Source organism: Ruegeria sp. D7, from assembly GCF_056534355.1.
Window position 1 is genome coordinate 57,672 of record NZ_JBQFPG010000001.1, and the last position, 111,278, is coordinate 168,949.

Annotated in this window: 112 protein-coding genes and 4 tRNA genes (2 of these 116 cut by a window edge); 68 read left to right on the forward strand and 48 right to left on the reverse strand. The window is 56.2% G+C overall.

Annotated features, from left to right (window positions below):
* Window positions 1-616 carry the 3' portion of an exonuclease/endonuclease/phosphatase family protein gene (locus ACRZ9U_RS00245; protein WP_170405326.1) on the forward strand. Its footprint begins 212 nt before the window's first position, so only the last 616 of its 828 coding nucleotides appear in the window; its start codon lies off the left edge, out of view; the stop codon is at window positions 614-616.
* Between the two features lie 64 nt (window positions 617-680).
* Window positions 681-770 (forward strand) — tRNA-Ser (locus tag ACRZ9U_RS00250).
* Window positions 771-877: 107 nt separating this feature from the next.
* Here the strand turns inward: ACRZ9U_RS00250 and ACRZ9U_RS00255 are convergent.
* Entirely contained in the window at window positions 878-1,756 is an 879-nt protein-coding gene (locus ACRZ9U_RS00255) for a LysR family transcriptional regulator (protein WP_170405329.1), read from the reverse strand.
* 96 nt (window positions 1,757-1,852) lie between these two features.
* Here ACRZ9U_RS00255 and ACRZ9U_RS00260 point away from each other — a divergent pair, with 96 nt between their 5' ends.
* Complete coding sequence (locus ACRZ9U_RS00260; protein WP_170405331.1) at window positions 1,853-3,160, forward strand: aminotransferase class I/II-fold pyridoxal phosphate-dependent enzyme; 1,308 nt, start codon at window positions 1,853-1,855, stop codon at window positions 3,158-3,160.
* Window positions 3,161-3,217: 57 nt separating this feature from the next.
* Here the strand turns inward: ACRZ9U_RS00260 and ACRZ9U_RS00265 are convergent, their stop codons facing one another.
* Entirely contained in the window at window positions 3,218-3,889 is a 672-nt protein-coding gene (locus ACRZ9U_RS00265) for a GntR family transcriptional regulator (protein ID WP_170405336.1), read from the reverse strand.
* Window positions 3,890-4,017: 128 nt separating this feature from the next.
* Between ACRZ9U_RS00265 and ACRZ9U_RS00270 the strand changes: the two genes are divergently transcribed.
* From ACRZ9U_RS00270 to ACRZ9U_RS00290, 5 genes are all read left to right on the forward strand, one after another.
* Window positions 4,018-4,962, forward strand: coding sequence for a class II glutamine amidotransferase domain-containing protein (locus ACRZ9U_RS00270; protein ID WP_170405338.1), 945 nt, complete (start codon window positions 4,018-4,020; stop codon window positions 4,960-4,962).
* Complete coding sequence (locus ACRZ9U_RS00275; protein ID WP_170405341.1) at window positions 4,959-5,672, forward strand: GltB/FmdC/FwdC-like GXGXG domain-containing protein; 714 nt, start codon at window positions 4,959-4,961, stop codon at window positions 5,670-5,672. Before ACRZ9U_RS00270 ends, ACRZ9U_RS00275 begins: the two co-directional genes overlap by 4 nt.
* A complete protein-coding gene (locus ACRZ9U_RS00280; RefSeq protein WP_170393281.1) occupies window positions 5,657-7,081 on the forward strand; it encodes an FMN-binding glutamate synthase family protein in 1,425 nt (474 codons plus the stop codon). Before ACRZ9U_RS00275 ends, ACRZ9U_RS00280 begins: the two co-directional genes overlap by 16 nt.
* Complete coding sequence (locus tag ACRZ9U_RS00285) at window positions 7,078-7,776, forward strand: type 1 glutamine amidotransferase (protein ID WP_480901212.1); 699 nt, start codon at window positions 7,078-7,080, stop codon at window positions 7,774-7,776. Before ACRZ9U_RS00280 ends, ACRZ9U_RS00285 begins: the two co-directional genes overlap by 4 nt.
* Window positions 7,777-7,865: 89 nt before the next feature.
* A complete protein-coding gene (locus ACRZ9U_RS00290) occupies window positions 7,866-8,216 on the forward strand; it encodes a hypothetical protein (protein WP_170405345.1) in 351 nt (116 codons plus the stop codon).
* Here the strand turns inward: ACRZ9U_RS00290 and ACRZ9U_RS00295 are convergent.
* Window positions 8,213-9,352, reverse strand: a complete 1,140-nt coding sequence (locus tag ACRZ9U_RS00295) for an FAD-dependent oxidoreductase (protein ID WP_480901213.1) — start codon at window positions 9,350-9,352, stop codon at window positions 8,213-8,215. The two genes, ACRZ9U_RS00290 and ACRZ9U_RS00295, sit on opposite strands and share 4 nt — an antisense overlap.
* 92 nt (window positions 9,353-9,444) lie before the next feature.
* Here ACRZ9U_RS00295 and ACRZ9U_RS00300 point away from each other — a divergent pair, with 92 nt between their 5' ends.
* From ACRZ9U_RS00300 to ACRZ9U_RS00360, 13 genes are all read left to right on the forward strand, one after another.
* Entirely contained in the window at window positions 9,445-10,737 is a 1,293-nt protein-coding gene (locus tag ACRZ9U_RS00300; protein WP_170405351.1) for a glutamine synthetase family protein, read from the forward strand.
* Window positions 10,737-11,003: a EutN/CcmL family microcompartment protein gene (locus tag ACRZ9U_RS00305; RefSeq protein WP_170393276.1), complete on the forward strand. Its 267-nt coding sequence runs from the start codon at window positions 10,737-10,739 to the stop codon at window positions 11,001-11,003. The genes ACRZ9U_RS00300 and ACRZ9U_RS00305 overlap by 1 nt, the downstream gene beginning before the upstream one ends.
* Window positions 11,004-11,046: 43 nt before the next feature.
* On the forward strand, window positions 11,047-11,355 hold the full coding sequence (locus tag ACRZ9U_RS00310) for a BMC domain-containing protein (protein WP_170393275.1): 309 nt from the start codon (window positions 11,047-11,049) through the stop codon (window positions 11,353-11,355).
* A gap of 23 nt (window positions 11,356-11,378) precedes the next feature.
* On the forward strand, window positions 11,379-12,563 hold the full coding sequence (locus ACRZ9U_RS00315; RefSeq protein WP_170405354.1) for a hypothetical protein: 1,185 nt from the start codon (window positions 11,379-11,381) through the stop codon (window positions 12,561-12,563).
* Window positions 12,563-13,942, forward strand: coding sequence for an aldehyde dehydrogenase family protein (locus ACRZ9U_RS00320; RefSeq protein ID WP_170393273.1), 1,380 nt, complete (start codon window positions 12,563-12,565; stop codon window positions 13,940-13,942). The genes ACRZ9U_RS00315 and ACRZ9U_RS00320 overlap by 1 nt, the downstream gene beginning before the upstream one ends.
* On the forward strand, window positions 13,939-14,562 hold the full coding sequence (locus tag ACRZ9U_RS00325) for a BMC domain-containing protein (protein ID WP_170393272.1): 624 nt from the start codon (window positions 13,939-13,941) through the stop codon (window positions 14,560-14,562). Before ACRZ9U_RS00320 ends, ACRZ9U_RS00325 begins: the two co-directional genes overlap by 4 nt.
* On the forward strand, window positions 14,562-15,743 hold the full coding sequence (locus tag ACRZ9U_RS00330; protein ID WP_170405357.1) for a malate dehydrogenase: 1,182 nt from the start codon (window positions 14,562-14,564) through the stop codon (window positions 15,741-15,743). Before ACRZ9U_RS00325 ends, ACRZ9U_RS00330 begins: the two co-directional genes overlap by 1 nt.
* Window positions 15,740-16,150 carry a Rid family hydrolase gene (locus ACRZ9U_RS00335; RefSeq protein ID WP_480885993.1) on the forward strand — a complete coding sequence of 137 codons (411 nt, stop codon included), beginning with the start codon at window positions 15,740-15,742 and terminating at the stop codon, window positions 16,148-16,150. The genes ACRZ9U_RS00330 and ACRZ9U_RS00335 overlap by 4 nt, the downstream gene beginning before the upstream one ends.
* A 96-nt stretch (window positions 16,151-16,246) precedes the next feature.
* The gene (locus ACRZ9U_RS00340) at window positions 16,247-17,527 is read left to right on the forward strand and encodes an ABC transporter substrate-binding protein (RefSeq protein ID WP_170393270.1); all 1,281 of its coding nucleotides are present in this window, start codon (window positions 16,247-16,249) and stop codon (window positions 17,525-17,527) included.
* A 65-nt stretch (window positions 17,528-17,592) separates the two neighbouring features.
* Complete coding sequence (locus ACRZ9U_RS00345; RefSeq protein WP_170405360.1) at window positions 17,593-18,444, forward strand: branched-chain amino acid ABC transporter permease; 852 nt, start codon at window positions 17,593-17,595, stop codon at window positions 18,442-18,444.
* A gap of 2 nt (window positions 18,445-18,446) precedes the next feature.
* A complete protein-coding gene (locus ACRZ9U_RS00350) occupies window positions 18,447-19,394 on the forward strand; it encodes a branched-chain amino acid ABC transporter permease (RefSeq protein ID WP_170405363.1) in 948 nt (315 codons plus the stop codon).
* The gene (locus ACRZ9U_RS00355; protein ID WP_480901214.1) at window positions 19,391-20,122 is read left to right on the forward strand and encodes an ABC transporter ATP-binding protein; all 732 of its coding nucleotides are present in this window, start codon (window positions 19,391-19,393) and stop codon (window positions 20,120-20,122) included. Before ACRZ9U_RS00350 ends, ACRZ9U_RS00355 begins: the two co-directional genes overlap by 4 nt.
* Window positions 20,122-20,829 (forward strand): ABC transporter ATP-binding protein, encoded by a 708-nt coding sequence (locus ACRZ9U_RS00360; RefSeq protein ID WP_480901215.1) that lies wholly within the window; start codon window positions 20,122-20,124, stop codon window positions 20,827-20,829. Before ACRZ9U_RS00355 ends, ACRZ9U_RS00360 begins: the two co-directional genes overlap by 1 nt.
* A 7-nt stretch (window positions 20,830-20,836) precedes the next feature.
* On the opposite strand, the gene ACRZ9U_RS00365 is transcribed toward ACRZ9U_RS00360, so the two are convergent.
* From ACRZ9U_RS00365 to ACRZ9U_RS00385, 5 genes are all read right to left on the reverse strand, one after another.
* Complete coding sequence (locus tag ACRZ9U_RS00365; protein WP_480759915.1) at window positions 20,837-21,589, reverse strand: outer membrane protein; 753 nt, start codon at window positions 21,587-21,589, stop codon at window positions 20,837-20,839.
* Window positions 21,590-21,671: 82 nt separating this feature from the next.
* Window positions 21,672-22,916 carry a DUF3179 domain-containing (seleno)protein gene (locus tag ACRZ9U_RS00370; RefSeq protein WP_170405365.1) on the reverse strand — a complete coding sequence of 415 codons (1,245 nt, stop codon included), beginning with the start codon at window positions 22,914-22,916 and terminating at the stop codon, window positions 21,672-21,674.
* 45 nt (window positions 22,917-22,961) lie between these two features.
* Window positions 22,962-24,629, reverse strand: coding sequence for a sulfatase-like hydrolase/transferase (locus ACRZ9U_RS00375; RefSeq protein ID WP_170405368.1), 1,668 nt, complete (start codon window positions 24,627-24,629; stop codon window positions 22,962-22,964).
* A 99-nt stretch (window positions 24,630-24,728) separates the two neighbouring features.
* Complete coding sequence (locus ACRZ9U_RS00380; protein WP_170405371.1) at window positions 24,729-26,369, reverse strand: sulfatase-like hydrolase/transferase; 1,641 nt, start codon at window positions 26,367-26,369, stop codon at window positions 24,729-24,731.
* Window positions 26,366-26,644: a hypothetical protein gene (locus ACRZ9U_RS00385; RefSeq protein ID WP_480901216.1), complete on the reverse strand. Its 279-nt coding sequence runs from the start codon at window positions 26,642-26,644 to the stop codon at window positions 26,366-26,368. Before ACRZ9U_RS00385 ends, ACRZ9U_RS00380 begins: the two co-directional genes overlap by 4 nt.
* A 239-nt stretch (window positions 26,645-26,883) precedes the next feature.
* Between ACRZ9U_RS00385 and ACRZ9U_RS00390 the strand changes: the two genes are divergently transcribed.
* Window positions 26,884-28,101, forward strand: coding sequence for a tetratricopeptide repeat protein (locus ACRZ9U_RS00390; RefSeq protein ID WP_480885989.1), 1,218 nt, complete (start codon window positions 26,884-26,886; stop codon window positions 28,099-28,101).
* 11 nt (window positions 28,102-28,112) lie between these two features.
* Here ACRZ9U_RS00390 and ACRZ9U_RS00395 read toward each other — a convergent pair whose 3' ends face one another.
* From ACRZ9U_RS00395 to guaA, 10 genes are all read right to left on the reverse strand, one after another.
* Window positions 28,113-28,727 carry a TetR/AcrR family transcriptional regulator gene (locus ACRZ9U_RS00395; RefSeq protein WP_170393260.1) on the reverse strand — a complete coding sequence of 205 codons (615 nt, stop codon included), beginning with the start codon at window positions 28,725-28,727 and terminating at the stop codon, window positions 28,113-28,115.
* 83 nt (window positions 28,728-28,810) lie between these two features.
* Window positions 28,811-29,680, reverse strand: a complete 870-nt coding sequence (ppk2, locus tag ACRZ9U_RS00400; RefSeq protein WP_170393259.1) for a polyphosphate kinase 2 — start codon at window positions 29,678-29,680, stop codon at window positions 28,811-28,813.
* A gap of 48 nt (window positions 29,681-29,728) precedes the next feature.
* Window positions 29,729-30,682 (reverse strand): alpha/beta fold hydrolase, encoded by a 954-nt coding sequence (locus ACRZ9U_RS00405; protein WP_170405381.1) that lies wholly within the window; start codon window positions 30,680-30,682, stop codon window positions 29,729-29,731.
* Window positions 30,672-31,589 carry a homoserine O-acetyltransferase MetA gene (metA, locus tag ACRZ9U_RS00410; RefSeq protein WP_170393257.1) on the reverse strand — a complete coding sequence of 306 codons (918 nt, stop codon included), beginning with the start codon at window positions 31,587-31,589 and terminating at the stop codon, window positions 30,672-30,674. The genes ACRZ9U_RS00405 and metA overlap by 11 nt, the downstream gene beginning before the upstream one ends.
* A 38-nt stretch (window positions 31,590-31,627) precedes the next feature.
* The gene (locus ACRZ9U_RS00415) at window positions 31,628-32,500 is read right to left on the reverse strand and encodes an ATPase (RefSeq protein ID WP_170405384.1); all 873 of its coding nucleotides are present in this window, start codon (window positions 32,498-32,500) and stop codon (window positions 31,628-31,630) included.
* 49 nt (window positions 32,501-32,549) lie between these two features.
* A complete protein-coding gene (locus ACRZ9U_RS00420) occupies window positions 32,550-33,446 on the reverse strand; it encodes a DMT family transporter (protein ID WP_170405387.1) in 897 nt (298 codons plus the stop codon).
* 97 nt (window positions 33,447-33,543) lie between these two features.
* The gene (locus ACRZ9U_RS00425; protein WP_170393255.1) at window positions 33,544-34,770 is read right to left on the reverse strand and encodes an OmpP1/FadL family transporter; all 1,227 of its coding nucleotides are present in this window, start codon (window positions 34,768-34,770) and stop codon (window positions 33,544-33,546) included.
* Window positions 34,771-34,907: 137 nt separating this feature from the next.
* Complete coding sequence (locus tag ACRZ9U_RS00430; RefSeq protein ID WP_170405390.1) at window positions 34,908-35,795, reverse strand: DMT family transporter; 888 nt, start codon at window positions 35,793-35,795, stop codon at window positions 34,908-34,910.
* A 187-nt stretch (window positions 35,796-35,982) separates the two neighbouring features.
* Complete coding sequence (locus ACRZ9U_RS00435; RefSeq protein WP_170393253.1) at window positions 35,983-36,573, reverse strand: acyltransferase; 591 nt, start codon at window positions 36,571-36,573, stop codon at window positions 35,983-35,985.
* Window positions 36,574-36,630: 57 nt separating this feature from the next.
* Window positions 36,631-38,190 carry a glutamine-hydrolyzing GMP synthase gene (gene guaA / locus ACRZ9U_RS00440; protein ID WP_170393252.1) on the reverse strand — a complete coding sequence of 520 codons (1,560 nt, stop codon included), beginning with the start codon at window positions 38,188-38,190 and terminating at the stop codon, window positions 36,631-36,633.
* A 70-nt stretch (window positions 38,191-38,260) separates the two neighbouring features.
* On the opposite strand from guaA, the gene ACRZ9U_RS00445 reads away from it, so the two are divergent.
* Together ACRZ9U_RS00445 and ACRZ9U_RS00450 are read left to right on the forward strand one after the other, a co-directional pair.
* Window positions 38,261-38,701: a GNAT family N-acetyltransferase gene (locus ACRZ9U_RS00445; protein ID WP_170405393.1), complete on the forward strand. Its 441-nt coding sequence runs from the start codon at window positions 38,261-38,263 to the stop codon at window positions 38,699-38,701.
* Between the two features lie 134 nt (window positions 38,702-38,835).
* Window positions 38,836-40,380: a trimethylamine methyltransferase family protein gene (locus tag ACRZ9U_RS00450; RefSeq protein ID WP_170735167.1), complete on the forward strand. Its 1,545-nt coding sequence runs from the start codon at window positions 38,836-38,838 to the stop codon at window positions 40,378-40,380.
* Here ACRZ9U_RS00450 and ACRZ9U_RS00455 read toward each other — a convergent pair whose 3' ends face one another.
* Window positions 40,381-40,680 carry a DUF6477 family protein gene (locus ACRZ9U_RS00455; protein WP_170405399.1) on the reverse strand — a complete coding sequence of 100 codons (300 nt, stop codon included), beginning with the start codon at window positions 40,678-40,680 and terminating at the stop codon, window positions 40,381-40,383. It abuts the gene before it with no gap.
* Between the two features lie 241 nt (window positions 40,681-40,921).
* Here ACRZ9U_RS00455 and ACRZ9U_RS00460 point away from each other — a divergent pair, with 241 nt between their 5' ends.
* Both ACRZ9U_RS00460 and ACRZ9U_RS00465 read left to right on the forward strand, forming a co-directional pair.
* A complete protein-coding gene (locus ACRZ9U_RS00460; protein ID WP_170405402.1) occupies window positions 40,922-42,019 on the forward strand; it encodes a DUF6456 domain-containing protein in 1,098 nt (365 codons plus the stop codon).
* A 60-nt stretch (window positions 42,020-42,079) separates the two neighbouring features.
* Window positions 42,080-43,003 (forward strand): hydrogen peroxide-inducible genes activator, encoded by a 924-nt coding sequence (locus tag ACRZ9U_RS00465; protein WP_480901218.1) that lies wholly within the window; start codon window positions 42,080-42,082, stop codon window positions 43,001-43,003.
* Window positions 43,004-43,054: 51 nt separating this feature from the next.
* Here the strand turns inward: ACRZ9U_RS00465 and ACRZ9U_RS00470 are convergent, their stop codons facing one another.
* Window positions 43,055-43,603, reverse strand: a complete 549-nt coding sequence (locus ACRZ9U_RS00470) for a peroxiredoxin (RefSeq protein WP_170405407.1) — start codon at window positions 43,601-43,603, stop codon at window positions 43,055-43,057.
* 262 nt (window positions 43,604-43,865) lie between these two features.
* Here ACRZ9U_RS00470 and lipA point away from each other — a divergent pair, with 262 nt between their 5' ends.
* Window positions 43,866-44,816: a lipoyl synthase gene (gene lipA, locus ACRZ9U_RS00475; protein WP_170405410.1), complete on the forward strand. Its 951-nt coding sequence runs from the start codon at window positions 43,866-43,868 to the stop codon at window positions 44,814-44,816.
* On the forward strand, window positions 44,813-45,958 hold the full coding sequence (locus ACRZ9U_RS00480; protein WP_170405413.1) for an amidohydrolase: 1,146 nt from the start codon (window positions 44,813-44,815) through the stop codon (window positions 45,956-45,958). The genes lipA and ACRZ9U_RS00480 overlap by 4 nt, the downstream gene beginning before the upstream one ends.
* A 162-nt stretch (window positions 45,959-46,120) precedes the next feature.
* On the opposite strand, the gene hpt is transcribed toward ACRZ9U_RS00480, so the two are convergent.
* The gene (gene hpt, locus ACRZ9U_RS00485; protein WP_010439696.1) at window positions 46,121-46,669 is read right to left on the reverse strand and encodes a hypoxanthine phosphoribosyltransferase; all 549 of its coding nucleotides are present in this window, start codon (window positions 46,667-46,669) and stop codon (window positions 46,121-46,123) included.
* Window positions 46,670-46,741: 72 nt separating this feature from the next.
* Here hpt and ACRZ9U_RS00490 point away from each other — a divergent pair, with 72 nt between their 5' ends.
* Together ACRZ9U_RS00490 and ACRZ9U_RS00495 are read left to right on the forward strand one after the other, a co-directional pair.
* Window positions 46,742-47,185, forward strand: a complete 444-nt coding sequence (locus tag ACRZ9U_RS00490) for a type II toxin-antitoxin system RatA family toxin (RefSeq protein WP_170405416.1) — start codon at window positions 46,742-46,744, stop codon at window positions 47,183-47,185.
* A 38-nt stretch (window positions 47,186-47,223) separates the two neighbouring features.
* Entirely contained in the window at window positions 47,224-48,519 is a 1,296-nt protein-coding gene (locus ACRZ9U_RS00495) for an MmgE/PrpD family protein (protein ID WP_170405421.1), read from the forward strand.
* Here the strand turns inward: ACRZ9U_RS00495 and pyrC are convergent.
* Complete coding sequence (gene pyrC, locus ACRZ9U_RS00500; protein WP_170405424.1) at window positions 48,516-49,553, reverse strand: dihydroorotase; 1,038 nt, start codon at window positions 49,551-49,553, stop codon at window positions 48,516-48,518. The genes ACRZ9U_RS00495 and pyrC overlap by 4 nt on opposite strands.
* A 146-nt stretch (window positions 49,554-49,699) precedes the next feature.
* Between pyrC and ACRZ9U_RS00505 the strand changes: the two genes are divergently transcribed.
* The gene (locus ACRZ9U_RS00505; protein WP_170405427.1) at window positions 49,700-50,608 is read left to right on the forward strand and encodes an AAA family ATPase; all 909 of its coding nucleotides are present in this window, start codon (window positions 49,700-49,702) and stop codon (window positions 50,606-50,608) included.
* A 34-nt stretch (window positions 50,609-50,642) separates the two neighbouring features.
* Entirely contained in the window at window positions 50,643-51,899 is a 1,257-nt protein-coding gene (locus ACRZ9U_RS00510) for a vWA domain-containing protein (RefSeq protein ID WP_480901219.1), read from the forward strand.
* Window positions 51,900-51,902: 3 nt separating this feature from the next.
* Here the strand turns inward: ACRZ9U_RS00510 and ACRZ9U_RS00515 are convergent, their stop codons facing one another.
* Window positions 51,903-52,403 (reverse strand): hypothetical protein, encoded by a 501-nt coding sequence (locus ACRZ9U_RS00515; protein WP_170393237.1) that lies wholly within the window; start codon window positions 52,401-52,403, stop codon window positions 51,903-51,905.
* Between the two features lie 206 nt (window positions 52,404-52,609).
* On the opposite strand from ACRZ9U_RS00515, the gene ACRZ9U_RS00520 reads away from it, so the two are divergent.
* The 5 genes from ACRZ9U_RS00520 (at window position 52,610) to ACRZ9U_RS00540 (ending at window position 58,516) form a co-directional block, all read left to right on the forward strand.
* Complete coding sequence (locus ACRZ9U_RS00520) at window positions 52,610-53,578, forward strand: XdhC family protein (RefSeq protein WP_170405431.1); 969 nt, start codon at window positions 52,610-52,612, stop codon at window positions 53,576-53,578.
* Window positions 53,575-54,576: a molybdopterin-binding protein gene (locus ACRZ9U_RS00525; RefSeq protein ID WP_170405434.1), complete on the forward strand. Its 1,002-nt coding sequence runs from the start codon at window positions 53,575-53,577 to the stop codon at window positions 54,574-54,576. Before ACRZ9U_RS00520 ends, ACRZ9U_RS00525 begins: the two co-directional genes overlap by 4 nt.
* Window positions 54,577-54,731: 155 nt before the next feature.
* Window positions 54,732-55,217, forward strand: coding sequence for a (2Fe-2S)-binding protein (locus ACRZ9U_RS00530; protein ID WP_170393234.1), 486 nt, complete (start codon window positions 54,732-54,734; stop codon window positions 55,215-55,217).
* A 51-nt stretch (window positions 55,218-55,268) separates the two neighbouring features.
* Window positions 55,269-57,629 (forward strand): xanthine dehydrogenase family protein molybdopterin-binding subunit, encoded by a 2,361-nt coding sequence (locus tag ACRZ9U_RS00535; RefSeq protein WP_170405437.1) that lies wholly within the window; start codon window positions 55,269-55,271, stop codon window positions 57,627-57,629.
* Between the two features lie 95 nt (window positions 57,630-57,724).
* On the forward strand, window positions 57,725-58,516 hold the full coding sequence (locus ACRZ9U_RS00540; protein ID WP_170405440.1) for an FAD binding domain-containing protein: 792 nt from the start codon (window positions 57,725-57,727) through the stop codon (window positions 58,514-58,516).
* 47 nt (window positions 58,517-58,563) lie between these two features.
* On the opposite strand, the gene ACRZ9U_RS00545 is transcribed toward ACRZ9U_RS00540, so the two are convergent.
* Complete coding sequence (locus ACRZ9U_RS00545; protein ID WP_170405443.1) at window positions 58,564-59,463, reverse strand: MurR/RpiR family transcriptional regulator; 900 nt, start codon at window positions 59,461-59,463, stop codon at window positions 58,564-58,566.
* A gap of 88 nt (window positions 59,464-59,551) precedes the next feature.
* On the opposite strand from ACRZ9U_RS00545, the gene ACRZ9U_RS00550 reads away from it, so the two are divergent.
* Window positions 59,552-60,325 carry a beta-keto acid cleavage family enzyme gene (locus ACRZ9U_RS00550; RefSeq protein WP_170405446.1) on the forward strand — a complete coding sequence of 258 codons (774 nt, stop codon included), beginning with the start codon at window positions 59,552-59,554 and terminating at the stop codon, window positions 60,323-60,325.
* Complete coding sequence (locus ACRZ9U_RS00555; protein ID WP_170405449.1) at window positions 60,322-61,638, forward strand: aspartate aminotransferase family protein; 1,317 nt, start codon at window positions 60,322-60,324, stop codon at window positions 61,636-61,638. Before ACRZ9U_RS00550 ends, ACRZ9U_RS00555 begins: the two co-directional genes overlap by 4 nt.
* Before the next feature lie 74 nt (window positions 61,639-61,712).
* Here the strand turns inward: ACRZ9U_RS00555 and infC are convergent, their stop codons facing one another.
* The 6 genes from infC to ACRZ9U_RS00585 form a co-directional block, all read right to left on the reverse strand.
* Window positions 61,713-62,303 (reverse strand): translation initiation factor IF-3, encoded by a 591-nt coding sequence (infC, locus tag ACRZ9U_RS00560; protein ID WP_310793657.1) that lies wholly within the window; start codon window positions 62,301-62,303, stop codon window positions 61,713-61,715.
* Between the two features lie 116 nt (window positions 62,304-62,419).
* Entirely contained in the window at window positions 62,420-63,253 is an 834-nt protein-coding gene (locus ACRZ9U_RS00565; RefSeq protein ID WP_170405452.1) for a ferredoxin--NADP reductase, read from the reverse strand.
* A 105-nt stretch (window positions 63,254-63,358) separates the two neighbouring features.
* Window positions 63,359-63,766 (reverse strand): DUF934 domain-containing protein, encoded by a 408-nt coding sequence (locus ACRZ9U_RS00570; RefSeq protein WP_170393227.1) that lies wholly within the window; start codon window positions 63,764-63,766, stop codon window positions 63,359-63,361.
* Entirely contained in the window at window positions 63,763-64,524 is a 762-nt protein-coding gene (locus tag ACRZ9U_RS00575; protein WP_170405454.1) for a phosphoadenylyl-sulfate reductase, read from the reverse strand. Before ACRZ9U_RS00575 ends, ACRZ9U_RS00570 begins: the two co-directional genes overlap by 4 nt.
* Window positions 64,514-66,178: a nitrite/sulfite reductase gene (locus tag ACRZ9U_RS00580; RefSeq protein ID WP_170405457.1), complete on the reverse strand. Its 1,665-nt coding sequence runs from the start codon at window positions 66,176-66,178 to the stop codon at window positions 64,514-64,516. Before ACRZ9U_RS00580 ends, ACRZ9U_RS00575 begins: the two co-directional genes overlap by 11 nt.
* Before the next feature lie 65 nt (window positions 66,179-66,243).
* The gene (locus ACRZ9U_RS00585; protein WP_170393224.1) at window positions 66,244-66,558 is read right to left on the reverse strand and encodes a DUF2849 domain-containing protein; all 315 of its coding nucleotides are present in this window, start codon (window positions 66,556-66,558) and stop codon (window positions 66,244-66,246) included.
* A gap of 245 nt (window positions 66,559-66,803) precedes the next feature.
* Between ACRZ9U_RS00585 and ACRZ9U_RS00590 the strand changes: the two genes are divergently transcribed.
* Entirely contained in the window at window positions 66,804-67,277 is a 474-nt protein-coding gene (locus tag ACRZ9U_RS00590; RefSeq protein WP_010439761.1) for an Lrp/AsnC family transcriptional regulator, read from the forward strand.
* 106 nt (window positions 67,278-67,383) lie between these two features.
* Here ACRZ9U_RS00590 and ACRZ9U_RS00595 read toward each other — a convergent pair whose 3' ends face one another.
* Window positions 67,384-68,565, reverse strand: a complete 1,182-nt coding sequence (locus ACRZ9U_RS00595) for a cytochrome P450 (protein WP_170406423.1) — start codon at window positions 68,563-68,565, stop codon at window positions 67,384-67,386.
* 46 nt (window positions 68,566-68,611) lie between these two features.
* Here ACRZ9U_RS00595 and ACRZ9U_RS00600 point away from each other — a divergent pair, with 46 nt between their 5' ends.
* The 7 genes from ACRZ9U_RS00600 to ACRZ9U_RS00630 all read left to right on the forward strand — a co-directional run bounded on the left by ACRZ9U_RS00600 (window position 68,612) and on the right by ACRZ9U_RS00630 (window position 76,040).
* Entirely contained in the window at window positions 68,612-70,345 is a 1,734-nt protein-coding gene (locus ACRZ9U_RS00600) for an ATP-binding protein (protein ID WP_170405460.1), read from the forward strand.
* Window positions 70,342-71,571 (forward strand): sigma-54-dependent transcriptional regulator, encoded by a 1,230-nt coding sequence (locus ACRZ9U_RS00605; RefSeq protein WP_170405463.1) that lies wholly within the window; start codon window positions 70,342-70,344, stop codon window positions 71,569-71,571. Before ACRZ9U_RS00600 ends, ACRZ9U_RS00605 begins: the two co-directional genes overlap by 4 nt.
* 318 nt (window positions 71,572-71,889) lie before the next feature.
* The gene (locus tag ACRZ9U_RS00610) at window positions 71,890-72,891 is read left to right on the forward strand and encodes a DctP family TRAP transporter solute-binding subunit (protein WP_480438504.1); all 1,002 of its coding nucleotides are present in this window, start codon (window positions 71,890-71,892) and stop codon (window positions 72,889-72,891) included.
* A 116-nt stretch (window positions 72,892-73,007) separates the two neighbouring features.
* Window positions 73,008-73,685 carry a TRAP transporter small permease gene (locus ACRZ9U_RS00615; protein WP_170393219.1) on the forward strand — a complete coding sequence of 226 codons (678 nt, stop codon included), beginning with the start codon at window positions 73,008-73,010 and terminating at the stop codon, window positions 73,683-73,685.
* Window positions 73,685-75,061, forward strand: coding sequence for a TRAP transporter large permease (locus ACRZ9U_RS00620; protein WP_170405466.1), 1,377 nt, complete (start codon window positions 73,685-73,687; stop codon window positions 75,059-75,061). Before ACRZ9U_RS00615 ends, ACRZ9U_RS00620 begins: the two co-directional genes overlap by 1 nt.
* Before the next feature lie 156 nt (window positions 75,062-75,217).
* Window positions 75,218-75,529: a DMT family transporter gene (locus tag ACRZ9U_RS00625; protein WP_170405469.1), complete on the forward strand. Its 312-nt coding sequence runs from the start codon at window positions 75,218-75,220 to the stop codon at window positions 75,527-75,529.
* Window positions 75,530-75,593: 64 nt separating this feature from the next.
* Window positions 75,594-76,040 carry a nucleoside deaminase gene (locus ACRZ9U_RS00630; RefSeq protein ID WP_170405472.1) on the forward strand — a complete coding sequence of 149 codons (447 nt, stop codon included), beginning with the start codon at window positions 75,594-75,596 and terminating at the stop codon, window positions 76,038-76,040.
* A gap of 9 nt (window positions 76,041-76,049) precedes the next feature.
* Here the strand turns inward: ACRZ9U_RS00630 and tpiA are convergent, their stop codons facing one another.
* Window positions 76,050-76,799, reverse strand: a complete 750-nt coding sequence (gene tpiA / locus ACRZ9U_RS00635; RefSeq protein ID WP_170405475.1) for a triose-phosphate isomerase — start codon at window positions 76,797-76,799, stop codon at window positions 76,050-76,052.
* Between the two features lie 120 nt (window positions 76,800-76,919).
* Here tpiA and ACRZ9U_RS00640 point away from each other — a divergent pair, with 120 nt between their 5' ends.
* Complete coding sequence (locus ACRZ9U_RS00640) at window positions 76,920-77,834, forward strand: isopenicillin N synthase family oxygenase (RefSeq protein ID WP_170405478.1); 915 nt, start codon at window positions 76,920-76,922, stop codon at window positions 77,832-77,834.
* Here ACRZ9U_RS00640 and ACRZ9U_RS00645 read toward each other — a convergent pair.
* Window positions 77,831-78,196 (reverse strand): HesB/IscA family protein, encoded by a 366-nt coding sequence (locus tag ACRZ9U_RS00645; protein WP_170405482.1) that lies wholly within the window; start codon window positions 78,194-78,196, stop codon window positions 77,831-77,833. The genes ACRZ9U_RS00640 and ACRZ9U_RS00645 overlap by 4 nt on opposite strands.
* Before the next feature lie 164 nt (window positions 78,197-78,360).
* Between ACRZ9U_RS00645 and ACRZ9U_RS00650 the strand changes: the two genes are divergently transcribed.
* Window positions 78,361-78,684 (forward strand): hypothetical protein, encoded by a 324-nt coding sequence (locus ACRZ9U_RS00650; RefSeq protein ID WP_170405485.1) that lies wholly within the window; start codon window positions 78,361-78,363, stop codon window positions 78,682-78,684.
* A 304-nt stretch (window positions 78,685-78,988) separates the two neighbouring features.
* On the opposite strand, the gene ACRZ9U_RS00655 is transcribed toward ACRZ9U_RS00650, so the two are convergent.
* The 3 genes from ACRZ9U_RS00655 to ACRZ9U_RS00665 form a co-directional block, all read right to left on the reverse strand.
* Window positions 78,989-79,351 carry an SUF system Fe-S cluster assembly protein gene (locus tag ACRZ9U_RS00655; RefSeq protein WP_170393211.1) on the reverse strand — a complete coding sequence of 121 codons (363 nt, stop codon included), beginning with the start codon at window positions 79,349-79,351 and terminating at the stop codon, window positions 78,989-78,991.
* Window positions 79,352-79,446: 95 nt separating this feature from the next.
* On the reverse strand, window positions 79,447-79,725 hold the full coding sequence (locus ACRZ9U_RS00660; RefSeq protein ID WP_170405488.1) for an NfeD family protein: 279 nt from the start codon (window positions 79,723-79,725) through the stop codon (window positions 79,447-79,449).
* Window positions 79,725-80,615: an SPFH domain-containing protein gene (locus tag ACRZ9U_RS00665; RefSeq protein ID WP_170393209.1), complete on the reverse strand. Its 891-nt coding sequence runs from the start codon at window positions 80,613-80,615 to the stop codon at window positions 79,725-79,727. The genes ACRZ9U_RS00660 and ACRZ9U_RS00665 overlap by 1 nt, the downstream gene beginning before the upstream one ends.
* 175 nt (window positions 80,616-80,790) lie before the next feature.
* Here ACRZ9U_RS00665 and ACRZ9U_RS00670 point away from each other — a divergent pair, with 175 nt between their 5' ends.
* The 4 genes from ACRZ9U_RS00670 to lon all read left to right on the forward strand — a co-directional run bounded on the left by ACRZ9U_RS00670 (window position 80,791) and on the right by lon (window position 86,041).
* Window positions 80,791-81,702, forward strand: a complete 912-nt coding sequence (locus ACRZ9U_RS00670) for a nucleoside hydrolase (protein ID WP_170405491.1) — start codon at window positions 80,791-80,793, stop codon at window positions 81,700-81,702.
* Between the two features lie 63 nt (window positions 81,703-81,765).
* Window positions 81,766-82,896 carry a tRNA guanosine(34) transglycosylase Tgt gene (gene tgt / locus ACRZ9U_RS00675; protein WP_480901284.1) on the forward strand — a complete coding sequence of 377 codons (1,131 nt, stop codon included), beginning with the start codon at window positions 81,766-81,768 and terminating at the stop codon, window positions 82,894-82,896.
* A 92-nt stretch (window positions 82,897-82,988) separates the two neighbouring features.
* Window positions 82,989-83,399 carry a DUF6636 domain-containing protein gene (locus ACRZ9U_RS00680; protein ID WP_170405494.1) on the forward strand — a complete coding sequence of 137 codons (411 nt, stop codon included), beginning with the start codon at window positions 82,989-82,991 and terminating at the stop codon, window positions 83,397-83,399.
* A 233-nt stretch (window positions 83,400-83,632) separates the two neighbouring features.
* On the forward strand, window positions 83,633-86,041 hold the full coding sequence (lon, locus tag ACRZ9U_RS00685) for an endopeptidase La (RefSeq protein WP_480901223.1): 2,409 nt from the start codon (window positions 83,633-83,635) through the stop codon (window positions 86,039-86,041).
* 51 nt (window positions 86,042-86,092) lie between these two features.
* Here the strand turns inward: lon and ACRZ9U_RS00690 are convergent, their stop codons facing one another.
* Complete coding sequence (locus tag ACRZ9U_RS00690) at window positions 86,093-87,679, reverse strand: APC family permease (protein ID WP_170405500.1); 1,587 nt, start codon at window positions 87,677-87,679, stop codon at window positions 86,093-86,095.
* Window positions 87,680-87,927: 248 nt separating this feature from the next.
* On the opposite strand from ACRZ9U_RS00690, the gene ACRZ9U_RS00695 reads away from it, so the two are divergent.
* Complete coding sequence (locus ACRZ9U_RS00695; protein ID WP_170405503.1) at window positions 87,928-88,155, forward strand: hypothetical protein; 228 nt, start codon at window positions 87,928-87,930, stop codon at window positions 88,153-88,155.
* A gap of 75 nt (window positions 88,156-88,230) precedes the next feature.
* Here ACRZ9U_RS00695 and ACRZ9U_RS00700 read toward each other — a convergent pair.
* Window positions 88,231-88,305: transfer RNA gene (locus ACRZ9U_RS00700), tRNA-Val, on the reverse strand.
* A gap of 213 nt (window positions 88,306-88,518) precedes the next feature.
* Here ACRZ9U_RS00700 and ACRZ9U_RS00705 point away from each other — a divergent pair.
* From ACRZ9U_RS00705 to uvrA, 4 genes are all read left to right on the forward strand, one after another.
* Window positions 88,519-88,595: transfer RNA gene (locus ACRZ9U_RS00705), tRNA-Asp, on the forward strand.
* 52 nt (window positions 88,596-88,647) lie between these two features.
* Window positions 88,648-88,724: transfer RNA gene (locus tag ACRZ9U_RS00710), tRNA-Asp, on the forward strand.
* A gap of 102 nt (window positions 88,725-88,826) precedes the next feature.
* Complete coding sequence (locus tag ACRZ9U_RS00715) at window positions 88,827-89,393, forward strand: methyltransferase domain-containing protein (protein ID WP_170393203.1); 567 nt, start codon at window positions 88,827-88,829, stop codon at window positions 89,391-89,393.
* A 105-nt stretch (window positions 89,394-89,498) separates the two neighbouring features.
* Window positions 89,499-92,357, forward strand: coding sequence for an excinuclease ABC subunit UvrA (gene uvrA / locus ACRZ9U_RS00720; protein WP_170405506.1), 2,859 nt, complete (start codon window positions 89,499-89,501; stop codon window positions 92,355-92,357).
* A gap of 74 nt (window positions 92,358-92,431) precedes the next feature.
* Here uvrA and mmsB read toward each other — a convergent pair whose 3' ends face one another.
* Genes mmsB through ACRZ9U_RS00735 form a run of 3 tightly spaced genes read right to left on the reverse strand, consistent with a single transcriptional unit; the run spans window position 92,432 to window position 95,499 of the window.
* On the reverse strand, window positions 92,432-93,304 hold the full coding sequence (mmsB, locus tag ACRZ9U_RS00725; RefSeq protein ID WP_170405509.1) for a 3-hydroxyisobutyrate dehydrogenase: 873 nt from the start codon (window positions 93,302-93,304) through the stop codon (window positions 92,432-92,434).
* A 3-nt stretch (window positions 93,305-93,307) separates the two neighbouring features.
* The gene (locus ACRZ9U_RS00730; protein ID WP_170405512.1) at window positions 93,308-94,348 is read right to left on the reverse strand and encodes an enoyl-CoA hydratase/isomerase family protein; all 1,041 of its coding nucleotides are present in this window, start codon (window positions 94,346-94,348) and stop codon (window positions 93,308-93,310) included.
* Between the two features lie 8 nt (window positions 94,349-94,356).
* On the reverse strand, window positions 94,357-95,499 hold the full coding sequence (locus ACRZ9U_RS00735; RefSeq protein ID WP_170405515.1) for an acyl-CoA dehydrogenase family protein: 1,143 nt from the start codon (window positions 95,497-95,499) through the stop codon (window positions 94,357-94,359).
* A 159-nt stretch (window positions 95,500-95,658) separates the two neighbouring features.
* On the opposite strand from ACRZ9U_RS00735, the gene ACRZ9U_RS00740 reads away from it, so the two are divergent.
* Window positions 95,659-96,519: a hypothetical protein gene (locus tag ACRZ9U_RS00740; protein ID WP_480590514.1), complete on the forward strand. Its 861-nt coding sequence runs from the start codon at window positions 95,659-95,661 to the stop codon at window positions 96,517-96,519.
* 2 nt (window positions 96,520-96,521) lie between these two features.
* Here ACRZ9U_RS00740 and ACRZ9U_RS00745 read toward each other — a convergent pair whose 3' ends face one another.
* A complete protein-coding gene (locus ACRZ9U_RS00745) occupies window positions 96,522-97,637 on the reverse strand; it encodes a carboxylate-amine ligase (RefSeq protein WP_170393197.1) in 1,116 nt (371 codons plus the stop codon).
* A gap of 135 nt (window positions 97,638-97,772) precedes the next feature.
* Between ACRZ9U_RS00745 and ACRZ9U_RS00750 the strand changes: the two genes are divergently transcribed.
* Together ACRZ9U_RS00750 and ACRZ9U_RS00755 are read left to right on the forward strand one after the other, a co-directional pair.
* The gene (locus ACRZ9U_RS00750; RefSeq protein ID WP_170405521.1) at window positions 97,773-98,624 is read left to right on the forward strand and encodes a class I SAM-dependent methyltransferase; all 852 of its coding nucleotides are present in this window, start codon (window positions 97,773-97,775) and stop codon (window positions 98,622-98,624) included.
* Between the two features lie 71 nt (window positions 98,625-98,695).
* A complete protein-coding gene (locus tag ACRZ9U_RS00755; protein ID WP_170393195.1) occupies window positions 98,696-99,172 on the forward strand; it encodes a fasciclin domain-containing protein in 477 nt (158 codons plus the stop codon).
* 78 nt (window positions 99,173-99,250) lie between these two features.
* Here the strand turns inward: ACRZ9U_RS00755 and ACRZ9U_RS00760 are convergent, their stop codons facing one another.
* Window positions 99,251-99,850 carry a L,D-transpeptidase gene (locus tag ACRZ9U_RS00760; protein ID WP_170393194.1) on the reverse strand — a complete coding sequence of 200 codons (600 nt, stop codon included), beginning with the start codon at window positions 99,848-99,850 and terminating at the stop codon, window positions 99,251-99,253.
* 188 nt (window positions 99,851-100,038) lie between these two features.
* Window positions 100,039-101,538 carry a CoA-acylating methylmalonate-semialdehyde dehydrogenase gene (locus ACRZ9U_RS00765; protein ID WP_170405524.1) on the reverse strand — a complete coding sequence of 500 codons (1,500 nt, stop codon included), beginning with the start codon at window positions 101,536-101,538 and terminating at the stop codon, window positions 100,039-100,041.
* A gap of 104 nt (window positions 101,539-101,642) precedes the next feature.
* Between ACRZ9U_RS00765 and ACRZ9U_RS00770 the strand changes: the two genes are divergently transcribed.
* The 3 genes from ACRZ9U_RS00770 (at window position 101,643) to coaD (ending at window position 103,618) form a co-directional block, all read left to right on the forward strand.
* Window positions 101,643-102,545, forward strand: a complete 903-nt coding sequence (locus tag ACRZ9U_RS00770) for a LysR family transcriptional regulator (protein ID WP_170405527.1) — start codon at window positions 101,643-101,645, stop codon at window positions 102,543-102,545.
* A gap of 61 nt (window positions 102,546-102,606) precedes the next feature.
* Window positions 102,607-103,044, forward strand: a complete 438-nt coding sequence (locus ACRZ9U_RS00775; protein WP_170405529.1) for a CBS domain-containing protein — start codon at window positions 102,607-102,609, stop codon at window positions 103,042-103,044.
* 82 nt (window positions 103,045-103,126) lie between these two features.
* Window positions 103,127-103,618 (forward strand): pantetheine-phosphate adenylyltransferase, encoded by a 492-nt coding sequence (gene coaD / locus ACRZ9U_RS00780; protein ID WP_170393190.1) that lies wholly within the window; start codon window positions 103,127-103,129, stop codon window positions 103,616-103,618.
* On the opposite strand, the gene gap (ACRZ9U_RS00785) is transcribed toward coaD, so the two are convergent.
* The 3 genes from gap (ACRZ9U_RS00785) to gap (ACRZ9U_RS00795) all read right to left on the reverse strand — a co-directional run bounded on the left by gap (ACRZ9U_RS00785) (window position 103,610) and on the right by gap (ACRZ9U_RS00795) (window position 105,914).
* On the reverse strand, window positions 103,610-104,614 hold the full coding sequence (gap, locus tag ACRZ9U_RS00785) for a type I glyceraldehyde-3-phosphate dehydrogenase (protein WP_170393189.1): 1,005 nt from the start codon (window positions 104,612-104,614) through the stop codon (window positions 103,610-103,612). The two genes, coaD and gap (ACRZ9U_RS00785), sit on opposite strands and share 9 nt — an antisense overlap.
* A gap of 81 nt (window positions 104,615-104,695) precedes the next feature.
* Complete coding sequence (locus ACRZ9U_RS00790) at window positions 104,696-104,839, reverse strand: hypothetical protein (protein WP_010439846.1); 144 nt, start codon at window positions 104,837-104,839, stop codon at window positions 104,696-104,698.
* A gap of 73 nt (window positions 104,840-104,912) precedes the next feature.
* Entirely contained in the window at window positions 104,913-105,914 is a 1,002-nt protein-coding gene (gap, locus tag ACRZ9U_RS00795; protein ID WP_170393188.1) for a type I glyceraldehyde-3-phosphate dehydrogenase, read from the reverse strand.
* 182 nt (window positions 105,915-106,096) lie between these two features.
* Here gap (ACRZ9U_RS00795) and ACRZ9U_RS00800 point away from each other — a divergent pair, with 182 nt between their 5' ends.
* Window positions 106,097-107,068 (forward strand): DUF808 domain-containing protein, encoded by a 972-nt coding sequence (locus tag ACRZ9U_RS00800; RefSeq protein WP_170405532.1) that lies wholly within the window; start codon window positions 106,097-106,099, stop codon window positions 107,066-107,068.
* Between the two features lie 87 nt (window positions 107,069-107,155).
* A complete protein-coding gene (locus tag ACRZ9U_RS00805) occupies window positions 107,156-107,956 on the forward strand; it encodes a thioesterase family protein (protein ID WP_170405535.1) in 801 nt (266 codons plus the stop codon).
* Window positions 107,957-108,006: 50 nt separating this feature from the next.
* Here ACRZ9U_RS00805 and tkt read toward each other — a convergent pair whose 3' ends face one another.
* Window positions 108,007-110,028: a transketolase gene (tkt, locus tag ACRZ9U_RS00810; RefSeq protein WP_170405538.1), complete on the reverse strand. Its 2,022-nt coding sequence runs from the start codon at window positions 110,026-110,028 to the stop codon at window positions 108,007-108,009.
* A gap of 234 nt (window positions 110,029-110,262) precedes the next feature.
* Here tkt and ACRZ9U_RS00815 point away from each other — a divergent pair, with 234 nt between their 5' ends.
* Together ACRZ9U_RS00815 and ACRZ9U_RS00820 are read left to right on the forward strand one after the other, a co-directional pair.
* The gene (locus ACRZ9U_RS00815) at window positions 110,263-111,096 is read left to right on the forward strand and encodes a coiled-coil domain-containing protein (RefSeq protein ID WP_170405541.1); all 834 of its coding nucleotides are present in this window, start codon (window positions 110,263-110,265) and stop codon (window positions 111,094-111,096) included.
* Window positions 111,096-111,278, forward strand: partial view of a cell division protein ZapA gene (locus ACRZ9U_RS00820; RefSeq protein ID WP_170393183.1) — the 5' portion only. 210 nt of this gene lie beyond the right edge of the window; only the first 183 of its 393 coding nucleotides appear in the window; its start codon is at window positions 111,096-111,098; the stop codon falls past the right edge of the window. Before ACRZ9U_RS00815 ends, ACRZ9U_RS00820 begins: the two co-directional genes overlap by 1 nt.

Here is a 111,278-nt window from a genome sequence, read left to right on the forward strand (position 1 = left end):
GGGGCTGGACTATCAGGTCAAGATCCTGCCGCAGCCCAACGGCAATATCCATATCGGGTTTCTGCACAAACCGGGGGTCTCGGTGACAGGTTTGCAGCTGATCGACGGCTCGGAAGGTGACGATCCCGGCGGACGTCAGGCCCTGATCGCCGATGTCGAGGTCGGCAAATTCAAGGCCAAGCTGATCGCTGTGCATCTTAAATCCGGACGAGACCGGCCCGAGCAGCAGATACGTGACAGCCAATGCAGGATTATCGGAGACAAGATCGCCGAGATCCGCTCGACCCCCGGTCTGACACAACGCACAATCCTGCTGATGGGTGATTTCAACATGATCCCCGGTCAGGACGTCAGCAATTTCCACCATCTTGGCGGGGATGACATGATGGACTTTGTTTCGTGTTGGGATCTGCAAGACCGATTTTCGCATATTCTGGATAGGGGTCGCGCCAATTTGCTGGACGGTTTTGCCGTATCACGCACTTATTCCACCGATTATGTCCGAGGCAGCCTGCGACTGTTTCCAATGCACTGGACCATGAATATGGGGCGCGAGGCGTTCAAGGATGAGGTGTCGGATCATCTGCCATTTGTTGCCAGCTTTCGTATTTTCTGACCCGTCCATTTTTGCGAATGGGGCCTTGCGCTCGGTTCAGAAATTCGCATAAGTCACCTCTACCGGAGAGGTGGCCGAGTGGTCGAAGGCGCACGCCTGGAAAGTGTGTAGGCGGGAAACCGTCTCCAGGGTTCGAATCCCTGTCTCTCCGCCATATGCCCTATGAAATCTGAGTTGCCTTGCGGTCTATGCGAGACTGTTTTGTGCACGGCTTTCAATGTGAAGTGTCGTGCACAATGCACCGGATTGATGAGATTTGACTCAATCTGACAACAAGGCGATGACTTGATCGGTTTCGGGTCTTCGTCGCGATGCCACTGGCACTTGAACCGCTAGAGCACGCCCTGTCGGGCAGGATTGCGCGTGGGCCGTAACGAGTGCACCAGATTTCAATGGCTCTTCGAGTAAGCATAGGTGCCCCATTAGCACGCCAGCTGCGGCCTTGGCCTCTTCCACGGCAAGGCTGTAAAGCGAAAACTGCGGGCCAGTTTTGACATCTGGGACCTCACAACCTGTGCTTCGCGACCATGTGGACCAATCGCTGCTCCACGTCTGATCGTGCAACAAGGGAGTGCCTTGAAACCCGTTGTTGCCGGTTAACTGATCCAGCAGAGCAGGGGCGCAAACCGGTTGGGTTTCATCCTCGCACAGCACAATTTGGTCAGGTGCTTCGTCCAAGGTCGCGAAGAAGATCGCCAAATCGAACATCTCACGCGAAAGGCTGGGTGGTGTTTCCAGCGCCGTGACCGAAAAATTGATATGCGGAAAACACTTTCTGATCCGGCGTAATCGTTTGGGCAACCAGAGTTGGGCAACAGCAGGCAAGGCGGCGATGTGAAAATCGGCATTTGGCTTGAGGTTCCGCAAGGCCCGAGCGGCATCGCCCATCTGATCAAAGGCTGTGGTGAAGACCGCGACAAGTGATTGACCTTGGGGCGTCAGTTCAACCCCTTGCGCGTTGCGGCGAAACAGCGGCGCACCTGCCCAACCCTCCAACGCCTTTACATGCTGTGAGATCGCACCCGGAGAAACGTTCAGCTCTTCCGCCGCCGCGACAAAGCTGACGTGACGCGCCGCGGCCTCGAACGCCCTCATTGCATTCAGCGGAGGTCCCTTGGGGCGTTTGGGGGCGACACTCATTGACCTAGCCTTAGTTTTTCTACGCCAAGAAATAACAATTCTGCTTTGCGGTGTCACGCGAAAGCCGCCAAACTGCAAAAAACAGGAGGATGTCAGATGACACTTGTACAAAGAGACTGGGTGCCTGCCGCAAGCGAAACCCTGATTCAGGATATCGCGACCAAGGCCGCATCGTTGTCGTCTGGCGATTTACTGGCCCGGATCGAGAATCTGGCAGAGGAAAACCGGCGCATTCACGAAAAAGAGTGCTTCAACCTCAACCCGGCGACAAATGTCATGAACCCAAAGGCCGAGGCACTTTTGTCGTCAGGCATCGGGTCCAGACCATCGCTGGGATATCCTGGTGACAAATATGAAATGGGGTTGGAGGCGATCGAAGAGATCGAAGTCATCGCAGCAGAGTTGAGTGCCCATGTTTTCGACGCGCAATTCGCCGAGGTTCGCGTGCCTTCGGGCGCAATTGCCAACCTCTATGGTTTTATGGCGACCTGCAATCCCGGTGATGCGATAATCGCTCCGCCCGCGTCGATTGGTGGCCATGTGACTCACCATTTGGCGGGGTGTGCGGGGCTGTTTGGTCTGCGCACTATTGAGGCCCCCGTCAATGCGGATGGGTATACCGTTGATCTGGAACGCTTGAGGGGATTGGCGAAGACCGAATGCCCCAAGCTAATCACGATAGGCGGCAGTCTGAACCTGTTTGAGCATCCTGTGGCCGAAGTGCGTGCCATAGCGGATGAAATCGGCGCAAAGGTCATGTTCGACGCCGCCCACCAGTGCGGGATCATCGCCGGGCATGCGTGGTCCAACCCGCTGAAGGAGGGTGCGCATTTCATGACCATGAGTACCTACAAAAGCCTTGGCGGACCGGCCGGGGGGCTGATTGTGTCAAACGATGCGGAAATCGCCAAGGCGCTGGATACAATTGCTTTCCCCGGCATGACAGCCAACTTTGATGCAGCCAAAACGGCTGCACTTGCCGTCACCATGCTGGATTGGAAAGAGTTCGGATCAGCCTATGCAGATGAGATGATTGCGATGTCCAAAGCACTTGCTGCCGCGTTGGATGCGCAAGGTGTTCCGGTCTTCGCGGGTGGAGAGGGTTTCACCAATTCTCATCAATTCGCGGTACTGGCAGCGCCGTATGGTGGCGGTCAGACTGCCTCCAAACTGCTTCGAAAATCCGGGTTTCTGGCATGTGGCATCGGATTGCCAGTTGAGCCGGTGGAAGGCGACATGAATGGCCTACGGATCGGCACGCCCGAGCTGGTCCGGTGGGGTATGACAGCAGGAGATGCAGAGCGTCTGGCAGAACTGATCCGACGTGGCTTGAGCGGTGAATCCGTTCTATCCGAGGTATCTGGATGGCGCGCTGAGTTCGACAGGCTGCATTTCGTGATTTGAACGAGCTGCGGCCAATCAGGCAAAGGCCCAGATTGGCCGCTCGCTCAGAAACGCGGTTTAACCGTTATCTGCTTCTTTCAGACCTTCGATCTGAAGGTCGAAACCTTCCTGAATGTGGCTGGTGAAAGTCTCCAGCGCTTCGGTGACATCACCCGTCGCAATCGCGTCAACAAGGGTCAGGTGGTTTCCGAGCGATTTGGAGATATCGACGTTTTCAATCGCCGAAAACAGATGGAACGCCATTGCTTTGCCCCAAATCATATCGAACATGTCGATCAGAAATTTGTTGCCCGCCTCAACCATGAAGGCACGGTGAATGCGCCGGTTTGCGATAAAGTAGTCTCGGGTCGTCGGCTGGCTCAGATCTTCTTCGCGACGAATGAGTTCGCGCAATCGATCAAGAACCTCTGGTTCAGCGTGTACCGCAAGTATGCGCGCGGCTTGACCTTCGATGGCTGCGCGTGCCTGGTATAGTTGCCGAACCTCGGTCTGGTCCATGCGCGCCAGTCGAAATCCGCCGCTGGCGGCCACTTCCAACACGCCTTCAGTCTCCAACCGCATGAGCGCTTCGCGTACAGGCGTCCTGCTGATGTTCAACTCGGCGGCCAACTTTTCCTGCACTAGCCGATCTTCACCGGTGATCTCGCGACTCATGATGGCTTCGACCAGTTGATCATAGACCTCGTCCGCCAGGCGTCTGCGTTGTGTTTTAATTTGTTTCAGAGCCACTCGGAGCCTCTCTTTCTGTCCTTCATGAATTCTGTATTCAATAAAACAACTGCTGCCAAGGCGAATGGGGTTGCTATTGTTCGTGTACTGTATACAGTATACAGGAAAGAATGAACAGGGAGCTCTTCATGTGTGGAATTGCTGGTAGAATACTGGCCGCGCCCGGGAAGGTTGGGGCGGATCTTGTTGACCTGATGGATGCGCAGGAACATCGAGGCGCCGACAGCACTGGCTTCGCCGTTTATGGTTTGCCACGAGAAACGGGATACGTTTTACGCGGAATGGGATTCGACAAGTCTCAACAGGATGCGGATCTCTCCGCGTTTGAAACGATATTGCGTGAACACGGAAGCAGCTTTCTGTCTGACCCCCAAATCGTAACGGACCAAAGTCGTCACTATTGCTTTCGGATGGAAATTTCAGATCCAAGGAATCTTCAAGCCTGGGTCGCGGACGCGGATGAGCTGACAGACCGCATTGAAGTTCAATCCTGCGGCCGCAGTCTTGAGATCATCAAGGATATTGGCGGTGCCGAAGCCGTGGCCGAAAAGCACGGAGTTCGCGATATGATAGGAACACATGGGCTGGGGCATGCACGGCTTGCTACGGAAAGTTCGGTATTGCCTAACGCATCGCATCCGTTCTGGGCGCGCCCATTTTCGGATGTCGCGATCGTACATAACGGGCAGATCACCGATTACTTCACCTGGCGCGATAAGCTGACCCGAATGGGTTATCGGTTCTTGACTGAGAATGACAGCGAGTTGATTGCCGTCTGGGTCAGCGACCAGATGAAGGCGGGCCTGACCATGGAGCAGGCGCTAAAGAAGTCCATTACCTCTATCGATGGTGTGTTTACCTACATGATCGCAACGCCAAACGGGATTGGGTTTGCCAAAGACCGATTTGCAATGAAGCCTCTGGTCGTCGTCAACCGCAATTGCGATCTGGCGGCTGCGACCGAAGAACAAGCGGTCCGCCGGGTGATGACCGAGGAATGCGATGTGATCAACTACGACGGCCCGTCGCTGACCGGTATCTGGGGCGTCGGAAACCGGAGTTTGGCGGCATGAATGAGGTGGCTGCAAAGATGGATGAGATCGTCATCGAAGTCGGCAAGCGACATATCCGCGAGGTCAATCGTGAGATAATGGAAGCCTGCACAATGGGTCGGCCGATCCGCGTGGTAGATACGCTGTCTCGTCATAATTTGGGCGTGGGTCTGCCAGACAATGTGGATATCACTTTCGAGGGGTCGGTTGGTTATTACTGCGGCGGTCTCAATACCGGGGCGAAAATCACTATCGAACGCAACTGCGGCTGGGCCGTTGGCGAAGGTATGGCCAAAGGGCACATCACTGTCGGTGGCTATGCCGGTATGTCCTGTGGTGCTGCGATGATCGGCGGCACGATCCATGTCAAAGGCGATGCGGGGCCAAGGGTGGGCGTTGCGATGAAAGGTGGAAACATCGTCGTCGAAGGAAAGATTGGCTATCAGTCCGGCTTCATGGCGCATTCCGGTCGGATCATAGCGCTTGGCGGTGCGGGTGAATCCTGTGCTGATGCGCTTTGGGAAGGCGAAGTCTGGGTAGCTGGCGAGGTCGACAGCCTGGGTGTGGATGTCGACGTGATCGAACCGACTGCTGAAGAAGTGGCCGAGGTCGATGCGATCCTCGACCCGCTCGGGCTTGTCGACAGTTCGCGAAATTGGCGCAAAATGGTTTCGGGCCAGCGTCTTTGGTATTTTGAAAGCAGGGACGCAAGCGCATGGCTCATGATCTGAGTAAACCTTACGAATATCCGTTCGACGTTGCCTCGGAAGAGGAAATCAGGTTCCGCGATGCGGGAGCGATCGACGGCCGCCCGGCTGGCGTTCCTTCGTCGTATGACGAAGGAGGATCGACCCGCTGGACACCCGAGGCGATCTCGGAAGTTCACGCGCTGGCGCAGCTTGGGCGCTATCAAGTGCGTGGATACAACACGTTCAACAAGCAATTGCCGACCTTTGATGATCTGACATTCGTTCCTGCAACGATGACCCGCCTGCCGCTGGAAGGCTATCGCGAGAATTGCGATACGACGACCGTTCTGGGTGGAGGGCGCGGCCTTGTGGAGCGCCCGCTTGAATTGAAGATCCCGATCTACATCGCTTCAATGTCCTTTGGTGCTTTGTCGGCATCGGCCAAGGCATCGCTGGGTTATGGGGCCTCGAAAGTAGGAACCATGACTTGCACGGGTGAGGGTGGCATGCTGGAAGAGGAGCGCGAAGCCTCCCAACGCCTGCTCTATCAGATGTCACCCGCGCGGTATGGTGTGGATCTGGATCATCTGCGCCGCGCGGATGCCTTGGAACTTGTCGTGGGGCAGGGTGCGAAACCCGGAACCGGGGGTCTGCTGCTGGGCATGAAGGTCAGCCCGCGCGTCAGCCAGATGCGAACTTTGCCCGAAGGTGTGGATCAGCGATCTACGATCCGCCATCCCGATTTTCTCGGCGCTGATGATTTGGCAGTGAAGATTGAAGAATTGCGCATCGCCACCAACTATCAGGTGCCAATCTTCATCAAGATGGGTGCGACACGTCCCCGGTTTGACGTGGCAGTTGCTGCCAAAGCGGGTGCAGATGTTGTAGTAGTTGATGGTGCCGAAGGTGGCACCGGCGCGTCTCCGGAGCTATTGCTAAACCATACCGGAATCCCAACGATGAGCGCTATTCGTGCCGCGCGTGAAGCATTGGACGAATGCGGCATGACCGGCAAAGTCTCTCTGGTCGCTGCCGGTGGCATTCGGTCCGGTGTGGACGCCGCGAAGTGTCTGGCCCTCGGTGCTGACGCTGTGATGATCGGCAACGCGGCCATGGTTGCGCTAGGATGCAACAGTCCGCGCTATCTCGAAGATTACGCGGCGTTGGGAACCTCGCCGGGCGCCTGCCACCATTGCCACACTGGTCGTTGCCCGGTTGGCATTGCGACGCAGGATGAAAGTCTCGAAGCTCGTATGAACCCTAATGCAGGGGCAGAGCGCATTGCGCGCTATCTGACGGCCATGACCATGGAGATTACAGCGCTTGCGAAAGCCTGCGGAAAGTCCTCGGTACACAATCTGGAAACCGAAGACTTGCGTGCGCTTAGCTTTCAAGCGTCAGCTTTCACTGGGGTGAAAATGGCTGGAATTGACAGGGCTTTTGACTGGTGAAAATCGCAGTTCTTGAGTTGACTAGCCACCCGCTGCCATTGTTGGAGGGAATGCCGCGGACTTCACAGCAGATTCAGGAGTGGATCGCCCCACACCTACCGGAAGCCGAGTTCGTAGTAGTCGGGGTCGTTGATGGAGAACCGCTCCCGGACGAGAGCGATTTCGACGGCGCTATAGTCGGCGGATCTGAATTTGGCGTTTATGATGACACGGATTGGATGCAGCCGCTACGTGCCTTCCTGGACCGTTGTCGAGAAATCCGAAAACCAGTCTTTGGTATCTGTTTCGGACATCAGATCATGGCTGACGTCTATGGTGGTCGGGCCGAGAAAGTCGAGGTAGGCAATGTCGTTGGCGCACGGCCCTTCAACTATGGCGGAGATAGCGTGGATGCATATGTCTGGCATCAGGATCAGGTAACAAGCATTCCGGACTCGGCTCGGGTGACCGGATCAGCGGGCCACTGTCCAGTTGGTGCACTGGATTATGATTTTCCTGCCCGCTCTGTTCAGTTTCATCCCGAATACAAGGCGCATCACTTGCGCGATCTGTTCACCAGAGGTCGAGAGGTGCTTTTGTCAGCTACGGAAGCGGATGATGGGATGTCCTCGGTCAGCGCGGCAAATGTGCCCGACGATATTGCAGCGCTTCAAGCAGTAGAGCTTTTTCGCGGTACATACGTCCCTGAGCAATAAGCCTTTGAGCGAGCGGCTCTTGATCCTAATCAAGTCCAGCCAAGCCGCACTATGTATACTGTATACGCAATCGGTTGGGAGATTTGGCAATGACGGGATACAAGGATTTCTTTGAGAGGATTGCGCGGATTGTGAATGCTCCACGCGAGGGAAGTATCAGCGATCTGGAGCTATCGGATCTCGGCCTGTCCCGCACTGATTTGGCCATGTTGCGTTCTGGCGCGCCCAACGCGCGAGAGCGTATACTCTCGATGGCTAGTCAGTTTGGCCTGAGTGAAGATGATCTTAAGGCCCATCCTGAGCTTGGCCTTGAGTTGGCGGAAAAATGTGGACATTGTCGCCAAGCAAAGACCTGCCGAGATGCAATTCGATCAGGTGTTCGCCTGCCTCAGGAAAAGTGCCCGAATTCAGGGCTCTATGCGGCGCTTTCAGAAGGTTAACGCCCGCTTGGACTTTCTTTTGGGCTCAGTTTTCTTCGACCAGTGATCTTGAAACGATCAGCCGTTCCAAAATCCTTCATTCCAACACCTGCCGCAAACTCTGCAAAAACCGGCGCGTGTTTGAACAGATGTCCCGAGCAGCCTCCGGCGAACAGCACGTTTTCATGCTCGGGGTGCCAGTCGACAATAAAGTGCGTGTCAGGTGTCAGGATGATCTGGTTGAATTTGGAATCCACTATCCGCTCACCTTCAAGGCCCGGAAGACGATGACGGATGTAGCTGCGAGTGCGTCCTAGCGTTTCCTGTCGGATTAGCCTTTCGTCATTGTCCAGATCGATCTTGTCCGGGATGACGACCGCGGCTTTCACGCCTGAACCTTCGGATGAGGGTAGCCCGAATGAGCCCTGACCATGATCGATCCAGCAGGGCATCCGGCTCATATCGAACTCCTCGGACCCATCTGGCGTCGAGGTATAGAGGACATTCACACCAACCACCGTCGATATCGGCTTGATCGTCCTGGGGAACATGTCCGCCATCCAGGGGCCGGTTGAGACAATGATAAGATCAGCCTCAAGCGGCTTTCCATCCAGCATTGGGCGCTCTGATCCATCGGTGGTCACGCGACCGCGCTGTACGATCCCGCCCGCTCGACGAAACAGCTCAAGCCCGGTCAGGACGCAGCGATGCGCCATCAGCATTCCGGCTTCGGGTTCGAACAGGGCGTATTCGATGTCAGGAACGCGAAACTGCGGAAATCGCGATTCGATGTCCTGCCGCCCGAACTTGTAGTAGGGCACACGAACGCGGTCGAAGGTTTCGGCTGTGGCGTTCTCCCAGTCGCAATGACCGCCTGTTGCAAGAATCAGCGCACCGCATTCATACATCAGGTTCTGGCCGCTCTCGGCTTGCAGTTCCAGCCAGCGCAGGCGGCTTTCGCGGGCCCAACGTGTATAGAACTCATCCCGCCCGGAAATCGCACGGATGACACGGTTGTAATCCGTTGAAGATGCACGGGAATGTCCCGGTTCCCAGCGATCTATCAAAGTCACTGCCTCACCACGTCGTTGCAGTGTAAGCGCCGTCATGACGCCGACGATGCCGCCTCCGACAACGATGACCGAGTTCTTGGACATGATGCAGATTTTCCTTGTTTATCGATTGTCTTTGTGAATACTGTATACAGAATACAACAATTATAAAGCCAAAAAACAGGGAGAGCGCATCAATGAGTTCGGGATTTGATCTGCCCGAAGGCACGCACACCGTCATACTCGGTGTGGGTGACCTCAACGGCATCATGCGCGGCAAGCGCATTCCGGCCAGCCACTGGGACCACGTCTGCAAAAGCGGCAATGCGCTGTCGATTGCATTGATGGCGATCGATATGACGTGCGACGTCTGGGATACGCCTTATGTCAATTTCGACAACGGCTACCCCGATATGCACGTCTTCCCAATGACCCAGCCCGTCGCTGTGCCGTGGGAGCCAGGCGTCGCTGTTTGCTTTGGTCGGGCGGAAGGTATGGATCACAAGCCGGTTCCGATCGATCCGCGTCAGGCGTTGGTGCGTCAAGTTGAACGGGCCCGCGAAATGGGGTTCGAGGTCAATGTCGGTACTGAACTTGAATTCTATCTACTGGATCCGGAGACCGGACAGCCGCGCGATAGCGGGATCCAGGTCTACGGTCTCGGCCGTGCTGCGCGGATGGAGCACATCGTTGGGCCGATCCGCCAACAGATCAACGAGTGCGGTATTCCAATCGAGCAATCGAACCCCGAATACGCTGCGGGTCAGATTGAGGTGAATATCCGTTACGGCGAAGCGCTCGCAGCGGCAGATCGTGTCGTCTTGTTTAAGTCGCTGATCCGCCAGCTGGGCATCGCCCACGGCTATCTGGCAACCTTCATGCCAAAACCGTTCTTCGATCAGTCCGGCAACGGCTTCCACACACACTACTCTCTTTGGAAAGACGGCAAGAATGTCTTTGCCGATAACGGCAAGATAAACGATACTGGCAAATCCTTCATCGCCGGGCTGCAACAACGCATGTGCGAAACGGCAATCTGTGGCAGTGGCACCGTCAATGGTTATCGACGCCGTCAGCCTTATACTTTCTGCCCGATCAACACGAGCTGGGGTTATGACAACCGGACCGTTGGTATTCGGGTCATTGAAGGATCCGACAGCGCGGTGCGCGTAGAAAAACGTGACGCTGGTGCAGATGCCAATCCCTACCTTCTGCTGGCAGCCGAGATTGCAGCGGGGCTGGACGGGATCGAGCAGGGCCTGGCTCCCTCAGAGCCGACAACTGGCAACGGTTACGAAGAAGGGATCGGCGATCCGATCCCGACCGACTTGCCAACGGCGATCGAACTGGCGCGAGGATCCGAATGGCTTCGCGATCTCATGGGCGAAATGCTGTGGGAGTTGGTATTGCAACAGGCCGAGCGCGAGCTTGAATTCTTCAATCAACAGGTCACTCCGGTTGAGTTGGACCGTTACCTGAGGACCTTCTGATGCATTTGGGCAAGGTCGCCGGGACCGTCACAGCCACGGCCAAAGACGCAAAACTGGTCGGTACGAAACTGCTGGTGACGGATTTGGTCGATAGCAAAGGCAAGGTGATCGAACCGGCGCGGGTCGCCGTCGACACCTGCGGTGCCGGGGTGGGGGATACGGTTCTGCTGGTCAACGGCTCGGCGGCGCGTATGGCCGCCGGTCTGTCCACCGCGCCCGTCGATCTGGCGATCATCGCGATTGTGGATCGCGTGTCCACGACCTGAACCAAGAACACCAAACATCTAAATTTCTTTGGAGGAACGAAAAATGGCGAAACCAGTGGCGGGGCAAATGGCCCTGGGCATGATCGAAACGCGCGGACTGGTCGGCGCGATCGAAGCGGCAGATGCGATGGTCAAGGCGGCCAGCGTTTCGATTGTCGGCCAAACCAAGGCTGGCGGAGGCCTAGTCACCACCCTTGTGCGTGGTGAAGTCGGCGCAGTCAAAGCCGCCGCGGATGCCGGTGCGACAGCGGCAAACAAAGTGGGTGAAGTCGTATCCGTCCACGTGATCGCGCGCCCACATGATGAACTTGAGGCCATAATCGACAGCCTTGGTGCTGGCTCTGCGGCTTAATCCGTCTGTCTTGAGGAGACGCTATGTCAGCCGGTTTCGAGGAATTCACACGTGCAGCGACACGTGGCTCAACCCGGGGTGCACCTGAACATCCCAAGCTCGACCGGATATCGGTGTTGGGCGGCGGGGCTGATGCACGCCTGTTGGCCGCTCTTTGCCTTGCCGAAGGGGCTGAGGTCACCTTGTTTTCGGCCTATGGGGCCGAACTGTCGCTGTTGGCCCAGTCCCCAGGCATCTCGCTTCGCGGTGAAGGTCCGGTCGGGACCTATCAAGTCGATCGGGATGGGCCGTCGGTGCGCACAACCGCTGAGCTGGATGCAGCGGTGCGCGATGCACAGGTGATATTCCTGACCGGACCGCTTCACAAACAGCGCACTTATGCGATGGTGCTGGCCGATCACCTCAGCGACGGGCAAATCTTGGTCCTTGCGCCAGGACGATCCCTGGGGGCTGTGGAAACAGCCTGGTTGTTGCGTATCGGAGGCTGCGCGGCAGACGTCACGCTGGTCGAGGTTCAGGGTCTGCCATACTGGTTCCGTTCCGAGGGCGCAGCTTTGACGCTTTCGCAGGCGGCACCGATGGCTGCGGCAACCTTGCCGCGCGGTCGGGAAGAGGTTCTGGACACCGTGTCCGCCTATTTGTCCAACGTTCAGGCGGTCGACTCGGTTTTGTCGTGCGGCTTCAACGATCTGTCGGCCGCAGTCGAGATACCTGCACTGATCCTCGGCGGTGCCGCAATGGGGACAGGTGGTCCTGACATTCCAATGGGTGGTGTTCCGCTTGAGGATAACCAGACCTTTGCGTCTCTGATTGGTCCGGACCAGACAGAGGTCATTCAGGGGCTTGCAGACGAACGGCGACGCATTGCTGCTGCGTTTGGAGTTCGTAACCTGCCGGAGACAGGGCAGTGGATATCCACTTTTGTCGGCGCCGAACGTGGCTCGGGCGCGCGTCCGATCCCGGATCAGCAAACGTCGCGCGGTATGATGCGGGATGGCGTGTTGGGCTCGCTTGTACCTTTGGTCTCAGCGGGTGAGCTTGCGGGTATCCCGAGCCCGTTGACGCACAGCCTGATCGCGATGTCCGACCGAATTTTGGGGGCGGATGTGGCTGCCGCTGGACGGCGCCTCGAAGCCATAGGGGTTTCAGCGGGCGACGTTGATCAAGCGCGCCGTATCTTTGACACCATCGTCACCGGAGCTACTTGATGGATGCAGATCTGAAATCAATCGCCGCCGCACGGCGTGCCGCAGATAGCGCTTTCGAGGCTTATCGCGCCTTTTTGGGCACTGACCCGGCGCAGGTAGACGCAATAGTCGACGCCATGGCGCGCGCCATCGAGCCCGAGGCCGAACGGCTGGGGCAAATGGCCGTCGAGGAAACCGGATATGGGAATGTGCCGGACAAGCGCGTCAAGAACCTATTCAACGCGCTTTCAGTCGCGGATTATCTAAGAGATGTGACAACGCTGGGATTGCTTTGGCGCGATGATGCGACAAAGATCGCAGCCTTCGGTGAACCGATGGGCGTTGTGGCAGCTCTGATCCCGGTGACGAACCCCACTTCAACCATCATCTACAAAGTGCTTTCTGCGGTGAAGGCAGGCAATGCGATCGTGTGTGCGCCGCATCCGCGTGGTGTGAGTTGTGGCATCGAAACGGTGCGAATTATGGCGCGCGTGGCTGAACAAATTGGTGCGCCCAAGGGTCTAATCCAATGTCTGGATTCCGTGACAATTCAGGGCACAGCCGAGTTGATGAAACATCGCCGTACCTCGGTTGTGATGGCAACCGGTGGTCCTGCCATGGTCAAAGCGGCGTATTCCAGCGGCAAACCCACGCTCGCGGTCGGTGCGGGCAACGTGCCGTGTTACGTACACAAGTCGAAAGCACGCGATCTGGCGGAAGTCGCCGAGATGATCGTGACGTCGAAGAGCTTTGACTACGGGACCGCCTGCGTCAGTGAGCAGGCCGTCGTCGCTGATCCCGAGATCGCACGTGATTTGCGCCACGAGCTAAAATTGAAAGGTGCCTATTTCTGCACTCCGGCCGAAGCGGATCGTCTTGCCGGGGTGATCTTCAAAGGCGTGCAGACCATGGACCCTGAGAAGGTGGGGCAAAGCCCGCAGGCGCTGGCGGATGCTGCCGGTTTTTCCATCCCACCACGCACCCGGTGCCTCGTCTCGGAAGAAACTGAAGTAGGTTGGCAGCGCCCGCTGTCTGCAGAAAAGCTGAACCCCGTTCTGGCGTTCTACGCGGCGAAATCCACAGACCATGGGATCGAGTTGGCGCAATCCATCGCCAAGTTCGAAGGGTGGGGTCATTCCTCGGTCATCCATTCGGACGACCCTGAGATCGTGGCCCGTTTTGCCACCGTGCCGACGGGTCGGGTACTGGTGAATACACCGGGCATCATGGGCGGTATGGGATATTCGACTGATCTGGAACCATCCTTCATGTTGGGCACCGGCACGTGGTCAGGTTCGATCACTTCGGACAATGTGACAGCCCTGCATCTCATCAACATCAAACGGGTTGCCTACGAAAGCAGGCCCTGGCGCGACATTTACGAGGAGTATGGCGCATGAGCGAGATTACCATCCGGGCGCTGATGCAGATCGACAACCTGCAACCAAAATTCGCCGCCTATAACGGTGCGACGGTGCAAGGGTCGGTGCCCTTGTCCGGGGATACGGTTTTGATCGGAGAGTTTGCGCCGGGTAACGGAGTATTCTCGCTGATCGACCGGGCGCTCAAGGCATCTTCGGTTGAGGCGACAACACAGATGGTCGAGCGCGAGTTCGGGTTCTTTATCCTGCGGTCTCCGTCGAATGCGGAGGTGTCCGCCGCGCGCGATGCGATGCTGGCCGAGCTCGGCGCAACAATGTCTGACCGGTTGAAGCCGGCGATCAGTTCCACGCAGATTATCACCAGCGTCGAACCCTATCAGGCGCAACTGCTGAACAAATGGCGCAAGGGGGCGCTGATCGTTCCAGGGCAGACGTTGGGCATCGTCGAATGTGCCCCGGCTGCTTATATCTCGATTGCCGCGAATGAAGCGGAGAAGGCGGCAGAGATCGATATTGTCGAAGTGCGCGCCGTGGGGCGGTTTGGCCGCCTGTTTATCTCGGGGTCTGAAAACTCGGTCAAGACCGCCGTCGAGGCCGCAACCCGCGCGATAGAGGCGGTGGACGGGCAAGCCAACTGATGGCAGCGCCGCGCGTCATAGGTTCAGAGGCGGTCGAAGATGCCCGCCGTCGCGGTCGGATCGTGTTTGAAGTCCTGCCCGACGATATCGTGACGGCCTTGGCACGCGAAACTGCCGAGCGTGTTGGCATAAAGCTTGTCGACGGACCGCTGGAAAAGCCACAACCAACGCGTACAGACGCTACTATTTCAATGCAGCGGGTGTTGTATCGCCGCTCGCCAAAATGGGTTGCTCCGATGCGTGCGAAACGCAAGGCCCGAAGGCTTGGCAAACTTGCCTTGATCGGGGCAGGGGGCGTCGGGGGCAATGTGGCGCATCTGGCGGCGATGCAGGATATCGCGGATGAGATCGCGCTGATCGATATTGCGCCCGGAATGGCCGCTGCTACGGCGTTGGACCTGAACCACACGTCAGGCATCACCGGAGCGCGCGCCCGGTGCGTCGGCGGCGAGTCGTTAGATCTTGTGGCCGGGGCCGAAGTGATTGTGGTGACCGCAGGCCGTGCCCGGCGTCCGGGTATGAGCCGCGCGGATCTGATCGACGTGAATGCGCGCGTGATCCGCCAGGCCGCTGAGGCCATACGCTCCGCTGCGCCTGATGCCATCGTAATCGTGGTGACCAATCCGCTTGACGAAATGACCGTAGAAATGCTGCGCGCAACCGGGTTCCCTCGTGAAAGAGTGCTGGGCATGGCCGGTACTCTGGACAGCAGCCGGTTTCGCAACGCCCTTGCTATGGCTGCGGGAGTAGCGCCCGCTGATGTCGAAGCCTTCACGCTCGGAAGCCACGGGGACGAGATGGCGCCAATCCCAAGCCGGGCAAAAATTAAGGGCAGGGCATTGGATGTGTTTTTATCGCCTGATCAGATTGAGGCTTGCGTTCAGGACGCCGTGACCGGCGGTGGGCAGGTAGTTGCCCTGAAGAAATCCGGTTCCGCAACCATAGCACCGGCGCACGCGTCGATCGAGTTGATCGACCATATCCGGGGCGCACGCACCGGCCCGGTTCCGGTCTCGGTCATGTTGCAGGGGGAATATGGCATCGATGGGGTTGTGCTTGGTGTTCCTGCCCATCTGGGGTCTTCCGGGTTGGTCGAAGTCGAGGAGTTGCGGCTGACCGATCAAGAACAAGCAGCCTTGCAGAAAGCGGCGGATGCCATCCGATCGAGGTTAGGCCTGTGACCCACCGCATCTGGAAGTCAGGCGGGCGGTTCGAAGAAGTTGCGTCTTATTCCCGCGCAAAGCGCATCGGTCCCTTCGTTTGGGTCGCAGGGACCACAGCGATCGAACCCAGCGGGCGTATTCATGCGCCAGGAGATGTGGGCGCCCAAACAAAATACATTCTGTCCCGTATAGAAGAGGCGCTTAAGGCCGTCGGTGCCGAGATGCGCCATGTAGGCCGGGTCCGCGCCTATCTGACCGATCTGTCGCGCGCGGGTGAATTCGCGAGCGTTCACGGAGAGGTATTCAAAGATATCGATCCGGTTCTGACAGCCGTTCAAGCGGGGCTTACGCAGCCTGGATTGACGGTGGAAATAGATGTGGATGCGGTAATTCACGACGTAAACGGCGAAATCAGCGGAATCTGAACATGAGTCACCAAGAAAGGATTTGATCGAACTATCGTCTTGTGTACTGTATACAGAATACAAGAAGGGCACAATAAGACACAGGGAGCTAATGTGATGATCAAGACAGCGCTACTCAGCGGAACATGTATCGCGCTTGTGGCCTCGGCGGCCGCAGCTGAAATCAAGGTGGGCTTTATTGGATCTCTTTCCTCAGACACCGGTCTGTCGACGCTGCGTGGTGCAGAGATCGCGATTGAAGAGCTTAATGCGAATGGCGGCGTTATGGGGGAACAGATCACGCTGGTGTCTGCCGATACCGGTCAGGACCCGACTGAAGGTGTGCGGGCCTATGAATATCTGGCGGAAACCGAAGAAGTGGATTTCATCATCTCAGGCTCTATCGATGATGTTTCGCTGGGCTGGCTGCCGCGAATGCAGGAATACCGAATTCCGACGCTGGACACGTGGACGTCATATATCGGCATCATCGACATGGTGGTCGAAGATCCCGAAAGCATGGCACCATATTTCATGAACATCGCCTCAGACGAGGCGCTTGCCACGCTTTATATCAATTTCGGCGCGGATGTTCTGAAGGAAAAGATGGGTTGGGACTCCGTTGTCATTCTGGCTGAGGATACAGCGTTTGGCGAAGCGATCACCGGATTGGTGACCGAGGCGCTTGCGCCGGTTGCGGGGATCGAGGTCAAGGACATCATCACCTATGACGTCGCCACCGTAGATTTCGCGCCGATTTTCAGCCGGGCGCAGGATACAGGGGCGGATTTCATCTATCAGGTCTCATCCGTGAATTCTCAGGTGGTTTCGTCGCAATATGTGAAACTGCAGGTCCCCATGGCGATGACAGGTGTGAACGTAGCCGCATTGGGTATGGAATATTGGGAAGACACTGGCGGAGCCGGTGGCGGCATCTCGACCCTGTCACCGATCCCGTCTGTAGGGTTCAAACTTGACCCGGCAAGCCAGACCTTTGTCGACACCTATCAGGCCAAGTATGACAGCCGCCCACTGCTGCCGCATTTCAATGGGTTCAACGCCTATCACGGGCTGAAGCAGGCCATGGCTGCCGCGGAAGAGGCGGGTGGCTTCGACAATGTCGAAGGCTGGGCCGATGCGATGAAGAAGCAGGATCTGGTTCTTGAGATGGATGGTCAGCTTTGGCTGCGCTATGCCTTCTGGGGCGATGATGAGGTCGAGCCTGTGACAGGCCGCACCTATCCCCACAACATTCGCTTTGATCTTTCCGAGCCGTTTGATGATGCGGCCCCGTCGATGGTCGTTGTTCAGTGGTATGAAGACGGCACTGCCGCAGTTGTGTACCCCGAGAAATACGCGACGGGCGAATTCACGCTTCCCAGCTGGGTCAAGCCGTAACCCGGTCGCGTCGTTAGCTTGAAACGGGTGCGCGGCAGCGCGCACCCGCAGCCAAGGATCCATTTATGTTGCAGATACTGATTCAGGGGCTTTTGCTCAGCGGTCTCTACGCGCTTATAGCAATGGGGTTTACGCTGATCTTCAGCATAGGTCGCGTTCTGAATCTCGCCTATGGCGCCTATCTGATGGTCGGCGGCTACATTTACTTCTGGATATCGCAGTCACTTGGTATGCCAAAACTCATGGGCGTTGCCGTTGCCGCTGTGCTTGGTGTTTTGATGGGAGTTCTGAAGTACCGCCTGATCGTCAAAACGCTCAAAGGGGATCACGTGGCTGTCGAGATTTCGACGTTGATCCTTGCGGTCGTCATTCAGGCCGGGATCGTTTTGGTCTTTGGCGACAGCAGCAAAATCCTTTTGCCAATTGTTCCCGGGGTGATCAACGTAGCCGGCGCTTCGGTCACGTATAATATCTTGATCGCGACACTCATTAGCTGGGCCATTCTGCTGGGGCTCTATGCCTTTGTTCGGCTGACCCATACCGGGCGAGCAATGCAAGCGGTATCAATGGATGCCAAGGGCGCTGCGATTTCCGGGATCGACCCTGATCGCATCAATCTGATCACTTGGGGTATCTCTGGTGCGCTGGGAGCACTCGGTGGTGTCTTCTTCGCCAGCTACACTCAGCTATCGCCATCCATGTGGGTGGCTCCGCTAATCATTTCGGTGGCTGTGGTTATCGTTGGCGGGATAGGCTCGATCCTGGGCACTTTGGTGGTGGCGCATATTGTGGGCTTCCTCGAAGTCATCGTTGTGGCAACGCTTGCACCGGAGTTGCGAGGTGTCTTCACGATGCTGTTGATCATCGGCGTGCTGGTCACGCGACCGCAGGGCCTGTTTGGCCGCGAGGAGCTGTGACGATGGGGCTACGCTGGTTTCACTTTGCGCTCTGGGGTGGCTTGATCGCCGGAATGTTCCTGTTGCCGCAATTCGTCTCGAACGGGACGATGCGCACGATGATATTTGCCAATTATTTGGCCATCTTTGCCATCAGTTGGGACGTGCTGTCTGGCCGAACAGGGTATGTGAGCTTTGGTCATCCGTTCCTGATCGGTATCGGGGCCTATACCACGGCAATCCTGACCAAGCGCTTTGACGTCGCTGTCGAAATCTCGATCCCGATCGCCGTACTTGTTACCATGATCGCGGGCCTATTGGTGCTGCTACCAGCGCTGCGTATCCGTGGAAGTTATTTTGCGCTGGTCACGCTGGCGTTCATGGAGTTGCTCTACCAACTAGTTCAGGTCATTCGCCCGGATCTGACCGGCGGAACACGCGGCATGTCGGGTATTCAAACTCTGACGCGCGGCGCGGCGAACGGGTATTACCTGTCCACGACGCTGATGCTGGCGATCGCCGTCAGCATGTGGTTGCTGATGAAGACGCGGCTTGGAACGGCCTTGTCTGCCATCGGTATGAACGAAGAAAGCGTGCGCGGCTCGGGCCTCAGCACCACGCGTCTCAAAGCTTTTGCCTTTCTGACAAGTGCGATGATCGCGGGCCTGGGTGGTGCCTTCTACGTTCACTATCTGGGATCGCTCGCGCCGCGTGCGTTGTTTGATATTAACTTCCTGTTCACAATCATCGTTGCGGCACTTCTGGGGGGAACCTCGACCATCATTGGCCCCATGATCGGCGCGTTCTTCATGACATTCCTGTTGGAGTATCTGCGACCGGTCCTTCCTGGCGCCGAACGGTATTTCGTCTACGGAGCCATAGCGCTGCTCCTCTACATGTATCAGCCGAAAGGCATTGTTGAGCTGGTTCGGCGTGGTTTCAAAGGCCTGGGCAAGGGGCGGACGACATGAGCGTGGCGTTACAGGTTTCAGGTCTGGAAAAACGTTTCGGCGGATTAGTCGCGACGAATGATCTGTCGTTTTCTCTCAAAGAGGGCGAGTCGCTTGGATTGATCGGCCCCAACGGGGCAGGCAAGACGACCGTGTTCAGCCAGATCATGGGTGAGTTGCGGCAAAACGGCGGAACGATCGAACTGTTCGGGCAGGAGATTTCGACGCTGTCGACCCCGCAACGCATTCGGGCCGGGGTCAGCCGAACCTATCAGATCCCACGCCCGTTTGGTGATATGAGCGTTGCCGAAAATATCCGGGTTGGCCTAATGCCCGACAATATCTGGCAGATGATCGTCTCACCCCCAGATAAAGAACGTGAGCGAGAGCTTGCGCTCAGCGTCGGGTTTACAGAAGCGGATTTGAAACGAGCGCCAACAGAACTGGCCATGGGTGATCTGCGTAAACTTGAGATGGCGCGCACAATGGCAACCGCGCCCAAGGTGATGCTGCTGGATGAAGTGTTTGCGGGTCTCACCACAGGAGAGATCGCCCAAATCTCTGATCTCATTCAGTCGATGCGCAAAGATGGGATGACTTTTCTGATCGTCAGCCATGACTTGCCTGCGCTTGAGCCATTGGTCGACCGCGCGATCGCCATTGAACGGGGCACGATGATTGCCGAGGGCTCGTTCAGCGAAGTCATGAACGACAAGGCTGTTCAGGCCTCGTATCTGGGGGGCGCGTAATGTCGTATCTGGAAATCGAAAACCTGTCGGCATTCTATGGCAAGGCGCAAGCGCTGACCGACATCTCGATCACCGTCCAACCCGGTGAGATTGTCGCTGTGGTGGGTCCAAATGGGGCTGGAAAATCGACCTTGCTGGACAGCATCATGGGGCTAGTCAAAATCGAGGGCGATATCCGGCTCAGGGGGCACAGCCTTGCCGGTCGGACGCCTTCCGAAATTGTACGACATGGCGTGGGTTATGCGCCCGAACGCTTCAACCTGTTTCCCTATATGTCGGTGCGTGACAACCTAATGGTCGGTGCCTTCACGGCCCGCGAAGACATCCAGAGCAATCTGGCAATGGTACACAGCCTGTTCCCGCGTCTCGAAGAGAGGGAAGGGCAGGAGACCTCGACCCAGTCGGGCGGGGAACGTCAGATGGTCTCGTTCGGACGCGCGTTGATGACCAGCCCCGAGCTGTTGCTCGTCGACGAACCGACGATTGGTCTGGCCCCAAAAATCTGTCACGAAATCGCCGAGGTGGTGCGCAAGCTCAACAAGGAATACGGGCTGACGGTTGTAATCACCGAGCAAAACGCCAATTTCGCGCTTTCGCTGGCGAGCCGGATTTACGTGCTCGAGTCAGGACGCATGCAGACATCAGGCACCGCAGATGAGTTGCGGAAAGATAAGCGATTGCTCGAGGCTTACTTTGGCGGTTACTAAAAGCCGCTCAAAAGCGGTAAGTCGCGCCAATCATTGGACCGGATTGGTCGAACTTGAAATCGTTTCCGTCGATGTCGTGGTCGAATGAGATATAGCGGTATCCACCGCGGATCAGCCAACGATCATTAATCGCATAGTCGGCTGTCAGCAGAACCTGCCATGTCTCGCTGCCACTGCGGAAGCCGCCATAGTCTACAAACCCAGTTCCTGACCATTTGTCCGAGAACTTGACGCGTGCGCGGGCCCCGATCACGGGATCGGTCCAGCTTGAATCAACCGTTGTTCGACGGCCGGGGGCCGCGCCTGGTTGCAATTCAAAGTCGGTTTCCGTGCTGAACCACCTGAATCCACCGACAATATCCACATTCGCGGTTTGATCCTCGTAGACCCTATAGCCGACATAGCCGCTGAGAAATTGCGTGGTAAAGGATGTGTCCAAGCCTGAGCTGGCAGGGCCGGGAGTGTCGCTGCTGAAAGACAGATTGGTATAGTTATAGTCGGCCAACAGGGACCACCGGCCATTTGTGGCGGCAAACGCGGCCATGAAAGCAAAATCGAGATTGTCCAACGCATCGGAAAAACTCAGGGTGCCATCCAGTGTACCCATCGGTGTGCTGAGTGAGGTCTCAGTTTCCGGCATGAAAAGATAGATTGAGGCCTCATATGACCAGTCCGACTGTTGGGCCAAGGCCATTGGTGCCATCGAACCTGCCATTGCGAGGCCAAGCGCCAATCCTGTCCACTTTACTGTCACATCCATTTTTCCGTCTCCCGCCAAGAACCTTGAATTGAAATTCCGTTGTCGCCTCATGCCAATCTAGCCAAGCGCAATGTTCATTCTTTCATGCTGCCACGTCTTCGGATTTGCCTGCGCCGTCACCGACACGATTGATATCGGTGCTGGGAAAAAACTCGGACCAGACATGCCAGAACACGCCTGCGCGCAGGGTTTCGACCCGTTGCAGTTGGCCCTGATCAGACATTCCCCAAAAGTCACATTGGGTCACGGGGTGACCGCTGTCATTGTACCAAACGCCCAAGCTTTCAAATTTTGGATCGAGGCTGACGACGATATCCCGCCCGCCGACACGCGCGTTGACGATCCAATCGTTGTCGACAACGAAATCGTCGGTCCAGCAGGTGGCATCCTGTCCGATTGTGATCCCCCAGACATAGGTCTTGTTGGGTAATCGGTCATCCGATCGATCCATGTTGTCCATAACAGGAGCGTCCTCCTGATGCTGGCGGCCAATGCCCCAGCCGAACGTGATCTCGGTCATCATGTCCAGCAGCCGCAGCAAGGGGTTTGGGGAGGGTTTGTTCAAAAACACCTCTCCATCCGGGAAAGCCTTTTGAAATCCACGGAAAGTCATCCGATAGGTTGGCCAGGGTGTCATCTGCGCTTCGGGCCGTAGAGGGCAGGCGAGGCCGTTTGCATTTGTGTCACGATCCGCTTCGCGAAAGCCGTATATGTGCTGGATGGGCTCACCGGTGTCATTATCACGCAAGATCAGGTTGTTGCCGTGCTGGGCGAGAACCTCAAGGTTCAGTCGTTTGCCTTCGATGCTTGGCGCATAGCCCTGACCGAGATTGGCCATGGCGCAATAGGTCATCACGACGTCTTCGCCGCCCAGCCCTTTGTCGTCGCCCGCCAAATGTGGGCGCATGATTTGTGCATCAGGATGGGCGCGGGCATGGCCTTCATTTTCAATCACCATCACGGGGGCAGTCGGCCCGACATATTTGCGGGCCTCGTCGATGGGAAAATACTGCGCGTCATTTAGCTGATTTCTCAGACCTAGATGAACCCAGACATAGGGAAAGCCATAGAGAAGTAGAACAAGTAAAGCGGCAATGAGCCACAGCCAGAACGGCCCGGCTCCCAGGGCGAAATGCGCGAGCGTTGCGAGAGCAAATGCGCCCAACCCGATGGCAATCAAGCGGTATTCATTGCGGATGAAACGCACCATATTCTCGCGCTTTACCTTCAACAGCATCTGGGACACGTCGCCCAAATCACGGAAGTAGACGAACCCGATCCCAAGTGATCCGATTAAACCCAGTGCGAATAGGAGTAATCCAAGCATGTGATGATCCTAGAAACTTGAGTGAATGACGACGGCGACACCGTGCTATTGCTGCGGGGATTGGCTTTTGATCAGGAAAGCCTCGACCGCTTGTTGGGTTTCGGGGCGCAGGTTCTCGATCCCTTCATAGGGCACGCCATACGCGGGCGGCGTGTCGGGGAATTTCTCTTTGCGGGCCATGTGTCGGCCAAGGATGCGTGCGAATTCCTGCCCTCCCCAGGCGCCAACCTCGGTCGAGACTGAATATTCCTCGCGCGTGTCCCGGTAGAGATCAAAGAACTTTGCCAGAATGGCGCTTTCCCCGGCTCCCGGCAGTTTGAGCTTAAGCTGGTCCTTAACGATCGCCTCGGGTTTGTTCACCGAATAGATGATCACGTGATCTCTGCGCGCTTTGGCTTCGTCCGCAAACAATAGCGCTGCGGATTGATCGACGCCATCCACCAGGCGATCTCGCGGGATGTATTGCTCGGCCCCCGCAAAACGTGAAAGCGTTGTATAAAGGTCCGACACGTGAATGATGCTGTTCAGCAAACCATCTGCCTGAATCATCCCCGGCCAGCGAATAAAGGCATCGACCCGAACACCGCCCTCGGTCGTATCCCCTTTGCCACCAGCATATATCATCGGAGTATAGCCCGATTGCGGGGCGTATTTGGTAAAGTGGCCGTTGTCCCCCATAACGATGACGATGGTATTCTCGCTGACCCCCAACTCTGCCATGCTGGCGAACAAATCACCCAGCCATTGATCCAAAAGTTGCATCTTGTCGACATAGAGACCGCCATTCGCGCTTTCGGGACCAGAACGTCCGGCGCGGGTATTATCCAGAGGGATCATCGGCCAATATTGCAGGAAAAAGGGGGTATTGTCGCTGGCAAGACGTTCAAGCTCTGACAAGGTTTTGTCCTGAAAGGCCTGGTTCATCTCATCGTATTTGGCCGCATTCCAGCGCTCACCGGACTCCATCCGAATTTCGCGAATAGGACCGCCTGTTTCGCCTTCGATGACGGTCATCATCGCTGAGGCGTCCGGCCTGAACCAACCGTCCAGCGTGTATTTGTCATCATAATCTCTGATCGCGACCGAGACCTGCTCTTTGATTGCATCATCATTGAAAATCGTCAGCTGACCCTGCTGGTGAATGGCGTGTTGCGCATAGTCAAAGCCTTGGTTCATCGCCCAACTTTCCGCGATATCCCCCATGTGCCACTTGCCTACATGGCTGGTTGCGTAGCCAACCTGTTTCAGCACTTCGGCCAATGTCACTTCTGCCCCCGGCAGGCCAAAGCCGGCAATATCAACGGTGGTATCACCCATTCCCATGCGTACAGGCAGCCGCCCTGTCATTTGGGCGACGCGAGTAGGGGTGCAAGAGGGTTCGGTATACATCCGAACCATGCGCATCGCGTCGTCGGAGAAATCGTTGATATTCGGCGTCGAATAGCCCCGAACGGCGTTCAACTCGGGTATCCCCATGTCGCCGAATCCCAGATCATCGATCAGAACGCTGATGATGTTCGGTGGCTTACCGTTGTTGCCTTCGCGAAATGCAGCCAGGGCTTCATCCACAGCCATATCATCCTGGGCCCATTGCTCTGCGCGCTGTGCTTGCAAGATATAGAATTCGGCATCGTGTTGGATTGGGTTTTCTTGCGCGAACGTGCTGCGCGCGGCAAGACCGACGAATAAAACCAATACCCCTGAAATCTTCATTCGATATCCCCCGATCGTGTACTGGGCGGAACGCAAACACTCCTGCCGCTGATTTCACATTAAAACATTATCATATTTAAACAGGAATTTCTGTAGCCTTCACTGCTGCCAGCTGGTGAATACATCGCGAGCCAGTTCAGATTCCGGGCGCAGGTTGTCGATGCCCTCGTAGGGGATGCCGCGCCCGATTTCGGAATGTGGATGTTTCGCGATCATCTTCTGATGGCGTTTGATCATGTCCTGAAACGACGCTCCGGCCCAAAGTGAGTAACCGACCAAAGGGTGCAGTTCGCGTGGATCACGATAGATGTTGAAGGTCGGGGCCGCCGCTCCGGGTTGGCCGGGCGCGGGCAGGTGCATTTTGAATTCCTGCTTGACCACCGAGCGCAAAACCGGGCCTTCATAGACATATACATAATCGCGGCGACCGTTGCCTTCACCGTTCAGCAGCAGGGCGGTCTGATCGACACCATCGATGATGCGGTCGCGCGGGATATGATCAGTCGCGCCTGCGATCCGAGCCATTGTGGTATAGATATCAGACACATGAAAGATATCTCCGGCGGCGCTGTCAGCCTCGATTACTCCGGGCCAGCGAATGAATGCATCCGTGCGTACGCCACCTTCCAGATGTTGGGTCTTACCGCCACGATAGATCAGTTGATTGAGCCCCGAAGTTCCTTCGTAGTGGTACATCAGTCCATTGTCGGCCATCAAAACCACAATCGTGTTGTCGGCTTCTCCGGTTTCTTCGAGCTTGACCAGCAGGTCACCGATCCAGCCATCCAGTAGTTGCAGTTTGTCAGCATGAAACCCGCCGTTGCGAGAGATCGCGTTCTCGGCATAAACGAAATTCAGCGGGTAGAGCGGCCAATATTGCAGGAAAAACGGTTCTTCCTCGGCTGCGGCACGCTCCAATTGCTCAAGAGCCTGACGCTGATACCTCTCGTTCATCGCTTCATACTTGGCTTGGGTCCAGACCTCGCCCGGTGACATATCCACCTCTCGAGCGGTGCCGCCTGCTTCTGCCTCGACACCGGTCACCAGCCCGTAGGGCTTGAAACGTTCATCCAGCAGAAACTGATTGTTCTGCCCCTCGGGCACGTATCCAAGCATGTTATTCGCGCGCATCGCCTCGGGGGTCATGAGGCTCAGTTGAACTTGTTGATGCAGGGGGAAGGCGGCCCAATCGAAACCTTGGTTGTGGGGGTAGGCCTGTTCGATGTCACCTTGGTGCCACTTGCCAACATGCACGGTGTTGTAGCCAACCTCTTTTAGGATCTCGGGCAGGGTCACCTCGCTGGCTGGAAGGCCTTCGCCTACCAGAGCCACTTTGACTTCTGTCACACCGGCACGCACCGGATGTCGCCCGGTCAGCATCGCCGTTCGGGTCGGCGTGCACGAGGGTTCCGTGTACATTCGCATCAGCGACAAACCTTCGGTGGCGAACTGGTTGATGCTGGGCGTTTCGATGCCCATGACGTAGTTCATCTTGCGATCACCCATCTGACCAAAGCTGATGTCGTCGATCAGGATGTACAGGATATTGGGTGGTTTGCCCCCGTTTGCGTCGCGGATTTCGGCCAGTTTCGCGTCAATCTCAATGTCCTGGGCATCCCAGACCGCGCCGAACTGGGCACGCAGAAATTCGAACTCACCATCGTGAATAATCGGGTTCTGTTGGGCATATGCCGAACCTGCAGTGAGGATTAGCGCGGGCAAAATGTGTTTCAGGGTCATTTCAAGCCTTTCGTTTTATCCATATGCCCAGGCGTACCCGGAATGTCTGACAGCTTTGCTTCGATAGAGCTTCGCAAATCAGTAACGGTTTCCGCCAGATCCGCGAGGTACCGAGGGCGAACGCCCGTGTCGGAAAGAGGAGACTGTGCCAGCTCGGTCATCATCTCCTGATAATCGAGGCAAATCCGGTCGAACTCACTGTCTTGGGCGCGCATGTTTCGCATCAGAACGGAGGTTCCCGGGAATTGTGCGTCAAAGAAGTCTTCTTCGTCCATCCGCGTTGCCTTCGTGGAAATTGCTCGTAAAGCATGCGTTCCCTAGAATATGACTTGAACGTATAAAGCCGCATGCTACCGTAGCACCATGGGGTCAAGCCATTGTCATGAAAGGATAGTTCTTGACTGCCCAGGCGGATAACAAACAACGTGACACAGCGCCTTCTTTCTCGGATGAGGAGGTGCGAAGTGCTCTTGAGCGGGTATTGAACTCAGGTGGCTTCAAAGGATCTGCCCGAATGCGGACCTTTCTTAGCTATGTCGTGACCGAAGCGCTTGCGGGCCGCAAGGATGAGATCCGCGCCAAGACCATTGCCATGGATGTTTATGGTTACAGCGCCGACGACTTGACCAAGCGGGAAGGGGTTGTGCGCGTCGATGCGGGTCGTGTCCGGCGAAAGCTAAAAGCTTACTACGGAGGTGATGGCGCAACTGATGCGGTGGTGATTTCGCTGCCTGTCGGTAGCTATGCACCCGAATTTACGCTGGGGAGTTCGCAAGCCCAGAACCCACAGGGCATTCGGCGAAGCGCGTTGGTCATCGCGTTCTTTCTGGCTTTGATTGGCGTAGGCATCTGGGTATCAGGCTATTATTCAAAGAATGAGCCACGCAGCGCTGTGGGCCGAGGGCAAAGTGCGATTTATGACGTATCTCCCGCCCGGGTAGAAGCGATAAACCTTTGCAGTGCTGGCCGCGATGTGATGTTCCCCGTCGTTGACCTATCGCGTCTGCAACCGGCTTTGCTGATTTTTGAGACGGCGATTGAACGAGATCCACTCTTTTTCTGTGGCTATGCCGGAGCGGCACAGGTCGAGACCATGCTGGCCATTTTGTTGTTCTTTGAACCGGATGCAGAAAAGTATTTGAAGTCTGCCAATGAAAAAAGCGCCCATGCGATGGATATCGCACCTGATGAGGCTTGGGCGCTTTCGGCGCGGGCCTGGCTGGAATTTGCACTGGGCAATTACGATCGGGCATCAGCCCTGTCTCGCAGAGCCGTTGATCTGGCCCCCACCGATCCGCATGTCGCTGAATTCGATGCACTTATTTCACTCTATACTCTGAATTTCGAGCGGATCCTGGCGCAATCTGAATGGTATGAAGAGCTTGCGGAACGCAGCGGCGGGCTTGTCTTTGGCAATGTACTAGGGTCTGCGCATTTTCATACCGGAGACTATGCAGCGGCGATCCGAACTTACGAGGACACGATCGAGCGCGGAGGACCATTTGGGCCGATATCAGCGGCCTATCTGATGGCCGCGCATTGGAACAATGGCGAACAAGTCGAGGCACAGCGTCTCGCCAATGTTTACCAGAAAACTTGGCCTGGTTTTCCGCTGGAGGCCCTGAAACGCCGCGTATTCAAAGAGTCGCAACCGGTTGATGCGCTTATTGCAGGCGTGAGGGCAGCGGGAGTCCCGTTGATCGACGGCGGGACCGCCCGCGAAAGTGATTGACTGGCAGGGTCTTATTCGTCCTGTGCGACCAGACCCAAACCGCGCAGATAGATTCCAATTCCGCTCTCCAGAAGGTCTTCAGGCGGGAAGGGGGAACTTGCGCCGGTATTGCGTGCGAAAAGTTCGACAACACCATGGCTCATGGCCCAGATATGAGCGCTGAACATCGAAGCGGGCGGACGCTTCTCCGGCGGAATATGCTGCGACAGATCGCTGGCGGCCTTTTCAAGCACGTTTTTGGCCCGGTTCGCGGCCAGCGCCAGTTCCGGTGTACGATTGATTGAAATCCCGCTTTCGAACATCGCGATATAATAGCCGGGGTGCTTGCGGGCGAAGGCAAGATAGGCGCGGCCCGTGGCCTCAAACGCCGCAAGCGCCGAGGGTTGCCCTTTGTCATAGGCAAATTGCATCAGGTCGGCGAACATCTCAAACCCCTGACGGGCAGCCTCGGCGATCAGGTCCTCACGCCCTTCGAAATGGCGATAGACGGCTGCGGGAGTGACCCCAGCGGTCTTTGCGGCCTCTGACAATGTAAAACCGGTCGGTCCCTTCTGTTCGATCAGGGATAAGGCGGCCTCCATCAAGGCTTGCTTTAGGTTTCCGTGGTGATATCCGCGTTTCGTCATCCCGGCCTCAGGCGCGTTTTATTGTATATATGCAGCGGCTAGGGCCTAATCCAGCATAGGCTGAGCAGAGTGTTGCAATTAGCTTATGCATCCCAGATTTCCGGACCACCACTGATCTTTTCATCCGGCATGCCCACTACTTCCAGGTTTTTGCCTTCGTAGTCGAGTTGGCTTAGCACGGTGCGAATGGCTGCCAGCCGGGCGCGTTTCTTGTCATCTGATCGAATGATCGTCCAAGGGCAGTTTTCGGAATGGCTTCGTGTAAGGGTTTCGGTAATCGACTGGCTGTATTCATCCCATTTGTGTAGGCCTGCGATGTCGATCGGGCTGAGTTTCCACTGCTTCAAAGGGTCGGTTTCGCGGGCAAGAAAGCGGTTCAATTGTTCGGCACGCCCGACATTCAGCCAGAACTTGAAAATGTGGATGCCATCATTGCTGAACCCGGTTTCCAAGGGCAGGACCTGCCGGAAAAACCGTTCACGCTCTTCCGTCGTGCAGAAGCCAAAGACATTTTCGACAACGCCCCGATTATACCAACTGCGATCAAAAAACACGATTTCACCGGCCGATGGGAGATGAGAGATATAGCGTTGGAAATACCATTGGCTGCGTTCTGCGTCCGAGGGTTTGCTGAGCGCCACGTTCCGCGCGCCCCTCGGGTTCAAATTCTCGCGGAACCGTTTGATGGTTCCGCCTTTGCCAGCGGCGTCACGGCCCTCGAACAGGATAGCGATGCGCTGGTCATTCTCCTTGACCCATCGCTGCATCTTGACCAGCTCAATCTGCAGACCTTCCATCTGCTGATCGTATTCCTTGCCTTTAAGCTTTTTGGAGTAGGGGTAGGTCGGGTTCAGAATTTCACCCTTCTTGGCCTCTTCAATAGCCGAGCGTATGGGTTTTGGGGCGTGGTTGTGAAAATAGTTCTCGATAGTGTCCGGGTCTGATTGGGTCATGCACGCCTCGCCATAAAATCCATATCTTACTATGAATTACGGATGGACTTAACGCAAACCCGCGCGCTCGGCTGCGCGGTCGATTGCGGCGGCAACCTCTGGGGCGGCCACAACCTGCGGCATGTGTCCTATGCCGTCCAATTCGATCAGCTCAGCGCCAGGGATTTGTTCGATCAGGCGCTCGGAATGCCAGCCCAGCCCGACAGTCGTATCTGCGGTACCGTGGACAATTTCGGTTGGCACGGAGATCTCGCCATAGCGGGGTTGAAGCTCGGTGATTTCATCCAGCAGATTTGCACGCTGTTTGGCATTTGCGTGCATCGAAGACTGGCGCATGGTCAAGCCCGGCCCGAAATGCTCGGCATATCCTTCGGGGGCTTTTTGCGGTGCAAACACCTGGTCCAACGCCTTCGTAACAAACCAGTCAGGAACAAATGCGCTGACCAAAGGCAAAGCAAGGGCGTTGCCCGCTGTCGTCGCACCAATAGTGTTGAACGCGTCCAGAGGTGTTTCCCACGGGATCGCCGCCGGAGCGATCAGGACCAAAGCTGCGATGTTGTCGGGCCGGGTGACAGCCCAGGCAAGCGAAACCGAACCGCCATAGCTTTGCCCGGCGACGATCGGTTTTTCTGCGCCTAGTTTCGATGCGGCCCGTTGTAGGATTTCCGCTTGTTCGACAATGGTTTCGCCATTGGGGTTAAAGCTATCTGAGTATCCAAGACCCGGGCGGTCAAAGACCATGACGCGATAGGTCTCGGCCAGAATTGGGGCCAGCGCAAAAGTCATGTCGCGCGTATTTCCACTGGATCCGTGGATCAACACCACATCCGGCCCTTCTCCCATCACGACGGCATGAACTGCAACACCATCGACTTCGACGATCTGGCCTTCTGGCGGAAACGAAGCCTCGGCGCTGCTTTCACGCTGCGCGCTGCGCCATGCGGTCACAAGGGCGAGACCCACAAGCGCAACGCTGAGCGATATCAAAAGCTTACTGGCCAATTTTACTCATATCAAACGGGGTTGTCTGGTAAATTTCATTGATCCAGTTACCATAAAGCAGATGCGCGTGACTGCGCCACCTGTTCTGAGGGTTCTGGCTTGGATCATCGTCGGGATAGTAGTTGATAGGCACATTAATCGGCGTGTTATTTGCGATGTCCCGGTCATATTCCTGTTTAAGCGTATCGCTGTCATACTCAAAGTGATTGAAGATATAGAGCGCCCGATGCACGGGATCTTCGATCAGGCAGGGGCCGACATCATCACTGCCAAGCAGGGTGATCAGATCAGGAACCGCATCGATCTCGTATTGCCGCATCTCGGTCCAGCGGCTAACGGGTATCACGCAATCATCAGAAAAACCACGCAAAAATGGAGACGCGGGTGCAAGGTTCCGGTGCCGGAAGCAGCCAAAGGCCTTCGCATCCAGCATGTGTTTTTCAACGTCGTGGAAATGGTTGATCATCGCCATACCACCCCAGCATACGCCAAATGTGGAATGCACATTGGTCTGGGTCCACTCGAACACTTCGCGGATTTCATCCCAATAGGTGACGTCAGCGAAATCCAGATGTTCGATTGGTGCACCGGTTATGATCAGGCCGTCGAACTTCTGGTCCTTCACCTCCTGAAAAGGATGGTAGAACTCGGCCATATGCTCGGCGGCGGTATTCTTTGTCTGGTGTTCCGTCATGCGGATCAGCGATAGCTCAATCTGCAGCGGGGTCGCTCCGATCAGGCGTGCGAACTGGTTTTCGGTCTGTATCTTCTTTGGCATCAGGTTCAAAAGCCCGATCCGAAGGGGGCGAATATCCTGCCGTGCGGCCTGATCATCAGCCATGACCATGACGCCCTCATTTGTCAGGACTTCAAAGGCGGGCAGGTCGGAGGGGATTTTGATCGGCATTTGGTCACGCTGTTGAAACTGCGAAGGAAGTCTGGAACTTAGGCGGGGTTGGGGCGGGTCTCAAGGGTGCGTTCGATCAACTCATCGAAATCGCCACTATCCCGCACTTTGGCGATGTCATCGGCTGCTATTGTAACGCCCCAATTTCGGGCCATCGCTTCATAGCGTGGCTGCCGGTGCGCCAGCGCTTGCGCATAGGTCCAGCGGATGAATGCATCCGGATCAACCTCGGTGCCGGAAAACTTGTTGAGGGCGAGGTATTCGTCCCAAACCCTCTGCAGGAACTCGGCCTTATAGGACATAGGCTTTGGTGCCTTGTCGAAGCGTTTGATCAGTTCTTCAGTGTGGGCTTCATCGCCCTTGATCCAGATCATCAGGGTCTGGCGCGACAATTCAGTCAGAATGTGGTCATTTGGATTGTCAGGCTCTACCCATTCGCAGATTGACCCGCCGGTATCGCAGATAAAGTGTGGATAGCTATAAAGACGGTTGGCCCGATCTATGAAATACTTGGTATCCAACAGGGCATGGATTTCGGCCTGCCGAAACTGGTCTTGCCGCAGCTGATATTCCGAGATTTCAAGGCCGCCCAGATCGGGATTGCCCGGCTTGCCCAGATAAGTCGACACCGGGGTCAGGTTCTGAAACGTGATGTTCGACCCGATATATATTGAATCCGACAGCAAAAGCTCGCGGAGAAAGGGTACTTTCATCGCCTCAGCCTTGGCATTGTCCGCGATATGTTCGCCCATATAGCGGGTGCCGATGCGGTAATCGATTGAATAGTGGAACCAGTCCCCGGCATCTCGCAGCGTGTTTGAGACATAGGATTTTCCCAACCCGGACATACCGAAGAACAACACCTTCTTTCGCGCAGCCTGACGCCAGTCCGTTGCCGAGTTGTAGATCATAATCCGCCGTCCCTTGTTTTGCCCTAGCTAAAACGGGCCGCTGGCGGCGTCAATCGCGTCGGCGAGATCGGCTGAGGATGAGCAAGCCGATCGCCAGTACCGTAAAACCAATAAAAGCACGTGGTGGCAAAGCTTCATCGCGCACCAAAGCACCCATTAGGATTGCGATTGGCGGAATGATGAGCGTTACGAGCAGAACATTGCCGCTGCCTGCTTGTTGCAGCACCCGATAGTACAGCAAATAGGCTCCGGCTGTTGCCAGCAGGGCGTAATAGGCGATTGCCAGCCAGGTTTGCAGGGGCAGGGTGAAGGTTGGAACTCCATCGACCAACAACATAACAGGCGTCATCAGGATCGCAGATCCGGTCAACATACCTGCCGCGGCGATCTGAGGGGGAAGGGCGCTCATGTGGATGCGAGCCCAGATGGCTGCAAACGCATAAGAAAGCGTGCCAGCCAGGATCGCAACCTGACCCAGGTTGCTTGGGTTTAGGTTGCTAAACTGCCTGAGGCCAATTGTGATTGAAACGCCCAGAAACCCAAGCCCTACGCCAAGGAGGCGGGTTTTGGTCAGCCTCTCGTCGCGAAAAAACAAGGCCGCCAGAAGGACGCCGAAGATCGCGGTGGCAGCGTTCAGAATCGATGTCAGCCCAGTTTCGACATAGAGCTGCCCCCAGGCCATAAGCGAGAATGGCAGGACATTGTTCAACAGCCCCATGATCAGAAAAATACCCCAGACCTTGGGATCGCTCGGGACCGATTGGCGTTGAAAGATGATGACGATCCACAACGCCAGCGCTGCCCAAAAAACCCTGTGGAAAACTGATGTTATGACGGGAATCGTATCAAGTGCGATTCGGATCGCAAGGAATGACATTCCCCAAATGACACCAAGCAGTATCAATTCGGTCCAAGTGCGAGCTGTGAGTGTTTTCTGAGAAGTCATGGCTTGTTCTGGCATCTCTCAATCAGCATATCGACCCGGAACATGCGAAAAAGCCCCACCGAGATGGCGGGGCTTAAAATGCACATTTGCATCTGCTTTAGTTCAGCGCGTAAGTCACCTGAATACCAACGCTCCATGCGCTGTTGCCAGTGAACGTGGCACGGTTATCGGGGCCAGTACCGTTGGCAGTGGCATCCCCAATATCCGTGTAGCGTACACCACCGGAAATCTTGGCCTTTTCAAGAGAGTAAGTGCCGCCCAGACCGATACTCCAGAACCCATCGGTCGGGCCTAGGTTCGAGACCGAGTTCCCCTGAGAGCTCTCGTAACCCAGCGTTACCGCGCCAGAGAATTCTTCGCTGAACTGATAGCCGAGACCCAGTGAGTAGGTCCATGTCGCCTCTTCGTAGTCGACCAGGTTAATACCTGTCAGACCAGTATAGACCGGCGGTGCGTACACGGTTTGCGGCCAGTCAACCCAACGGATCGAACCAAACAACAGGGTTTTTGGCGCGACACCTGTTTGGAAATCGAGATTGACCGATTGAGGCGTCACAACCTCGGTCGATGAATCAGCGCTGACGCGACCCACGACGGGTATACCGGGTGGAACAATTCCAGTGATGGCATCGTTCGCTTCGGTCTGCGACAGATCATGTGTGATTTTCGAGTTATAGGTCAGAGCGACCCGTGCGGCGATATCTGGCCGTTCCCAAGCAACACCGACAACGTAACCGAAATCGATCTCGGCATCGGTTTCAACGCGGTATCCGCCGGACGCGAATGGTGTTGTGCTTGCACCAGCGATCGGAACTGAAACACTTGCTTTCAGACGCTGGGCGCGGAGACCACCGATAACACTAAAGCCACCATCCAATTTGTAGCGAAGCAAAGCCGTGATCGCATCGGTATCTGCTTTTGCGCGAAGCACGTCAGTTGTTGCTCCGGGAAGACCTGCCAGAGCCAAGACATTCTGCGACAAGGGATAATCCGAAGAATAGTCGATATCCGCGCCAAACGGCTCGTCATAAACTAGCGCGAAGTCGAGCTTTTCGGTCAAAGAAGTCTTGTATGCCAGATGCGGCGTGAAAAAGCTGTTCGAGACATTGCCCGAGTCAATCGTTTCCCCAAACGTCGGGCTGGTCGGGATTTGATCCTCCATCGATCCGCTTACGTCCGGCTTTGTATATCCAAGCCGAAACTGCACGACAGATCCCTCTTCGAACAGGATGTTAACACCTTGCCCACTTCGGTCTAGGCCGCCGGCCTGCGCCGCGGTTGCCCCAATGCACAACGCGCATGTGTGCAACAACACTCGTTTCATATATTCCTCCCTACACTGTCCAAATTGCCTGTTATACGCATCCTCATTGGGCGTATTCGGCCTCGTTACCGCTTTTTACTGTCTTAAACTTTAAAATTGGGTCAACCGGTGACGGAGCGTTATTCAGCAAAATAGCTCTATGCGGGTGTTGCTGAATTGCTACGGTTCTCGGACCAAACGTTCAGGAAAATCCCGGCAAAGATCACCACGGCCCCCAGCAGCGTCCAGTGATCCAGCGGCTCGTGATAAAGGACCATCCCGAGGATCGCGATGGTCGGAAGGCGTGCAAAATCAAACGGCACGACCACGGTCGCAGGCGCGATGGCCAGGGCATTGGTAATACAGTAGTGGGCCAATAGGCCTGCCAAGCCGACAAGCAAAAGAAGCGGCGCAGTCGTTAAGGTTGGAAGTGTGATTTGCCCATCCAGACCTGATGCAACCAGACCCAAACCGGCCTGCATCAAAGTAAGCCAGAACATAATGCATCCGATGCTGGCTGTGCGCGTTAAGGACTTGGTCGATATTGCTGTTAACGCGAAGAAAATCGCAGATGCGGCCGCAGCAATAACGCCGGGACTAAGTGTGGCGGCCCCTGGACGGGCCACAATGAGAATCCCGGCAAATCCGATCAGGGCTGCGGTCAGACGCAAAGCGGTCAACCTCTCGTGCAGCAGCAGTGGGGACAGCAGGATCACCCAGATGGGCTGAGTGAATTCGAGCGCAAAGACCTGGGCCAACGGGATCACCGTTACTGCATAGAACCACAGGTTCTGCCCGGTGAAATGCAACACGTTCCGAATACCATGCAAACCAAGACGTTTGGTGGTTACCTGATGCCATTTGCGTGAAGCCGAGAGGACGATTGCCACCACGCAGATACCAACTAGGCTGCGATAGAACATGATCTCAAAAGTGTCGTGCGTCACGCTCAGCTCGCGGCCGGCAATGGCCATCGATGTGAATGAGGCGATCGCCCCTGTCATCCACAGCGCCGCCTTACCGATCTGCATTTTATTGCTGTTCATGAGATCTCTTACATGTGCCGTGGTGCAACGGGCTGAATAGATTGCGTTTTACCCGATGAAGCAAGGCTAAATGTAAGTCTGGCCGTCTATGATCGCTTTGGGTGAGCGGCTTAGATGATGCCAGTATTCTGACGCGAACCCGCAAATAAAAGGGGTTCTTAGCCGTTCGGCGTGCTGGCACTGATACTCAGGTGGTTGGCAGAGCTTTGCTGACCGAATCGCCGTTCAACACGTATCGAGCACCGGTATGAGGGCAGGTAACCTCACCACGACCAGTGAGAGGTAAATCCAACTGCTCGCCATACTCGCTCATCCAGCCAATCTGTTTTGCAGCGACGCCCACCATCAGTGCGTATGGCTTCACGTCAGCATTAACAACGGCACCTGCGCCGATAAAAGCGTATTCCCCGATTGTGGCACCGCAAACGATTGTGCAATTGGCGCCCAGCGTGGCCCCTTTCTTTACCAGAGTATTGCGGTATTCGGCCTTTCGTTCGATCAATGAACGCGGGTTGTACACATTCGTGAACACCATGCTCGGCCCACAGAATACGCCGTCTTCCAGCGTGATGTTGTCATAGATCGAAACGTTGTTCTGAATTTTGCAATCGTCGCCAATTATGACCTTGTTCCCAACGAAGACATTCTGCCCGAGTGAAACATTTCGGCCCAGCTTGGCGCCTCCGCAGATGTGCACCCAATGCCAGATTCGGCAGCCATCTCCGATCTGCGCGCCTTCATCGACGATTGCCGTTTCATGTACCGAGTAGTTGCTCATCGAATTGTCCTTCTCCCGTCAAACGCGGTGCATTTCAGCACTGTCGAGGGGGAATAATCATTCCCATTCAATCGTTCCGGGAGGTTTCGAGGTGATGTCGTAAGTGCACCGGTTGATGCCCTTGACTTCGTTGATGATACGCGTGGCGGTTTCACCGAGGAATTCGTGGCTGAACGGATAGTAGTCCGCTGTCATGCCATCGACGGATGTGACCGCGCGGAGGGCGCAGGCATAATCGTATGTTCGTCCATCCCCCATTACACCGACTGTGCGCACCGGAAGAATGGCGACAAAGGCCTGCCAAATCTCATCATACAGACCATGTTTGCGAATCTGGTCGATATAGATGGCATCGGCTTCGCGCAGGATCTCAAGCTTTTCGCGAGTTATCTCACCCGGGCAGCGAATGGCAAGGCCGGGGCCGGGGAAGGGGTGGCGACCGATGAAGCTGTCGGGCAGGCCCAACTCGCGGCCCAACGCGCGGACCTCGTCCTTGAAGAGTTCACGCAGAGGCTCGACCAGCTTCAAACCCATCTTTTCAGGCAGGCCACCCACATTGTGGTGCGATTTGATGGTCACAGATGGACCGCCCGAAAACGACACGGATTCAATCACATCTGGATACAGGGTGCCCTGTGCCAAGAACTCGGCGCCGTCGATTGTGTCGGCGTGTTTCTGGAACACGTCGATGAACAGCTTGCCGATAATCTTGCGCTTGGTTTCGGGATCGGATTGACCATCAAGTTCACCCAGGAACAGTTCGCTTTCGTCCGCGTGGATCAACTGGATGTTGTAATTGTCGCGGAACATGCCGACGACTTCGGCAGCCTCGTTCTTGCGTAGCAGCCCATGGTCGACAAACACGCAGGTCAGCTGATCGCCAATCGCCTCATGTATCAGGATCGCCGCAACCGAGCTGTCGACACCGCCAGACAAGCCACAAATGACTTTTTTGTCCCCGACCTGTTCGCGGATCTTGCGGATCATCTCGTCCCGATAAGCCCCCATGGTCCAATCGCCCTTGAACCCTGCCAGTTTGACAAAATTCTCATAGAGCTTTGCACCCTTGGGTGTGTGATGAACCTCGGGGTGAAATTGCACCGCATAGAAATGACGCGAGGCGTCGGCCGTGATGGCATACGGCGCGTTGGGTGAAGTACCGAACACCTCAAAACCCGGAGCGATTTCGCTGACATGATCGCCGTGGCTCATCCAGACCTGTTCATCACCTTTGGCGAACCAGCCATCGAGGATATCAAGCCGATTATTCGGAGTAACAAATGCGCGGCCAAACTCTGCAGTGCCGTGCCCGCTTTCAACCTTGCCGCCCAGTTGATGCATCATCACCTGCTGACCATAGCAGATGCCCAGGATCGGCACGCCGTAGTCAAAAATCTCTTGCGGGGCGCGGGGTGAACCCTCGCGCGTAACACTGTCAGGGCCGCCCGAAAAAATGACGGCCTTAGGCGCCATCTCTCGCACGAAATCCATCGTGACGTTCTGGTAGGGGTGGATTTCGCAATAGACGTTCAGTTCGCGCAAGCGGCGGGCAATAAGCTGCGTCACCTGGCTGCCGAAGTCGATGATCAAAAGGCGGTCATGGCTGTCTTGGGTCATGATTGGCTATTAGGTCGCAAGCCTTGCTTGTGCAAGCGTAATGACGTCAATTCAGCAAGGAGGCTGATACATGACCACCATAAAACTCAGAACTGCCGAACGAAGCGACGCCAAGTCGATACAAGTTTGTATCGCAAGCGCTTATGCCGATGCGATGAGAGACATTGCCGATCTGCCGGATGTTGCGTCTGGTATCGAGGATGAGATCGCAGAGCATCAGGTCGTCATTGCTGAAGTGGACGGTGCACTTCTCGGTGTCATCATATTCGATCAACAGGCCGAGGCCGTGATGATATTCAATCTCGCCGTTTCGCCAGAGGCTCAGGGCAAGGGTATTGCGCGGCAACTGCTTGCAGTTGCTGAAGCTAAGGCCGTTGAGGCCGGGCTTTCAGTCCTGCGCTTGCGGACACATCGGCTGATGCGTGCAACCCGCGAAATGTACACTCATCTGGGGTGGGTTGAGGTCGAGGTGTCAGGAAACACTGTCGTTATGCAGAAAAAGGCAAAGTAGTAACCGACAGACATATGTCGCAGCGGCCCGCGGTTCATGTCGCTTTTACCTCTAGAGCGCCGTAAACTACCTGTGGCGAAGTTTGCCGTTCATGTAACACATCTACCAAACCAACCAATCACGGGATTTACTCAATGGCAGAGGCAAACACCCGGCGCAGGGCACGGGGTGGCGGTGGTGCCGCCCGTCGTGCCGAGCGTACGGCGGTCAAGATCGAAACCGCGAAATATATCGAACGCAATATCCCCAATTTCGAGGTCCTCAACGAAGAGGCGCTAGAGATTATCGAAACCAATGCGGAAACCGTATTGGCTGAGATTGGCGTCAATTTCGTAGACAATCCGGCAGCGCTTGAGCGCTGGAAAGACGCGGGTGCAGATGTGGATGGTGAGCGCGTCCGCCTGCCGCGCGGCCTGGCACGTGAGCTGATCAAGACCGCCCCTAGCGAATTTACCCAGCACGCCCGCAATCCCGAGAAATCGGTAGTCATCGGCGGCCGCAATATGGTTCTGGCTCCGGTCTATGGCCCTCCGTTTGTACGCGATGCGCAAGGCGGACGTCGTTACGCGACAATGGACGATTTCAACAAGTTCGTGAAGCTGGCCTACATGTCCAAGTGGCTGCACCATTCGGGCGGTACGGTCTGCGAACCGACAGATATTCCGGTAAACAAGCGCCATTTGGACATGCTGATGGCGCATATGACTCTGTCCGACAAACCGTTCATGGGTTCGGTCACTGATCCCAGCCGGGCGCAGGATTCGATCGAGATGTGCGAGATCCTGTTCGGCAAAGAGTTCGTGCAGAACAACACCGTGATGACATCTTTGACCAACATCAACTCGCCGATGACCTTTGACGACGTGATGATGGGCTCTCTTGAAGTTTATGCTGCCAACAATCAGGCCTGCATTATTTCGCCGTTCATCGTGGGTGGTGCTATGGCACCGGTTTCGGTCGCGGGCACGCTGACGCAGGTCCTGGCCGAGGTCATGGCAGGTGTAGCATATAGCCAGATCATCCGTCCGGGTGCTCCTGCGATCTTTGGGGCATTCGTATCGTCGATCGACATGAATTCAGGAGCGCCGACCTTTGGCACCCCAGAGGCTTCGCACGTCACTTATGGCGCGGGTCAGTTGGCGCGCCGACTGGGTCTGCCATATCGCTCTGCGGGTTCGTTCTGTGGTTCAAAATTGCCGGATGCGCAAGCTGCGTATGAGACCGCGAACTCGTTGAACATGGGCCTGATGTCGGGTGTGAATTTCATGCTGCATTCCTGCGGTTGGCTCGAAGGCGGCTTGGTGGCGGATTTCGAGAAATTCGTCATGGATGCCGATCAGTTGGGCGTCTTGCACGGATTGGCCAAAGGTGTGGCCTATGATGAGAATGCACAGGCGATGGACGCCATCCGCGAAGTCGGTCCCGGAGGTCACTATTTGGGTTGTGCACATACGCAGGCCAACTTCAAAGAAGCGTTCTGGAAAACCGATCTCTTGGATTACAAGCCGTTTGAGACCTGGGAAGAAGAAGGCGCCCGCGATACACGGACGCTGGCTTCGGCACGGGTTGAGAATCTGTTGGCGAACTACCAGCAGCCGCAGCTTGACCCTGATGTAAAGGCGGCGCTCGACGCATATGTTGCCGAAAAGAAAGCATCGATGCCGGACGCGTTCACCTGATTACTGATACTGCGTGGCGCGACTGGCCTGATACAGTTGCGCTTCGCCATTTAATGCAATCAGCAGATCAAGATGGCGCACCAGTGAATAGGCCGCGTCTTCTTCGATGCGTTGCGCGTTAATCTCACGCTCCAATTCCAGCAAACGGATCAACGCTGCACCAGCGCCCGGTGTTGATCCATATCCAAGAAGCCGTTGCAGGTGGCGGTCGCGATTATAGTCCTGCACCCCGATCTTGGCGGCACGGGCCAGTAATCGCGGGCGGCGGAGTGTGGTGATCATGGTCATCAGGTCCTGCACGGCAGCTTTCCTTCTTTTTCAATTTCGCTGTCTGAAATGTGACACAACCTAAGCGGGTGTTGCCTTGTGCGGGATCACCCCGAACTATGGTTTCACCACTGTTTATCTTTTTGAATCAATTCTGCTCTGTGCCGTCTGTGATTAACGAACGAGTAACGAAAGCAACTCTAGTTAGATTTGGTTAACTAAGAATCCGACGGCTAAAACTGTCAGTTTGTTTTGTCGACGAGGGCGAAGAAATATGGAAAACAGCGTGGCATTCACTGTTCCGGCATGGGTTCCCGAAGGGGCGCAACGATATCTGGACCATACGGAGTCAGGGCGATCTATTCGGGATATTGCGCGGTCCGCAGGGTGCCATGCCTCGACCATTCTGCGTCAGATCCGCAGGGTTGAGATGCGCAGGGACGATCCTTTGGTGGATGCAGCTCTGCATTCTCTGGCCCAGTCACACTTTGCGCCAATGGAGCGCACAGGTTCTTCATTTGCAATCGTGACGTCTGAGGCAGGACGGCCCGAAGCCCAAGACGACGAATTCGAGCGCGAGTCGCTGCGTGTACTGAGGCGCATGTGTGAATCCGGTGCCGTGCTTGCCGTGGCCGAGGATATGGACAAGGCTGTTGTGGTTCGGGACAACGGCAAAGGAGGAACTACCAAAACAGCAGTTGTAGATTGCCGGATCGCGCAGGCTCTGGCGCTGAATGATTGGATTTCATGCGATAGTCCGGGTCGAATCTCGCGCTACCGGATTTCAACCCCGGGCAGGGCTGCGCTAAGTCATTTGATTGCCGAGGCCGAAAATCGAGCGCGCACGCAGAATGAATTTGGCATGGCGGAAGCGCAGGCCGCATTCAAACCCGCAACTGCGGGTGCAAGGGCGCCATCACAGCCTCGCGTCCGTTACAGCACTGTGGAAAGCCCGCTGATCGCTTTGGCGCGCCGCCGCGACCGGGATGGCAAGCTGTTTCTGGATGAAACTCTGGTGAGCGCGGGCGAGCGCTTGCGTGAGGATTTCGAACTGGCCCAGATCGGACCTCAGGTCACACAAAATTGGGATCGCTTTCTGACAGGCGGTGGACGCGGTGACTTTGCCTCGGACAGCCATGTGGGGCGAGGACCTTCTGGTGCCAGGGATCGTGTGGCCCGCGCGCTGTCTGACCTTGGGCCGGGTTTGAGCGACGTCGCGCTGCGCTGTTGTTGCTATCTAGAAGGGCTTGAGCTGGCTGAAAAGCGGATGGGCTGGTCTGCGCGATCAGGCAAGATCGTTCTGCGGATCGCGTTGCAAAGGCTGAAGCGCCACTACGAGGACCAGACCGAGCGGGATCGGATGATCGGCTGAACGATTCATACAGCCATATACCGGCCTTGCGGAAATGACCCCAAATGATAGTCAGGGGTTATGAATTTCACCTTCCGCCAGCTGCAATATTTCCAGGCCGTCGCCGAACAGCGTAACTTTGGCCGTGCCGCGCAGGTCTGCCATGTTTCGCAGCCTGCGCTTTCAGTTCAAATCAAGTCACTGGAAGACTCGATCGGTGGGCCGTTGTTCGAACGGCAGGCCCGCGACATCCTGTTGACACCACTTGGTCGAGACGTTTTGGACTATGCCCAACATGTCCTGAACGCGGCCGAACGGTTGGACCGGTTTGCACGCGACCATTCGGGTGGCCATAGGTCCCTGTCGATCGGGATTATTCCTACAGTTGCACCTTATTTGCTGCCGGGGGTGCTGGCTGGGTTGCGGGCTGCGGATGTCTCGTTACGGGTTCAGATTCGCGAGGCCCGGACCGAGCGGCTACTATCAATGTTGGGCTTGGGCGAAATAGATGCCGCCGTACTGGCGCTACCCTTGGGAAATGGAACTTTCCACGAAGAGCCACTGTTCGAAGATCGGTTCTTGCTGGCAGGAAGTCAGACTCGCATGAATCGATTGACCATCAGCCCGGAAGAGTTGCGGCCTGTGGACTTGAAGACAGCGCAATTGATGCTGTTGGAAGACGGGCACTGCCTGACAGATCAGGCGCTAGAAGTTTGCGGTCAGGATCGTACCAGCGGCCAAATTAATATGGGTGCGTCCTCACTTGCCACGTTGTCGCGTTTGGTCGCCGAAGGGTTTGGCCTGACGTTAATGCCTGAACTTGCGGCGCAGGCCGAGACGGATGCAGTCCCTGGTCTGCGATTGTTGCGATTTGGTGCGCCGCAACCGGCGAGGACCATTGGCCTGGTGCGTCGCAGCTCGACCGGAGCAGAGGAGTGGTTCGATCGATTGGCGCAAGTAATCCGGAAGGTCGGTGAAGACGTGGTAGCTAAAACTCGAACCTAACGAAAAAGGCCCGCCGAAATGGCGGGCCTTTCAAAGTAGGGCATGACAGGATTATGCCAGCGCCGGTTCGCGGGCTTCGTCCAGATGCTTCATTAGGTTTTCCGGGGACGACACGCCGTAAGGGTCTTCGGGGCAGTTATCCATCAGGCCGGGCTCTTCGAACCATGCCTCCACAACGCCATCGTTGACGATGGCTGCGTAACGCCACGAGCGCATGCCAAAGCCCAGATTGTCCTTGTCGACCAGCATGCCCATTTTACGCGTGAACTCACCGGACCCATCAGGAATGACCTTGACGTTTTCAAGACCCTGATCGGCGGCCCATTTGTTCATGACGAAGCTGTCGTTGACGGACATGCAGTAGATTGCATCGATGCCTTTGGCCGCAAAATCGCCGTGGCCTTTTTCGAAACCAGGCAATTGATAGGTTGAGCATGTCGGGGTGAATGCGCCGGGCAGCGAGAACAGGATAACGCGCTTGCCTGCAAAATAATCCGCAGTTGTCTTGTCTTCCCAACGGAACGGGTTGGGGCCTTCGACGGCGTCATCACGGACACGGGTGTGGAAGGTTACGTCAGGCAGTTTTGCACCGGTTTTCATCATCAAACTCCTGTGATTCACATATGTTTGCCGCGAGAGTTAAAATGATTCTAACTCGGCTTCAATGATATATATGCTGCAAATGCATAATGTCTTTGATGGCGATAAAGCATTATAAGTAATGCGTAAAATGATGTGCGTGGTCACTTTCGCTGCACGCACGTAGACGTGCCGCATAGCGGCTATGCGCCGCTGGTGTAACCAAATGAGTCGGTCTATGTTATGAACAAAGAAAATTGACCCAAAGTCAGGAAAGCCAGCCGTGCGTGATCTGAAAATACCCGAGCAAAGACACCCCGAAAAGGCGCATCGACCTGACAATGCGGCTCCGCGCAAACCGAACTGGATTCGGGTCAAAGCGCCGGGTGGCAAGGGCTATGCCGAGACGCATAAGATCATGCGTGACAACAATCTGGTCACTGTCTGCGAAGAAGCCGGATGCCCGAATGTAGGTGAGTGCTGGAGCCAGGGTCACGCGACCATGATGATCATGGGCGAGATTTGCACGCGCGGCTGTACATTCTGCAACATCGCGACCGGTAAGCCGGATACTCTGGATGCATTTGAACCGGGTCGCGTGGCGCATGCGGTGCAGAAGCTGGGCTTGAACCATGTGGTCATCACATCCGTGGACCGGGATGACCTGCTCGATGGAGGCGCCGATCACTTTGCACAGACCATCCGTGCGGTGCGACACCGCTCGCCCAAGACTACGATCGAGATTCTGACGCCGGATTTCCTGAAATGCGATCCCTCGGTGCTTGAGATTGTTGTCGAGGCCAAGCCAGATGTGTTCAATCACAATCTTGAAACGGTGCCGGGCCTATATCCTCAGGTGCGTCCCGGTGCGCGATATTTCCACTCATTGCGCTTGCTGCAGCGGGTCAAAGAGATGGACCCGTCCATTTTCACCAAATCCGGCATAATGGTCGGACTGGGCGAGGACGAGCAGCAAGTTCGTCAGGTCATGGATGACATGCGCGCGGCGGATATCGATTTTCTGACTATCGGCCAGTATCTGCAGCCAACACCCAAGCATCATGGCATTGACCGCTTTGTTACACCCGAAGAGTTTGCGGCCTATGAAAAAGCTGCGTTCGGAAAAGGTTTCCTTATGGTCTCGGCAACTCCTTTGACCCGGTCGTCTTACCATGCGGGCGATGATTTCGCCCGTTTGCGCGAAGCTCGACAAAAGAAGTTGAACCAGAGGTGAAACCCGAACTTCAATCCTGGCTTACCGAAAAGCGCCATGAACTGCATCAAGTGCCTGAGATATCGGGCGAGGAACGTGGAACCGCGACGAGTATCTCGAACTTGCTTCAGGCGTGTGATCCTGATGCGGTTCTGACAGGTATCGGTGGCCACGGTGTCGCGGCGGTTTATGATAGCGGACAGCCCGGACCAACCATCGGAATCCGGTGTGAATTGGACGGTTTACCGATCCAGGAAATCTCAAGTGCCCGATACGCGTCGCAACATCCCGGAAAGGGGCATCTTTGCGGGCATGATGGCCATATGGCGATGGTGCTTGGTGTTGCCTTTGTATTGGGGGACAAGCGTCCGACCAATGGGCGGGTGGTTCTGATTTTTCAACCCGCCGAAGAAACCGGTCAAGGTGCGATTGCCTATCGTGCTGATCCCAAGTTTGCGGATATCGCTCCGGACTATGTGTTTTCTTTGCACAATTTGCCGGGTTTGGAATTGGGCGGGGTTGAGCTTTGCTCGGGTCCGGCGAATTGCGCCTCGCGTGGGATGCGAATTGTTTTGACGGGCAAAACCTCTCACGCGGCGGCCCCTCAGGATGGAGTGTCGCCAGCCGGTGCGTTGGCAGAGCTTATGCCTGCTTTGGCCATTCTGGGGCAGGGTGGGGCGCTGGATGCAGAATATGCGCTGACAACGGTAACCCATGCTAGGCTGGGTGAGGCCACTTTTGGTATCGCACCCGGTCAGGCCGAACTGTGGGTGACCCTGCGCACGGTCTCGGACAGCCGGATGGCAAGCCTGATCCGCGACGCAGAACAGCTGGTGGCTACACGTGCTCAGGCACAGGGTTTAGGTGTTGAAATCACCTATGACGATGTGTTTGAAGCTTGCACAAATGCGGGCGAAGCCGTGCAGATCCTGTCAGAGGCCTGCCAAAGCCGCGACATTCCTTGCAAGCTGGTTGCGACCCCACAAAGGTTTTCGGAAGATTTCGGGCAGTTCGGAAAAGGCGCCAAAAGCGCCATGTTCTGGCTAGGCGCGGGGCGGGATCATCCGCAGCTACACAACCCCGACTATGATTTCCCGGATGCTTTGATCCCGATCGGGACAGATATTTTTCTGGCTGCTATCGAACAAACGCTCAAGGCCTGAGTTTTCTGGGCTGGCTTTCTGCCCATTCGGGCCACCACCCCAAATATTCAATTCCGGCAATCATCAGGCAGATAAGGATTGCGCCAAACACCAGTTTCACGCGCCGTTCCGAGGGCGGGTTTCGCCCCCATTTTGACATGCGAACAAAGTGGCGCAGACTCATCAGTCCTGATCTTCGACAAATCGAACCTTGCCGATAAACGGCAGGTTGCGATTGCGCTGCGCATAGTCGATGCCATAACCCACGACAAATTCATCAGGGATTTCAAACCCGATCCAGTCCGAGCGGAAATCAACCTCGCGCCGGCTGGGTTTGTCCAGAAGGGCGATGGATTTCAACCGGTGCGGCTTGCGGGTGCGGAGCAGCTTGGAGACGTGGTTCAGGGTATGGCCAGTATCCACGATATCCTCGACCACCAAAACATCGCGCCCTTCAATAGCGCCGCGTAAGTCCTTAAGAATACGAACTTCTCGACTGCTTTCCATCGAGTCTCCGTAGGATGATGCCTCAAGAAAATCGACCTCGATGGGCAGGTCCAGCTCACGCACCAGATCAGCGATAAAGACGAAGCTGCCGCGCAGCAGGCCGACAACGACCAGCTTGTCGGTGCCGCCGAATTCAGCCGTTATTTCGCGGCAAAGCTCTTCGATCCGGGCAGCAATTGCCTTGGCCGAGATCATCTCATCTATCACATATGCGCGCTGGCTCATCGCTGCCCCCTTGATCTTTGGCGCGCAACATACGAAATCACGCGCCATTGTCACCAGTTAATCCCGGATATCATGCCAACCCATTCCGAGACCCGCCCGCTGCCTTACACCGCTCAGCAGATGTATGATCTGGTCGCGGATGTGGCGAAATACCCCGAGTTCCTGCCATGGTGCGCGGCGGCCCGCATTCGTCGGACCTATCAAGCCGGAGATGGCAAGGTGATGGAGGCGGATCTGGTGATTTCATTCAAGGTGTTCCGCGAACGCTTTGGCAGTCGGGTCACGCTATTTGATGAGCTTAAACGGATCGATACCGAGTATCTGGACGGCCCCTTCAAATATATGCGCTCGGATTGGGAGTTCGAAGATACGGATGATGGCTGCAACGTCTCGTTCCACGTTGATTTCGAATTCAAGAACGCGGTTCTGCAAGGAATCATTGGCGTGGTTTTCAACGAAGCCATGCACCGTATCGTCCGAGCATTTGAACAACGTGCTGCCGTCCTGTACGGCTGAGGCTTTACGCCCGAGCGGCGCGCGCTAGACTGCGCCACATGACCGATTTGACAAATGCCCTTGCCGAGTTTGCTGCTGGTTCTGTGTCGACCACGGCGCAGGCTCGTATTGTGACATCTCTATCCGCGTTGGACTGGCTTGCTGTGGGGCGGGCAGGCGCAGATGAGCCGGTTTCCCGCATCATACGTCAGATGGTTCTTTCCGAGAGCGGTGCCGCACAGGCGCGTTTGTTCGGAGGCGGTGATGCGCCGCTACGCGCAGCGGCGCTGGTGAATGGTACCATTTCTCATGCGCTTGATTATGACGACACGCATTTCGCTCATATCGGTCATCCATCGGTTGCTGTTTTTCCTGCAGCCCTTGCTCTTGCGGCGTGGGAAGACCGACCTCTGGTCGATCTGCTTGAGGCAGCGCTAGTGGGAATGGAGTTATCGATCCGCATCGGTTTGTGGCTTGGTCGTGGTCATTATCAGGCTGGTTTTCACCAAACAGCCACGGCTGGCGCGTTTGGGGCTGCGGTGGCTGCGGGTCGGATTATGGCATTTGACGTAAAGCAGATGCGTGACCTGTTGGGGCTAACCGCGACCCGGGCCTCAGGGCAGAAATCACAGTTTGGGACAATGGGTAAACCCTATAACGCTGGGCTTGCAGCCTCGAACGGTGTTGAGGCCGCCCAGTTGATCCGCAACGGCTTTCAACCCGGTGCTGACGCATTGGAAGGCCCGTTTGGGTTTGGGGCGACACATTTGGGGGCTGACGATTTAGCTGCTGCGCTTGATGGTTTGGGGGACGAGTGGCTGTTCGAAAGCATCAGACACAAATTCCACGCTTGCTGCCATGGCCTGCACGCGGCGCTTGAGGCTGCGCGCGATCTCGACATCGCCGAGCCCGAGGTGGCCGAGATCAAGATCAAAACCCACCCCCGCTGGATGAGTGTGTGCAATCAACTGCAGCCGACCAGTGGGTTAGGAGCGAAGTTTTCCTATCGTACCGTGATCGCAATGCAGGCAATGGGCTACGATACAGCTCTGCCAGGGAGCTATTCCGACAAGATTTGTGCTGATCCAAGACTGCAATCCTTAAGGGACCGGATCACGGTCGAGGCGGATGAGAGTCTATCCGAGACACAAGCCCATCTGTCCCTGTTACGCCGGGACGGCGCGCGCCGCGAGGCCAGCCATGATCTGCTGGCTCCGATGTCTCTATCGGATCGCGAAGATCGCGTCAGGGAGAAAGCGGCGAAGCTGATCGGGGGGGATGAGGCGGACGCCATCTGGTCGATGCTGCGCACCGGCGGGCGCGCAGCGGATTTGGCTGAAAGGCTAACTGATTAAGCGACGCGCCAATGCAGTGGAAAGCCCGGATCGAATACGGTCACGGGGCCGTCGCCGCTTTCGATTTTGGCCGGATAGACGACCTCATCGCCTTTGGTCAGCGTGATGGTCTCTTCGTTCACTGGCAGGCGATAGAAGGCCGGGCCGTTGAGTGACGCGAACGCCTCTAGCTTGTCCAACGCATCTGCGCGCTCGAACATTTCGGCCAGTAGTGACATTGTATTAGTTGCAGTGAAACAGCCGGCGCAGCCACAGGCCATTTCCTTGTTTGCATCCGTGTGCGGCGCGCTGTCTGTGCCCAAGAAGAAACGCGCATCGCCCGATGTCGCGGCGGTCAGCAGTGTCAGCCGATGCTCTTCGCGTTTGGCGACCGGCAAGCAGTAATAATGCGGCTTGATACCGCCCACCAGGATGTGGTTGCGGTTGATGATCAGGTGATGCGTTGTAATCGTCGCACCCAAATCTTTATCATTCGCCTTGACGTAATCCACGCCGTTTGACGTCGTGATGTGCTCCATCACCACGCGCAGTCCGGGTGTTGCTTTGCGAATCGGATCAAGAACGCGGTCGATGAACACCGCCTCGCGATCGAATATATCGATCTCGGCATCCGTGACTTCGCCGTGCACACATAGCGGCAGACCGATCTCGGCCATCTTCTCCAGCACCGGGCGTACCTTGTCGAAATCGCGAACGCCAGAAGACGAGTTGGTTGTTGCCCCAGCCGGGTACAGTTTGACTGCCTTGACCAGCCCGCTTGCATGTGCGGCGGCCACATCCGCCGGGTCCGTGTCTTCGGTCAGGTAGAGCGTCATCAGCGGCTCAAACGTCATATCCTCAGGCAGAGCAGCAAGGATGCGGTCCCGATAAGCTGCTGCGTCGTCACCTTTGACAACGGGCGGAACCAGATTCGGCATGATGATGGCACGGGCAAAATGGCGCGCGGTTTCAGGCAAGACGGCTTGCAGCATCGCGCCATCGCGCAGATGCAAATGCCAGTCATCGGGGCGGCGGATCGTCAGGGATTGGGTCATGGCCCCCGGCTAACACAGCCGCTTGGGTGGTGAAAGACCCTCTTGCCCTTGCCGATGAGACAGATCGCCGTAAGTCACTGACGGATGGTGGTCTTGACCTCTGGTTGTGGTCATGACCTGTTGGGGCGCAGGAAAAAGGGGAACTCATGACACAGCCAAACTCCATCGATGCCGTGCAAGAGCTTTTGGGCTCTGAGGGTTATGTCTGTGGCCGGGCTTTGGCGACGGTTGTGTTTCTTTCGCTGAAACTTGGTCGACCTCTATTTCTGGAAGGCGAGGCGGGCGTCGGCAAGACTGAGATCGCTAAGGCACTCGCCACAGGATTGGGGCGGCGCTTGATCAGGTTGCAGTGCTACGAAGGCCTTGATGCCTCTTCCGCTGTGTATGAGTGGAATTTCCCCGCCCAGATGGTGGCAATCCGAACCGCAGAAGCGTCGGGTGGGGCGGACCGAGGCGCGTTGCAGACCGAGCTGTTCTCGGATGATTATCTGATCGAACGCCCCTTGCTGCAGGCCATGCGTCCGGATGCCAATGGGGCACCTGTATTGCTAATTGACGAATTGGACCGGACCGACGAACCCTTTGAGGCTTTCTTGCTGGAGGCGCTCAGTGACTTTCAGGTAACGATCCCTGAGTTAGGTACTGTCAAAGCGCCTGAACCGCCGATCGTGATCGTCACCTCGAACCGCACGCGCGAAGTACACGACGCGCTGAAACGCCGCTGCCTGTATCATTGGGTTGATTACCCTGACTTTGCGCGCGAGATCGAAATCCTGCACGCACGGGCTCCCGAAGCGGCAGAAGCGCTGAGCCGTGAGGTGGTCGCCTTTGTTCAGCGCTTGCGCACTGAAGATTTGTTCAAGAAACCGGGGGTGGCCGAGACTATCGATTGGGCCAAGTGCCTGCTGGCGCTGGACGTTATCAACCTTAGTCCCGAAGTGATCGGCGATACGTTGGGCGCCATCCTGAAATACCAGGACGACATCCAAAAGTTGCAGGGGTCCGAGGCCAAACGCATTCTCGATCAGGCGAAAGCCGATCTCGAACCAGCTTGATGCTTCATATGCTCGAAAATACTTTGGGGGTTTGATGGCCGAACAACTCCCACTCGATATCCCGGACAATCCCAAACTGGCCCAGAACATCACCCATTTTGCGCGCGCTTTGCGCAAGGCCGGACTGCCGATAGGAACTGGGCGCGTGGTTGACGCGATCCGCGCCGTGCAGGCTGCGGGGTTCACTGAGAAAAGAGATTTCTACTGGACGCTGCATGCCTGTTTCGTGAACCGGCCGGAACATCGAACGGTTTTTGCTCAAGTCTTCCGCCTTTATTGGCGCGATCCGCGGTATCTAGAACATATGATGTCCATGATGTTGCCCGCCATTCGCGGTGTTCAGGAGGAGCGCAAAGCGGATGCGGCTGAAAAGCGCGCGGCTGAGGCGTTGTTGGATGGCGTCGAACGCGACTTGCCAGAATCAACCGAGCAACAAGAGGAAAGCGAGATCGAGATCAACGCGACCCAAACCGCGTCATCCGAAGAACGCTTGCGCAACCTTGATTTCGAACAGATGAGTACATCCGAGATCGCCCAGGCCAAACGCATGCTGTCGCGCCTGAACTTACCGGTCAAACCCATCGAGTCTCGCCGAGGTCAGGCCAGTCACCTCGGTCACCGCATTGATCGCGCTCGGACACTTAGGTCAGCGATGCGGCAGGGTGGCGAACTACGCGATATCGCGCACTTGCAACCCAAACCTCGGTGGCCGAATTTGGTTGCGTTGTGCGATATCTCCGGGTCGATGAGCCAATACAGTCGCATCATTCTGCACTTTCTACACGCGGTTTCGAATGCCAAAGGCGCAGGTTGGGCCAAAGTGCACGCCTTCACGTTTGGCACACGCCTGACCAACATCACCCGCCATCTGCATCAACGTGATGTCGATGCAGCGCTGGCCGCTGCTGGGGCCGAGGCGCAGGACTGGGAAGGCGGAACCCGGATCGGAGAATGCCTGCATCAGTTCAATCGCGACTGGTCGCGGCGCGTCATGGGGCAGGGGGCGGTCGTGTTGTTGATCACCGATGGATTGGAACGTGGCGATCCTGACTTGTTGGAAAAAGAAATCGAGCGCCTGCATCTGTCATCCCGCCGATTGATCTGGCTGAATCCGCTGCTGCGTTGGGACGGCTTCGCACCGAAAGCGCAAGGCGTTGCAACGATGCTTCCACATGTCGACAGCTTCCGCGCCGGGCATTCGATTGCGTCGCTGGAAGATCTGGCCGCCGTGATTTCACAGCCAGATGATCAGGGGCAGAAAGCGCGGCTGATGTCCGCGCTTTCCGACTAGCTGTTACGAAAGCTGCTCTTCATTGCACTTCCGTGCCATCTCCATGGCTTTGTAAGTGCCGGTCAGATCGACGGTGAAGGCGAACTCTTTTTCCGGGAACACGACCATTACCTTCTTCTTGGCAAGGTCATCCGCGAACTGAGGGTCGTCCGACAGGACATAACCGCCCGAATAACCCTTGGTGATGTTCCCCTTCATGCCGGTGGCCTCACCAACATAGATATTGTCTCCGATCAGGATGGCGACGGCCTCTTTCTCGCCTTTCTTGATGTTGGTCTCGGCTTTGGTGAAGACGCCCACATAGCCAACGCCGCGATCTTCGGTCAGGCCCATCTGTACGACATTTTCAGCGTCATCAACCGCTTCGATAAGGCAGGATTTCTTGTCCTGATCGATGAAAACCTTCCAGCCTTCGACCTCACCGTATTTCAGAAATGTGTCAGCCCAGCCGGTGCTGGCAGTCAACAGGCCGATCGCTGCTCCGAGTGTAAGAATGCGTTTCAACTGTTTGTCTCCGCTATGAAATATGTTGGGACGATCCCGAATAGGCCCCGGAATCGCATGCAGGCTAGAATGACGCCTTCCAACATTCAACAATTTGCGAATGTGAGTTCAAAATCGGCTTGTTAGCGCCACAAGATCAACCCGCTGAGCGCTTTTCATTGCTCCAAAGCTGACTATGTTGAACCCAAGCAAGGCCGGAGGTCTAAATGGAACGATTCGATAGCAGCCCGGAAACCGCACTAAAATGGTATCGCGCCGGGAAGGGCGCGGCTTTGGCCACTGTGGTTGAGACCTGGGGCAGCGCGCCGCGCCGTGTAGGCGCGCAGTTGGTCATCGCGGGCGATGGTCGGATCGAAGGCTCGGTTTCTGGTGGTTGCGTCGAAGGTGCTGTGATCGTCGAAGCGCTGGAAGCCATAGAGGAAGGCGAGGCAAGGCTGCTAGAGTTCGGCGTAAGCGACGAGGATGCGTTTGCCGTCGGTCTGGCCTGCGGCGGTACGATCAGGGTTTTGGTTGAACCGGTCGGCAAGGTCCTGCCCGAACCAATGCTGGCCGAACTGGTCGCGGCACGGGCGCGGCGCGAACCCTTGGCCTATGAAGTCAATGTCGAGACGGGCCAGCGCGCGTTGCGCCATAATGCCTATTCCGAACGCTTGCGTATGGACAGGTCCGGGTTCGAAGAGGATGGGCAGACCTTTGTCGCTGTCCACAACCCACCGTTACGGTTGATAGTGGTGGGAGCGGTGCACATCGCCCAAGCTCTGGTGCCGATGGCCCGGATCGCGGGTTATGACCCGGCGATTATAGATCCGCGCGAGGCCTTCGCATCGGACGCACGTTTTCCCGGAGAAACCATCCTTACGGATTGGCCGGATGAGGCTGTATCAAAGCTGGGTCTCGACTCGCGCACGGCGCTTGTGTTGCTGACCCACGACCCCAAACTTGATGACCCCGCGCTTCAGGCCGGTTTGGCGGCCGATGTGTTCTACATCGGCGCACTCGGATCTAAGCGCACACATGCCAAACGCGTGGAGCGGATGAAGCAGGCCGGGTTCAACGATGACCAGATTTCACTGATTCACGGACCTGTTGGGCTTGATATCGGGGCGGCTGGACCGTCTGAGATAGCCGTTGCGATCCTTGCGCAGATGACGGCGGTCCTGCGAGGCAGAGCGTGAAGTTTGGTCCGGTACCCGTTTCCGACGCCAACGGCGCGATATTGGCCCATTCCGTCAAAGCGGGAAACCGCAAGCTTAGGAAAGGTATAACGCTTTCGTCCGAGCACATAGCCGAGTTGCACCAAGCCGGTCTGACCGAGGTCACAGTCGCCAGACTGGAGCAAGGTGATTGCCATGAGGACGAAGCCGCAGCGCTGCTGGCAGAAGCGCTTGCGCCAAGTCCCACACAGGCAAATCTGCGTGTCACCGAAGCCTTTACAGGCCGGGTGAATCTTTTAGCGAATGGACCAGGCGTCGCGGTGCTGGATACCGATGCCTTGCAAAAGTTCAATCAGGTCAACCCGATGATCACGGTTGCCACGGTGCCGCAATATCAGCAGATGGCGGCTGGCGGCATGGTCGCGACGATCAAGGTGATTTCTTATGCCGTACCTCGATCCGACGTTGAGAGTGCGGCCCGTCATGCGCAGGACGCTATTCGCTTATCGGTGCCCAAATACGAAAATGCGGGTCTCATCGTTACCGACATTGCTGGCGGGCCATCTAATGAAAAAGGTATCGCTGCTATCCGTAGCCGGGTTGAGTCTTTGGGTATGAATCTGTCAGATGTTCAGGTGGTGCCGCATCGGATGGGCGACTTAACAGCATCGATTTCGACCATTCGGGGTGAGATCGTCATGATCCTGACCGGATCGGCCACGTCGGATAAAGATGATGTGGCGCCTGCTTCTGTGCGGGCGGCGGGGGGTATCGTCGACCGGTTTGGAATGCCGGTCGATCCGGGGAACCTGTTGTTTTTGGGGTCTTCCGGCGGGCGCCCCATCATCGGTTTGCCCGGATGCGCGCGCTCACCAGCATTGAACGGGGCGGATTGGGTCTTGTCCCGTGTTGCTTGCGGAATCGAAACAACGGGCGCGGACATCGCGGGGATGGGTGTCGGTGGGCTGCTAAAAGAAATCCCGACGCGACCACAGCCCCGCGCTGCCAAGAGTAAATGACGCAACGGCAATTTTGCCCTGTTTGGTGGACGCATCATTGTTAGAAGGCTGATCAGCGAAACTGCGGAAAAATCAGGCAAATATTTTTGTTCTCAAACGAAATTTACCGTGTTTAACTCTGGCTTAGCAAATAAGCCAAAAAAGGGGAGGATCTTATGACCAAGGTCTCAATGACCGTGAACGGCGTTGCCGTCAGCGGTGATGTTGAAGGGCGGACTCTATTATCCGGATTTCTACGCGACCACCTGAATTTGACAGGCACACATATTGGCTGCGACACGGCTCAATGTGGCGCGTGCGTGGTGCACGTGAATGGTGAGGCGGTCAAATCCTGCAACATGCTGGCGCTGGAAGCAGACGGCGCGGATGTGGGCACGATCGAGGGGCAGGCGGCCGAAGATGGCACGCTGAACGTGATCCAACAGGCCTTTCAGGATCATCACGGGCTGCAATGTGGATTTTGCACTCCGGGCATGGTGATGAGCGCTGCAGCATTGCTCAAGGATAACCCGCGCCCGACCGAAGGCGAAATTCGCAAGTACCTTGAGGGTAACCTATGCCGGTGCACAGGCTACCACAACATCGTCAAGGCAATCATGGCCGCATCGGGTCAAGACGTTTCCAGCATCGCCGCCGAGTGAGGCGGTTAAGAATTTTCGACGAAAATTCTTTTCCACGGAGGAGAACAAGCAATGCCCAAAGACAGTGGCATCGGAGCCAGTTCCAAGCGGCGCGAGGACGTACGCTTTCTGACCGGAGCAGGCAATTACACCGACGACATCAACGTACATGGCCAGGCCTATGTGCATTTCCTACGGTCCGACATCGCGCATGGCCGGATCACCAACATCGACACATCTGCCGCCGAGGGTATGCAGGGTGTTGTGAAGGTGTTCACCGGCAAGGACTTTGAAGGTGTGGGCGGAATGCCTTGCGGCTGGGAAGTAACCGACCGTCATGGCGCCCCGATGCAGGAACCACCGCATCCCATTCTGGCGCAAGGCAAGGTCCGACATGTAGGCGATCCCATCGCTGCCGTTGTCGCAGACAGCCTTGAACTCGCCCGCGATGCGGCGGAAGCGATTGAAGTGGATATCGAAGAGCTCCCCGCCGTGCTGGATATGAAAGCCGCAGCGCAGGATGGCGCTACGCTTATCCATGAGGATCTGAAGAACAACATCTGCTATGACTGGCATCTAGGCGAAGAAGACAATGACAAGGTCAATGAGGTTTTTGCCAACGCGGCCCATGTCACCACTCTGGACCTGATCAATAACCGTCTGGTCGCAAACCCGATGGAGCCGCGCGTTGCGGTGGCCGAGTACAGCCGGGGTACGGATGAGTACACGCTCTACACCACTTCACAGAACCCGCATGTGATCCGCTTGCTTATGTGCGCATTTGTTCTGGGCTTGCCTGAACACAAAGTGCGTGTCGTAGCGCCTGATGTTGGTGGTGGATTTGGCACGAAGATTTTCCACTACGCGGAAGAGGCGTTCTGTACATTCGCTGCCAAGGCCTGCAACCGCCCGGTCAAATGGACCGCCAGCCGGTCCGAGGCGTTTATGTCGGATGCGCAGGGCCGCGACCACGTCAGCACGATTGAGCTCGCTTTGGACGCGGACAATAACTTCACAGGCCTTCGCACTAACACCTACGCCAATCTGGGCGCGTATCTGTCGACCTTCTCAAGCTCGGTTCCGACTTGGCTGCATGGCACTCTGATGGCGGGCAACTACAAAACGCCGGTCATTCAGGTGAATGTGAAGGCAATGTTCACCAACACAGTGCCGGTGGACGCTTATCGCGGTGCGGGTCGGCCAGAGGCAACCTATCAGTTGGAGCGCGTCATCGACAAGGCAGCGCGTGAACTGGGTGTCGATCCGATCGCCCTGCGTCGCCAGAATTTCATCACCCAGTTTCCGTATGACACACCGGTGGCGCTGACCTACGACACCGGGGATTACAACGGGACGATGGATAAGCTTGAGGCTGCTGCTGATTTGGCTGGCTTTGCCGCGCGGCGGGCGGAAAGCGAGGCCAATGGCAAGCTGCGTGGTCTAGGCGTCAATTGCTATATCGAGGCCTGCGGCATCGCGCCCTCGAACATCGTCGGCATGCTGGGGGCCCGGGCGGGTCTTTATGATGCTGCCACGGTGCGGGTAAACGCCACCGGTTCCATCAGTGTGATGGTTGGTGCACATAGCCACGGGCAGGGGCATGAGACTGCTTTCCCGCAGGTTGTGGCCGACATGATCGGCATCGACGAGTCGATGGTCGAGATTGTGCATGGCGACACCTCGAAGATCCCGTTCGGCATGGGCACTTATGGCTCACGCTCGCTGGCGGTCTGTGGTTCGGCCATGGTTAAGGCGACCGAAAAGGTGATCGACAAGGCCAAGAAGATCGCGGCACACCTGCTCGAGGCGTCCGAGGCCGATATCGAGCTGAAGGACGGTCAGTTCAGCGTCGCGGGCACTGACAAGTCGGTGGCCTGGGGTGATGTGACTCTGACAGCCTATGTACCGCACAACTTCCCATTGGAGGTTGAGCCGGGGCTGGAGGAGACCGCATTTTATGACCCGGCCAACTTCACCTTCCCAGCGGGGGCATATGCCTGCGAGGTTGAGGTGGATCCCGAGACTGGACAGGTGACCATCGAAGCCTTCACCGCTGCGGATGACTTTGGCAACATCGTTAACCCGATGATTGTGGATGGTCAGGTACATGGCGGCATCGGTCAGGGTATCGGTCAGGCTTTGTTGGAAAACTGCGCCTATGACGAGAATGGCCAGTTGCTGAGCGCATCCTTCATGGATTACGCGATGCCACGCGCCGATGATCTGCCGTTCTATGCGGTCGACCATTCCAGCCAGACGCCGTGTACGCACAACCCGTTGGGTGTGAAGGGCTGCGGTGAAGCTGGTGCGATTGGCTCGCCGCCTGCGGTAGTCAACGCGGTTCTGGATGCGCTGAACTCGGGTGGAAAGGCTGTTGATCACATTGACATGCCGATGAGCCCATCGCGTGTTTGGACAGCAATGCATGGTTGAGAGGTTCGGGTGCGAGGGGCCAGCCCCCCCCGCTCCCCCAGATATTTATAGCCAGATGAAGGGCGGATCCGCGCTTTTCGGAAAGGAAGAACGAAATGTACAATTTCGAGTTTGAGAAACCCTCGACCATCGCTGACGCGGTTACTGCGTTGGAAGTTGAGGATGCGCAGGCATTGGGGGGTGGGCAAACCCTGATCCCCACAATGAAGCAGCGGTTGGCCGCGCCATCCAAGCTGGTTTCGGTCAATGGTATCGCTGAAATGAAAGGGGTCTGCGTCGAGGATGATGGCTCGGTAGCGATAGGCGGTGCAACAACCCACGCAAATGTGGCCGCTGAAGCTGCTGGTAACTATCCGGCGCTGGCAGCGCTGGCCGGCCAGATCGGTGATCCTGCGGTGCGTAATCGTGGCACTATTGGCGGTTCGATTGCCAACAATGATCCAGCGGCCTGTTATCCGGCGGGAGTGCTGGGTTCAGGCGCGACCATTGTCACCAATAATCGCCAGATAGCGGCGGATGACTTCTTTCAGGGCATGTTCACGACAGCTTTGGAAGAGGGCGAGATTATCACTTCGGTGCGTTTCCCCGTGCCTCAGGCGGCGAGTTATCAGAAGTTTTTGCAGCCCGCGTCTCGGTTTGCTTTGGTCGGGGTATATCTTGCCCGGTTTGCCGATGGCGTTCGAGTTGCAGTAACCGGTGCAAGCGAGGACGGAGTTTTCCGCTGGGCAGAGGCCGAGGAGGCCCTGAACAAAGAGTTCCGCGCGGACGCTTTGATGGGGCTGCACATCAATCCGATGAACATGATTGGTGATCTGCACGGGAGCAAAAAGTATCGGGCGCATCTGGTCACTGTTATGACGAAACGGGCTGTCGAAGCTTGCAGTTGATCTGATTGTTAATCAGCTTTGAGAGCCTCGGTGAAAGCCGGGGCTCTTTATTCTTTCCGAACTCTTGGGAGCTTGGCGGGGCGCCAGTAGGCGCCGGTGTCTTCTCTGGCTGTCTGATAGCGTTCCACGCGGTCACGCGCGGCTGATCCCCCTGCGGCAAAGAGATGACCCAGCAGGCATTCAAGCACTGCCATCGCTCCGGAGAAGCTGGAAAAGTGATGTTGCGCGCGGGTACTTACAGGCAGCACGATGTCAGGGTCAACACCAGGGGCGATGACGTCGCTATCCGACAATAGCACGATGCGCATGCCGCGTTTACGCGCAAAACGCATGGATTGTATAGTGTCAGAGGAATAGGGGTGAACGGTAATAGCGAAAAGGCAGTCCGCCTCATCGGCCTCGAGCAAATCATCGATGGCTGATCCCATATGTCGCGGGATAAGTTGAAATCCTGGGTGTGCCATCCGACCCGCATAGTGGAGATAGTAGGCCAAAGCATAGCTGGCCCGGGTCGCGGTTAGGAAACAGCGATTAGCTGCAATCATGTACTCTGTGACCTGTTGCATCAAATCAGGATCGGCCAACCGCAAGGAGCGGGCTACGACGTTCAGTTCGTTTTGCGCAAACCCAGCTTGCGCGGCGCTGAATTGCCCCCCCGATTTCATGCGATCCAGCCAGCCCTGACCCAGCCGATCTTCTCGGTCTGTGACAAGGGTTTGGCGAAAGGGTCGTCTGAACGACTCAAAACTGTCGAATCCCATGCGTTGTGCCAACCGCACCAAAACGTTTGAACTGACACCGATCTTTTCGGCGGTAAGCCGAACCGGGTCGAGCCCGAAATCGCCAGGGTGGTCGATGATGTATTTCGCTGCGGCTTGCATTTGCTGAGGCAGGGTGTCGATTTCGTGCCGAAGCTGCTCGGTCAGTTGGGATGAGGTGTGTTGCATTTGGTAAGAAAAACAAATGTTATGAAAAATGCAAATTGAAAACGTTGGCAGGGTGTCTAATTCGGGATCGTGCAAAACAGGTGACGGAATGTCAGAGACTGGTTCGAGGATGGCGGGAAGGCCATATGTGTTGGTGGCTCCGAACGGGGCGCGGCGGGGGCATGGGGATCATCCTGCGCTGCCGATCACAACGGACGAAATCGTCAAAGCTGCGAAGACGTGCAATCGGGCAGGTGCGCAAGGCCTGCACCTGCATGTTCGTGATCAGACGGGTCAGCATTCGCTTGATGCGGGTTTGTATTGTGAAACCATTGCTGAACTGCGTGCTGCGGTCCCTGACATGGACATCCAGATTACGACAGAAGCTGCTGGCGTTTTCGGCGTTCAAGCACAACTTGCTTGTTTGCAAAATGTGCGCCCGGACTGGGCTTCGATTTCGGTGCGCGAGATTGCACGGTCGCCCGAACTTGCGCCAAAGGTCTACGCACTATGCGCGGAACAAGGGACTCGTGTTCAGCATATCCTCTATGATGTCGCTGACGTCGAGTTACTGACCCATTGGCAGGCTGAAGGGGTGGTAAAATCGGATCAGGTCGACCGTCTGCTTGTCCTTGGTCGCTATGCCACGGCGCAGGAATCGAGTCCGAATGATCTGGATGTGTTTCCGCACAGCGCTGATCCATGGATGGTCTGTGCCTTTGGAGGGCAGGAGCATGCGTGCCTGCAAATGGCCGCGCAGTTGGGTGGCGATGTGCGCGTGGGTTTTGAGAACAGCCTTGCCGGTCCGGATGGACAAACCTGGGCTGACAATGCCGCATCCGTCGCGGCGCTGATTGATCTTCTGAAAAGGACGTCGACATGAGTCACGTATTTCCACGCCATACAAAGTCGGAACTGCCTGAGGCCGCTGGTGGTGACGGCTGTTATCTCATCGACTCAACCGGCCGTCGCTATCTGGATTGTGGTGATGCTGCCGTTTCATGCCTCGGCCATTCCAACGCCGCTGTGGTCAAAGCGGTGCAGGATCAGGTGGCGCAGATTGCGTTTGCGCATACGGGCTTTATGACCTCGGCACCGGCCGAGGCACTGGCCGATCTGCTGATTAAACACTCCCCCGGCGAACTGGACCGGGTCTATTTTGTCTCGGGCGGGTCAGAGGCGACCGAGGCTGCTATCAAACTGGCGCGGCAGTATTATCTGGAAACCGGCCAGCCTGAACGCCGTCATGTCATAGCGCGCCGACAAAGCTATCACGGCAACACTTTGGGGGCACTTTCGGCGGGTGGCAATGAATGGCGGCGGGCGCAGTTTGCACCGATGCTGATCGAGATGACTCATATCGCTCCTTGCTATGAGTACGCCGAAAAGCCTGAGGATGAGAGCAGTTTTGAATATGGTCAGCGTGTTGCGAATGAGCTGGAGGCAGAAATCCTGCGCCTTGGGCCTGAAACGGTCATGGCTTTCATGGCGGAGCCGGTGGTTGGTGCGACGCTTGGGGCTGTTCCGGCAGTCGAGGGGTACTACAAGCGAATCCGTGAAATTTGCGATCAACACGGCGTTCTTCTGATCCTCGACGAAGTAATGTGCGGCATGGGGCGTACCGGGCATTTGTTTGCCTGTGATCATGACGATGTCACGCCGGATATTCTTTGTATCGCCAAAGGGTTGGGGGCTGGGTATCAGCCTATCGGAGCGATGCTGTGTTCGGGTCGAATCTATGATGCGATCCGGGATGGATCGGGCTTCTTCCAGCATGGCCACACCTATATCGGTCATCCGGTTGCGACTGCGGCTGCGCTTGCCGTTGTACAGGAACTTACTTCTCGTGAACTGCCAGCGCGGGCCGGCGTAATGGGGGGCAAATTGCAGAGCATGTTGGAAAACAAGTTTGGCCAACACCCGAATTTCGGGGACATACGGGGCCGCGGCTTATTCCGAGGAATTGAGTTGGTCGAGGATCGGGATACGAAAACTCCGTTTGATCCGTCGCGTGGCCTAGCGGCCAAGATCAAGAAGGCCGCTATGGCCGAGGGATTGATCTGTTACCCGATGTCGGGAACGCGTGATGGACGCAACGGAGATCATATCCTCCTAGCACCGCCCTTTATCATCGAAGATGACCAACTGGTCGAGCTTGTAGACAAGCTGGATCGGGCGATATCCTCGGTGATCTGATTTAGGCGAGAAGCCAGAAAACAAAGAAGCCCCTCCGATTTCGGAGGGGCTTTTGTCATTCTACAAAAGAAAACCTACTTCTGTGGCAGCGGGCCAATCATCATGATCATCTGACGGCCTTCCATCTTGGGCATGTTCTCGATCTTGCCCAGATCCTTGACGTCTTCGGCCACACGTTCCAGCAGCTCACGCCCCAGGTTCTGGTGCGCCATCTCGCGGCCACGGAAACGCAGGGTGACTTTGACCTTGTCGCCGTTCTCAAGAAACTTGAACACGTTGCGCATCTTGACGTCATAGTCATGCGTATCGGTGTTGGGCCGGAACTTGACCTCTTTCACCTCGATGATCTTTTGCTTCTTGCGGGCTTCGCTTTCGCGTTTCTGCTGTTCGTACTTGAACTTGCCGAAATCCATGATTTTGCAGACCGGAGGGTTCGCGTTGGGCGAAATCTCAACCAGATCGAGACCGACGTCGGCGGCCATTTGCATGGCTTTTGCGGGATGAACCACCCCGACATTTTCGCCTTCGGCGCCAATCAGGCGAATTTCGGGAGCACGGATCTTGTCATTGACGCGCGGGCCGGTATCTCGCTGTGGCGGCGCGTTGTGAGGTCTGCGGGCTATGGGTTCATTCCTTTGATGATTGCAGAATTTCGAGCCCGGAATTTAGACCGGGCTGAGAGGTGTTTCAAGCGGCATAAATTGCAAGCCGCATGAATTTTCCATGAATTTCGTGAGTTTTTGCCGGTTTAGGGTGTCGATAACCCCACCGGCAAACCCCATTAGCCCACAAATGCCTTTTCAATCACGAATTCCTTGGGTTCGGAATTTGCACCTTCTCGCAAGCCGAACTCTTCCAGAATTGCTTTGATGTCATGGTTGAAGGCAAGGCTGCCACAAACCATCGCGCGATCAGTATCTGGCTTGATACCACCTTCGATGCCCAGATCGGCAAATACGGTGCCGTCTTTCAACAGCTCGGTTATACGGCCCATCTTTGGGCTCTCTTCCCGCGTGGTGGTGGGATAATAGCGAATCTTGTCGGCGAAACCGTCACCAATTAGTTCGGCCAGCAACTCGTCCTGTTTGACGCTCTCGATCAACTCGCGACCGTAATCCAATTCAGCTACGTCGCGGCAGGTATGGGTGATGATAACCTCGTCATAATCCTCATAGGTCTGCGGTTCACGCAGCAGCGACGCGAAGGGCGCAAAGCCTGTGCCGGTGGCGAAGAACCAGATGCGCTTGCCGGGCAGCAATGCGTCATGCACCAGCGTGCCGACGGGTTTGGGCCGAAGGATGATCTGATCACCAGGCTGGATGTGCTGCAGTTTTGAGGTCAGCGGGCCGTCTTGCACTTTGATCGAGTAGAATTCCAGTTCCTCATCCCATGAAGGCGAGGCGATGGAATAGGCGCGCAACAGCGGTTTGCCATTATCGCCCAGTAGGCCGATCATAACGAACTCACCCGAGCGAAAGCGCAAGGAAGCCGGGCGCGACACCTTGAAAGAAAACAGGCGGTCGGTCCAGTGCTTGACCTCGGTCACGGTCTGGGCATCGGGCAGGACAGGGGCCTTAACGGCGGTTGCTTCACTCACGGGTTTCATCTCTGTCATCGTTTCACTACCGGTCTGCTAAACCGACATCTCCGTTTAATCTTTGATCCAAGTCAGGAAAAGGGGCAGATTGCCCCTTTCGTATCACAGGTTGGCGATGGCGGGTCAGCCGCGCAGGCGGGCCTGGTAGTTGTTGTCCTGCCAATTGGCCCGGGCCAGCCACTGATCTTCGGGCTGCCGGTTCGCCAAGGTGTCATCAATTTCGACTTCGTCAAAGCCGCTACGACGCGCCATGGCGTATTGGTCTGCAAGAACATGGCCTTTTGCCCGCAGGCGACCTGTATAACCTTTCAGACGCAGAACGCGCGCGATCGTAAAGCCGCGCCCATCCGCTGAGGATGGAAAGTCCACGCGCACCATCTGGGCGCTGCCCAGCCGGTCAAACAGTTCATCGGGGTCAGTGTCCGAGGCGATATCCAGTGCAACCACGTCATTCGCTGCATCGTCCAGCGTGACATAGCCATCGGTCCAATCATCGGGGGCAAAGCCCTCGTCGTTTACGATTACGTTCATGTTTTCTCTCCGATGCGCACCATTTTTCCATCAACAAAATGGATGCCGCATTCTTCCTTGTTCTGATCGCGCCAGCGCCCGGCGCGGGGGTCTTCGCCTTCTTTGACCGGCGAAGTGCAGGGCGCACAGCCGATCGAGGGGTATCCTTTGGCCACCAGCGGATGCCGGGGCAGGTTGTTTTCTTCCATATAGGCGCGCACATCGTTGGGCGCCCAGTGGGCCAAGGGGTTGACCTTGATCCGGCCGGTTCCGTCCTCGACCTCGAAAAAGTCCAGCGCGGCACGGGTGCCGGACTGAAACCGTTTGCGCCCAGTGATCCAGCCACAATACCCAGTCAGAGCTTTCTGCAGCGGGAAGGTCTTGCGCAGGTTACAGCAGGCATCGGTGTCACACAGACGCAACGCGCCATAAGGATCGTCGCGCTGAACATCTTCATCCTCGGCGCGGATGATCTGCACATTGCGCAGGCCCAGACGCTCGCTGACCTCCTGCTGGTATTCCAGCGTTTCGGCAAACAGCATTTGGGTGTCCACGAACAGCACTGGGGTCATCTTGTCGACCACTGCAGCCATATGCAGCAACACCACCGATTCCGCGCCAAAGCTGGAGACCAGAGCAAGCTCCTCGATCTCGTCCAATGCGCCATGCATCACATCATGGGCACTGTGGTGGCGGAAGCGGGCGTTCAGCGCCTCGACCTTTTCGGTCAGTTCGGCGCGGTCAGCCCCCAGTTCCGTTTGGATCAGGTCAAGCGGCATTGGCCTGTGCCTCGGGGTAGAGCGCCGCTTTGAACGGTGCCATGCCAACGCGGCGATAGGTCTGCAAGAAGGTCTCTTCAGCGCTGTCGCGCTGCTCCAGATATGTGTCGACGATGCGCTCGACCGCCGGAACGATCTCGTCATAGGCGAAGCCCGGGCCAGTACGATCACCGATGGCTGCGGATTCGGTACCGTCACCACCCAGAGTGATCTGGTAGTTTTCGACGCCAGCGCGGTCCAGGCCAAGAATGCCGATGTGACCCACATGGTGGTGACCACAGGCGTTGATGCAGCCCGAGATCTTGATCTTCAGGTGGCCGATATCATGCTCCAGTTTCAGGTCTTCGAACCGGGTCGCGATTTCCTGCGCCACGGGGATCGAACGTGCCGTCGCCAGTGCGCAGTAATCCATACCGGGACAGGCGATAATGTCGCTGATCAAGCCGATATTTGCGGTGGCCAGCTCGTGTTCTTTCAGCGTTGCGTGGATCGCGGGCAGGTCGGATTTGTGGACATGCGGCAGGATTACGTTCTGCTCATGGCTGATACGCAGTTCGTCGTAGGCGAACTCTTCGGCCAGATCGGCCATCACGCGCATCTGCTCTGCAGTCGCATCGCCCGGCGTCTGGCCGTGCTTCTTGATCGAGATCGTGACGATCGCGTGGTCCGCGTTTTTGTGCGGCGCGATGTTGGTGTCGACCCACGAACGGAAGACCGGATCGTTGGTGTAGGCACTCTCGAACGAGGCAACCGAACCATCACGGAAGGCTGGAGGCGCAAAGTGGCCTTTGATTTCTTCCAGCAGGCTCATATCCGCGCCTTTGAATTGCGGGCGAACCTTCAGGAATCGCTCGTTCACTTTGGCACGGATGGCGTCGATGCCATGCTCGTGCACGGTGATCTTGATGCGCGCCTTGTACTTGTTGTCGCGACGGCCGATCTGGTTCCACACGGAAACGGTGGCCTCAAGATAGGCCAGCAGGTCGTCAAAGGCGACGAATTCCGATAGCTCTTTGCCGATCATGGGCGTACGGCCCAGACCACCGCCAACGATGACGCGGGCACCCAGAACGCCATCACGCTCGACCAGTTGCAGGCCGATGTCATGCGCCTTGATCACGGCGCGGTCATTCTCGCTGCCGGTGATGGCGATCTTGAATTTGCGGGGCATGAACTGGAATTCAGGGTGGTCGGTTGACCACTGGCGCAGCAGTTCGGCATAGGGGCGCGGATCAGCGACCTCATCCGCGGCGGCACCGGCGAAATGATCGGCGGTCACGTTGCGGATGGTGTTACCCGAGGTCTGGATGGCGTGCATGCCAACCTCGGCCAGTGCGTCCAGCATATCCGGCACGTCGTTCAGCTTCGGCCAGTTGTACTGAATGTTCTGACGGGTGGTAAAATGGCCGTAACCTTTGTCCCATTTCTCGGCCAGCAAAGCGAGCTGACGCATCTGAGCACTGGACAGCGTGCCATATGGAATAGCGACCCGCAGCATATAAGCGTGCAATTGCAGATACAGACCATTCATCAGGCGCAGTGGCTTGAATTCGTCTTCAGTCAGCGAACCGTCAATGCGACGCTCAACCTGCGCACGGAACTGCGCGTTGCGTTCTGCCAAAAATGCTGTGTCGAACTCGGAGTAGCGATACATGTTTAGCTGTCCTTAGTTGCAGCCCCGGACCCGGGGCCTTGAAGGGGAGAGAGAATGGCCTGAGATCAGGCCCGAGGCTGCGGGGAGGTTTCCTGTTTGCCGTGGGCATAGTTGGACGGACCAGTCCGGCGGAAATCCTCCCGAAAGTGGGTGGGTTCGGGGCCGTTTTCTCCGGCCACCGCGTCGGCAAGATAGGCACCGACGATCTTGTTGGCCTGACGCGCGGCATCCAGCAGACGAACCTGAGCGTGGGCTTCGTCCGTGATCAGTTCGGCATCGGACAACTCGCGCGACCACCGGTCATCTTCGGTCTGGTAAATCACATCACCTTCCAACAAGTCGTTGGCGGTGACGACTTTGGGGGTAAAAGCGCGGGCCATCAGGCAAGCTCCTTATTGAAAACCGAGACTTTGTGCGGGTATTGCGCAACTCGGGCGACGCCGGGTTTGTGAATGCGCATATTTGTTTGTTTGACCTGCATCGGATCATCTCGTGACTGAATTGACTTGTGTGCCAATATAGGAAATATTCCCGCCAAATCGCCATATGCGTGAAGAAATAAGAACAGATGTTCTATCTGCGGCGAGTGGAAGAAGGTTTGTTCTGAATTGGAAGGGAAATTGGAATGTCGGTGCGAATAGACGACACGGATCGGAAAATTCTAGCCGAGCTGCAACGGGATGCCAGCCAGTCGCTTGACGAAATCGCAGCCCGTGTAGGGAGCTCCAAGACGCCGGTTTGGAATCGCATTCGCAAGCTGAAGGGGGCAGGGGTCATTGGCCAGCAGACCGTATTGCTGGATGCCGAAGCGTTGGGCTTTGAGGCCACATTCTTTGTGCTGATCCGTACGTCGGAACATGAGGCTGAGTGGCAGCAGAAGTTCCTGAAAGCGTTGCGCGATCGTCCAGAGGTTCAGGAAGCGCACCGTTTGGCTGGAGACATCGATTACATTCTGAAAGTGCGCGTCAAGAACGCGCGTGCGTATGATGCGTTTTATCAGGCGTTGATTTCAGAGGTACGGGTGCACAACGTCACAGCCTTGCTTTCGATGGAAGAGATCAAATCGACCACAATGCTGCCATTGAAGTCTGTCGGATAGTTTGAAGCGTGAATGGGGGCGCCGCCCCCGCCGCCCGAAGGCGACTCCCCCAAGATATTTATGGCCAGATGAAGAACGGTTCCGGGTTTCTTGACAGGATATTAAGTCAGACCGTTACCATGAGTTTGGTCAGCCCGTGGAAATGGTAGCTGTCCGAATATTGCGGCTCTGCCGTCAGCTTTAGCTTTGGGCATTGCTGGAACAGCATGGGCAGGGCGATCCGCATCTCAAGCCGGGCCAGCGGAGCGCCTACACAGAAGTGAAGGCCACCACCAAAGCTAGCATTGGCGCTTACATCTCGCATTGGGTCGAATGTATCGGGTTGGGACCAAGCAGCAGGGTCGCGATTGGCTGCGCCCAGAAGCAAGGCAACTTCGTCACCACGCGCAAAGCGGTGACCGAAGAGTTCAATATCTTCATAGGCATAGCGTCTGAACATGTGCAGTGGTGGATCGAAACGCAGGATTTCCTCGACTGCGCCGTCGATGGTGCCGGGCGTCAGGACATACTGCTGTGTACCCGTCGTCAACATAGTCTTCACGCCATTGCCGATGGCGTGCACGGTGGCTTCGTGACCGGCGTTCAGCAACAAAATGCAGGTCGTGATCAGCTCGTCCCGCGAGAGTTTTTCACCATCTTCCTCTGCCGCGATCAACCGGGTGATCAGATCGTCATGCGGGTCAGTGCGGCGTTTTTCGATGTATTCTTCGAGATAGGTGGTAAAGGCTTGTGTGGCACGGACGGCTTCGTCTTCGGTCTGGCGCGTCCGGTTTGCCTGATACATGGCCACCATGGCGTGCGACCACTGCAACAGTTGCGGTGCCATGTCTTCTGGCACACCAAGCAGACGGCAGATCGTGATCACGGGGACCTGGGTGCAATAGGCCTCCAGCAGATCGAAGGGGCCAGCGGGGAACTGCTTGATCAAATCGTGGCACAACTGTTCAGTGGACCCCTCAAGTGCCGTGATCGCGCGAGAGGTAAACGCCCGCAGTACCAGAGAACGCAATCGAGTATGACGCGGGGGTTCAAGCTCTAACATCGAATGGGATTCGACTTCTAGCCAGGGTGCAAGATGCTCTGGGCCGGGTTTTGCAAGTTCCGCCGGGATTTCACGCCCGAAGCGCCGATCGCGCAGCAGAATTTGCACCGCTTTGTGCGAGACAGCCGCGACAAGGCCGTAGTCTTTCCAGTAGAACAGATCGCCCGACTGACGTGCGCTGTCATAAAAGGGGTATGGGTTTTGCACGAATGCCGGGTCGGTCGGGGATTGGGTCAGCGTCTTCATGCGGTGCAGACTTGCCATGGCGGCTGCTGAATGCAAGACCCTAGATATGCAACGTTTTTGGATCATAGCCGGTTTCTTATGCGCGGTCGGATTGCTGTCAGCGGCGGTCTGGACTTATGGCTATCGTCAGGCCCTGTCGCAACTGAGCGAGAAGGCCGAGGCTGATTTGGAACTGGCCGCCGACCGTCTGAGCACGCAAATGCAGGTCTATCAGGAAGTGGCCGCCTTGATGGCGGATCATCCTGCTTTGCAGGAGCTAGAAACATCAGAACAGCAACGGGCCGCCCGAAAGGTGCTGCTGGATGTGGCAGACAAAACCGCTGCCGTTAACGTTATGTACCTGAATCCGGAGGGTCAGGTTCTTGTCGCGGCCCAACCGGTGACGCAGCGCGATATGTCCGCACATCCGGCCTTCGAGCGCGCCATGCAAGGTGCCTTGGGCAGCGCGCATGGGGTCGAAGACGCAAGCGGCGATCGCATCTATTCATATGCGGCCCCTGCATTTGGGGAATTGGGGCAGATACAAGGCGCGTTGATGGTTCTGGCCGATGTGCAGGACGTTGAACAAACTTGGCGCGGTAGCACCGATGCGGTGTTTTTCGTTGATACGGATGGGGTTGTCTTTATCTCGAACCGTTCGGATCTGCTGCTATGGCGCCGCGGGCAAGGGCAGCAAGGCCTGATGTCACCAGAAGGTGAGAATGTCGATTTCGCCTCAACCTGGATTGCGGGATATGAAGTGTGGAAGCTCGATTGGGGTCGCTATCTGCCCCGTCGCGCCTTGCATCTAACGCTCGATCTTCCGGTGATTGCGATGACCGCAGAGATGCTGGTTGATGTCGCTCCGGCGCGTCGGTTGGCGGGGTTGCAGGCGGCGGCGGTTGCGGCGATCTGTTTCGCCTTTGGTGCTTTGTTGTTTCTGGCCTCGGAACGCCGTCGGACACTTGCAGAGGCAAATACCGTGCTGGAAAGCCGGGTCGCGCAACGTACGCGCGCCTTGACGGCGGCTAATAGCGCTTTGCGCCACGAAGTTGCCGAGCGGCAGGAGGCGGAGGCCGCGCTCAAACAAGCGCAGGCCGATTTGGTTCAGGCTGGTAAGTTGAGCGCTTTGGGCAAGATGTCGGCTGGCATCAGTCATGAATTGAACCAGCCCTTGATGGCGATTCAGCAGTTCGCCGACAACGGGTCCGCCTTTCTTGAGCGCGGCAAGGGCCAGAGAGCTGGCGAAAATCTGGGCCGCATTTCCGATATGGCCGCACGCATGGCGCGGATCATCAAGAACCTGCGGGCCTTTGCGAGAAATGAAAGCGAACCAATGGGGCGCGTTGATCTGGTTCAGGTTCTGAACACTGCCACAGAATTGACCGAGGCGCGCCTGCGCGATGAGAATGTCGCGTTGGAGTGGGTGCCGCCAAAGGATGCGGTCTTTGCTTGGGGTGGAGAGGTGCGACTGGTACAGGTGTTTGTGAACCTAATCAATAATGCAGCGGATGCGATGGTCGATCGACCGACGCGCAGGATATTGGTCACTCTGTCAGGGGGGAAGCCTATTCGCGTGTCGGTGCGGGATACCGGACCCGGCATCGAGGATCCCGACCGCGTGTTTGAGCCGTTCTACACCACAAAAACGGTTGGGTCGTCCGAGGGGATGGGTCTGGGGCTGTCGATATCCTACGGTCTGGTTCAGAGCTTCGGGGGGGATATTCGCGGTGCCAACACGGACGAGGGTGCTGAATTCACGGTTGAACTGGAACCCTTTGAAGAAGATGAGGCAGCATGATCCGCAAAGTGCTTTTGGTCGATGATGATGCCGCCGTACGTGAGGCCTTGGCGCAAACCCTCGAATTGGCCGAGTATGAACCGGTCACCGCGGGATCTTTCGTGGCCGCAAAGGATCATATTCATCGTGACTTCGGCGGTGTGATCATCTCAGATATTCGCATGCCGGGGCGGGATGGGTTTCATCTGCTCGCATACGCGCGCGAGGTTGATCCTGAGCTTCCGGTGGTATTGCTGACAGGTGAAGGCGATATCCCGATGGCGGTACAGGCCATGGGGCAGGGAGCATTTGATTTTCTGGAAAAGCCCTGTGCAGCAGCGGACTTATTGGCGGTACTCGAGCGAGCCTTCGCAGCGCGCGCAGAAATTCTGCAGGAACGCGAGCAACGGCGCGAACTTGAGCGTGGCGATCCCGCAGCACGCATGCTGTTCGGGTTGTCAGATCAAGCCGAGGCCTTGCGTGAGCGAGTGCGGAGCGTAGCGCCAACACGGGCCGAGGTACTGGTTACCGGGCCAGCGGGTAGCGGAGTTTCAAAGGTCGCTGAAGTTGTCCATCTGATGTCTCCGGTTGGACAGGGGCCATTTGTCAAACGCCCTGCCTCAGGCCTGAACCCGGATGATTTATTGCGTGTCTGCAAGGACGCGGCAGGCGGATCGCTGTATCTGGATGAGATCTCGGCGATGTCGGATGCCACGCAATACGCCGCGCTGGAACTTATCGAACAAGGGACGGAAGCCAGAATCATCGCGGGGGCAACGGCTGATTTGTCTGACCTTACTGCACAGGGCAAATTCAATGCCGATCTGTTCTATAGGTTGGACGTCATGCGGGTGCGTATCCCGGCGCTGTCAGAACGGCCCGAGGATATCCCCGTCATCTTTCGCCGTTATGTGGCGCAGGCCGCTGAGCAGGCCGGGATTGCAGAACCTGAAGTGACACCCGAGCATCTGGCCTCGCTGATGGCGCAGGATTGGCCGGGCAATGCCCGATCGTTGATGTCGGCGGCAATGCGGTTTGTGTTGGGGATGCCGGATGAGGTTGCACAGGCCGCTGATCTGGGGTTGAGCGAGCAATTGGCGCGTGTTGAGAGGTCTTTGCTGATTGCAGCCCTTGGGCGCCACAATGGCAAGGCTGCGGATGCCGCCAAGGCACTGAAGCTGCCGCGCAAAACTTTTTATGACAAGCTGACCCGCTACCACATTAGGCCAGAAGACTATCGTCGTTAGCAAAACGCTTCCACTAGGGCGGGCTGCGGTTGCGCTGTGGCTTAAGCGAGCGATTCGCTCGCATCGATTCGGATATTGTGCGGAAATTCGCACAAGGTGCTGACTGCCTGTGCGAAAAATCGCACAGCGTAGTTCTGCCGAAACACCAGATTTATAACGAACATCATTTAACGGTAAGAAATTATTTGGAAAAAACAGATTTCAGCAACATCTAAACAAAATGTTGAGAGTGAGGAGCCGATTCGGTTCACTCCGCAACATACGGCGCTGATTGGGCGCTCGATGGAAGTTTTAGGGAAGTCTGGGAGGATAAGACTGATGAAATTCCTGACAACGGCAGCAACCGCAATCGCACTGTCCGTGACAGCGACCGCTGGTGTAGCAGCTTGCGATGATGGCGAGATCGTCGTGAAGTTTGCGCATGTGACCAATACGGACAAACACCCCAAGGGCATCGCCGCTTCGCTGCTTGAGCAGCGCGTCAATGACGAGATGAACGGCGTGATGTGCATGGAGGTTTATCCGAACTCCACTCTTTACAACGATGACAAGGTTCTTGAAGCGATGCTGCAGGGCGACGTGCAGTTGGCCGCGCCCTCACTGTCGAAGTTCGAGAAATTTACAAAGCAATTCCGCCTGTTCGATCTGCCGTTCATGTTCAAGAACATCGATGCTGTGGATGCGTTCCAAGCCTCGGCTGATGGTCAGGCGATGAAAGACAGCATGCAGCGCCGCGGCCTTCAAGGGTTGGCATTCTGGCACAATGGCATGAAGCAGATGTCTGCGAACAAGCCGTTGGAAGATCCTTCGGATGCGAACGGCCTGAAGTTCCGCGTTCAGTCTTCGGACGTATTGGTTGCCCAGATGGAAGCAATTGGTGGCAGCCCTCAGAAGATGGCGTTCTCGGAAGTGTACGGTGCTCTGCAACAGGGCGTTGTTGACGGGCAGGAAAACACCTGGTCGAACATCTACGGCAAGAAGTTCTTCGAGGTGCAGGACGGCATCACAGAAACGAACCACGGTATCATCGATTATCTGGTTGTAACTTCAGTTGACTGGCTGGACAGCCTGGAGCCTGAAGTTCGCGATCAATTCCTGACGATTCTCGCCGAAGTGACCGAGACCCGTAACAAGGAGGCCTTTTCCGTAAACGAAGCTGCCAAGGCTTCGATCACTGACGCAGGGGGCATCATCCGGGAACTGAACCCCGAGCAGCGCCAGGCCTGGGTCGATGCGATGAAGCCAGTCTGGGACAAATTTGCCGGTGACGTTGGTCAGGACAAGATCGACGCCGCACAGGCGATCAACGCCGGGTTCTGATCCCGGTTCAAGCCACGCGTCCGGGGACTGGGGAGTTATGGACGCATAGGCTGGGCGGGCCTTAATGGCCCGCCACACTCCCACCACTCTCATCAAAAAAATGCGGGGACAGAGAGATGTCTGGTGCGAAACCCGGCCAAGGCGGGCTGGTCGACCATATCGAAGAAACCATGATTGCGTGCCTGTTGGGTCTGATGACAATTGTCACCTTCGCCAATGTGATCGCGCGGTTTGTATTCAATTCTAACATTCTTTGGGCGCTGGAACTGACAGTATTCACCTTCGGTTGGTTGGTGCTGCTGGGTGCGTCTTATGCAGTGAAAAAGCATGCACATCTGGGTGTTGATGCGATCCTGAACATGCTGGCCCCCGCGCCACGCCGGGTTTTAGCGTTGATAGCGGTTGCTTGCTGTCTGGTGTTTTCTCTGCTCCTGCTCAAGGGTTCGTATGACTACTGGGCAGTGTTTGCCGATCTGCCGCCCACCTCGGGTCGCTGGTTTCCGACCGGCTTTGACATGAGTGCGCGCAGCCAGAGCTTCTATGAAGTTGATGATATCCCGATGGTCGCGCCGCTGCGGTTTCTGGAAGATATGATCAACTATGGCGAATATTACGAGAAACTGCCCAAGGTCGTTCCGTATTTCGTTCTGCCTCTTTCGATGTTGCTGCTGGTGATCCGTTTCGCACAGGTCGCAGTACAGATTTGGCGCGGTGAAACTGATCGCCTTGTAGCTAGCCACGAGGTTGAGGACGAGATCGAAGAAGTCCGCGCCCAGCAGGGGGAGCATGACTGATGGACGTCGTACTACTTTTCTCGATGGTCATTGGCCTATTGTTGATCGGCGTTCCGATCGCGGTGGCACTTGGTCTCAGCTCGACCCTCTTCCTGCTGATCTATTCCGACAGCTCATTGGCTTCGGTCGCTGGCACGCTGTTCGAGGCATTTGAGGGGCATTTCACCCTCTTGGCTATCCCGTTTTTCATTCTCGCGTCATCTTTCATGACCACAGGTGGAGTGGCGCGGCGGATCATCCGGTTCTCGATCGCTTGTGTGGGGCACTTGCCCGGAGGTCTGGCAATTGCTGGCGTCTTCGCTTGTATGTTGTTTGCGGCCTTGTCCGGTTCGTCTCCGGCGACAGTTGTGGCCATCGGATCGATCGTCATCGCTGGCATGCGTCAGGTGGGCTATTCCAAGGAATTCGCCGCCGGTGTGATCTGTAACGCAGGGACACTGGGCATTCTGATTCCGCCATCAATCGTGATGGTGGTCTATGCGGCAGCCGTGGAGGTTTCGGTCGGGCGGATGTTCCTTGCGGGCGTTATTCCGGGTTTGATGGCTGGTCTGATGCTGATGATCACCATTTACGTCATGGCCAAGGTCAAGAACCTTCCCAAAGGCGATTGGAAAGGTTGGGGCGAAGTCTTCACGTCAGCACGCGAGGCCGGTTGGGGTCTGTTCCTGATCGTCATCATCCTCGGCGGTATCTACGGAGGTATCTTTACCCCGACCGAGGCCGCGGCTGTTGCTGCCGTCTATGCGTTCCTGATCGCAAGTTTTGTCTACAAGGATATGGGTCCGCTCAGCACCGAAGGGGATGCGCGGAACATCTCGCTGCTCAAGAAACCCTATGCGTTGATCACGGCCTTTGTGCACCCCGACACCAAGCATACGCTGTTCGAGGCCGGCAAGCTAACCGTTACGCTGCTTTTTGTGATCGCCAACGCGCTGATCCTGAAACATGTGCTGACGGATGAGCAGGTGCCCCAGCATATCGCAAGCGCTATGCTGTCGGCGGGTCTGGGGCCAGTCACTTTCCTGATTGTGGTCAACGTGATCCTGTTGATCGGTGGCCAGTTCATGGAGCCCTCAGGTCTGCTGGTCATTGTGGCCCCCCTGGTGTTCCCGATTGCCATCGAGCTGGGCATCGATCCGATCCATCTGGGCATCATCATGGTGGTGAACATGGAGATCGGGATGATCACGCCTCCGGTCGGGTTGAACTTGTTCGTAACCTCGGGCGTAGCGGGTATGCCGATGATGAGTGTTGTGAAGGCAGCGTTGCCGTTCTTGGCCGTGCTGTTCGTCTTCCTCATCATGGTTACGTATATCCCGTGGATTTCGACATTCCTGCCCAACACATTCATGGGGCCTGAGATCATAACCAACTAGATCGGTTGAACCGAGCATGTGAACCGGGCGGTGTAATCCGCCCGGTTTTTTTGTCTTGAAACTGATGCCCAAACGCATATCTGAGGGTCAGAGGACGACCTCACCATCATGGACGATTATTCGGGACGACCCGATCTCGGAAAGTGAGGTGTTCTTATGCCCTGGGTATTACTGTTGTTTGCTGGCCTCCTCGAAATCGTCTGGGCCGTCGCGATGAAACAGACCGCTGGTTTCACGCGGCTGTGGCCGACGGCGATCATGGGTGTTGCGATGATCGGGTCATTTGGCCTGCTTGCAATGGCCATGCGGGATCTGCCGCTTGGCACCGCCTATACGATCTGGACCGGGATCGGCGCAGTAGGGGCGTTCACTGTTGGCATCCTGTTCCTGGGTGAAGCGCTGACGCCCATGCGGATCGGCGCTGCGATTCTAATCGTGACGGGTTTGGTCATCATGAAACTGGCCTAAGCGTTGACCGCCGTAGTGGTGTCGGGCAGCTTTGCGAACAACTCCGAACAAAGGACACCTGCATATGCTGACCGACACCGATGCACGCTTGCTGCGCGTTGCTTATGATGAGGCGAAAGCTGGATTTGACGAAGGAGGCTGCCCAATCGGTTCAGTGCTTGCGCGGGGTGGTGAGGTCGTCGCGCGAGGGCGTAATCAGCGTGTCCAACTGGGCGACCCGATCGCCCATGGGGAAATGGATGCGCTGCGCAAGGCAGGGCGGCAGAAGACCTATCGCGATACTGTGCTCTATACCTCGCTGTCGCCTTGCATGATGTGTTCTGGCACGATCGTACAGTTCGGTATCCCGCGTGTTGTGATCGGAGACACCGTGAATTTTGGCGGCAATGAGGACTTCCTGCGCGATCGCGGTGTAGAGGTCATCATCGCAGATGACCCGGACTGCATTACATTGATGAAGCGATTTATCGAAGAGAAGCCCGCGCTTTGGGCCGAAGATATTGCCGAATGAGGTTGGCGATCAGGCGCTTTCAAGCGCCTGAATGATGCCCGAGAAATCAGTTGCTTTCAGACTGGCGCCACCCACCAACGCTCCGTCAACATTTGAAACGCCAAAAATCTCGGCAGCATTACCGGGTTTGACCGATCCGCCATACAGCAGGCGGACTGACCGGCCGACACCTTCGCCAAATCGGCGTTCCAGACGTGCGCGTATGAAATCGTGCACTTCTCCGATCTCTTCCAAAGTTGGAACCTTACCGGTGCCGATGGCCCAGATCGGCTCATATGCGACAATCAGGTTCTCGCCTGTCGCTTGATCCGGGATCGAACCCGACATCTGTCCACCGATGATATCCAGAGTATTTGCTGCTTCGCGCTGTTCAAGGCTTTCACCAACGCAGATGATCGTCTTCAGGCCTGCATCCATGGCGGTGCGGGCTTTGGCACGGATGTCTTCGTTCTGCTCAGCATGATCTTCACGGCGCTCGGAATGGCCAAGGATCACTGAGCTTGCCCCTGCATCCAACAGCATCTCGGCACTCAGATCCCCGGTATGCGCACCCGAGAGCGCCGCGTGGCAGTCTTGGCCACCGAAGGTAATGCCCGAACCTTCAACCGTATTTGCCGCGCGATGAAGCAAAGTGGCTGGTGGGCATATCAGGATTTCTACCGCAGAAGATGGGTGCGAGGCTTTCAACGCTTCCAACTCGCTCAGCGCAATGCCAGTTCCGTTCATTTTCCAGTTGCCTGCCGCCAACTTACGCCGCATCGCGATCCCTCCGGTTTTCTGCTTTGAACCCTCGGATATCACCCGCAGGCGGGGCTGACAATTCCGGTTGCATAGCGCTACTTGTCAGGACACATTGCGCGCGTTGTTGCGGAGGATGGCATGATAGACGATCTCGATCTCGCCAAATTGGATCTGCGTGATCCAGCTGAGATGGAAAAGCTGAGACGCGCTGTTCGCCAGATCGGATTTCTAACGATCTTCAATTCCGGCCTTGATGCCGCCCGTGTGAAGCAGGTGATCGACACTTATCGCGATTTTTTTCGTCAGCCCGATGAGATCAAGCAGAGCGTCGATATGGCAGCTACGGGTGCCAACCGCGGTTGGGGTGCGCCGCGTTCCGAACAGGTGGATCTCAGGGCGAACCCGGATTTCAAAGAAGTCTTTGATAGCGGTTTTGAACTGCTAGCCGATGATCCCTATGCGGGGCGTGGATTAAGTGTGTATGCCCCAAATCTCTGGCCAGACGGGGCCGACGCGTTTCGGAGAACGATCCAGAGTTACTATTCAGACGCCTGCTCAGTTGCCATTCGCGTTTTGCGCGCGATTGCGCTTGCCATCGGTAGGGATGCAAACAGTTTTGATGCGGCCTTTGATACGCCAATGGCGCTGCTGCGCGGTAACTTCTATCCGCAACGCCCTGATTGGGCAGGAGAAAAGGACTTTGGTATCGGCGCGCATACGGATTATGGCTGCCTGACTTTGTTGGCCACGGACGGCACACCGGGTCTGGAAGTTCGTATGCCTGATGGCGATTGGCAAGCTGTAAACGCCACACCGGGACAATTCATCATCAATTTCGGGGAAATGCTGGAGTTTTGGACCGCAGGAGAAGTCAAAGCGACCGAGCATAGGGTCAAAGGCAGCGTGAACGAGAGGATCTCGGTTCCGTTGTTCTTTAATCCTTCTTACGACACAAATGTTGCGCCGCCGGGTTCATACGCCACGATCCGCGCCGGAGAGCACCTGACGCGGCGATTTAATGAGACCTACGTCCACCTAAAAGCTGCGAGTTAGCGTTGTTCAACCAAGGTTTCGTCGAACTTGATCGATTCTCCGCATCCGCATGCATCGACTACATTCGGGTTTCGGAACTTGAACCCGGCCTCAAGCAGTGAAACCTCGTAGTCGATCTCGGTTCCGAACAGGAACATCTGTGCCATGGGGGCGATCATTACACGCGCGCCATCCTGCTCGACCACTTCGTCGTTCGGGTCGGCGTCATCGACGTAGTCCATGGTGTATTCCATCCCCGCACAGCCGCCTTTCTTGACGCCGATGCGCAATCCGGTGTGACCGCCGGATTTCATAAGCCGAACAATCTGTTCAGCAGCTTTAGGTGTCATGGTCACGGCTTGTTTGCCGGGAATGCCAAACATGGTGGGCTCCGTTATCGCGCGTTATCTCTAATCTAAGGCCGACACGCGCCGGGCTCAAGAGAGAGCCTGTTCAAATACACGCTCCGAGCAGGGTTGTCACGATGGTGCGCAAAGCTTTAGCGTATCTGAAGTAAAGGACAGGCATTCCAGAGAGGGTTGGATCGATGAGAGCGCAGAACTGGGCAGGAGCAGCCATTTTCACATCTATGTTGCTGGCGTCCGCGTCTGCGGCATTTGCGATAGATGACACAAAACGGCACCCGGTCAACTGTGCTACCGCACCTGGTGATCTGCGCGCAATCGCAGCTGAAAAGAAACATGCCGAGGACCAGCAGGCTGAAAGCGTGTTCTCGATCCTCCCTGCCGGTGCCTTGCTGGGTCTCGTCACAGGAACCGAGAGCAAGCACCTGAAGATGCTGTCAGGCGACTATATAAAAGAGCTGGACGCGCGCGCTGCTGAAATCAAATCGACCTGTAACATAGAATAATCAAACAAAAAGGGCCGCTCTCGGGCAAGAGCGGCCCGGAATGGGCCAATTGAATGGGGGATGGCTATGGTCAGAGGCCCATGCAATTCACGAAGTATGTCAATTTAGCGGGGCAATCGGATAAGACGCCCGCGACTCGACATCCTGCGCCAGCACGTCCAGCAGATCGAAAAACGAATGCTTAATCACTGGGTCAGTACCTGAGGACCTTGTGACCCAGCATTGTGACAACATGAAAACGGTTAAGTAACACGCAGTACACCGTTTTGTAACATCGCCATGTTTTTTGTGAGTAAATCGAGAGTTACATGAAACCCAGCTCAAGCCGGGCTTCATCTGACATCATTTCCATGCCCCAAGGTGGCTCCCAAGTCAGTTCGACGTCGACCTCTTTGACGCCTGCAACGGGTTCGATTGCTTCCACGATCCAACCGGGCATTTCGCCTGCGACAGGACAACCTGGCGCAGTGAGGGTCATGATCACCTTGACCGCGTTTTCTCCGGTGATGTCGATCGTATAGATCAGACCGAGATCGTAGATATTGACCGGTATTTCTGGGTCAAACACCGTCCGGCAAGCTTCGACCACGGGTTCGTAGAGCGGGTGATCGATGGTCGAGGGAGCGATTAGGGGGCTGCCTTCGAACTGTTCACTGGGGTGGGTCATTGATGCCTCGGGTCTGTTACCTGAGAAATTATATAGGGAAAGTGCCGGGCAGCGTCCAGAGGTGCCGTGGCGCCTGATTTGGGCGCCACGACAGATCAGTCGTTGATGTCGTGCTTGAAGGTTTTGACTTGGCCGTGCGGCAAGGCAAACATACGGCGCAGAACCAGCCATGCGACCAGTGACAGAACGGCAAATATCAACAGCAGAACAGGCAGGGATGGCGTGAGGCCAGGGATCAGCAAAACCACTCCGGTAATGGCTGCACCGATGGCAAAACCCAGGAAAATGAAGCCGGGCAGCGCGACCTCAAGGATGCCCAGAGCAAGCGCTCCGGCCAACCAAATCCACCACGTCAGCCAGAATGGATCGGCCATCATTTTCCTCCTTTAAGCATGTTAAAGGCATTGCCGAAGGCTTCAAGGGCGTTTGCAGGCACAACGATGGTCTGCGAGCCGGTGCCGTTGCCTAGGGCGTTCAGCGATTCCACCTGTTTCAACGCAACCTGATACTGTGCCGCTTCCAGCCCGTTGTCTTGAATGGCCTTTGCCACGACCTGAGTCGCATAAGCTTCGGCCTCAGCCGAGATTCGGCGGGCCTTGGCGGTCTGCTCTGCCGCATAAAGTTCGGCATCTGCCTGCAGCTCAACGGCACGCTTTTGGCCCTCGGCCTCGGTCACCTGTGCGCGGCGGGCACGTTCGGCGTTCAATTGCTGCAACATCGCGTCACGAGTGGCCTGATCAAGATTTACGTCCAGAATCTCGGCGCGGGTTACTTCGATCCCCCAATCGTCAACGGCGGTTTCGACACTTTCCTGAATACGTTCAATTAGTTGCGCCCGGTTCGATTGCACTTCATCCAGGTCCATCTTGCCGATCTCGGCGCGGACGATACCGGCTACAGTCGTTGCAATCGCACCGTCGACATCGCGGATGCGATAGACTGTCTTTTCCGGCTCGAGAATGCGGTAGAACACCGAGGTATCGATCTGCACCAGAACATTGTCCTTGGTAATTGCGTCTTGCGTTGCGTTTGGCAACTGACGCTCAAGGATGGATATCTTGTGGCGGGCAACATCTAGAAAAGGAACGATAAAATTGATCCCGGGCCCAAGCACCGAATGCAGGCGGCCAAACCGTTCAACAACGTATTTCTCGGATTGAGGCACGATCTTGATGCCCTTGAAGATGACAATGGCAATAAGCGCCGCTGCCAGCAGGTAGATAATGTTCGAAGTAATCAGTCCGATAATCTGGTCTTCTATCATACTGTCCTCATTTATTGTGTACTATGGTATACATATTGGGATTGAATCGCTCAATTTCAACTCTGGTATGGATTGTACAGGCTGGAATGCAAATCTGTGAAAGCGTTCATACCGGCCAGAAATTCCCTTTTGTGGCAGCTTTGCATCCCACTGGTGTTTGCGTTATCGGACGAGGATGAAACTGATAATAGATACGGACCCCGGCATCGACGACGCAATGGCCATTGCCTATGCCGCCGCTGCCTCCGAAATTGACCTGATCGGCCTGACCACCGTGTTCGGCAACACCCATGTGCATCAATCCAGCCGCAATGCGCGGTTTCTGGTGGACAAACTAGGGCTGGGCATTCCCGTGGCCCAAGGCGCGCCATTCGCTTTGGGAGAGACCACGCATTCACCTTCGGAACATGTGCATGGCCCCGAAGGTTTTGGTGACCTGACCCAGATTGAAGAGATCGGTGAAAACCACGCCCTGTCCGCCGCAGAGTTTCTGGTCGACATGGCGCGCACCCATCGCGGTGAACTGGTTGTATGTGCGGTTGGGCCATTGACCAATATCGCTGATGCCATGCGATTGGACCCCGAGTTTGCGGACAATCTTGGCAAGCTCGTTATCATGGGTGGTGCTGTATTCTGCCCGGGCAACATCACCGAACATGCCGAGGCGAATATCTATCACGATGCCAAAGCTGCGGACGAAGTCTTTGCCGCGCCGCCGCCTACGATTCTGGTGGGATTGGATGTGACTCTGAAAACGCTCTACGAGACCGCTGATTTTGAGGCGCTCGCTGAACGTTCCCCTGACATGGGTGGTTTTCTGCGTGATATCTCGCGCTTCTATTTAAAGTTCTACAAAGAGATCGGTGGGCTTGAAGGGTGCGGACTGCATGACTCGACTGCCGTTATCGCCTGCACCCATGAACCGATGTTCGAAATGGTCGAAACGGGTTTGCAGGTGGCGTTGGACGGGGCTGAGATCGGTGCGACTCGTCCTGACCCTGCACGGCCACCAGTGCGAGTGTGCCGGGATGTCGATGGGGCAGGGGTGGTGCGCCTGTTTACGGACCGTGTAGCCTCGCTGCCCTGACGGGTTGCAATGCCCTTGCAGATCGGGCAAAGCCTGCCCGGTTCAGCGATCCAAGGCGTTACCATGACCCAGCAATTTTCTTTCGACCTGAAAGCCACCGATGGCAAGGCCCGCACAGGCGTGATCAACACGCCGCGCGGTGAGGTGCGGACGCCGGCGTTCATGCCTGTGGGCACAGCCGCGACCGTCAAGGCGATGATGCCGGAAAGTGTGCGCGCCACGGGTGCCGATATTCTGTTGGGCAACACCTATCATCTGATGCTGCGCCCCACGGCCGAGCGGATTGATCGTTTGGGAGGCCTGCACAAATTCATGAACTGGGACCGCCCCATCCTGACGGATTCGGGCGGGTTTCAAGTGATGTCGCTGGCGGGTTTGCGTAAACTGACTGAGAAGGGCGTGACCTTTAAATCTCACGTCGATGGCTCGAAGCACGAATTGACGCCGGAACGGTCGATGGAAATCCAACGCCTTTTGGGCTCGGACATCGTCATGTGCTTTGATGAATGCCCTGCGCTGCCCGCCGATCGCGACCGTATCGCCGAGTCCATGCGCCTTTCGATGCGGTGGGCCGCGCGGTCGCGCGAAGCGTTTGGAGACCGCCCCGGACATGCCCTGTTTGGGATCATGCAGGGCGGGCTGGAACAAGATCTTCGGGAAGAAAGTGCCGAGGCACTTAAGCAGGTCGGTTTTGAAGGCTACGCCGTCGGCGGCCTTGCCGTGGGTGAGGGGCAGGAGGCCATGTTCAGCTGCCTTGACTATGCGCCTGACTTCTTGCCCCAGGATAAACCGCGTTATCTGATGGGCGTAGGCAAGCCTGATGATATCGTAGGTGCCGTTGCAAGCGGGATAGATATGATGGATTGCGTTCTACCTTCGCGGTCGGGGCGTACCGGGCAGGTGTTCACGCGTTACGGTGTGGTCAATATCAAGAACGCCCGCCATGCTGACGACCCACGCCCGCTGGATGAGAACTGCACATGCCCCGCTTGTTCAAGTTATTCTCGGGCCTACTTGCATCACGTGTTCCGCTCGAATGAGATGATCTCGGGCATGCTGCTGACTTGGCACAATCTGCATTACTTTCAGGAAATCATGCAGGGAATGCGGGACGCGATTTCACAGGGCACATTCGCAGAGTGGCAATCGCAATTCCACGCGCTTCGGGAGCAAGGCGATATTGAACCGCTGTAGATTGTGGCCATTGCGGTGACAAACGCGGTATTTTTTGCTATACTGTTCGCGCATTATTTACCATTTTCATTTGTTTTGTTCAGGAGGATTCAATGCCTCGCTTTATTGTTTCTATCGCAATCGTTCTTTGCGCATCGACATCTCTTGCGGATGTCTGGACCTTCGAAACCCCGTCCGAGAATATTCAGTGTGTCGTCGGGCAGGGGGCGAGTGTTTCGGACCTGTCTTGCACCATAATTGAGCGGAGTGGTGCGCCTGCGTTCCCGCGCCCGGCGGATTGTCAGTCGGACTGGGGACATGATTTTTTCATGACCAATACGGGCGCCGTCCGCATGCTGTGCCAACCAGTCAGCCATAACCGGGACGGATTTGACCGTGCAGACTACGGCGTAACCGGAGAGTTTGGCGGGTTCGTTTGCCATTCCTCGAAAAAGGGCTTGGAATGTAGAAACGAAGTCGGTCATGGCTTCTTTTTGTCCCGAGCTAAGCAAAGGGTGTTCTGACCCACGCTGGATGATTTGTTGCCCGTTTTAATGCTGGGTTCGCTAAAATCGGTGGATATGTCTATTGGATGCCTTGAAGTCCCCAAATCATCGGGTCATGCTGCATCACGACAAACGACGATGAGGTTGAAATGGGGGAACAGGTGCCCCACCTTTATTGTCCAAGACAGGAGATGGCCAAAGGTTGCCTGAATCAGGGACCAGCGCCGTCTTGCCAATGATAAGGATAGAGCATGCAAGAGCCTCTGAATTCCTCATACCCCGTCCTGCCGCTGCGCGATATCGTGGTCTTCCCACATATGATCGTGCCGCTGTTCGTGGGCCGTGACAAATCGGTCCGCGCCCTGGAAGAGGTGATGCAGGATGACAAGCAAATTCTGTTGTCCAGCCAGATTGATCCCGGTGAGGATGATCCGGAAATCGACGGTATCTACCGCTCGGGCGTTCTGGCCAATGTACTGCAACTGTTGAAGCTGCCCGATGGCACCGTCAAGGTGCTGGTCGAGGGGCAGGCGCGTGTGCAGATCACGGAATTTCTTGAAAACGATCAGTTTTTTGAAGCCCGCGCCGAGTATCTGACTGAAATCCCGGGCGATGTCACCACGACCGAAGCACTGCTGCGCACCGTCGCCGATGAGTTCGAGCGCTATGCCAAAGTGCGCAAGAACATCCCCGAAGAAGCGCTGGCCGCTGTTGGTGAAACCACCGAGCCTGCAAAGTTGGCCGACCTTGTGTCAGGTCATCTGGGCATCGAGGTTGAACAGAAACAGGAACTGCTTGAGACGCTCTCGGTGAGCGAGCGGCTTGAGAAGGTCTATGGCCTGATGCAGGGCGAGATGTCGGTTCTGCAGGTCGAGAAAAAGATCAAGACCCGCGTCAAATCCCAGATGGAGAAGACGCAGCGCGAGTACTATCTGAATGAGCAGATGAAAGCCATACAGAAGGAGCTTGGCGATGGGGAGGACGGCGGCAACGAAGTTGCCGAACTGGAAGCCAAGATCAACGAGACCAAGCTGTCGAAAGAGGCGCGCGAAAAGGCCGAAGGTGAGCTGAAAAAGCTCAAGAACATGTCGCCCATGTCGGCTGAAGCGACCGTTGTGCGCAACTATCTGGACTGGATCCTGTCACTGCCGTGGGGCACCAAATCTCGCGTTAAAAAGGATCTGGGTCGCGCGCAGGACATTCTGGACGCCGATCACTATGGACTTGAGAAAGTCAAAGAGCGGATCGTCGAATATCTGGCGGTTCAACAGCGCTCGAAAAAGCTGAAAGGCCCGATCCTGTGCCTTGTTGGCCCTCCGGGTGTGGGTAAAACCTCGCTGGGTAAATCGGTCGCAAAAGCCACGGGGCGCGAATTCATTCGCATCTCGCTGGGTGGTGTGCGCGACGAATCTGAGATTCGTGGCCACCGTCGGACTTATATCGGGTCGATGCCCGGCAAGATCATTCAGGCGCTGAAGAAGGCGAAAACCACAAACCCTCTCATCCTGCTCGATGAAATCGACAAGATGGGGCAGGATTTCCGTGGCGATCCAGCCTCGGCGATGCTGGAGGTGTTGGACCCGGAACAGAACAACACGTTCATGGATCATTATCTTGAGGTCGAATATGACCTGTCCAACGTGATGTTCCTGACCACGTCTAACAGCTACAACATGCCTGGGCCTCTGCTAGACCGGATGGAGATCATCCCGCTGGCCGGTTACACCGAAGAGGAAAAGAGCGAGATCGCCAAGCAACACCTGATCGACAAACAGGTCAAAAACCATGGTCTGAAAGCCAAGGAGTTTGAGCTGACCGATGAGGCGCTGCAATCGATCATCCGCACCTATACCCGCGAGGCGGGTGTGCGGAACCTCGAACGCGAAATCGCCAAAGTGGCGCGGAAATCGTTGACCAAGATCATCAAGAAAGAGGCGGAGACCGTAAAGGTGACGCCCGACAATCTGGATGATTTTCTTGGAGTGCCCAAGTTCCGTTATGGCTTGGCTGAACAGGACGATCAGGTTGGTGTAGTCACTGGCTTGGCCTGGACTTCGGTCGGTGGTGATCTGCTGCATATCGAGGCTCTGAAACTGCCCGGAAAAGGGCGGATGAAGACCACTGGTAAGCTGGGCGATGTGATGAAGGAATCGATCGACGCGGCGTCGTCTTACGTCCGATCAATTTCGCCTCAGATCGGGGTTAAACCGCCGCAGTTCGACAAAATCGATATCCACGTGCACGTGCCCGATGGTGCGACGCCAAAGGATGGTCCGTCTGCGGGCTTGGCTATGGTGACGTCGATTGTTTCGGTCCTGACCGGTATTCCTGTGCGCAAGGACATCGCCATGACAGGCGAGGTTTCGCTGCGCGGCAACGCGATGCCGATTGGCGGGCTGAAAGAAAAACTGCTGGCTGCCCTGCGTGGCGGGATCAAGACCGTCCTCATTCCCGAAGAGAATGAAAAGGATCTGGCAGATATCCCCGACAACGTGAAAGAAGGTCTGGAGATCATCGCGGTCAAACACGTCTCGGAAGTACTGGAGCAAGCGTTGATACGTAAGCCCGGGTCAATTGAGTGGGATGAGGCCGCTGAAGAGGCCGCTGCCGCTGCCGCCAAGGCGGCCGAAGGGGCAGGACCGTCGGCAACAGCCCACTAACCCTGAAACAGATTAATTAGAAAGGCGGGGTCATTCCCCGCCTTTTTTTGTTCAAAGTCCAATGACAGGTTTGGTCGGGTCCAGCACCTCTTCGTTTTCGATGTAAGCCTGGAATTTTTTGTCCGACAGCGCCGAGCGTACGGCGAGCGCAAAAATCACCGCTGAAAATGCCGCACACAGCACAATGTCCCAACCAAACGGGATCTGCTTTTGCGCGCCTTCTCCAAACTGACCCATGTAAGAAATCAGCCCCAAACCACAGAAATAGGGCATCAGCCAAAGCGCCTCGGTTGCGTCCATTTCATCGAGCCGATTGTGAAAGCGGATCAGCAGCAGCGCCATGCCGATGAGCAGTGCAATTCCCAGCCTCCAGACCGTGTCCCATCCGCTCCAGTAGACGATCAGGGTAGAGATCGCGAAGGCCGTGAGCCCGACAAGTTTGACGGCGGGAATACGGATTGAGCGCGGGCGGTCAGGCATCAGATCGCGTAAGCACACCACGGCGATTGGGCCGACCGCGAATGAAAGCACAATGGCGGCCCCGTTCAGGGCGATTACGGTTGCGAACGGGACCGTCAGTAAAAACAGAGTGCCAATCAGAAAGTTGAGAGCCAAGGCCCAAAGCGGTACTCCGAACGATGACAAGATCTGCAAACGTTTCGGCAGGAACCCGTTTTGCGACAGGGCCAGAGCGATACGGGCGTTCGATCCTGTTGCAACCAACCCATTGCCAAACGGGCCGATGACCGACCCGACGTTCAGCAAGCTGAGGAACCACAATATCCCGACGGACATGATGACGCCATCCAACGGACCTTGCCCACCGAAGCTGAGACTCGCCCAGCCATCGCGGATCATTGTGGGATCAAGCGCGCCGATAAAGGCCACCTGTAATCCAAGGTAGATCAAGGCACATAATACAATGGACAGAACCAGAGCGGCCGGGATGTCGAATTTTGGGTTTCGAACTTCTCCTGCCATATCAACAACATGCCGGAAACCTATAAAGGAAAAGATCACCCCACCGGTTGATACTGCGGCCATGATGCCTTTCAGGCCGAAGGGGGCGAAACCGTCAGGGGCGGAGAAATTCTGCACGTCAAAGCGGGTCGCGATCAACAACACGGACAATACTATCGGAATGGCAATCTTGGCCCAGGTCAGCGTTGCATTTACCTGTGCAAAAAATTTTACGCCCAGTGCGTTCACAGCGACGAACAGCAACATGAACAGCAAGGCGACCGAAACACCAGCGCCGGTCAGTTCGCCGGTATCTGCGGCGTGGAGCCATGACGCGTAGGGCGCGAGGTATTTAAGCATGGCTTCAACTTCGATCGGAGCGGTGGTGTTGTAGCCAATCCAGGCCGTCCATCCCATCGCCATCGACACGATGTTGCCGTGTGAGAACTGAGGGACGCGTGCGATTCCGCCTGGGATAGGTAACATCGCTGAAATCTCGGCGAATGTTATTGCCAGTATGAACATCGCAACGGCGCCAATAATCCAAGAAAGAACCGCGGCGGGGCCTGCGTGTTGCACGGCGAGTAGGGGGCCGAAAAGCCAGCCTGACCCAATGATTCCTCCAACCGAAATGAAGGTCAGGCCGACCAGGCCAATTTCCCGCTTCAGTTTCGCCATGTTATTTCTCGCCCAAAGAGGGGTGCCTTATTGGTGGCTATGACATCAGGATAAGCAGGCCACGGGAAACATGGCAAGTGCCACATATCATGCAGAAAATTCGTGAAAACGAGGTCTGCCCGATTCATCTTCTAAATCCTGCTGGGCGTGTTCTTCGAAACGCGATCGCCGGCAATAGGTATTTGAAGTGGAATCGACTCGGAACATGAGGCACGCTGGTCGTCTGTGCCAAGGTAGGAGAACCCAGGATGCCTCTGTACAATGATATGTTCGAGCTTTCGGTCGAAGATATGGATATAATCGAAGAGGCCATGCGACATGCCATAGCTTCCAGATCGAATGTCCCTGTTGACGAGAGGGTAGAAGAAAGGGAAACCCGTGAAGACTTTGTGCGCAAGGCACACGACCTTCTGGGGCGTCTGCATGACCAAAAGGTTTTTTATCGTCCTAAATCCGGCGTGTATGTCGGAGGATGACAGCATTGTGCTCGCAGCGTTGAACTAAATGGTTCCAAAACGCTTCAACTATGTCGCATAAGCATTTGAATAATATGGTGGGTGATAAGAGATTTGAACTCCTGACATCTTCGATGTGAACGAAGCGCTCTACCACTGAGCTAATCACCCATAGCGGCGTTTGATACAGCGGCTTGTGTTTCGCCGCAAGTTCAAAGCGTTCAAATTGCAGCGCGTCAGACGAAATCCGGTTTTCACACATTGCCCGCCAAGTCGGATAGATCGGAAAAAATCAGGTTCGAGCAAAAAACTTGAAAACGCCGCTTGACGATGCCGGGGTGTAGCCATAATACACCCCAACGTTCAGAGATGAACGGGCAGTGGGCGGTTGTAGCTCAGTTGGTTAGAGTACCGGCCTGTCACGCCGGGGGTCGCGGGTTCGAGCCCCGTCAACCGCGCCATCGCTGCCAGCCTTTGATCCGGGCAAACGGATCGCACATAGACCCTAAATGCGCGGTTGTAGCTCAGTTGGTTAGAGTACCGGCCTGTCACGCCGGGGGTCGCGGGTTCGAGCCCCGTCAACCGCGCCATTTCCTTCGATTTAGAAAGTCATACGCCCTTGTGGGCGTTTTTTTGTGCCGACATCTTACTGATCTTATGGTTTATTGCCTGCAAAACATCAGGGGCAAGCAGTGACCAGTCTAAATCGAGTCATCATGGCACGGCGCAGCCGGCAGTGGGTCCGCGGCCTGAAGCCGGAAACACTTGATGTCATTGAGATTTCTGGTTCGTGGGGTAAGCAATTTGGATTTTGCAGCTATGAACAGATTTGGCATAAGCAACATGATATCTGCACCGGACCTGTTCTGAACAAACAACAGCAGGTGCGAAAGGTCGATCTGGTTTTGGCCAATCAGGTGTGGGAGCACTTGGATCGCCCGGTTGAAGCCACGCTGAACGTGCTAGAGATGCTAAGACCCGGAGGGTATTTCTGGCTGGCCGTCCCGTTCTTCATTCCGTTTCACGCTGCTCCGCATGACTGTTCGCGCTGGTCTGCGCGCGGATTGAAAAACCTGCTCACTGAGTGTGGGTTCGACCCGGATCTCATCCGGGCCGAACAGTGGGGCAATCGGCACGCCGCTTTGCGCAATCTCGAACTTGAATGGCCTCCTGTTTATGACCCTGAGACAGACAATTTGGAGAACGATCCCGATTTTCCAATCTGCGCATGGGCTCTGGCTAAGAAAACCAGTGCTTAAGCCGAGTGTCGAAAAATCGCCTGTTCTTACTTTGTTCTAATTTTTTGGTTGGAGACTCAGCCGCTCTCGCCTATCTCTGAGTGACGTTGGTTGTTGGGGGCCTGAATGGCTGAGCTGAAGAATATCGAGGTGCGCGGTGCGCGCGAGCATAACCTCAAGAGCATTGATGTCGACATCCCACGGGATCAGCTGGTGGTGATCACTGGCCTGTCGGGCTCGGGAAAGTCTTCTTTGGCATTTGATACGATCTATGCCGAAGGGCAGCGCCGCTATGTCGAAAGCCTGTCGGCCTATGCGCGCCAGTTCCTCGATATGATGGAGAAGCCCGATGTGGATCACATCAGCGGACTAAGCCCCGCGATTTCGATCGAGCAGAAGACGACCTCAAAAAACCCGCGTTCGACCGTGGGCACCGTAACCGAGATCTACGACTATCTGCGCTTGCTCTTTGCCCGTGCTGGTACGCCTTACAGCCCGGCCACAGGATTGCCAATTGAGGCGCAGCAGGTGCAGGACATGGTCGACCGGATCATGACGATGGAGGAGGGCACGCGCGGCTATCTGCTGGCCCCCATCGTTCGTGATCGGAAGGGTGAATATCGGAAAGAATTCCTTGAGCTGCGCAAGCAGGGTTTTCAGCGCGTCAAGGTAGATGGTGAGTTCTATGAATTGGATGAGCCGCCGACACTGGACAAGAAGTTCCGCCACGATATCGACGTCGTTGTCGATCGTCTGGTGGTACGAGAAGGCATGGAAACACGCCTGGCCGACAGCCTAAGGACCGCACTGGATCTGGCGGACGGGATCGCAATCCTCGAAACCGCACCGAAGGAGGGCGACCCGGAACGGATCACATTCAGTGAGAATTTTGCTTGCCCGGTCAGTGGGTTCACCATCCCCGAGATCGAGCCGCGCCTGTTCTCATTCAACGCGCCCTTTGGGGCTTGCCCCGATTGCGACGGGCTTGGGGTCGAACTGTTCTTTGATGAACGTCTGGTCGTGCCGGACCAGACATTGAAACTCTATGACGGGGCGCTTGCGCCCTGGCGGAAGGGTAAATCACCGTATTTTCTGCAAACGATCGAAGCTATCGCGCGACATTACGAGTTTGACAAGAACACTCCCTGGAAGGACTTGCCCAAGAAAGTCCAGCAGGTGTTTCTGCGCGGGTCTGGTGATGAAGAGATCCAGTTCCGTTATGATGAAGGTGGCCGCGTCTATCAGGTTACCCGAAGCTTTGAAGGCGTCATCCCCAACATGGAGCGCCGCTATCGCGAGACTGACAGCGCCTGGATTCGCGAAGAATTCGAGCGCTATCAAAACAACCGACCCTGCGGCACATGCAAAGGCTACCGTCTGCGTGCTGAGGCGCTGGCCGTCAAGATCGCGGGTTTGCACGTCGGGCAGGTCGTCGAAATGTCGATCCGCGAGGCGCTGGCCTGGGTTGAGGATGCCCCAAATCATCTGAGCGCACAAAAGAACGAGATCGCGCGCGCAATTCTCAAGGAAATTCGCGAGCGGTTGGGTTTTTTGAATAATGTTGGATTAGAATATCTTACGATGTCTCGTTCAAGTGGCACCCTGTCCGGAGGTGAAAGTCAGCGTATCCGTCTGGCGAGCCAGATCGGCTCGGGCCTGACCGGGGTATTGTATGTGCTCGACGAGCCATCGATTGGTCTGCACCAACGCGACAATGATCGTCTGCTGGGAACGCTTAAGAATTTGCGTGACCAGGGCAACACGGTCATCGTCGTTGAACATGACGAAGAGGCCATTCGCGAGGCGGATTATGTGTTTGATATCGGTCCCGGTGCAGGAGTGCATGGGGGACAGGTGGTCAGCCACGGTACGCCCGAGCATATCGCCGGCGATGCGGCCTCGATCACCGGTCAATATCTTTCGGGCACACGCGAGATCCCGGTGCCGGTTGAGCGGCGAAAGGGTAAGAAGCAGAAAGTGACCGTTGTTAAGGCGACGGGAAACAACCTCAAGAACGTTACGGCCGAATTTCCGCTGGGAAAATTTGTTTGTGTGACCGGTGTGTCTGGCGGTGGAAAATCGACGCTGACGATTGAGACTTTGTTCAAAACCGCCTCGATGCGGTTGAACGGCGCTCGCCAGACACCGGCGCCCTGTGAAACGATCAAAGGGCTAGAGCATCTGGACAAGGTTATCGACATAGATCAGCGACCCATTGGCCGGACTCCACGTTCAAATCCAGCGACTTACACCGGGGCTTTCACCCCGATCCGAGACTGGTTTGCCGGGTTGCCAGAAGCCAAAGCGCGTGGATACAAGCCCGGGCGGTTCAGCTTTAACGTCAAAGGCGGCCGGTGCGAAGCGTGTCAGGGTGATGGCGTCATCAAGATCGAGATGCACTTTCTGCCTGATGTTTATGTCACCTGCGAAACCTGCAAAGGCGCGCGATACAACCGTGAGACGCTTGAGATCAAATTCAAGGGTAAGTCCATCGCGGATGTACTTGATATGACAGTGGAAGATGCGCAGGAGTTTTTTAAAGCGGTGCCATCGATCCGTGACAAGATGGATGCCTTGGCTCGCGTTGGGCTCGGCTACATCAAAGTTGGTCAACAGGCGACCACGCTCTCCGGTGGTGAGGCGCAGCGTGTAAAGCTCTCTAAAGAACTGAGCAAGCGATCAACGGGTCGAACGCTGTATATTCTGGACGAACCCACAACGGGTCTGCATTTCGAGGACGTGCGTAAGCTGTTGGAAGTCCTGCACGAACTGGTCGACCAAGGAAATACGGTTGTTGTCATCGAACATAATCTCGATGTCGTAAAAACCGCCGACTGGATAATCGACATTGGCCCGGAAGGTGGCGATGGCGGAGGTCAGATTGTGGCTGAGGGTACGCCCGAAGACGTCGCTGAATGTGAGCTTAGCCACACTGGGCGTTATCTGAAGCCAATGCTGGATGGGCAAGCCGTAGCTGCCGAATAGGAACAGAGCGAGAGAAGAAAATGCTGCGAATTTTCTTCTCTGGTGCTTCGTAGAGCGCTGCGTTCTGAGGTTGTTCAGTCTCTGGACCGCTTCTCAAATCGCGGTAACATGGCGCTGAAATCGCGACCCAAGCCATTTTCTTGTTCGACAAACTGTTCATATAGCTTTGTCGCAACCTGTCCCATGGGCGTATCAGCGTCCGCACTCTCAGCAGCCTGTTGGCTGAGACGTAGATCTTTCAACATCAGCTCGGCGGCGAAACCGGGGGTATAGTCATTGTCGGATGGGCTTTCGGGTCCAACGCCGGGGGCAGGGCAATAGGCGTTCATTGTCCAGCTGTACCCTGAGGACGTGCTGACGACATCGAACATCTTTTGTCGATCCAATCCCAGTTTATCAGCAAGCGCAAATGCCTCGCAGGTCGCGATCATCGTCACGCCGAGGATCATGTTGTTGCAGATTTTGGCGGCCTGACCCGCGCCAGCTTCACCGCAGTGAACCGCTTTTTGCCCCATGATTTCAAATAACGGAGCCGCCTTGGCAAAAGCTGCGTGAGATCCACCGGCCATAAAGGTCAAAGTGCCTGCAGCGGCCCCACCAATCCCGCCGGATACAGGTGCATCGACTGATAGCAGACCAGCCTGAGCAGCTTGCTGCGCCACCGCGCGGGCGCTGTCGACATCGACCGTAGAGCAGTCAATCAGAACCGCGCCGTCTTGCATTTCAGGGACAACTTCATCGGCCACAGCGCGCAGAATTTGCCCGTTGGGAAGCATGGTGATAACCACGTCGGCTTCCGCAGCTGCGGCAGCGCCGGAAGACGCCATGGCCACGCCTTCAACGGCGACATCAACTTGATCAAATCCGATCACGTCATGACCCGCGCGCGCCAGATTGGCAGCCATCGGGCCGCCCATATTGCCAAGCCCTATGAATGCGATTTTCATCCCTTACTCCTCTGAAAAGCTTAGTGCATCCGCACCGAGCGGTTGCAGCATCTTGGACACCGCGACTGCAGGCACATCCAAATCAGCAAACTGCCATTTCGGGTTGCGATCCTTGTCGATGATCTGGGCGCGAATGCCTTCCAGAAAATCGCCATGCTCCATCGCGCGATAAGTAAACCGGTACTCCAGATCCAGCGCTTTTTGCAATGTCAGGCCGGTTCCGCGCAGCCGATGCAACATCTCGACAGCACAAGCCATGGAGATAGGAGAGTTTCGCTGCAGGGTGCCGAGAATTTTCGTCGAAAATTCTGTGTCATCGTTGCGCAAGCTGTTCAGGATATCGCCAAGGCTTTCTCCGCTGAATAGCCTGTCGATCTCGCCCTGCATTTCAGCCAAGGGGCTATCCGGTGCGCGCACTGCATGCTCATCCACCAGTTCCGCCCGTCCGGAGGCTTCCAACTGGTCTATCAGCCCCGCCCAATGCTCTTGTGGAATGAAATGGTCGGCAAACCCGGCATAGATCGCATCTCCGGGCCCCATGCGGTGGCCGGTGGTGCCCAGATACTCGCCCAATCGCCCCGGCGCCAGCGCCAACATCAGCGATCCGCCCACATCAGGAACCAGCCCGATTGAGCATTCCGGCATCGCGATCTTTGAGCTTTCTCCAACCACTCGATGGCTGCCATGGCACCCGATGCCAACCCCGCCACCCATGGTGAAACCTTGCAGGAAGCTGATCACTGGTTTTGAGTACTCAAAAATTAAGGCATTCAGGCGGTATTCGTCGCGCCAAAACGTTTGGCCATAAGCATAGTCCGCCTTGGTGCCGGTCGCATAAAGCTCGGCAATATCTCCGCCAGCGCAAAAGGCTTTGTCGCCTTCGGCATCGAGAATGATCAGATCGACTTGATCATCCTCACGCCAGTTGCGCAGAGCGGTATCGATGGCCATGCACATCTCATAGCTAAGGGCGTTCAGGGCGTGTGGACGTGTCAGCGTTATGCGCCCGGCACGGCCTGCGGTGCGAATGTCAATATCGGACATCAAAGACCTCAGCGATTGGAGAGCATCTGGCGCGCAACGATCACGCGCATGATCTCGTTCGTGCCTTCCAGTATTTGGTGCACGCGCAGATCCCGCACCAGTTTCTCGATGCCATAATCAGCCAGATAGCCGTATCCACCGTGCAATTGCAGACACTGATCCACGACTTTCGATCCGGTTTCGGTTACGAACTTCTTGGCCATCGCGCAGAATTTTGTGGCGTCCGGTGCGCCTTGATCAAGTTTCCACGCTGCCTGACGCAGGAAGGTGCGCGCCGCCTGTAGCTCAATCTCCATATCTGCCAGTCGGAACTGCAGCGCCTGAAACTGATCGATCGATTGTCCAAAGGCCTTGCGCTCGGACATATACTGCAACGTCATGTCCAGACCGTTCTGAGCTGCCCCCAGCGAGCAGGAGGCGATGTTCAGACGGCCACCGTCCAGCCCCATCATCGCGTATTTGAAACCGTCGCCTTCAGCTCCGACCAGATTGCCGGATGGAATTTTGCAATCGTCAAACTGAACTTGCGCGGTTGGCTGGCTTTTCCAACCCATTTTCTGTTCCAGACCACCGAAACTCAGGCCCGGCGTGCCGTCTTCGACATAGACGGTAGAGATCCCCCTAGGGCCGTCTTCACCCGTGCGCACCATGCAGACATAGGCATCCGAATAGCCGCCGCCGGAAATGAACGCTTTTGTGCCGTTGAGCGTGAAGCCTTCATTGGTCCGTTCAGCGCGCGTTTTCAGCGCCGCAGCGTCCGATCCCGATCCGGGTTCAGTCAGGCAGTAGCTGAGGACGGTTTCGAGGCTGAGGATACTTGGCATAATGCGGGACTTCAGATCGTCACTGCCAAAGCTGTCCAGCATTTTGGCGCACATGTTGTGAATCGACAGGAACGCCGCGACCGAGGGACAGGCCATCGATAGCGCTTCGAACACCAGTGTCGCATCCAATCGCGTCAAACCCGAACCACCAGCCTCTTCCGAGACATAAAGTCCACCAAATCCTAGTTCGCCGATTTTGGGCCAAAGCTCTTTGGGGATGGTTCCGTCTGCTTCCCACTGACGCGCGAAGGGGGCGATGTGGTCTTGGCCAAAGGCGTAGGCCATGTCGAAAATGGCCGTTTGTTCTTCGGTCAGCGCGAAATCCATGACGTGTGCTTCCTGATGGCTATAGAATTGAACGAGCGTTTTATTCTTCAATCCTTACAGAAATTTTTCAATGACGGCAAACCCGGCGATTTAGGGGATTTCTGGACGGTGAGGTATACTGCGGGAATTCTGCTTTCTTGATCATTACGGAGTATTCTTATGTCGTCACACAAGCTTGCTGTTATCGCGATTCACGGCATGGGCAGCCAGTACAATCCTCAGAACCAGCCCCCATCCACGACCCCAACGTTTTCCAAAGGGCTGAAACGACGCGTTTCGAACCGGGTCGGCGCGGATATGGATGATGTGATCTGGCACGAGGTGGTCTGGGCACAGATCCTGCAAGGGCGGCAAAAGGCATATCTGCGCAAGGTCAACCGCAGCCTTGGATACGACAAGCTGCGCGAGTTTGTAGTGTGCAATCTGTCGGATGCTGCTTCTTACCGACCAACTCCGGATGATGGCGATAAGATCTATGAGGCGATCCACAAGAAAATCGAGAATGTGATGGGGGTCGTCAAATACCAGGTCGGACCACAGGGGCCTGTACTGATCCTGGCGCATTCGCTGGGTGGGCACATAATGTCGAACTATATTTATGACATGCAAAGACATCTGCGTCAGGGTGGTTCACCGGTTCATCCGACAGATGTTGAAAACATGAAAACCGTTGCTGGCCTCGTGACGTTTGGGTGCAATATTCCGATTTTTCTGTTCGCATATCCCGAGAATGAGATTTTTCCGATCATGGCCCCGAACCGCGCGCTGCCGCCTGCGTTGCAGTTTTCGACCTGGTGGCGAAACTACTATGACAAGCATGATGTTTTGGGTTTTCCTTTGGGCAAAAGCGCGCCAAGCTATGAACAGCTCGCTCAAAGTGGGGCCTTGAAGGATAAGCCGATCAATGCGGGCAAAATCTTTACGTCGTGGAACCCGCTTTCGCATAACGGATACTGGACGGATCGCGATTTGTATGAACCCATAGCGGACCGGATCAAGGAGATTTTGGCGGCGGTTTGACTTTATAGGTCGGCGTGAAATTCCTCGATTAGGTGCTTGACCACCGCCATGCCCGGATCATCCCCGCGCGCTAAAGCTTCAGCGTAAACACGGCGTTGGCGGGTGGCGGAGGTGCCATTTTCTGCGATCTGCCGAAGTCGGGCGAGTTCGGTCATGGTGCCCAATGCCTCGGTGTCTTCGGCCAACATGCCCATCAGCTCTCCGATTAGTTCAGCCATCGGCTTGATTGAGCGATCACCGAAATCGATCAGACCTTCGCCCACACCGTAGCGCTGCGCGCGCCAACGGTTTTCGCCGATCAGAAACTTATCATATTGCCTCCAACGAAGATTGCGGTCTTTCAGGCGGCACAGCATCCGCGTCAGCGCCTGCACTAGCGCTGCAAGCGAAAGCGTATGTTCAAGCCTTGGCTGTACGTCCATGATGCGTGTTTCTAGGGTGGGGAACCGGTGAGATGGACGTAGGTCCCACCAGATTTTAGAGGTGTCCTCGATCACGCCGAGTTCGACCAGCACGCCGGTGGTGCGTTCGTATTCGCCCCAACTGCTGAACACCGGGGGCAGACCGGTCCGGGGCAGATTGTCGAACACGGTGAGCCTATAGGAGGAAAGCCCGGTGTCTTCGCCGTTCCAATAAGGAGATGAGGTCGACAACGCCAGCAGATGGGGCAGAAAGTAAGAAAGCTGGGGGACCAGGTCGGCGCGCAAGGCTTGATCTTCGACGCCCACATGCACATGCATTCCGCAGATCAGCATCCGCCGCGCCACGCCGCCCAAAGCATGCTGCAGGGCGTCATAGCGTTCTTTCCGTGTATGGTGCTGGTCTTTCCAGTTCGCAAACGGGTGGCAAGAGACCGCGATCGGAGCCAGATTATACTCGGACGCACGTTTTGATACACAAGAACGCAGGCGCTTTAGATCTTCGCGCGCCGATCTGATCGTAGCATGTGGGCGGGTCCCGACTTCGATCTGGCACTGCAGAAATTCCGGGCTGACCTGGCCTTCGAAATCTGCCTGACAAGCTTCCATCAATGCTGCGGGCGCCTCGGCGAGCTGCAGACTGTCTTGATCGACCAGCAGGTATTCCTCTTCAATGCCGATCGTAAATTCCTGCTGCATGGCGGCCCTCGTTGGTCAATTCACGTTAGTGAATACGGAAATTAGCGTTTTGCCAAGGGTTTGACCTGTCGGTTCTTGCAGAGGTCCTGCGTGCACAGGTAAAGAGCGGGCGCAACGCAATGTGGAGCCGTCCTCGTGAAACCCAGAAAATTTCCGCAGATCAATGCCGCCCTGGATGAGTTGGGCGTCAAGCTGATCGACAAGGTTACAGAACAGGATGAACGGGCGCGGCTCGAAGCGTTCGAACGGGCAGGGGGATTGAACAGGCCTGCCTATGCCCTGTCGCCGGGAATAGACGGATTCGATATCGCGCAACTTGTCGAAGAGTATACGCGCCATGCCGATGCGCTTGCAGCTTTGAAGGACCCGGCGCGAAACCAGACTGGGTATCACACCGGCAATGGATATTACGATAGCCCGGATGCGGATGCGCTTTACCTGATGATCCGCCGCTTTCAGCCCAAGCGCGTGATCGAGGTCGGCTGCGGGAACTCTACTCGCGTGACGCGGCAGGCGATCATAGATGGTGGTTTGGATACGACGATCACGGCAATTGATCCGTACCCGCGCGCAGATATCGCCCATGTCGTCGATCAGTTTGAGCAGAAGCGACTGGAAGAAGTAGATCCCGCGCTGTTCGATCAGCTTGAGGCTGGGGATGTTCTGTTCATCGATTCAAGCCATGTGGTTCGGATGAACAACGATGTCGCCCATCTATTCTGTCGGATCATTCCGGCGCTGAAACCCGGCGTTGTCATTCATGTCCACGATGTTTTTCTGCCTTATGAATATCCCAAACGGTTCTTCTATGACTGCCCAGGATGGGGTGAGCAGTACATGTTGCACGCCTTGCTGCAATCCGGTTTCTATTCAATGCTTTGGCCCGGATATTACCTGCAGCAGGATCGCCCCGACGCCGTCGCAGCGCTGCCGTTTCTAGAAGAGGGCCGTGCGCAGAGCATCTGGGTTCAGCTCAAAGAAAATTGAATTCTGTGTGATCCGCTTCGAACCCAGGCCCGTAACCCTTTCCATAACAAGCTGGAGAGGAGTTAACAGCCATGTTCCGCCGCACATTCATGGGCGCTGCCGCCGCATTTGCACTTGCACTGCCCGTCAAGGCGCAGGCCGCTGATATCGTAGATACCGCAGTTGCTGCCGGGTCATTCAACACCCTGGTTGCTGCCGTTCAGGCCGCGGGCCTGGTTGATACGCTGAAAGGCGATGGGCCCTTCACCGTCTTTGCACCCACGGATGAGGCTTTTGCAGCTCTGCCTGAAGGCACTGTTGAAACCCTACTTCTGCCAGAAAACAAGGACCAGTTGGTGTCGATCCTGACCTACCATGTCGTGCCAGCCAAAGTGATGTCCGGCGACATTGCAGGAAAGCGCGCGAAGGTTCTGACTGTGCAAGGCGACCGACTAAGCGTGAACGCAAAAAATGGCGTGAAAGTTAATGGTGCCAAAGTTGTGCAGGCCGACATCGAAGCCAGCAACGGCGTCATCCACGTTGTCGACGAAGTGATCATTCCTGAATAAATCTACCACCTTCACGAAAACAAAAGCCCCGTTCCTGATGGACGGGGCTTTTTTGTGTTTCGTGTAGAAACTCACCGTTTAGACCAAACGTACCTGAGTACCGACCTTTACCAGCGGATACAGCTCTTCAACGTGCTGGTTATAGAGACCAATACAGCCGGACGAGCTCTGACGTCCAATCTTGCGGGTATCATAGGTGCCGTGAACCAGGTAGGCAGGCCAGCCAAGATACATAGCGCGAGTTCCCAATGGGTTTCCAGGTTCACCACCCTCCATGCGAATTGGCAACGAGGGATCGCGCTCGCGCATTGATGGGGTTGGTGTCCAGCTTGGGTTCTCCGCCTTGCGTGTGACTTTGGTATAGCCGCGCTTGGTCAGCTCTTCGCTCATCGGGACAGAACTGGGGTACAGCTTGTAGGTTCCATCCGGCCCCCAGTAATGAACAGCCCGGCTGGTGATATCGGCCAACAATGCGCCGACGCCCAACTCGTCAAAGTGATCCTGCCAATTCTGCTGCGAGAACGATGAAACGTTACGACGTACTGGAAGCTGCGTGCTGATTGCTTCCTCGGTCTGTGGGAAAGCATCAGTGCTTTGAGCACGCACGATAGCAGGGGCCGCGATCAGCGATGCAGCGCCCAAAAGCGCGTGACGACGGGTAAAACGATTTTGGGACAAGGTTGCCTCCAGGAAGTTATGAGCTGCTCGGATAGTTGAATTACCGATAAAATATTAGTGATTGCCTGCTTTTTCCAGAGGGCGACCTCTGAATTTCTTGTGAGGTACGCGATCAGGCAGCAACTGGCGCATACACGAAAAAACCCGACCCATGTAGGGCCGGGTTTCCTGATTTGAAAGCTGAATGATCAGTCCATCGCTTTGAAGTTGAACTCGCCACCTTCCTTGATGCCCGACGGCCAGCGCGATGTCACTGTTTTGGTGCGTGTGTAGAACTTGAAGCTGTCCGGACCGTGCTGGTTCAGGTCGCCGAACATCGATTTCTTCCAGCCGCCAAAAGTGTGGTAGGCCAGCGGAACCGGGATCGGAACGTTGATGCCGACCATGCCGATGTTCACACGGCTGGCAAAGTCACGCGCCGTATCACCGTCGCGGGTGAAGATCGCAGTGCCGTTGCCGTATTCATGATCCATCGCCAGTTTCAGCGCCTCTTCGTAGGAACCTGCGCGTACGGTCGACAGGACCGGGCCAAAGATCTCTTGCTTGTAGATATCCATCTCGGGTGTGACGTTGTCGAACAGGTGCGGGCCGACAAAGAAGCCATCCTCATAGCCCTGCAGGCTGAAGTCGCGGTTGTCGACAACCAGCTTCGCGCCCTGCTCAACGCCCGAGTTGATCAGGCCAAGGATACGCTCTTTCGCGGCAGCAGTAACAACCGGACCCATGTCTACGTCGTCGCCCGCTGTGTAGGGACCGACTTTCAGCTTCTCTACTCGAGGGATCAGTTTTTCGATCAGTGCGTCTGCGGTTTCTTCGCCCACAGGCACGGCCACCGAGATTGCCATGCAGCGTTCGCCAGCCGCACCGAAACCTGCACCGACCAGCGCATCAGCAGCCTGATCCAGATCAGCGTCAGGCATAACGATCATGTGGTTCTTGGCACCACCGAAACACTGCGCCCGTTTGCCGTTGGCGGTTGCACGAGCATAGATGTATTGCGCAATCGGAGTTGAACCCACGAACGACACGCCCTGAATGATTTCGCTGTCCAGCAGGGTGTCCACGGCCTCTTTGTCACCGTTTACGACTTGGAACACGCCCTTGGGCAGACCAGCTTCGACAAACAGCTCTGCCAGCATCAATGGAACAGAGGGGTCGCGCTCGGACGGCTTTAGAACAACTGCGTTGCCGCAGGCCAGTGCCGGGCCAACGTGCCAAAGCGGCATCATTGCGGGGAAGTTGAATGGCATGATCGAAGCGACCACGCCCAGCGGCTGACGCATCGAATACATATCGATGCCCGGGCCCGCGCTGTCGGTGAACTCACCTTTCAGCATCTGGGGCGCGCCGATGCAGTACTCGATCACTTCCAGACCACGCTGCAAGTCACCCTTCGCATCGGGAATGGTCTTGCCATGTTCCCGGCTGAGAGCCTCGGCCAGCTTGTCCATGTCGCGGTTCATCAAGCCAACCATCGCCATCATAACGCGCGCGCGCTTCTGCGGGTTGGTTGCGCCCCAAGCGACCTGAGCTGCTGCAGCGTCTTCGATCGCAGCGGTGGTCTCGGCGACACTGGCCATCGGGCATTGGTACTGCACTTCACCCGTTGCTGGGTTGAATACATTGTCAAAGCGGCCAGATGTGCCAGCGACATTTTCGCCGTTGATGAAATGGGTCAGGTTCTGCATTGCAAACTCCTCCGGATTAAGTTGCGCGAAGAATAGACTTGCGAAAATCACCTGAACAGAGGCAATATTTCAAATCAGTTTTGCAAAAATGCAAAGGATAGAACATGACGCCGAATTGGGATGATTTGCGGGTTTTCCTGGCGGTCGCGCGCGATGAAAGCCTTTCGGGTGCGGGGCGGGTTCTCAAGATCGACCCGGCGACAGTCGGGCGCAGAATCGCGCGGCTCGAAGCGGCATTGGACGCGGTGTTGTTCACGAAATCACAGCAGGGCTATGTGTTGACGACTGCAGGACAACGCCTGATGGAGCATGGGCTGCAGGCGGAAGAAGCTATGCGCGCAGCGACTGGTGTCATGTCAGGCTCTGCCAAATCGCTAAGCGGTCAGATCCGAATTGGTGCCCCGGATGGTAGTGCCAATTACCTGTTGCCACAGGTCTGCGCCAAGATCAGCGATGCCAATCCTGATCTCGACATTCAGATCCTGGCGTTGCCGCGCATCATCAACCTATCCCGTCGAGAGGCCGACATGGCGGTAACAGTCAGTGCGCCCACCGCAGGGAAACTGCTGGTGCAGAAGATATCCGACTATCGGCTGCATATGGTCGCAACGAAGGAATACCTGAGTCGTCACGCCGAAATTCGATCCATCGAGGATCTAAAAGGGCATCGGATGATAGGCTATATTCCGGACATGATCTTCGACCGCGAGCTGGACTATCTCAACGACATTGGTGTTGAACGTGTCGCGCTTGCATCAAACTCTGTTTCCGTTCAGCTGCGACAAGTTTCGCTGGGAACAGGGGTCTGCGTGGCACATGATTTCACATTGCCGTTCCATCGTGGATTGCAGAAAATCCTGACGGATCAGGTCAGTCTGACCCGGGGCTTTTATCTGGTCCGCCATCAGGGCGATCAGCGCAATGAGCGGTTGAACCGCTTTGCCGAGGCGTTGACGCGCGGAATACGGGACGAAGTAGCGCGGCTTGAGCGCGAAGCTTCACCTTGACACATTCACACATTCCGGCAACGCTTTGGAAAACAGTACGTAATTCCGGAGGTTTTCGCTTATGCTTGTACAGGCCATTCTCAAATCAAAGGCCAGCGGCGGTGTGGAGACGGTCGAGCCAACGGCATCCGTTTCTCAGGCTGCCGAGATTCTTGCGGAAAAGCGGATTGGTACTGTGGTCATTTCCGAGGATGGGGGGCAGACGGCAGCGGGTATTTTATCCGAACGAGACATTGTTCGCGAGTTGGCTGCCAGCGGCAGTGGGTGCCTAGATAAACCCGTTAGCAACTATATGACCAAGCAACTTGTGACCGCCAGCCAGCAGGATACTGTTGAGTCTATCCTGTCCCAGATGACCGAAGGACGATTTCGCCACATGCCTGTATTGGAAGATGGCAAACTGGTCGGCATCGTTACGCTGGGTGATGCGGTGAAGGCGCAACTGGCTGAACTTGCTATGGAAAAAGACGCGCTTGAAGGCATGATCATGGGGCACTGAACGCGGGGGCTGTTTCAGCCTCTTGCACCTGCGGCAAAGTTATGTTTGCTTGCGCAGAAATATTGTTGCGCTGGAGAGCCCAATGCGGGTTGGATTATATCCCGGTACTTTCGACCCTATCACCATGGGTCATATAGACATTATTCGCCGCGCGGCTGCGCTGGTGGATAAGCTCGTCATTGGTGTTGCTATCAACCGGGACAAGGGCCCGCTGTTTTCTTTGGAAGAGCGTGTCGCGATGATCGAGGCCGAATGCGCCCATCTGACCGAGCAGACCGGCACCGAGATTGTCGCGCATCCGTTTGAAAACCTGCTGATCGATTGCGCCCGCGATGTAGGCGCTCAGATCATCGTGCGCGGACTGCGTGCGGTTGCGGATTTCGAGTATGAATTCCAGATGGTTGGGATGAACCGAGCGTTGGACGACTCGATTGAGACCGTGTTCTTGATGGCAGAGGCACGGCATCAAGCCATTGCGTCGAAACTGGTCAAAGAAATCGCCAGATTGAACGGGGACGTGTCAAAATTCGTCACGCCCCGCGTCAATTCCGCCTTGAAAGAGCGGTTAGGATAGCGCGCCCATCGCGGCGGCAGTGTCCAGCATTCGGTTCGAGAAGCCCCATTCGTTGTCGTACCATGCAAGCACACGAACCAATGTGCCGTCAGTTACTTTGGTTTCAGCCAGTGAAACCGTCGAGCTATGCGAGTCGTGGTTGAAATCGATCGAGATCAAGGGGCGATTCTCGGCCGCCAGCACACCGGGGATTTTGGCGGCGGCTTCTACAAAGAGGGCATTGACCTCTTCTTCGGTCGTCGGTCGCGAAACCTCAGCAACCAGATCAACGACTGAGACATTGGGCGTGGGGACACGAATGGCTTGCCCGGTCAACTTACCAGCAAGCTGCGGCAGAACCAGACCAACAGCCGATGCCGCGCCAGTTGTCGTCGGAATCATCGACAGCGCTGCTGCGCGCGACAGGTAGGGGTCTTTACCCGCAGTGTCGTGAACCGGTTGGCTGGCCGTGTATGCATGAACTGTGGTCATGTTGCCGTGTTTGATGCCCAGTCCTGCGTCCAAAGCCGCCGCGACCGGCGACAGGCAGTTGGTGGTGCAGGAGGCATTGGAAACAACGATATCGTCGGCGGTTAGCTCATGATCGTTCACGCCGAACACGACTGTCTTCACGCCGCCGTCGCCACGGGCAGGGGCCGAGATCAATACTTTCTTTGATCCGTTTTTCAGGTGCCGCTCAGCTGCTTCACGGGTCCGGAAAACACCGGTGCATTCCAGAACCACATCCACATCAGACCAGTCCAGTGCTTCGGGATCACGCTCGCTGGTCAGCCGGATGGGCCCAGCACCCACGTCCAGACCTGCATCAGTCAGAGTTACGGGATTGGAATAGCGTCCATGCACACTGTCGAACTCGAACAGATGTGCGTTCATTTCGGGCTTTGCCAGATCGTTGATTGCGATGATTTCAACATCAGTACGTCCGGATTCCATGACGGCCCGAAGAACGCCGCGCCCGATCCGTCCAAATCCATTGATTGCCAGCTTGAGTGTCATAATGCGCTCCGTCAGAACATGGTCCATAGATGGTTAGCGCTAACAAAGCCAGATTGGCGCGAAAGTCAAGAAAAACCTCTGTCAGCGCCAGAAGGCGAGCCAATCCAGGAAATCGTAGAGCTTCTTGCCCAGGAACAGCAGGTGTTCGGTGCCGAATAGTGCCACGTCCAGCATCAGACCGCCCAGAATTAGGATTCCAAGCCAGATGGCGATTTGATTTGTCATTTCTGCGCCCTGAACGTAAATGCCCGCTCAGATAACCTGAGCGGGCATAAAGGTACAAGCGATGTGCGAAGGGTCAGTTAAGGCGGCCCATCGCGACGGCGACATCCGCCATACGCACCGAGAATCCCCATTCGTTGTCATACCACGCCAGCACGCGTACCATACGGTTGTCGACCACACGGGTCTGATCCGGCGCGAAGATCGAGCTTTCTTCGGTATGGTTAAAATCGGTCGAGACCAGCGGAGCGGGCTCATAGCCCAGAACGCGCTGCATCGGGCCTTTCGCTGCCTCTTCGACGATGGCGTTAACTTCTTCGACAGTGACGTCGCGCGAGGCGCGGAATGATAGATCAACGGCCGAGACGTTTGGAGTGGGCACGCGGATCGCCGAGCCGTCCAGGCGCCCTTTGAGGTTCGGCAGAACCTCTCCCAGTGCTGCAGCGGCGCCAGTGGACGTCGGGATCATCGACATGGCGGCAGCGCGGGCGCGATACAGATCGCTGTGGCGACGGTCCAGCGTCGGTTGGTCGCCGGTATAGGCGTGAATCGTGGTCATGATGCCATGCTCGATGCCGATACCTTCGTCCAGAACTTTGGCAAGCGGAGCAAGGCAGTTGGTGGTGCAAGAACCGTTCGACACCATGTTGTCGTTTGCAGTCAGGCTGTTGTGGTTCACACCAAATACGATGGTCTTGTCGACATTCTTGCCAGGGGCCGATAGCAGAACCTTGCCTGCGCCGCGCTCAAGATGGGTTTTAGCCTTCAGGCCGTCGTTGAATTTACCGGTGCATTCCAGAACGACATCGCAGCCTTCCCAGTCCAGCTCGTTCATATCGTAGGTCGAGAACATCTCCATCGGGCCGCGACCCAGATCCATGGTGTTGCCTTCGACCGAGACGTCGCGTGGGAAACGTCCATGGATGCTGTCGTATTTCAACAGATGCGCGGAGGTTTCCAGCGGGCCGGTGGCGTTGACCTTGATCACTTCGATGTCGTTGCGCGCCGATGCGGCGATGTGCGACAGAGTACAGCGGCCGATGCGGCCAAAACCATTGATACCGACCTTGATGGTCATCCGACGTCTCCAAAAATGCGCTTGCGTTGCAGGCCATATAGCCGCGAATATTGAATCTCAAAAGGGCAAAAATGGCATATTTTTAAGGTGTTAGCGCAAACCTGCGCCGATTGCGCTAACGCTTGCGCTAGCCGTTGGATCAGGTAGGGTCCGATCGAACAGATGAATGGAAAGGAAGCGCGATGAGTGGTCTGTTGGCCCTGTTGGACGACGTGGCGGGCATTGCAAAGGTCGCGGCGGCTTCGGTGGACGATGTGGTGGCCGCTGCCGGCAAGGCTGGGGCCAAGACTGCGGGTGTGATCATTGACGATGCGGCCGTGACGCCCAAATACGTTCAGGGTTTTGCCCCGGCGCGGGAACTGCCGATCATCTGGCGCATCGCGCGCGGATCGATTTTCAACAAGATCATTCTGTTGTTGCCAGTGGCATTGCTACTAGCCAATTTTGCGCCTTGGTTGATCACACCGCTGCTTATGCTCGGTGGTTCATATCTGTGTTTTGAAGGGGCCGAAAAGATTTTTCATGTCCTGTTCCCACACGGAAGCCACGCGATCGAAGAGGATATGAAAAATCCTGATCCTGGCCATCTGGAAGAAAAGAAGGTGAAGGGTGCGATCAAGACTGACTTTATCCTGTCTGCCGAAATCATGACCATCGCTTTGGCGGCCATTGAAGCGCCGAATGTGTGGATGCAAGCCGCGACGCTGGCCGTGGTGGGCGTTGGGGTCACCGTCGCCGTTTATGGCTCGGTCGCTCTGATCGTGAAAATGGATGATGTCGGGCTGTTCCTGGCGCAAAACGCTCCGACGCCGATAGGGCGTGGAACGGGAAGGGGCCTAGTCAAAGCGATGCCCGTTGTTATGAAAGTTCTGTCTATCGTTGGTACTGCTGCGATGCTGTGGGTCGGCGGGTCGATCATGATCCACGGTATGGAGGTCCTGGGCTTTGGCTGGCTGGGCCATCACATTTACGACTGGGCAAATGCTGCGAGTCATGCTGTGTCTGAACAATGGGCAGGCGCGGTAAAATGGATCGCGAAGGCGACAATGGATGGTGTATTCGGTCTGGCCTATGGGCTGGCGCTGATACCGGTGGCAACCAAGCTGCTGTCCCCCGCGATCAGCGCGATTTCGGGATCTGCGAATAAACACTGAAATCAGGATCATGTGACGTGAGGTTTCATCTGGCACAACGGTAAGAGCGGGGTAAGTTCCATTCGAAGCATACCCGGTGTGAGATCGATGACTAAACTCAGCCTTTCCCAAGTCCTTGCCAGTTCAGATCGGTTGAACGGGATGCTGCAGTTTCCGGTGCCGCCAAACTGGATGCAAGGCCGCACAACATATGGCGGCTTCTCGTCTGCCTTGCTGCTGGCTGCTGCGAGAAATGCGGTCGATGTTCTGCCGCCATTACGCTCGGCCCTGATCAATTTTACCGCGCCCATCGGTTCACCTCCGCTGATCGAAACCGAGGTGCTTCGCAATGGGCGGAATGTCACAACGATCAATACACGAGCAAGGATTGAGGGGAATACAGCCGCGCTTGGGACATTTACGTTTGGCAAGGCACAGGAAAGCCATGTGGCGTTCGAACATCCGGCTAAGGCAGAGATACAGCCAGAGATCACAGAACACTATTTCCCGCCAGATTTGCCAAAACTTCCCATCGCATTTCTTGCGAACTTCGACGTTCGGTTGATCGACGGGGCGCGGCCATTTGCTGGTGCAGAGCGTGGCTATGTGAAGGTTTGGGCGCGCCATAATGATGCCGACATGCGCGATAGGATCGAAGGGTTGATCGCAATTGCGGACCTATTGCCACCGGCCATATTCCCGACATTGAAGAAGCCGGGAAACAACTCGTCAATGAACTGGATTTTCAACGTGCTGTCCGAGGATATTCATACTCGCGATGGATGGTGGTTGATGGAACATCAATTGACAGCTGGACATGACGGCTACAGCTCTCAGGTCATGCGGATGTGGAACACCGATGGTGATCTAATTGTCGATGGTATGCAGTCAGTAATAATTTTCGTCTAACAAAAAAGGCCCCGGTTTTAACCGAGGCCTTCTGACTTATTTGGGTAGGTTCAACCCAGCAGTTCTTTGACCTTGGCGACTGTTGCCTCGGTCGTGATGCCGAAGTGCTTGTAGAGCTCTCCGGCGGGTGCCGACGCACCAAAGCTGGACATGCCGATGAACCCGGCTTTGGCCTCGCGACCACGCTCGCCCAGAAGCCAACGGTCCCAGCCTCCGGCGCGAACCGCAGCCTCGATAACGACGCGGACGGCTCCCGCAGGTAGTACGCGCTTGCGGTAGGCTTCGTCTTGTTCGGCAAACAGCTCCATACATGGCATGGAAACGACCCGAGTGCCGATGCCTTCGGCCTCAAGTATTGCTTTAGCTTCCATCGCCAGCGAAACCTCGGAACCTGTGGCAATCAGAATCGCCTGACGCTTGTTTTCTGCGTCAGCCAATACATAAGCGCCTTGTGCGGTTAGGTTTTTGGCTTTGTGCTGGGTCCGAACAGTTGGCACGCCTTGACGGGTCAGCGACAGGACTGAGGGGCTATCCTTGAAGGTCAGCGCCAATTCCCAGGCTTCGGCGGTCTCAATCGTATCGGCTGGGCGGAACACATAAGTGTTCGGCGTCGCGCGTGAGATCGCCAGATGTTCCACCGGCTGGTGCGTCGGACCGTCTTCGCCCAGACCAATCGAGTCGTGGGTCATCACGAAGACCGTCGGGATCTTCATAAGTGCAGCCAAACGCATCGAGGGCCGCGCATAGTCTGTGAAGGCCATGAACGTACCGCCATACGGGCGAATGCCACCATGCAGCGCCATACCGTTCATAGCAGCGGCCATACCGTGTTCACGAATGCCGTAATGGATATACCGACCCTTGCGGTTTTCCGGAAGGAACACGCCCATATCAGCCGATTTGGTGTTGTTCGATCCAGTCAGGTCAGCCGAGCCGCCAATGGTGTCGGGCATGATCGGGTTAACGACATTCAACACCTTCTCTGAAGAGGCGCGTGTGGCCAGCTTTGGCTGGTCTTCCGACATCTGTTTCTTAAACGACCGGATGGCGCCGGCCAGCTTCTTTGGCGCCTCAAACGCATAGGCGCGGTTGAATTCGGCTTGTTTACGTTCGGAGACTTGCGCAAAACGCTCCTCCCACGCTGCGCGCTCGGCTTTGCCACGTGCACCAATGGCCTCCCAAGCGGCTTTGACCTCAGCAGGGATGACGAACGCATCATGCGGCCAGTCATATGCTTCTTTGGCGGCGTTCAACTGATCCTGATCGGTCAGAGCGCCATGGCCTTTTGAAGTGTCCTGCGCCGCGTGACCCAGTGCAATGTGGCTTTCACAAGCAATCATCGTCGGCTTGTTCGACTTCTTCGCCTGCACGATGGCCGCATCGATGGCCTTGGGGTCGTGGCCGTCAATCTCAAGCACATGCCAGCCCGAGGCCGCAAAACGGCGCACCTGATCGGTGCGGTCGGCGATGTCGACTGTGCCGTCGATGGTGATGTTGTTGTTATCCCAGAAGACGATCAGCTTGCTCAGCTCGTGGCGACCGGCCAAAGTGATCGCCTCTTGGCTGACGCCTTCCATCAGGCAGCCGTCGCCAGCAATCACGTAGGTATAGTGATCAACGATCTTCTTGCCATAATGCGCACGCTGAATTTCTTCGGCCATCGCAAAGCCAACGGCATTCGAAATGCCCTGACCCAAAGGTCCGGTAGTGGTTTCGACACCATCGATCAGGAAGTTTTCGGGGTGCCCGGCAGTTTTGGCGCCCAATTGACGGAAGTTCTTGATCTCTTCCAGCGTAACATCGCCATGACCGGTGAGATACAGCAGCGAATAGACCAGCATCGAACCGTGACCCGCCGATAGGATGAACCGATCGCGGTCCGGCCAGTTCGGGGCAGTGGCATCGAATTTGAGGTGCTTTTCGAACAATACGGTCGCAACATCGGCCATGCCCATCGGCATACCGGAATGGCCGGAATTGGCGGCGGCGACAGCGTCGAGGGTCAGGGTGCGGATGGCCGCAGCCTTGTCCCAGTGTTCGGGGTTGGCATTGCGCAGCGCAGTCAGGTCCACGGGCGTAGTTCCTTTGGTTTACGGGCAGATGGGCGCTGAATACCATCCGATTGTCAAAGTGCAAGCAGAACCGCGTGGCACGCCGAATTGGCGCTTCAAGAGCGGTGTGCAAGTGGTTGAAACCAAACAGTGGGTATTTTCTGTCGCATTCCGTTAGACTAGGGCTGAGCGCCGCCGCTTTTGATTCGGGTAGGCGAATATCAGAACGAACCTTGATAAAGAGGTGACACAGGCATGAGTCAGATCGAAGAACTACAACGCCGTATTATCACCGCGATGGAGCGGATCGGTAATGGTGTCGAGGCCTTGCACGATGCTGGATCCGCAGCCGGTGATGATACGTCGCTGCGAACGGCGCTTGAAGAAGAGCGGGTGGTCAATGCCCAGCTTGAGGAACGGCTGAAAACGATCAAAGAGAGACACGCGCAAGAGATTGACGCGCTGCGTGCGCAACCGGCACCGAGTTCGGAAGTGGATGCGCTGCGTGCGCAATTGGCCGAGGCGACCTCTCAGCTCGCCACGGTTGAGGCTGCGCGGGCCGAATTGGCGGATGCCAAGGCTGCGCTTGAAAACACGGACGAAGTCGAGGGCTTGAAGGCTGAGATTGAGACTCTGCGATCACATCAGGGCGCCGCAGAAGAGGCCAATACGTTGCGCGCGCAGGTCGAGAAACTGACCCCAATCGCGGATCGCGCGGAAGAGATGGAGGCCGAATTGGCGCGTCTGCGGGCTGAACTGGTCGATAGCGAGCGGTTAACCGAACTCAATGCCGAGCTTGAGATGCTGCGCGCGGAACGGGCTAGCCATGGGGCCGCGATGTCCCGGTTGGATGATGATTTGCAACGGCTTCGCAATGCAAACGATCAGCTCCGGAGCGCTGTCGATGAATTACGCGCCGCCGCAGAGGACGGTGTCACGGATGCTGACATGCTGAACCGGGCCACGACAGCCGAATTAGAAGCCATACGTGCCGCGCGCGCGTCGGACGCAGCCGAAGCGCATGCGGTCTTGGCTCGACTTGAGCCATTGCTAAGTCATGCCAATCTGGCCGAGGGAGAGGTGGAATAATGCCCGAAGTAACCATTCATATCGGTGGCCGCGGCTTTGATGTCTCGTGCCAGGACGGTGAAGAACCGTTTCTGCAAGCGGCAGCCAGACTGCTGGATGATGAGGCTCAGGTTTTGTCGGACCAGATCGGACGTATGCCGGAATCGCGGATGCTGCTGATGGCGGGACTCATGTTGGCAGAC

Excerpts from the sequence above, each read along its gene's own strand:
- ACRZ9U_RS00545 (WP_170405443.1), bottom strand. The coding sequence starts at position 59,463 with ATGCAACACACCTCATCCCAACTGACCGAGCAGCTTCGGCACGAAATC.
- ACRZ9U_RS00445 (WP_170405393.1), top strand. The coding sequence starts at position 38,261 with ATGACCACCATAAAACTCAGAACTGCCGAACGAAGCGACGCCAAGTCG.
- ACRZ9U_RS00345 (WP_170405360.1), top strand. The coding sequence starts at position 17,593 with ATGTTGCAGATACTGATTCAGGGGCTTTTGCTCAGCGGTCTCTACGCG.
- ACRZ9U_RS00740 (WP_480590514.1), top strand. The coding sequence starts at position 95,659 with ATGTCGTCACACAAGCTTGCTGTTATCGCGATTCACGGCATGGGCAGC.
- ACRZ9U_RS00605 (WP_170405463.1), top strand. The coding sequence starts at position 70,342 with ATGATCCGCAAAGTGCTTTTGGTCGATGATGATGCCGCCGTACGTGAG.
- ACRZ9U_RS00805 (WP_170405535.1), top strand. The coding sequence starts at position 107,156 with ATGACTAAACTCAGCCTTTCCCAAGTCCTTGCCAGTTCAGATCGGTTG.
- ACRZ9U_RS00310 (WP_170393275.1), top strand. The coding sequence starts at position 11,047 with ATGGCGAAACCAGTGGCGGGGCAAATGGCCCTGGGCATGATCGAAACG.
- ACRZ9U_RS00550 (WP_170405446.1), top strand. The coding sequence starts at position 59,552 with ATGTCAGAGACTGGTTCGAGGATGGCGGGAAGGCCATATGTGTTGGTG.
- ACRZ9U_RS00565 (WP_170405452.1), bottom strand. The coding sequence starts at position 63,253 with ATGACAGAGATGAAACCCGTGAGTGAAGCAACCGCCGTTAAGGCCCCT.
- ACRZ9U_RS00650 (WP_170405485.1), top strand. The coding sequence starts at position 78,361 with ATGAGAGCGCAGAACTGGGCAGGAGCAGCCATTTTCACATCTATGTTG.
- ACRZ9U_RS00465 (WP_480901218.1), top strand. The coding sequence starts at position 42,080 with ATGAATTTCACCTTCCGCCAGCTGCAATATTTCCAGGCCGTCGCCGAA.
- ACRZ9U_RS00260 (WP_170405331.1), top strand. The coding sequence starts at position 1,853 with ATGACACTTGTACAAAGAGACTGGGTGCCTGCCGCAAGCGAAACCCTG.
- ACRZ9U_RS00620 (WP_170405466.1), top strand. The coding sequence starts at position 73,685 with ATGGACGTCGTACTACTTTTCTCGATGGTCATTGGCCTATTGTTGATC.
- ACRZ9U_RS00315 (WP_170405354.1), top strand. The coding sequence starts at position 11,379 with ATGTCAGCCGGTTTCGAGGAATTCACACGTGCAGCGACACGTGGCTCA.
- tpiA (WP_170405475.1), bottom strand. The coding sequence starts at position 76,799 with ATGCGGCGTAAGTTGGCGGCAGGCAACTGGAAAATGAACGGAACTGGC.
- ACRZ9U_RS00495 (WP_170405421.1), top strand. The coding sequence starts at position 47,224 with ATGACCGATTTGACAAATGCCCTTGCCGAGTTTGCTGCTGGTTCTGTG.
- ACRZ9U_RS00735 (WP_170405515.1), bottom strand. The coding sequence starts at position 95,499 with ATGGATTTCGCGCTGACCGAAGAACAAACGGCCATTTTCGACATGGCC.
- ACRZ9U_RS00625 (WP_170405469.1), top strand. The coding sequence starts at position 75,218 with ATGCCCTGGGTATTACTGTTGTTTGCTGGCCTCCTCGAAATCGTCTGG.
- ACRZ9U_RS00295 (WP_480901213.1), bottom strand. The coding sequence starts at position 9,352 with ATGTCCAAGAACTCGGTCATCGTTGTCGGAGGCGGCATCGTCGGCGTC.
- ACRZ9U_RS00325 (WP_170393272.1), top strand. The coding sequence starts at position 13,939 with ATGAGCGAGATTACCATCCGGGCGCTGATGCAGATCGACAACCTGCAA.
- ACRZ9U_RS00555 (WP_170405449.1), top strand. The coding sequence starts at position 60,322 with ATGAGTCACGTATTTCCACGCCATACAAAGTCGGAACTGCCTGAGGCC.
- ACRZ9U_RS00390 (WP_480885989.1), top strand. The coding sequence starts at position 26,884 with ATGCGGACCTTTCTTAGCTATGTCGTGACCGAAGCGCTTGCGGGCCGC.
- ACRZ9U_RS00375 (WP_170405368.1), bottom strand. The coding sequence starts at position 24,629 with ATGAAGATTTCAGGGGTATTGGTTTTATTCGTCGGTCTTGCCGCGCGC.
- ACRZ9U_RS00490 (WP_170405416.1), top strand. The coding sequence starts at position 46,742 with ATGCCAACCCATTCCGAGACCCGCCCGCTGCCTTACACCGCTCAGCAG.
- ACRZ9U_RS00610 (WP_480438504.1), top strand. The coding sequence starts at position 71,890 with ATGAAATTCCTGACAACGGCAGCAACCGCAATCGCACTGTCCGTGACA.
- ACRZ9U_RS00270 (WP_170405338.1), top strand. The coding sequence starts at position 4,018 with ATGTGTGGAATTGCTGGTAGAATACTGGCCGCGCCCGGGAAGGTTGGG.
- ACRZ9U_RS00535 (WP_170405437.1), top strand. The coding sequence starts at position 55,269 with ATGCCCAAAGACAGTGGCATCGGAGCCAGTTCCAAGCGGCGCGAGGAC.
- ACRZ9U_RS00350 (WP_170405363.1), top strand. The coding sequence starts at position 18,447 with ATGGGGCTACGCTGGTTTCACTTTGCGCTCTGGGGTGGCTTGATCGCC.
- guaA (WP_170393252.1), bottom strand. The coding sequence starts at position 38,190 with ATGACCCAAGACAGCCATGACCGCCTTTTGATCATCGACTTCGGCAGC.
- ACRZ9U_RS00630 (WP_170405472.1), top strand. The coding sequence starts at position 75,594 with ATGCTGACCGACACCGATGCACGCTTGCTGCGCGTTGCTTATGATGAG.
- ACRZ9U_RS00815 (WP_170405541.1), top strand. The coding sequence starts at position 110,263 with ATGAGTCAGATCGAAGAACTACAACGCCGTATTATCACCGCGATGGAG.
- ACRZ9U_RS00425 (WP_170393255.1), bottom strand. The coding sequence starts at position 34,770 with ATGAAACGAGTGTTGTTGCACACATGCGCGTTGTGCATTGGGGCAACC.
- ACRZ9U_RS00330 (WP_170405357.1), top strand. The coding sequence starts at position 14,562 with ATGGCAGCGCCGCGCGTCATAGGTTCAGAGGCGGTCGAAGATGCCCGC.
- ACRZ9U_RS00370 (WP_170405365.1), bottom strand. The coding sequence starts at position 22,916 with ATGCTTGGATTACTCCTATTCGCACTGGGTTTAATCGGATCACTTGGG.
- ACRZ9U_RS00755 (WP_170393195.1), top strand. The coding sequence starts at position 98,696 with ATGTTCCGCCGCACATTCATGGGCGCTGCCGCCGCATTTGCACTTGCA.
- ACRZ9U_RS00580 (WP_170405457.1), bottom strand. The coding sequence starts at position 66,178 with ATGTATCGCTACTCCGAGTTCGACACAGCATTTTTGGCAGAACGCAAC.
- ACRZ9U_RS00470 (WP_170405407.1), bottom strand. The coding sequence starts at position 43,603 with ATGAAAACCGGTGCAAAACTGCCTGACGTAACCTTCCACACCCGTGTC.
- gap (WP_170393189.1), bottom strand. The coding sequence starts at position 104,614 with ATGACACTCAAGCTGGCAATCAATGGATTTGGACGGATCGGGCGCGGC.
- ACRZ9U_RS00665 (WP_170393209.1), bottom strand. The coding sequence starts at position 80,615 with ATGATAGAAGACCAGATTATCGGACTGATTACTTCGAACATTATCTAC.
- ACRZ9U_RS00360 (WP_480901215.1), top strand. The coding sequence starts at position 20,122 with ATGTCGTATCTGGAAATCGAAAACCTGTCGGCATTCTATGGCAAGGCG.
- ACRZ9U_RS00460 (WP_170405402.1), top strand. The coding sequence starts at position 40,922 with ATGGAAAACAGCGTGGCATTCACTGTTCCGGCATGGGTTCCCGAAGGG.
- coaD (WP_170393190.1), top strand. The coding sequence starts at position 103,127 with ATGCGGGTTGGATTATATCCCGGTACTTTCGACCCTATCACCATGGGT.
- ACRZ9U_RS00645 (WP_170405482.1), bottom strand. The coding sequence starts at position 78,196 with ATGTTTGGCATTCCCGGCAAACAAGCCGTGACCATGACACCTAAAGCT.
- ACRZ9U_RS00800 (WP_170405532.1), top strand. The coding sequence starts at position 106,097 with ATGAGTGGTCTGTTGGCCCTGTTGGACGACGTGGCGGGCATTGCAAAG.
- ACRZ9U_RS00520 (WP_170405431.1), top strand. The coding sequence starts at position 52,610 with ATGGAACGATTCGATAGCAGCCCGGAAACCGCACTAAAATGGTATCGC.
- ACRZ9U_RS00435 (WP_170393253.1), bottom strand. The coding sequence starts at position 36,573 with ATGAGCAACTACTCGGTACATGAAACGGCAATCGTCGATGAAGGCGCG.
- uvrA (WP_170405506.1), top strand. The coding sequence starts at position 89,499 with ATGGCTGAGCTGAAGAATATCGAGGTGCGCGGTGCGCGCGAGCATAAC.
- ACRZ9U_RS00340 (WP_170393270.1), top strand. The coding sequence starts at position 16,247 with ATGATCAAGACAGCGCTACTCAGCGGAACATGTATCGCGCTTGTGGCC.
- ACRZ9U_RS00690 (WP_170405500.1), bottom strand. The coding sequence starts at position 87,679 with ATGGCGAAACTGAAGCGGGAAATTGGCCTGGTCGGCCTGACCTTCATT.
- lon (WP_480901223.1), top strand. The coding sequence starts at position 83,633 with ATGCAAGAGCCTCTGAATTCCTCATACCCCGTCCTGCCGCTGCGCGAT.
- ACRZ9U_RS00320 (WP_170393273.1), top strand. The coding sequence starts at position 12,563 with ATGGATGCAGATCTGAAATCAATCGCCGCCGCACGGCGTGCCGCAGAT.
- ACRZ9U_RS00640 (WP_170405478.1), top strand. The coding sequence starts at position 76,920 with ATGATAGACGATCTCGATCTCGCCAAATTGGATCTGCGTGATCCAGCT.
- metA (WP_170393257.1), bottom strand. The coding sequence starts at position 31,589 with ATGCCGATCAAAATCCCCTCCGACCTGCCCGCCTTTGAAGTCCTGACA.
- ACRZ9U_RS00680 (WP_170405494.1), top strand. The coding sequence starts at position 82,989 with ATGCCTCGCTTTATTGTTTCTATCGCAATCGTTCTTTGCGCATCGACA.
- ACRZ9U_RS00505 (WP_170405427.1), top strand. The coding sequence starts at position 49,700 with ATGACACAGCCAAACTCCATCGATGCCGTGCAAGAGCTTTTGGGCTCT.
- ACRZ9U_RS00790 (WP_010439846.1), bottom strand. The coding sequence starts at position 104,839 with ATGACAAATCAAATCGCCATCTGGCTTGGAATCCTAATTCTGGGCGGT.
- ACRZ9U_RS00530 (WP_170393234.1), top strand. The coding sequence starts at position 54,732 with ATGACCAAGGTCTCAATGACCGTGAACGGCGTTGCCGTCAGCGGTGAT.
- ACRZ9U_RS00695 (WP_170405503.1), top strand. The coding sequence starts at position 87,928 with ATGCCTCTGTACAATGATATGTTCGAGCTTTCGGTCGAAGATATGGAT.
- ACRZ9U_RS00300 (WP_170405351.1), top strand. The coding sequence starts at position 9,445 with ATGAGTTCGGGATTTGATCTGCCCGAAGGCACGCACACCGTCATACTC.
- ACRZ9U_RS00670 (WP_170405491.1), top strand. The coding sequence starts at position 80,791 with ATGAAACTGATAATAGATACGGACCCCGGCATCGACGACGCAATGGCC.
- mmsB (WP_170405509.1), bottom strand. The coding sequence starts at position 93,304 with ATGAAAATCGCATTCATAGGGCTTGGCAATATGGGCGGCCCGATGGCT.
- gap (WP_170393188.1), bottom strand. The coding sequence starts at position 105,914 with ATGACCATCAAGGTCGGTATCAATGGTTTTGGCCGCATCGGCCGCTGT.
- ACRZ9U_RS00590 (WP_010439761.1), top strand. The coding sequence starts at position 66,804 with ATGTCGGTGCGAATAGACGACACGGATCGGAAAATTCTAGCCGAGCTG.
- ACRZ9U_RS00355 (WP_480901214.1), top strand. The coding sequence starts at position 19,391 with ATGAGCGTGGCGTTACAGGTTTCAGGTCTGGAAAAACGTTTCGGCGGA.
- ACRZ9U_RS00655 (WP_170393211.1), bottom strand. The coding sequence starts at position 79,351 with ATGACCCACCCCAGTGAACAGTTCGAAGGCAGCCCCCTAATCGCTCCC.
- ACRZ9U_RS00575 (WP_170405454.1), bottom strand. The coding sequence starts at position 64,524 with ATGCCGCTTGACCTGATCCAAACGGAACTGGGGGCTGACCGCGCCGAA.
- ACRZ9U_RS00385 (WP_480901216.1), bottom strand. The coding sequence starts at position 26,644 with ATGGACGAAGAAGACTTCTTTGACGCACAATTCCCGGGAACCTCCGTT.
- ACRZ9U_RS00430 (WP_170405390.1), bottom strand. The coding sequence starts at position 35,795 with ATGAACAGCAATAAAATGCAGATCGGTAAGGCGGCGCTGTGGATGACA.
- ACRZ9U_RS00600 (WP_170405460.1), top strand. The coding sequence starts at position 68,612 with ATGCAACGTTTTTGGATCATAGCCGGTTTCTTATGCGCGGTCGGATTG.
- ACRZ9U_RS00775 (WP_170405529.1), top strand. The coding sequence starts at position 102,607 with ATGCTTGTACAGGCCATTCTCAAATCAAAGGCCAGCGGCGGTGTGGAG.
- ACRZ9U_RS00595 (WP_170406423.1), bottom strand. The coding sequence starts at position 68,565 with ATGAAGACGCTGACCCAATCCCCGACCGACCCGGCATTCGTGCAAAAC.
- ACRZ9U_RS00450 (WP_170735167.1), top strand. The coding sequence starts at position 38,836 with ATGGCAGAGGCAAACACCCGGCGCAGGGCACGGGGTGGCGGTGGTGCC.
- ACRZ9U_RS00275 (WP_170405341.1), top strand. The coding sequence starts at position 4,959 with ATGAATGAGGTGGCTGCAAAGATGGATGAGATCGTCATCGAAGTCGGC.
- hpt (WP_010439696.1), bottom strand. The coding sequence starts at position 46,669 with ATGAGCCAGCGCGCATATGTGATAGATGAGATGATCTCGGCCAAGGCA.
- ACRZ9U_RS00660 (WP_170405488.1), bottom strand. The coding sequence starts at position 79,725 with ATGGCCGATCCATTCTGGCTGACGTGGTGGATTTGGTTGGCCGGAGCG.
- ACRZ9U_RS00365 (WP_480759915.1), bottom strand. The coding sequence starts at position 21,589 with ATGGATGTGACAGTAAAGTGGACAGGATTGGCGCTTGGCCTCGCAATG.
- ACRZ9U_RS00615 (WP_170393219.1), top strand. The coding sequence starts at position 73,008 with ATGTCTGGTGCGAAACCCGGCCAAGGCGGGCTGGTCGACCATATCGAA.
- ACRZ9U_RS00510 (WP_480901219.1), top strand. The coding sequence starts at position 50,643 with ATGGCCGAACAACTCCCACTCGATATCCCGGACAATCCCAAACTGGCC.
- ACRZ9U_RS00415 (WP_170405384.1), bottom strand. The coding sequence starts at position 32,500 with ATGATCTACAACTCGGCAACGGACTGGCGTCAGGCTGCGCGAAAGAAG.
- ACRZ9U_RS00395 (WP_170393260.1), bottom strand. The coding sequence starts at position 28,727 with ATGACGAAACGCGGATATCACCACGGAAACCTAAAGCAAGCCTTGATG.
- ppk2 (WP_170393259.1), bottom strand. The coding sequence starts at position 29,680 with ATGACCCAATCAGACCCGGACACTATCGAGAACTATTTTCACAACCAC.
- ACRZ9U_RS00765 (WP_170405524.1), bottom strand. The coding sequence starts at position 101,538 with ATGCAGAACCTGACCCATTTCATCAACGGCGAAAATGTCGCTGGCACA.
- ACRZ9U_RS00255 (WP_170405329.1), bottom strand. The coding sequence starts at position 1,756 with ATGAGTGTCGCCCCCAAACGCCCCAAGGGACCTCCGCTGAATGCAATG.
- ACRZ9U_RS00585 (WP_170393224.1), bottom strand. The coding sequence starts at position 66,558 with ATGGCCCGCGCTTTTACCCCCAAAGTCGTCACCGCCAACGACTTGTTG.
- ACRZ9U_RS00290 (WP_170405345.1), top strand. The coding sequence starts at position 7,866 with ATGACGGGATACAAGGATTTCTTTGAGAGGATTGCGCGGATTGTGAAT.
- ACRZ9U_RS00570 (WP_170393227.1), bottom strand. The coding sequence starts at position 63,766 with ATGAACGTAATCGTAAACGACGAGGGCTTTGCCCCCGATGATTGGACC.
- ACRZ9U_RS00280 (WP_170393281.1), top strand. The coding sequence starts at position 5,657 with ATGGCTCATGATCTGAGTAAACCTTACGAATATCCGTTCGACGTTGCC.
- ACRZ9U_RS00730 (WP_170405512.1), bottom strand. The coding sequence starts at position 94,348 with ATGTCCGATATTGACATTCGCACCGCAGGCCGTGCCGGGCGCATAACG.
- ACRZ9U_RS00380 (WP_170405371.1), bottom strand. The coding sequence starts at position 26,369 with ATGACCCTGAAACACATTTTGCCCGCGCTAATCCTCACTGCAGGTTCG.
- pyrC (WP_170405424.1), bottom strand. The coding sequence starts at position 49,553 with ATGACCCAATCCCTGACGATCCGCCGCCCCGATGACTGGCATTTGCAT.
- ACRZ9U_RS00305 (WP_170393276.1), top strand. The coding sequence starts at position 10,737 with ATGCATTTGGGCAAGGTCGCCGGGACCGTCACAGCCACGGCCAAAGAC.
- tgt (WP_480901284.1), top strand. The coding sequence starts at position 81,766 with ATGACCCAGCAATTTTCTTTCGACCTGAAAGCCACCGATGGCAAGGCC.
- ACRZ9U_RS00540 (WP_170405440.1), top strand. The coding sequence starts at position 57,725 with ATGTACAATTTCGAGTTTGAGAAACCCTCGACCATCGCTGACGCGGTT.
- ACRZ9U_RS00420 (WP_170405387.1), bottom strand. The coding sequence starts at position 33,446 with ATGACTTCTCAGAAAACACTCACAGCTCGCACTTGGACCGAATTGATA.
- ACRZ9U_RS00770 (WP_170405527.1), top strand. The coding sequence starts at position 101,643 with ATGACGCCGAATTGGGATGATTTGCGGGTTTTCCTGGCGGTCGCGCGC.
- ACRZ9U_RS00745 (WP_170393197.1), bottom strand. The coding sequence starts at position 97,637 with ATGCAGCAGGAATTTACGATCGGCATTGAAGAGGAATACCTGCTGGTC.